At 52.9% G+C, this 115343-nt stretch carries 108 protein-coding genes and 2 riboswitches (2 of these 110 running past the window's edge); of the genes, 86 read left to right on the top strand and 22 right to left on the bottom strand.

Going from position 1 to position 115343, the window contains the following annotated elements; translation table 11 throughout:
- The 4 genes from map to WFK81_RS16535 all read left to right on the top strand — a co-directional run.
- Nucleotides 1–4, top strand: the final stretch of a protein-coding gene (gene map, locus WFK81_RS16550; RefSeq protein WP_336787504.1) for a type I methionyl aminopeptidase. It extends 743 nt beyond the left edge of the window; only the last 4 of its 747 coding nucleotides appear in the window; the start codon falls outside the window, past its left edge; the stop codon is at nucleotides 2–4.
- A gap of 337 nt (nucleotides 5–341) precedes the next feature.
- Nucleotides 342–2513, top strand: a complete 2172-nt coding sequence (locus WFK81_RS16545) for a bifunctional 2',3'-cyclic-nucleotide 2'-phosphodiesterase/3'-nucleotidase (RefSeq protein WP_336787805.1) — start codon at nucleotides 342–344, stop codon at nucleotides 2511–2513.
- 75 nt (nucleotides 2514–2588) lie between these two features.
- On the top strand, nucleotides 2589–3749 hold the full coding sequence (locus WFK81_RS16540) for a glycoside hydrolase family 172 protein (RefSeq protein WP_336787503.1): 1161 nt from the start codon (nucleotides 2589–2591) through the stop codon (nucleotides 3747–3749).
- 135 nt (nucleotides 3750–3884) lie between these two features.
- Nucleotides 3885–5855 (top strand): translation factor GTPase family protein, encoded by a 1971-nt coding sequence (locus WFK81_RS16535; protein ID WP_336787502.1) that lies wholly within the window; start codon nucleotides 3885–3887, stop codon nucleotides 5853–5855.
- Nucleotides 5856–5899: 44 nt separating this feature from the next.
- Here WFK81_RS16535 and WFK81_RS16530 read toward each other — a convergent pair whose 3' ends face one another.
- Entirely contained in the window at nucleotides 5900–6949 is a 1050-nt protein-coding gene (locus WFK81_RS16530; RefSeq protein WP_336787501.1) for a YeiH family protein, read from the bottom strand.
- 126 nt (nucleotides 6950–7075) lie between these two features.
- Here WFK81_RS16530 and WFK81_RS16525 point away from each other — a divergent pair, with 126 nt between their 5' ends.
- The gene (locus WFK81_RS16525; RefSeq protein ID WP_336787500.1) at nucleotides 7076–7972 is read left to right on the top strand and encodes a LysR family transcriptional regulator; all 897 of its coding nucleotides are present in this window, start codon (nucleotides 7076–7078) and stop codon (nucleotides 7970–7972) included.
- 174 nt (nucleotides 7973–8146) lie between these two features.
- On the opposite strand, the gene WFK81_RS16520 is transcribed toward WFK81_RS16525, so the two are convergent.
- Nucleotides 8147–9121, bottom strand: a complete 975-nt coding sequence (locus WFK81_RS16520; protein WP_336787499.1) for an aldo/keto reductase — start codon at nucleotides 9119–9121, stop codon at nucleotides 8147–8149.
- Between the two features lie 211 nt (nucleotides 9122–9332).
- Between WFK81_RS16520 and WFK81_RS16515 the strand changes: the two genes are divergently transcribed.
- Nucleotides 9333–9746: a glycosyltransferase gene (locus WFK81_RS16515; protein ID WP_336787498.1), complete on the top strand. Its 414-nt coding sequence runs from the start codon at nucleotides 9333–9335 to the stop codon at nucleotides 9744–9746.
- A gap of 3 nt (nucleotides 9747–9749) precedes the next feature.
- Here the strand turns inward: WFK81_RS16515 and dapA are convergent, their stop codons facing one another.
- Nucleotides 9750–10622, bottom strand: coding sequence for a 4-hydroxy-tetrahydrodipicolinate synthase (gene dapA, locus WFK81_RS16510; protein ID WP_336787497.1), 873 nt, complete (start codon nucleotides 10620–10622; stop codon nucleotides 9750–9752).
- Between the two features lie 130 nt (nucleotides 10623–10752).
- On the opposite strand from dapA, the gene WFK81_RS16505 reads away from it, so the two are divergent.
- Complete coding sequence (locus WFK81_RS16505) at nucleotides 10753–11637, top strand: LysR family transcriptional regulator (RefSeq protein WP_336787496.1); 885 nt, start codon at nucleotides 10753–10755, stop codon at nucleotides 11635–11637.
- A 56-nt stretch (nucleotides 11638–11693) separates the two neighbouring features.
- Here the strand turns inward: WFK81_RS16505 and WFK81_RS16500 are convergent, their stop codons facing one another.
- On the bottom strand, nucleotides 11694–13787 hold the full coding sequence (locus tag WFK81_RS16500) for a multicopper oxidase family protein (protein ID WP_336787495.1): 2094 nt from the start codon (nucleotides 13785–13787) through the stop codon (nucleotides 11694–11696).
- 317 nt (nucleotides 13788–14104) lie between these two features.
- On the opposite strand from WFK81_RS16500, the gene WFK81_RS16495 reads away from it, so the two are divergent.
- Both WFK81_RS16495 and yidC read left to right on the top strand, forming a co-directional pair.
- Complete coding sequence (locus WFK81_RS16495) at nucleotides 14105–14434, top strand: hypothetical protein (protein ID WP_336787494.1); 330 nt, start codon at nucleotides 14105–14107, stop codon at nucleotides 14432–14434.
- Nucleotides 14400–15218 carry a membrane protein insertase YidC gene (yidC, locus tag WFK81_RS16490; protein ID WP_336787493.1) on the top strand — a complete coding sequence of 273 codons (819 nt, stop codon included), beginning with the start codon at nucleotides 14400–14402 and terminating at the stop codon, nucleotides 15216–15218. The genes WFK81_RS16495 and yidC overlap by 35 nt, the downstream gene beginning before the upstream one ends.
- A 140-nt stretch (nucleotides 15219–15358) precedes the next feature.
- Here the strand turns inward: yidC and WFK81_RS16485 are convergent, their stop codons facing one another.
- Entirely contained in the window at nucleotides 15359–15535 is a 177-nt protein-coding gene (locus WFK81_RS16485) for a hypothetical protein (RefSeq protein WP_336787492.1), read from the bottom strand.
- Nucleotides 15536–15723: 188 nt separating this feature from the next.
- Here WFK81_RS16485 and WFK81_RS16480 point away from each other — a divergent pair, with 188 nt between their 5' ends.
- From WFK81_RS16480 to WFK81_RS16460, 5 genes are all read left to right on the top strand, one after another.
- Entirely contained in the window at nucleotides 15724–16422 is a 699-nt protein-coding gene (locus tag WFK81_RS16480; protein WP_336787491.1) for a pirin family protein, read from the top strand.
- A gap of 72 nt (nucleotides 16423–16494) precedes the next feature.
- A complete protein-coding gene (locus tag WFK81_RS16475; protein WP_336787490.1) occupies nucleotides 16495–16830 on the top strand; it encodes a hypothetical protein in 336 nt (111 codons plus the stop codon).
- A gap of 109 nt (nucleotides 16831–16939) precedes the next feature.
- Nucleotides 16940–17398: a DUF2269 family protein gene (locus tag WFK81_RS16470; protein WP_336787489.1), complete on the top strand. Its 459-nt coding sequence runs from the start codon at nucleotides 16940–16942 to the stop codon at nucleotides 17396–17398.
- Between the two features lie 168 nt (nucleotides 17399–17566).
- Nucleotides 17567–17797: a cold-shock protein gene (locus WFK81_RS16465; protein ID WP_336787488.1), complete on the top strand. Its 231-nt coding sequence runs from the start codon at nucleotides 17567–17569 to the stop codon at nucleotides 17795–17797.
- Between the two features lie 112 nt (nucleotides 17798–17909).
- A complete protein-coding gene (locus WFK81_RS16460; protein ID WP_336787487.1) occupies nucleotides 17910–19127 on the top strand; it encodes a multidrug effflux MFS transporter in 1218 nt (405 codons plus the stop codon).
- A 446-nt stretch (nucleotides 19128–19573) separates the two neighbouring features.
- On the opposite strand, the gene WFK81_RS16455 is transcribed toward WFK81_RS16460, so the two are convergent.
- Together WFK81_RS16455 and WFK81_RS16450 are read right to left on the bottom strand one after the other, a co-directional pair.
- Entirely contained in the window at nucleotides 19574–20632 is a 1059-nt protein-coding gene (locus WFK81_RS16455) for an anthranilate phosphoribosyltransferase (protein ID WP_336787486.1), read from the bottom strand.
- 13 nt (nucleotides 20633–20645) lie between these two features.
- On the bottom strand, nucleotides 20646–21227 hold the full coding sequence (locus WFK81_RS16450) for an ANTAR domain-containing response regulator (protein WP_336787485.1): 582 nt from the start codon (nucleotides 21225–21227) through the stop codon (nucleotides 20646–20648).
- 337 nt (nucleotides 21228–21564) lie between these two features.
- Between WFK81_RS16450 and nirB the strand changes: the two genes are divergently transcribed.
- From nirB to WFK81_RS16420, 6 genes are all read left to right on the top strand, one after another.
- A complete protein-coding gene (gene nirB / locus WFK81_RS16445) occupies nucleotides 21565–24006 on the top strand; it encodes a nitrite reductase large subunit NirB (RefSeq protein WP_336787484.1) in 2442 nt (813 codons plus the stop codon).
- A gap of 12 nt (nucleotides 24007–24018) precedes the next feature.
- Entirely contained in the window at nucleotides 24019–24333 is a 315-nt protein-coding gene (gene nirD, locus WFK81_RS16440; protein WP_336787483.1) for a nitrite reductase small subunit NirD, read from the top strand.
- 90 nt (nucleotides 24334–24423) lie between these two features.
- Nucleotides 24424–25299: a formate/nitrite transporter family protein gene (locus WFK81_RS16435; protein WP_336787482.1), complete on the top strand. Its 876-nt coding sequence runs from the start codon at nucleotides 24424–24426 to the stop codon at nucleotides 25297–25299.
- Nucleotides 25299–26072: a uroporphyrinogen-III C-methyltransferase gene (cobA, locus tag WFK81_RS16430; RefSeq protein WP_336787481.1), complete on the top strand. Its 774-nt coding sequence runs from the start codon at nucleotides 25299–25301 to the stop codon at nucleotides 26070–26072. Before WFK81_RS16435 ends, cobA begins: the two co-directional genes overlap by 1 nt.
- 394 nt (nucleotides 26073–26466) lie before the next feature.
- The gene (locus WFK81_RS16425; RefSeq protein ID WP_336787480.1) at nucleotides 26467–28215 is read left to right on the top strand and encodes an ABC transporter ATP-binding protein; all 1749 of its coding nucleotides are present in this window, start codon (nucleotides 26467–26469) and stop codon (nucleotides 28213–28215) included.
- A 22-nt stretch (nucleotides 28216–28237) separates the two neighbouring features.
- Nucleotides 28238–30262: an ABC transporter ATP-binding protein gene (locus WFK81_RS16420; protein ID WP_336787479.1), complete on the top strand. Its 2025-nt coding sequence runs from the start codon at nucleotides 28238–28240 to the stop codon at nucleotides 30260–30262.
- 101 nt (nucleotides 30263–30363) lie between these two features.
- On the opposite strand, the gene WFK81_RS16415 is transcribed toward WFK81_RS16420, so the two are convergent.
- Nucleotides 30364–32112: a methyl-accepting chemotaxis protein gene (locus tag WFK81_RS16415; RefSeq protein ID WP_336787478.1), complete on the bottom strand. Its 1749-nt coding sequence runs from the start codon at nucleotides 32110–32112 to the stop codon at nucleotides 30364–30366.
- Nucleotides 32113–32402: 290 nt separating this feature from the next.
- Between WFK81_RS16415 and WFK81_RS16410 the strand changes: the two genes are divergently transcribed.
- Nucleotides 32403–33305, top strand: coding sequence for a hypothetical protein (locus WFK81_RS16410; RefSeq protein WP_336787477.1), 903 nt, complete (start codon nucleotides 32403–32405; stop codon nucleotides 33303–33305).
- Nucleotides 33306–33950: 645 nt separating this feature from the next.
- Here the strand turns inward: WFK81_RS16410 and WFK81_RS16405 are convergent.
- Nucleotides 33951–34514 (bottom strand): FAD-dependent oxidoreductase, encoded by a 564-nt coding sequence (locus tag WFK81_RS16405; RefSeq protein ID WP_336787476.1) that lies wholly within the window; start codon nucleotides 34512–34514, stop codon nucleotides 33951–33953.
- A 208-nt stretch (nucleotides 34515–34722) separates the two neighbouring features.
- On the opposite strand from WFK81_RS16405, the gene WFK81_RS16400 reads away from it, so the two are divergent.
- Together WFK81_RS16400 and WFK81_RS16395 are read left to right on the top strand one after the other, a co-directional pair.
- Nucleotides 34723–35199, top strand: coding sequence for a MarR family winged helix-turn-helix transcriptional regulator (locus tag WFK81_RS16400; RefSeq protein WP_336787475.1), 477 nt, complete (start codon nucleotides 34723–34725; stop codon nucleotides 35197–35199).
- Nucleotides 35196–38384 (top strand): MMPL family transporter, encoded by a 3189-nt coding sequence (locus WFK81_RS16395; protein ID WP_336787474.1) that lies wholly within the window; start codon nucleotides 35196–35198, stop codon nucleotides 38382–38384. Before WFK81_RS16400 ends, WFK81_RS16395 begins: the two co-directional genes overlap by 4 nt.
- A 432-nt stretch (nucleotides 38385–38816) precedes the next feature.
- Here WFK81_RS16395 and WFK81_RS16390 read toward each other — a convergent pair whose 3' ends face one another.
- From WFK81_RS16390 to WFK81_RS16380, 3 genes are all read right to left on the bottom strand, one after another.
- A complete protein-coding gene (locus WFK81_RS16390; RefSeq protein WP_336774841.1) occupies nucleotides 38817–39353 on the bottom strand; it encodes a chromate transporter in 537 nt (178 codons plus the stop codon).
- Entirely contained in the window at nucleotides 39353–39919 is a 567-nt protein-coding gene (locus WFK81_RS16385) for a chromate transporter (RefSeq protein ID WP_336787804.1), read from the bottom strand. The genes WFK81_RS16390 and WFK81_RS16385 overlap by 1 nt, the downstream gene beginning before the upstream one ends.
- A 94-nt stretch (nucleotides 39920–40013) precedes the next feature.
- A complete protein-coding gene (locus tag WFK81_RS16380) occupies nucleotides 40014–40496 on the bottom strand; it encodes an Lrp/AsnC family transcriptional regulator (RefSeq protein ID WP_336787473.1) in 483 nt (160 codons plus the stop codon).
- 212 nt (nucleotides 40497–40708) lie between these two features.
- Between WFK81_RS16380 and ggt the strand changes: the two genes are divergently transcribed.
- From ggt to WFK81_RS16355, 5 genes are all read left to right on the top strand, one after another.
- Nucleotides 40709–42289 (top strand): gamma-glutamyltransferase, encoded by a 1581-nt coding sequence (gene ggt, locus WFK81_RS16375; RefSeq protein ID WP_336787472.1) that lies wholly within the window; start codon nucleotides 40709–40711, stop codon nucleotides 42287–42289.
- 30 nt (nucleotides 42290–42319) lie between these two features.
- Nucleotides 42320–43507, top strand: coding sequence for an amidase (locus WFK81_RS16370; protein WP_336787471.1), 1188 nt, complete (start codon nucleotides 42320–42322; stop codon nucleotides 43505–43507).
- 3 nt (nucleotides 43508–43510) lie between these two features.
- On the top strand, nucleotides 43511–44365 hold the full coding sequence (locus WFK81_RS16365) for a fumarylacetoacetate hydrolase family protein (protein ID WP_336787470.1): 855 nt from the start codon (nucleotides 43511–43513) through the stop codon (nucleotides 44363–44365).
- 109 nt (nucleotides 44366–44474) lie between these two features.
- A complete protein-coding gene (locus WFK81_RS16360) occupies nucleotides 44475–45548 on the top strand; it encodes an asparaginase (RefSeq protein ID WP_336787469.1) in 1074 nt (357 codons plus the stop codon).
- Between the two features lie 26 nt (nucleotides 45549–45574).
- Nucleotides 45575–46036 (top strand): peroxiredoxin, encoded by a 462-nt coding sequence (locus tag WFK81_RS16355; RefSeq protein ID WP_336787468.1) that lies wholly within the window; start codon nucleotides 45575–45577, stop codon nucleotides 46034–46036.
- A gap of 61 nt (nucleotides 46037–46097) precedes the next feature.
- Here the strand turns inward: WFK81_RS16355 and WFK81_RS16350 are convergent, their stop codons facing one another.
- A complete protein-coding gene (locus WFK81_RS16350; RefSeq protein ID WP_336787467.1) occupies nucleotides 46098–46481 on the bottom strand; it encodes a VOC family protein in 384 nt (127 codons plus the stop codon).
- Nucleotides 46482–46634: 153 nt separating this feature from the next.
- Between WFK81_RS16350 and WFK81_RS16345 the strand changes: the two genes are divergently transcribed.
- Nucleotides 46635–47594 (top strand): aldo/keto reductase, encoded by a 960-nt coding sequence (locus WFK81_RS16345; RefSeq protein WP_336787466.1) that lies wholly within the window; start codon nucleotides 46635–46637, stop codon nucleotides 47592–47594.
- 42 nt (nucleotides 47595–47636) lie between these two features.
- Here WFK81_RS16345 and WFK81_RS16340 read toward each other — a convergent pair whose 3' ends face one another.
- From WFK81_RS16340 to WFK81_RS16330, 3 genes are all read right to left on the bottom strand, one after another.
- The gene (locus WFK81_RS16340) at nucleotides 47637–48725 is read right to left on the bottom strand and encodes an S-layer homology domain-containing protein (RefSeq protein ID WP_336787465.1); all 1089 of its coding nucleotides are present in this window, start codon (nucleotides 48723–48725) and stop codon (nucleotides 47637–47639) included.
- A gap of 137 nt (nucleotides 48726–48862) precedes the next feature.
- Nucleotides 48863–49945, bottom strand: a complete 1083-nt coding sequence (locus WFK81_RS16335; protein WP_336787464.1) for an S-layer homology domain-containing protein — start codon at nucleotides 49943–49945, stop codon at nucleotides 48863–48865.
- 481 nt (nucleotides 49946–50426) lie between these two features.
- The gene (locus tag WFK81_RS16330; protein WP_442956066.1) at nucleotides 50427–52280 is read right to left on the bottom strand and encodes an LTA synthase family protein; all 1854 of its coding nucleotides are present in this window, start codon (nucleotides 52278–52280) and stop codon (nucleotides 50427–50429) included.
- 256 nt (nucleotides 52281–52536) lie between these two features.
- Between WFK81_RS16330 and WFK81_RS16325 the strand changes: the two genes are divergently transcribed.
- The gene (locus tag WFK81_RS16325) at nucleotides 52537–53469 is read left to right on the top strand and encodes a M15 family metallopeptidase (protein WP_336787462.1); all 933 of its coding nucleotides are present in this window, start codon (nucleotides 52537–52539) and stop codon (nucleotides 53467–53469) included.
- 81 nt (nucleotides 53470–53550) lie between these two features.
- Here the strand turns inward: WFK81_RS16325 and WFK81_RS16320 are convergent, their stop codons facing one another.
- Nucleotides 53551–53706 carry a DUF1540 domain-containing protein gene (locus WFK81_RS16320; protein WP_132308684.1) on the bottom strand — a complete coding sequence of 52 codons (156 nt, stop codon included), beginning with the start codon at nucleotides 53704–53706 and terminating at the stop codon, nucleotides 53551–53553.
- A gap of 198 nt (nucleotides 53707–53904) precedes the next feature.
- Here WFK81_RS16320 and WFK81_RS16315 point away from each other — a divergent pair, with 198 nt between their 5' ends.
- The gene (locus WFK81_RS16315; protein ID WP_336787461.1) at nucleotides 53905–54870 is read left to right on the top strand and encodes a nucleoside hydrolase; all 966 of its coding nucleotides are present in this window, start codon (nucleotides 53905–53907) and stop codon (nucleotides 54868–54870) included.
- Here WFK81_RS16315 and WFK81_RS16310 read toward each other — a convergent pair whose 3' ends face one another.
- Nucleotides 54871–56187 carry a deoxyguanosinetriphosphate triphosphohydrolase family protein gene (locus WFK81_RS16310; protein ID WP_336787460.1) on the bottom strand — a complete coding sequence of 439 codons (1317 nt, stop codon included), beginning with the start codon at nucleotides 56185–56187 and terminating at the stop codon, nucleotides 54871–54873. It lies immediately after the preceding gene.
- A 154-nt stretch (nucleotides 56188–56341) separates the two neighbouring features.
- Here WFK81_RS16310 and cls point away from each other — a divergent pair, with 154 nt between their 5' ends.
- The 14 genes from cls (at nucleotide 56342) to WFK81_RS16240 (ending at nucleotide 72016) form a co-directional block, all read left to right on the top strand.
- On the top strand, nucleotides 56342–57790 hold the full coding sequence (gene cls / locus WFK81_RS16305) for a cardiolipin synthase (RefSeq protein ID WP_336787459.1): 1449 nt from the start codon (nucleotides 56342–56344) through the stop codon (nucleotides 57788–57790).
- Nucleotides 57791–58240: 450 nt separating this feature from the next.
- Nucleotides 58241–58627 (top strand): Fur family transcriptional regulator, encoded by a 387-nt coding sequence (locus WFK81_RS16300; protein WP_336787458.1) that lies wholly within the window; start codon nucleotides 58241–58243, stop codon nucleotides 58625–58627.
- The gene (locus WFK81_RS16295) at nucleotides 58612–59379 is read left to right on the top strand and encodes a winged helix-turn-helix domain-containing protein (protein ID WP_336787457.1); all 768 of its coding nucleotides are present in this window, start codon (nucleotides 58612–58614) and stop codon (nucleotides 59377–59379) included. Before WFK81_RS16300 ends, WFK81_RS16295 begins: the two co-directional genes overlap by 16 nt.
- Before the next feature lie 138 nt (nucleotides 59380–59517).
- Complete coding sequence (locus WFK81_RS16290) at nucleotides 59518–60975, top strand: catalase (RefSeq protein WP_336787456.1); 1458 nt, start codon at nucleotides 59518–59520, stop codon at nucleotides 60973–60975.
- A gap of 103 nt (nucleotides 60976–61078) precedes the next feature.
- On the top strand, nucleotides 61079–62059 hold the full coding sequence (locus tag WFK81_RS16285; protein ID WP_336787455.1) for an aldo/keto reductase: 981 nt from the start codon (nucleotides 61079–61081) through the stop codon (nucleotides 62057–62059).
- 111 nt (nucleotides 62060–62170) lie between these two features.
- On the top strand, nucleotides 62171–62656 hold the full coding sequence (locus WFK81_RS16280; RefSeq protein WP_336787454.1) for a CcdC family protein: 486 nt from the start codon (nucleotides 62171–62173) through the stop codon (nucleotides 62654–62656).
- A 370-nt stretch (nucleotides 62657–63026) separates the two neighbouring features.
- A complete protein-coding gene (locus WFK81_RS16275; RefSeq protein ID WP_336787453.1) occupies nucleotides 63027–63572 on the top strand; it encodes a glutathione peroxidase in 546 nt (181 codons plus the stop codon).
- A gap of 408 nt (nucleotides 63573–63980) precedes the next feature.
- Nucleotides 63981–65348 carry a sodium-dependent transporter gene (locus WFK81_RS16270; RefSeq protein ID WP_336787452.1) on the top strand — a complete coding sequence of 456 codons (1368 nt, stop codon included), beginning with the start codon at nucleotides 63981–63983 and terminating at the stop codon, nucleotides 65346–65348.
- 98 nt (nucleotides 65349–65446) lie between these two features.
- Complete coding sequence (locus WFK81_RS16265; protein ID WP_336787803.1) at nucleotides 65447–67105, top strand: glutamine--tRNA ligase/YqeY domain fusion protein; 1659 nt, start codon at nucleotides 65447–65449, stop codon at nucleotides 67103–67105.
- Between the two features lie 261 nt (nucleotides 67106–67366).
- Nucleotides 67367–67774 carry an RDD family protein gene (locus WFK81_RS16260; RefSeq protein WP_336787451.1) on the top strand — a complete coding sequence of 136 codons (408 nt, stop codon included), beginning with the start codon at nucleotides 67367–67369 and terminating at the stop codon, nucleotides 67772–67774.
- A gap of 368 nt (nucleotides 67775–68142) precedes the next feature.
- Nucleotides 68143–68643: a GNAT family N-acetyltransferase gene (locus WFK81_RS16255; RefSeq protein ID WP_336787450.1), complete on the top strand. Its 501-nt coding sequence runs from the start codon at nucleotides 68143–68145 to the stop codon at nucleotides 68641–68643.
- 79 nt (nucleotides 68644–68722) lie between these two features.
- A complete protein-coding gene (gene hisC, locus WFK81_RS16250) occupies nucleotides 68723–69787 on the top strand; it encodes a histidinol-phosphate transaminase (protein WP_336787449.1) in 1065 nt (354 codons plus the stop codon).
- Nucleotides 69787–70218 carry a hypothetical protein gene (locus WFK81_RS16245; RefSeq protein ID WP_336787448.1) on the top strand — a complete coding sequence of 144 codons (432 nt, stop codon included), beginning with the start codon at nucleotides 69787–69789 and terminating at the stop codon, nucleotides 70216–70218. Before hisC ends, WFK81_RS16245 begins: the two co-directional genes overlap by 1 nt.
- A 118-nt stretch (nucleotides 70219–70336) precedes the next feature.
- A complete protein-coding gene (locus WFK81_RS16240; protein WP_127497957.1) occupies nucleotides 70337–72016 on the top strand; it encodes a ribonuclease J in 1680 nt (559 codons plus the stop codon).
- Between the two features lie 116 nt (nucleotides 72017–72132).
- Here WFK81_RS16240 and WFK81_RS16235 read toward each other — a convergent pair whose 3' ends face one another.
- The 3 genes from WFK81_RS16235 to WFK81_RS16225 all read right to left on the bottom strand — a co-directional run bounded on the left by WFK81_RS16235 (nucleotide 72133) and on the right by WFK81_RS16225 (nucleotide 73389).
- Nucleotides 72133–72447: a DMT family transporter gene (locus tag WFK81_RS16235; RefSeq protein ID WP_336787447.1), complete on the bottom strand. Its 315-nt coding sequence runs from the start codon at nucleotides 72445–72447 to the stop codon at nucleotides 72133–72135.
- Nucleotides 72444–72800, bottom strand: coding sequence for a DMT family transporter (locus WFK81_RS16230; protein WP_336787446.1), 357 nt, complete (start codon nucleotides 72798–72800; stop codon nucleotides 72444–72446). The genes WFK81_RS16235 and WFK81_RS16230 overlap by 4 nt, the downstream gene beginning before the upstream one ends.
- A 79-nt stretch (nucleotides 72801–72879) precedes the next feature.
- Nucleotides 72880–72982, bottom strand: a riboswitch (guanidine-I (ykkC/yxkD leader).
- 161 nt (nucleotides 72983–73143) lie between these two features.
- Nucleotides 73144–73389 (bottom strand): hypothetical protein, encoded by a 246-nt coding sequence (locus WFK81_RS16225; protein ID WP_336787445.1) that lies wholly within the window; start codon nucleotides 73387–73389, stop codon nucleotides 73144–73146.
- 212 nt (nucleotides 73390–73601) lie between these two features.
- On the opposite strand from WFK81_RS16225, the gene WFK81_RS16220 reads away from it, so the two are divergent.
- The 4 genes from WFK81_RS16220 to WFK81_RS16205 all read left to right on the top strand — a co-directional run bounded on the left by WFK81_RS16220 (nucleotide 73602) and on the right by WFK81_RS16205 (nucleotide 77837).
- Complete coding sequence (locus WFK81_RS16220; protein WP_336787802.1) at nucleotides 73602–74381, top strand: aldo/keto reductase; 780 nt, start codon at nucleotides 73602–73604, stop codon at nucleotides 74379–74381.
- Nucleotides 74382–74513: 132 nt separating this feature from the next.
- Entirely contained in the window at nucleotides 74514–74939 is a 426-nt protein-coding gene (locus WFK81_RS16215; protein WP_336787444.1) for an RrF2 family transcriptional regulator, read from the top strand.
- A 64-nt stretch (nucleotides 74940–75003) separates the two neighbouring features.
- Nucleotides 75004–75315 carry a thioredoxin gene (trxA, locus tag WFK81_RS16210; protein WP_015847398.1) on the top strand — a complete coding sequence of 104 codons (312 nt, stop codon included), beginning with the start codon at nucleotides 75004–75006 and terminating at the stop codon, nucleotides 75313–75315.
- A 161-nt stretch (nucleotides 75316–75476) separates the two neighbouring features.
- Nucleotides 75477–77837: an S-layer homology domain-containing protein gene (locus WFK81_RS16205; RefSeq protein ID WP_336787443.1), complete on the top strand. Its 2361-nt coding sequence runs from the start codon at nucleotides 75477–75479 to the stop codon at nucleotides 77835–77837.
- Nucleotides 77838–77910: 73 nt separating this feature from the next.
- Here WFK81_RS16205 and WFK81_RS16200 read toward each other — a convergent pair whose 3' ends face one another.
- Nucleotides 77911–78054: a hypothetical protein gene (locus tag WFK81_RS16200; RefSeq protein WP_201002494.1), complete on the bottom strand. Its 144-nt coding sequence runs from the start codon at nucleotides 78052–78054 to the stop codon at nucleotides 77911–77913.
- Nucleotides 78055–78144: 90 nt separating this feature from the next.
- Between WFK81_RS16200 and WFK81_RS16195 the strand changes: the two genes are divergently transcribed.
- The 37 genes from WFK81_RS16195 to WFK81_RS16015 all read left to right on the top strand — a co-directional run.
- Nucleotides 78145–78555, top strand: a complete 411-nt coding sequence (locus WFK81_RS16195) for a hypothetical protein (protein ID WP_336787442.1) — start codon at nucleotides 78145–78147, stop codon at nucleotides 78553–78555.
- 126 nt (nucleotides 78556–78681) lie between these two features.
- On the top strand, nucleotides 78682–79782 hold the full coding sequence (ychF, locus tag WFK81_RS16190; protein ID WP_127497942.1) for a redox-regulated ATPase YchF: 1101 nt from the start codon (nucleotides 78682–78684) through the stop codon (nucleotides 79780–79782).
- A 169-nt stretch (nucleotides 79783–79951) separates the two neighbouring features.
- Entirely contained in the window at nucleotides 79952–81568 is a 1617-nt protein-coding gene (locus WFK81_RS16185; protein ID WP_336787441.1) for a copper resistance CopC/CopD family protein, read from the top strand.
- 128 nt (nucleotides 81569–81696) lie between these two features.
- A complete protein-coding gene (locus tag WFK81_RS16180) occupies nucleotides 81697–82332 on the top strand; it encodes a YcnI family copper-binding membrane protein (RefSeq protein WP_336787440.1) in 636 nt (211 codons plus the stop codon).
- A 142-nt stretch (nucleotides 82333–82474) separates the two neighbouring features.
- Nucleotides 82475–83545, top strand: a complete 1071-nt coding sequence (gene prfA, locus WFK81_RS16175; RefSeq protein WP_336787439.1) for a peptide chain release factor 1 — start codon at nucleotides 82475–82477, stop codon at nucleotides 83543–83545.
- A gap of 49 nt (nucleotides 83546–83594) precedes the next feature.
- Nucleotides 83595–84542, top strand: coding sequence for a peptide chain release factor N(5)-glutamine methyltransferase (gene prmC, locus WFK81_RS16170; protein WP_336787438.1), 948 nt, complete (start codon nucleotides 83595–83597; stop codon nucleotides 84540–84542).
- Nucleotides 84543–85166: 624 nt separating this feature from the next.
- Nucleotides 85167–85916 carry a stage II sporulation protein R gene (gene spoIIR, locus WFK81_RS16165; RefSeq protein WP_336787437.1) on the top strand — a complete coding sequence of 250 codons (750 nt, stop codon included), beginning with the start codon at nucleotides 85167–85169 and terminating at the stop codon, nucleotides 85914–85916.
- Between the two features lie 143 nt (nucleotides 85917–86059).
- The gene (locus WFK81_RS16160) at nucleotides 86060–87130 is read left to right on the top strand and encodes an L-threonylcarbamoyladenylate synthase (protein WP_336787436.1); all 1071 of its coding nucleotides are present in this window, start codon (nucleotides 86060–86062) and stop codon (nucleotides 87128–87130) included.
- Nucleotides 87131–87249: 119 nt separating this feature from the next.
- Nucleotides 87250–87762, top strand: coding sequence for a manganese efflux pump MntP (locus WFK81_RS16155; protein WP_442956070.1), 513 nt, complete (start codon nucleotides 87250–87252; stop codon nucleotides 87760–87762).
- Between the two features lie 41 nt (nucleotides 87763–87803).
- Nucleotides 87804–88382, top strand: coding sequence for a low molecular weight protein arginine phosphatase (locus WFK81_RS16150; RefSeq protein WP_336787434.1), 579 nt, complete (start codon nucleotides 87804–87806; stop codon nucleotides 88380–88382).
- Nucleotides 88383–88468: 86 nt separating this feature from the next.
- A riboswitch (ZMP/ZTP riboswitch) is annotated at nucleotides 88469–88549 on the top strand.
- 100 nt (nucleotides 88550–88649) lie between these two features.
- On the top strand, nucleotides 88650–89108 hold the full coding sequence (gene rpiB / locus WFK81_RS16145) for a ribose 5-phosphate isomerase B (protein ID WP_336787433.1): 459 nt from the start codon (nucleotides 88650–88652) through the stop codon (nucleotides 89106–89108).
- 114 nt (nucleotides 89109–89222) lie between these two features.
- Entirely contained in the window at nucleotides 89223–89825 is a 603-nt protein-coding gene (locus WFK81_RS16140; RefSeq protein ID WP_336787432.1) for a TIGR01440 family protein, read from the top strand.
- Between the two features lie 23 nt (nucleotides 89826–89848).
- A complete protein-coding gene (glyA, locus tag WFK81_RS16135; protein WP_127497921.1) occupies nucleotides 89849–91096 on the top strand; it encodes a serine hydroxymethyltransferase in 1248 nt (415 codons plus the stop codon).
- 543 nt (nucleotides 91097–91639) lie between these two features.
- The gene (locus WFK81_RS16130) at nucleotides 91640–93292 is read left to right on the top strand and encodes a peptide ABC transporter substrate-binding protein (RefSeq protein WP_336787431.1); all 1653 of its coding nucleotides are present in this window, start codon (nucleotides 91640–91642) and stop codon (nucleotides 93290–93292) included.
- A 264-nt stretch (nucleotides 93293–93556) separates the two neighbouring features.
- Nucleotides 93557–94489 (top strand): ABC transporter permease, encoded by a 933-nt coding sequence (locus WFK81_RS16125; protein WP_336774791.1) that lies wholly within the window; start codon nucleotides 93557–93559, stop codon nucleotides 94487–94489.
- A gap of 3 nt (nucleotides 94490–94492) precedes the next feature.
- Nucleotides 94493–95431 (top strand): ABC transporter permease, encoded by a 939-nt coding sequence (locus WFK81_RS16120; RefSeq protein ID WP_336787430.1) that lies wholly within the window; start codon nucleotides 94493–94495, stop codon nucleotides 95429–95431.
- Between the two features lie 11 nt (nucleotides 95432–95442).
- Nucleotides 95443–96450, top strand: a complete 1008-nt coding sequence (locus WFK81_RS16115) for an ABC transporter ATP-binding protein (protein ID WP_336787429.1) — start codon at nucleotides 95443–95445, stop codon at nucleotides 96448–96450.
- Nucleotides 96447–97409: an ABC transporter ATP-binding protein gene (locus WFK81_RS16110; protein ID WP_336787428.1), complete on the top strand. Its 963-nt coding sequence runs from the start codon at nucleotides 96447–96449 to the stop codon at nucleotides 97407–97409. Before WFK81_RS16115 ends, WFK81_RS16110 begins: the two co-directional genes overlap by 4 nt.
- Nucleotides 97410–97579: 170 nt before the next feature.
- Nucleotides 97580–98209 (top strand): uracil phosphoribosyltransferase, encoded by a 630-nt coding sequence (gene upp / locus WFK81_RS16105; protein WP_336787427.1) that lies wholly within the window; start codon nucleotides 97580–97582, stop codon nucleotides 98207–98209.
- 174 nt (nucleotides 98210–98383) lie between these two features.
- The gene (wecB, locus tag WFK81_RS16100; RefSeq protein WP_336787426.1) at nucleotides 98384–99532 is read left to right on the top strand and encodes a non-hydrolyzing UDP-N-acetylglucosamine 2-epimerase; all 1149 of its coding nucleotides are present in this window, start codon (nucleotides 98384–98386) and stop codon (nucleotides 99530–99532) included.
- A gap of 188 nt (nucleotides 99533–99720) precedes the next feature.
- Nucleotides 99721–99996, top strand: coding sequence for an AtpZ/AtpI family protein (locus WFK81_RS16095; protein WP_336787425.1), 276 nt, complete (start codon nucleotides 99721–99723; stop codon nucleotides 99994–99996).
- Nucleotides 99996–100406 carry an ATP synthase subunit I gene (locus WFK81_RS16090; RefSeq protein WP_127497902.1) on the top strand — a complete coding sequence of 137 codons (411 nt, stop codon included), beginning with the start codon at nucleotides 99996–99998 and terminating at the stop codon, nucleotides 100404–100406. Before WFK81_RS16095 ends, WFK81_RS16090 begins: the two co-directional genes overlap by 1 nt.
- The gene (gene atpB, locus WFK81_RS16085; RefSeq protein ID WP_336787424.1) at nucleotides 100406–101170 is read left to right on the top strand and encodes a F0F1 ATP synthase subunit A; all 765 of its coding nucleotides are present in this window, start codon (nucleotides 100406–100408) and stop codon (nucleotides 101168–101170) included. Before WFK81_RS16090 ends, atpB begins: the two co-directional genes overlap by 1 nt.
- A gap of 75 nt (nucleotides 101171–101245) precedes the next feature.
- The gene (atpE, locus tag WFK81_RS16080) at nucleotides 101246–101470 is read left to right on the top strand and encodes a F0F1 ATP synthase subunit C (protein ID WP_015847364.1); all 225 of its coding nucleotides are present in this window, start codon (nucleotides 101246–101248) and stop codon (nucleotides 101468–101470) included.
- A 128-nt stretch (nucleotides 101471–101598) separates the two neighbouring features.
- Nucleotides 101599–102081 (top strand): F0F1 ATP synthase subunit B, encoded by a 483-nt coding sequence (gene atpF, locus WFK81_RS16075; protein ID WP_336787423.1) that lies wholly within the window; start codon nucleotides 101599–101601, stop codon nucleotides 102079–102081.
- Entirely contained in the window at nucleotides 102078–102617 is a 540-nt protein-coding gene (locus tag WFK81_RS16070) for a F0F1 ATP synthase subunit delta (RefSeq protein ID WP_336787422.1), read from the top strand. Before atpF ends, WFK81_RS16070 begins: the two co-directional genes overlap by 4 nt.
- A gap of 24 nt (nucleotides 102618–102641) precedes the next feature.
- Nucleotides 102642–104156 carry a F0F1 ATP synthase subunit alpha gene (gene atpA / locus WFK81_RS16065; protein WP_336787421.1) on the top strand — a complete coding sequence of 505 codons (1515 nt, stop codon included), beginning with the start codon at nucleotides 102642–102644 and terminating at the stop codon, nucleotides 104154–104156.
- A 301-nt stretch (nucleotides 104157–104457) separates the two neighbouring features.
- A complete protein-coding gene (gene atpG, locus WFK81_RS16060) occupies nucleotides 104458–105318 on the top strand; it encodes an ATP synthase F1 subunit gamma (protein WP_132308975.1) in 861 nt (286 codons plus the stop codon).
- A gap of 42 nt (nucleotides 105319–105360) precedes the next feature.
- Nucleotides 105361–106764, top strand: coding sequence for a F0F1 ATP synthase subunit beta (gene atpD / locus WFK81_RS16055; RefSeq protein WP_132308772.1), 1404 nt, complete (start codon nucleotides 105361–105363; stop codon nucleotides 106762–106764).
- A gap of 24 nt (nucleotides 106765–106788) precedes the next feature.
- Nucleotides 106789–107187, top strand: a complete 399-nt coding sequence (locus WFK81_RS16050) for a F0F1 ATP synthase subunit epsilon (protein WP_132308774.1) — start codon at nucleotides 106789–106791, stop codon at nucleotides 107185–107187.
- Between the two features lie 170 nt (nucleotides 107188–107357).
- A complete protein-coding gene (locus WFK81_RS16045) occupies nucleotides 107358–108146 on the top strand; it encodes a tyrosine-protein phosphatase (RefSeq protein WP_336787420.1) in 789 nt (262 codons plus the stop codon).
- Nucleotides 108147–108317: 171 nt separating this feature from the next.
- Nucleotides 108318–109349 carry an ABC transporter substrate-binding protein gene (locus tag WFK81_RS16040; RefSeq protein ID WP_336787419.1) on the top strand — a complete coding sequence of 344 codons (1032 nt, stop codon included), beginning with the start codon at nucleotides 108318–108320 and terminating at the stop codon, nucleotides 109347–109349.
- Entirely contained in the window at nucleotides 109349–111400 is a 2052-nt protein-coding gene (gene fhuB, locus WFK81_RS16035) for a Fe(3+)-hydroxamate ABC transporter permease FhuB (protein ID WP_336787418.1), read from the top strand. The genes WFK81_RS16040 and fhuB overlap by 1 nt, the downstream gene beginning before the upstream one ends.
- Nucleotides 111401–111606: 206 nt before the next feature.
- Nucleotides 111607–113829 carry a methyl-accepting chemotaxis protein gene (locus WFK81_RS16030; RefSeq protein WP_336787417.1) on the top strand — a complete coding sequence of 741 codons (2223 nt, stop codon included), beginning with the start codon at nucleotides 111607–111609 and terminating at the stop codon, nucleotides 113827–113829.
- A gap of 490 nt (nucleotides 113830–114319) precedes the next feature.
- Nucleotides 114320–114730, top strand: a complete 411-nt coding sequence (locus WFK81_RS16025; RefSeq protein WP_049790091.1) for an NADH-quinone oxidoreductase subunit A — start codon at nucleotides 114320–114322, stop codon at nucleotides 114728–114730.
- Nucleotides 114715–115233 carry a NuoB/complex I 20 kDa subunit family protein gene (locus tag WFK81_RS16020; RefSeq protein WP_127497877.1) on the top strand — a complete coding sequence of 173 codons (519 nt, stop codon included), beginning with the start codon at nucleotides 114715–114717 and terminating at the stop codon, nucleotides 115231–115233. The genes WFK81_RS16025 and WFK81_RS16020 overlap by 16 nt, the downstream gene beginning before the upstream one ends.
- Nucleotides 115230–115343 carry the 5' portion of an NADH-quinone oxidoreductase subunit C gene (locus WFK81_RS16015; RefSeq protein ID WP_336787416.1) on the top strand. It continues 888 nt past the right edge of the window, so the window shows 114 of its 1002 coding nt (coding positions 1–114); the start codon lies at nucleotides 115230–115232; the stop codon falls past the right edge of the window. The genes WFK81_RS16020 and WFK81_RS16015 overlap by 4 nt, the downstream gene beginning before the upstream one ends.

The raw sequence follows: 115343 nt of genomic DNA, 5'->3' as shown, positions 1-115343 counted from the left end.
ATAAACGGGAAGCATGCGAAAAAGGGGATATGGGTTGATGGGCTAACGCCTTCAGCCGGTATCCTCTTTTTTGCGTTTATTTTACATCTGTTCATGACCCCTCCTGAACGAAAGAAAACCTTACATAATTAGTAATAAAATTACAAAATAATTGCGTGACAATTCAGATTACTTCCCCTAAAATGAGGAAAATGATGCCGCCGTCATCCTGTTGTTACATCTCTGCGTAAGGTGAGTATCGACAAATAGGGATAGATAGGGAGGATTTTGTTTTGGTGAAGTCAAATAAACCAACATGGAAATGGACGCTCTCGGCCGTTGTGGCAGCGGGCTTAACGGTGATGCCGTTCTCCGCGGCAACGTCCGCGGCAGGCAGCGGAACGACGGTTCAGCTGCGGATTATGGAGACCACCGACCTGCACGTGAACATGGTGAACTATGATTATTTCGCGGACAAGCCTACCGACGAGTACGGTTTTGCCAAGACGGCAACCTTGATCAAGAAGGCCCGGGAGGAAGCGGCGAACAGCCTCCTGTTCGATAACGGGGACTTGATTCAAGGCAACCCGCTTGGCGATTATGTAGCCACGGTTGATCCTCTGCAGCAGGGAGAAACCCATCCGGTCTACAAGGCTCTTAACCTGCTGGACTATGATGCGGGGAACATCGGGAACCATGAATTCAATTATGGGCTTGATTTCCTGAAGACGTCGCTCGGAGGAGCGGACTTTCCTTACGTAAATGCGAATGTATATATCGATGACGGCGATAAAGACGAGACGAACGACAAGAACTATTTTACCCCTTATCTCATACTCGACAAGGAAGTGAAGGACAATACCGGCGCCGTTCATAAGCTGAAGGTTGGCGTCATTGGTTTTGTGCCGCCGCAGATTGTGCAGTGGGATAAAGCCAAGCTGGAAGGCAAGGTTATCACGAAGGATATCGTGAAGACCGCCGAGAAATTCGTTGCGGAGATGAAAGCCAAAGGCGCCGATATTATTATCGCGATTCCGCATTCCGGCTTCGAGGATATTCCGCAGACCGAGCAAATGGAAAACTCGGTGCTCTACTTAAGCAAGGTGAAGGATATTAACGCGATTCTGTTCGGTCATGCGCATAAGGTGTTTCCGGACAAATCGTTCGAAGGGAAGACCGGCGTCGACCTGACAAAAGGGACAATTAACGGGGTGCCGGCCGTAGAGCCGGGCTTCTGGGGAAATAACCTTGGCATTATTGACCTGACGCTGCAGCTTGCGGACGGCAAATGGACCGTTGCGGATTCGAAGACATCGGTGAAGCCGATCTTCGATACGGTGAACAAGAAGCCGCTCGTTGACGCGGATCAGGAGGTTCTGGATGCGGTAGCCGAGGATCATCAGCATACGCTCGATTACGTGCGCGGGCCGGTTGGCACAACCACAGCGCCGATTAACAGCTTTTTTGCGCTGGTGCAGGATGACCCGTCCATTCAGATCGTGACCAATGCGCAGAAATGGTACGTGGAGAAGCAGCTTCAGGGGACCGATTACGAAGGGATTCCCGTCTTGTCGGCGGGAGCGCCGTTTAAGGCGGGCGGTCGGCAAGGTCCCGCTTATTACACCAACATTCCCGCGGGCAGCATCGCGATTAAGAACGTAGCCGATCTGTACTTGTATTCCAACACGGTGAATGCCGTACTTGTAACCGGAGCGGAGCTGAAGGAATGGCTGGAATGGTCGGCAGGCCAGTTCAATACGATTGACCCGGCTTCGACCGAGAAGCAGGAGCTGATCAACTATGACTTCCCTACTTATAACTTTGACGTGATTGACGGGGTGACGTACCAGATCGATGTGTCGAAGCCCGCGAAATACAAAGCTGACGGTACGGTATTAAACACGAAGTCCAGCCGGATTGTGAATCTGAAATACGAGGGGAAAGCCATCGATCCGGCGAAAAAATTCGTTGTTGCCTCAAACAACTACCGCGCTTCGTCGAGCAAATTCGCGAATCCGGACGGCAAGCGGATTATATTGGCTTCGCCGGACGAGAACCGCCAAGTCATTATTGATTATATTCGCTCGTTCAAAACCATTAACCCGACAGCCGACGGCAACTGGTCGCTTGCGCCGATTAATGACAAGGTGAATGTTGCCTTTAAGACCTCGCCGGATGCGAAAGCCGCGGCGGAAACGGTCAAATCGCTTTCTTACGTAGGTCCAACGGAAGACGGCTATTCGGAGTTCAAGCTGAGCTTTGCGGCTCCGGCAACAACGGTTCCCGAGCCGCCGGCTAAGCCTGATCCGAAACCGCCGGTGAAGCCGGAACCGCCCGCAAAGCCGGAGCCAAAACCCGATCCGAAGCCCGAGGCTCCTGCCGATATCGTCTACACGGTGAAGAAGGGCGATACGTTATGGGCGATTGCCCGTAAATACGGCACAACCTGGCAGCAGCTTGCGAAATACAATAAGCTGAAAAATCCGAATCGGATTTACGTTGGCCAAAAGCTTCTTATACCAACAGGCAAATAAGAGGTGAAATCAAGATGACTCCCGAATATGTTCGGGAGTCATCTTTCTTTTATCTGCTTAAAAGGAGCGGTTATGATGCACGAATTGTATTTGCGCAAGGAAGGGACTTCCCATCGGGATTCCAGTTGGGACAGAACCGGCGGCAATCGGGATTTTCTGGAGATTAAAGCCGGAACGACGGCGGTTATCTCCGATATTGAAGGCTCCGGCATTATCAAGCATATTTGGATGACGATTGGGGCCAGGGACAAATACGCCTTCCGCAAAGTGCTGATCCGTATGTATTGGGACGGAGAAGCCGAGCCTAGCGTGGATTCCCCCGTCGGCGATTTCTTTGGGGTTGGGCATGGCGTGGCCAGCCACTATGTGTCCATGCCGCTTAACATGATTACAACCCAAGGCGTGGTGGAGAATAAAGCGGCCATGAACTGCTTCTTCGAAATGCCCTTCCGCCAAAGCGCCCGGATCCAGATCGTCAACGAATGCGAGAACGATATGGTGCTTTACTTCTATGTGGACTACGTGAAGCAGCTGGTGTCCGAGGACAGCTTCTATTTCCATGCCTCATGGAGAAGGGAGAATCAGACCAAGGGTACGGCGGATCTTGACCAGCTTAAAGCGGAGCAGGATCGGCAGCATAAGCCGAATTACGCGCAAGACGATAAGGTGAGCGAGATGAAGAATCTGACGGGCGACGAGAACTACGTCCTGCTGGATGCCGAAGGCGAAGGCCATTACGTAGGCTGCAACCTGAGCATTGATCACATCAACCCCGTTCCGGGCTTCAGCTGGCCGGGCGAAGGGGATGACATGTTCTTCATTGACGGCGAGCCGTGGCCGCCGCGCCTGCATGGCACGGGAACGGAGGATTATTTCTGCGCCGCTTGGGGTTATCCGTCCGGTCAATACTACGCGCCTTACCACGGATTGTCGCTATACGCTCCGATTCGGGAGAATGGCGATGCGTGGAAGGAGAGCAATACGATTTCGTTTAACGATTATTCCGGCAAAATGACGCAATACCGCTATCATATAACCGATCCGATTATTTTCAGAAAATCCATCCGATTCAGCATCGAACACGGGCATGCCAACTGTCAGGCCAATGACTATTCGTCCGTTGCGTATTGGTATCAGCGCGAGCCGCATAAGGCTTTTCCGGAGATGCTGCCCGTAGAGCTTCGCCTGCCGATTGCCGAGAAGGAAAGCGCGAGACGGTTCTACCGGACATTTTAATTTTTATAAAGGAACAGCTCATCCGGGGATGGGCTGTTTTTTTGGTATTGTCCATCCGTTCAGGTTGCGTTAGTCTGTAGGAAGAAGCAGGTACAGCATGCCGTGACATGCGGCAAGAATGGGAGAACCGGAGCGATGGCAGGCACAAGCAGCGCCGGACGGCGCAATGTAGGCATCTTCGCGCATGTGGACGCGGGGAAGACAACAACAACCGAGCATATGCTGTTCGTCAGCGGACGGACGCGTGCGCTTGGAAGCGTAGATGCGGGAACGGCAATAACGGATTGGCTGGATGTGGAGAAGGAGCGGGGCATCTCGGTACGGGCGGCAACGACATCCTTCGTATGGCGGGATACAACGATTAATCTCGTGGATACGCCGGGGCATGTCGATTTCCTGTCGGAGGTCGAGCGTTCGCTGCGGGTGATGGACGGCGCCGTGCTGATCCTATCCGCGGTTGAAGGCGTGCAGGCGCAGACGGAAATGATCTGGAGCGCGCTGCGCAAGCTGGGTATTCCAACGATTATTTATATCAATAAAATGGACCGGATCGGCGCTGACCGTGAAGCGGTATTGCGGGATATCCGCAGCTATCTGACGCCGGATTTCATAGAGGTGCAGCATCCGATCGGAAGCGAGCAGCAGTTCGCGGGCTCTGCGGATTTGTGGGGGGCGGATTCCGACGAGGAAGCAAGAACCGCACTAGTGGAAGCGGTTGCGGAACGTAATGAGGAGCTGCTTCAGCAATATATAAGCGGCGATGCCGAGGATTGGAAAAGCCATGCTTCCGGGATGACGAAGCGGGCGGAGCTGTTCCCGGTGTTGTACGGCGCGTCGAGCAGAGGAATTGGCATAAGCGAGCTGATGGATGCCGTCATCGATTATTTGCCCGAACCAGACGGGAATCGGGATGCGCCGCTGTCGGGCATTGTGTTCAAGATTGAACGCGACAAGACGATGGGGCGCATGGCGTTTGTCCGGCTGTACGAAGGGACGATGCGCAACCGGAACGTGATCCGGAATTATACGCAAAATATCGAGGAAAAGGTCACGCAAATCCGCAAGGTGGAGGGCAGCCGCTCGGAAGACCTCGGCATGCTTGAAGCAGGCGATATCGCGGCCGTATGCGGCATGTCGCATGTGAGGATCGGCGATATTATCGGCGTTCCCGATGCCGTGCCGGAGGAGGTCCGGCTTGCGGTGCCGCTGCTTACGGTACAGGCGCATTGGGCCGATCAGCAGCAATATCCCGCCGTTGTGGCGGCGCTTCAAGAGCTGTCGGACGAGGATCCGCTGCTGGACGTGCAGTGGCTGCAGGACGAGCGCGAGCTGCACGTGAAGGTGATGGGTCCGATCCAGCTTGAGATTCTGACAAGCGTGCTGGAGAACAGGTATGGTCTGCAGGTGGGCTTCGGCCAGCCGTCGATCATCTACAAGGAGACGCCAAGCCAGCCGGGCGAAGGCTATATCGCCTACCTGATGCCGAAGCCGTGCTGGGCAATTCTCCGGTTCCGCATCGAGCCCGGTGAGCGCGGGAGCGGTCTGCAATACGAAGCTTTTGTCCGTTCGGAGGAGTTGCTTCCGCAATACCAGAACGAGGTGGCAAGACGCGTGCCGGAGGCGCTGCAGCAGGGGCTGAAGGGCTGGGAGGTTGTTGACCTGAAGGTTACGCTAATCGAAGGCCAGCACCATGTGTGGCATACTCATCCGCTTGATTTTGTCGTGGCCACGCCAATGGCCATCATGAACGGACTCGATTCGGTGGGCACGAAGCTGCTTGAGCCGGTGCTCCAATTCCGAATGGTTGTACCGGAGGAGAACGGAGGCCGCGTCATGAATGATATTGTCCTCATGCGGGGCACGTTTGAGGCGCCGACATTGCAAGGCGACCGGCTTCTTATTGAAGGGCGCGTGCCGGCGGCAACGTCGCTCGAATACGCGATGGAGCTGAACTCGCTCACGAAGGGGCGCGGCACGATGGCGACCTTCTTCGCCGGGTACGAGGAATGCCCGCCGGATGTATGGGCGGAACGGACGCGCCGCGGCGTGAATCCGCTTGACCAATCCAAATATATATTAAGCGTCCGCAAGGCGCTGCAAGGATAAGAGAAGCTGGCCGCTCCCGTAAAAGGGGACGGCCAGCTTCTTTTTCAATAAACATAGTAGACAAGCAGGTAAGTCGCAATCGAGAGCAGCACGGTAGCGGCTGCCATCGCGGCAAGCGGGCGCAGCGCTTTGTCTTTCAGGGCGCGTAAATCCACGTTCAGGCCAAGGCCAACCATAGCCATCGCAAGCAGGAAGGACGGGGCTTTCAGCAGCTGATCGGTTACAGGGGCCGGCAGCTCAAGCGGCGTGCCGGGCGTTAGGCTTCCGAAGAGGCTCATGGCCCCAAAGCCAAGCAGGAACCACGGGAAGGCAATGGTTGTTCCGGAGGCGTTATTTCCTTTGTCCTTGCGTTTCATGATCAGCATCAGAATAAAGCTGACCGGTACGAGCAGCAGCACCCGGCTCAGCTTCGCGAGAAGACCGGCGTTAACGGCGTCCTGTCCTGCTGCGGCGGCTGCCAGAGGCACGTGGGCGATCTCATGGAGCGTAAGACCGCTCCAAATCCCGTATTGCCCGGCAGTAAGCGGCAGCAGCGGCTGTAGAATGGTATAGATGATTGCAGCGGCCGTGCCGATCAAGGCGATCAGACCGGCGCTGACCGCGGTGTCTTCATCCCGGGCTTTCACAATGGGGGATACGGCACCGATAGCCGCCGCTCCGCATATGCCGGTGCCGATGCCAAGGAGCAGGGACAGCGGAGCATCGGCCTTCAGCAGACGTGCGATGCCAAGGGTCATCCCTACGGCAAGAATGATCGTAATGGCACCTTGCAGCAGGAGAGCCGGACCTTGGTGGAGAAGCAGGCTGATATTCAGCCGCAGTCCGCATAAAACAATAGCGAGCCGCAGGAGATGCTTTGATGCGAATTGAATACCCGACCGGAGTCTCTCCGGATAACCTAGAAATTGACGGGCGATAATAGTGCCTGTCAGCGCCAGGGCCATCTGACCGATACGATCAAGTCCCGGCAGGCGGGCAAGCTCATAGGCGGCTGTTGCAACCGCGGCTGTCAGCAGCAGGCCGCACAGCCAATTCAACTGCTGGAGGAAACGTTTATTTTTAGGAGTAAAGGTAAAATGGGTTAACGTACTCATCTGTCGTCACCTCGACGTTTATTGTTGGTTGATGAGTTTAGTTTAACCAGATCTTTACGATAAGAAAAATAAATAGTTATAATTGTTATAATAATAAATTACTTATGATGGAGGTTGATTGGAAGCGTGGACCAGTCGTTGCTTGTCTTTATGACGGTTGCGGAGATGCGTAATTTTACGCGTGCCGCAGAGGCGCTGCATATGACCCAGCCGGCCGTCAGCCAGCATATTCAAGCGCTGGAGAACAACATCGGAACCAAACTGCTCGACCGCAGCAACAAGCATGTCCGGTTAAGCAAAGCAGGGGAGATTGTGTATAAGCATGGAAAAGAAATAGAGGGGTTGTATAGCCGCATGCAGCGGCTGGTGGACGATCTAATGCATAACGCCAGCGGTTTGCTGTCGATTGGCGCCAGCTATACGTTTGGGGAATACGTGCTGCCTCATGCCATCGCTTATTTGAAGCTGCACTACCCGCTCATTAAGCCGACCATTACAATCGGCAACACAAAGGAAATCAGCTCGCTAGTTTCCGAAGGGCAGCTGGATATCGGCATTGTCGAAGGCGAGCCGGAGCATGGAAAGCTGTATGCAGAGTCTTTGGCCAAGGATCGGATGTACGTGGTAACGGCATCGTCCCATCCTTTTGCTGCGGCTTACGATATTGCTGCCGGAAGGCTCCAGCAGGAAACTTGGATCGTCAGGGAAGAGGGCTCTGGGACACGGGAGGTGACCGAGCGGATGTTCCTCGAGCAGGGGTTGAATCCGGAGAACCGCATGGTATTTGGCAGCACGCAGATTATTAAGGAGTCCGTAGAAGCCGGTCTTGGCATCTCGTTATTGTCCCATTGGGCGGTGCGCAAAGAGATAACGCTTGGCACCATTAGCAAGCTGACCGTTGGCGGCAGGCCGGTTGAACGGGATTTCTCGCTATTAACCGGGTTGCATCGGCAGCATACAAAGGCGGCAGAAGTGTTTATCGGGATTTTGCGGGAGCGAAAGGGCTGGCCGGAGCAGGCTTAAAGAAAGGCTTTACGCCTCGTCGTGGGATTGCGGGGTGTACAGCCTGCGGTTTGAAACTCATTCTGACTTATTCTTTAGTAGCAGCCTTCTCCGCCGCTATCTAGCGGCGATATACCAGAGCGGCAGACCGCCCCAGCCCCAATTATCGGTATCGACTTCTTCAATGGTTTTTGCCTAAGGCAAACGGTATAGCGCAAACGGTTCGCCATTACGGAAGGAACGGCTTAACGCATCAAGCTCATCCAGCGCTGCCGCATCAAGTGGAAGCTCTACGCTGCCTAGATTATGCTCCAGCTGCTGCGTGCTGGTAGCGCCAACGATAACGGTCGAAACGGCAGGCTGCTTCATCAGCCAAGCCAGGGACAGGACGCTTGCGGAGCAGCCAAGTTTATCAGCCAGCTCGCTGACCCGGCTTCCCAGCGCAAGGTTGTTCTCGCCGAAGAAGCGCGTGAAGCCCGGGTTGGTCGCAGCGCGCGAACCGGCAGGGGCTTCTTCGCCAGCACGGTATTTGCCCGTCAGAATTCCGCCTGCCAGCGGGAAATAAGGAATAATGCCTACGCCTTGATCGAGGCACAGGGGAATAAGCTCGCGTTCCGGCGTCCGGTCGGCCAGCGAATAGCTCGTCTGAGTGGACACGAACCGGTTCAGGCCAAGGCGGTCGCTGAGTCCAAGAGCCTTCATCAGCTCCCAAGAGGCATAGTTGGAAGCACCGATATACCGGACTTTGCCGGACCGAATCATGTCTTCGAGCGCCCGCAGCGTTTCCTCGAGGGGCGTCTCCGGGTCAAAGGTATGGATCTGATACAGGTCAACATAGTCGGTCTTGAGCCGCTTTAAGCTGTCTTCCAGCTCCAGCATCAGATGGTAGCGGGAAGAGCCTTTTGCATTGGGACCTTCTCCTCTGACGAGCCCGGCCTTGGTGGCCAGGACAACCTCATGGCGTCTGCCTGCAAGCGCTGTACCGATGATGGATTCCGAAGCCGTTGCCGAGTAAATATTAGCCGTATCGATAAAGTTGATGCCGCGGTCAATGGCCGCGTGAAGAATACGCGCCGAAGCGGCCTCGTCTGCCCGCGAGCCGAAGGAGTTTGTGCCGAGTCCCAGCGCGGATACCTTCAGTCCGCTTCCTCCCAGCCGGTTGTATAACATCGTTAAGGTCATCCCCTTTTCTTGGATCAAAAATAATGTTGCAGTTAGTATAGCAAAATGTGGGCATTACAAGCTATATGCGAATCAGGCTTGTCGTGCTATATTTGACATAAAAGTAAAGCGTTTACTTATACTAAATTAAGGGGATTTTAAGCTGTATCGATTATAGTAGCAGTATAGAGCAACATTTTGTCCGAAGGGGATGGGGAAAATGACGCGTCTGCCAGTTACCTACTCGATTATCGTGCCGGTCTGCAATGACGAGGAATCGCTGTTTGGCGCCTATAAGCGCCTGAAGCAAATCATGAAGCCTACCGCCGCCAGCTACGAATTTATTTTTGTCGATAATTACAGCACAGACCGGTCGGCCGATATGCTGCGCGTCTTTTGCGCTGCCGATATCCGGGTGAGAGTGATCTATTTGTCGGCCCGCTGCGGCCATGCTGCCGCGATTGCGGCAGGCATTGACCATGCGGCAGGCTCGGGAATCGCCATTATGGAAGTGAAGGCGGTGGACCGAAAAGCAGACATGGCCGAGCTCGCAAGCGCGCATCAGCCCTATGCGATCCGGTCGATGGAAGGCTTTACGCATTCCCCGCTATGGGAAGCCATTCCGGCAGGCTAGAGGCTAAAGCCAGGCATTAAGCTGCTCCCGCAGCTTCTCCGAGACCGGGGTAAGCGGCAGTCGGATATGATCCGAGGCGATGCTGCTTTGCCGGGCCAGAAGATATTTTAACGGGGCGGGATTTGGCTCCCGGAACAGCAGACGGATCAAGGGAAGCAAAGCGCCGAAAGACTGCCTGCTTGCTTCAAGCCGGCCTTGCATGAACTGTTCATACACCTCTACGAAGGCCGTTGTCCGGACGCTTGCGGATGCGAGCATCCCGCCGGCTGCGCCGCAGCAAAGCATAGCGTGGAAGTAGATGTCTTCTCCGCCTAATACCGGCTTGTGATCACCGCTGCTTGCAAGCTCCATCATCAGCTCGATTCCGCCGGAGCTGTCTTTGATCCCGATGACGCCGTCCAGGTCCAAAATGGCGCGGACCGTATCGGGAGCAAGGCGTATTCCAGTGCGCGAAGGAATCTCGTAAGCAACAATCGGCAGGCCCGTGCTTGCGGCCTGTCTGTAGTGCTCGATGATGCCCTCCTGGGAGGGACGGCTGTAATAGGGCACGACAACAAGGGCGGCGTCTGCGCCGAGTTCCCCGGCAAACGCGGTTTTCCGAACGGTGGAAGCCGTATCGTTCGTTCCCGTCCCAACAATGACCGGCCGTTTCATAGGCCCGCAGACCAAGCGTGCGGCTGCCGTAAGAGCCGCCATTTCCTCAAGCGTTACCGTCGGGGATTCCCCCGTTGTTCCGTTTACCACGATTCCGTTCACGCCATCCTCAACCAGCTGCTTCACATAGGATTCGAATGAACGGATATCCACTTCCCCGCCAGCCCCCATAGGCGTTACCACAGGTACGTAAATGCCTTTCAGATCTTGTTCCGTTAGCATCTCCAGCGCCTCCCTTTGCAATGATGAATTCTATCTTTACTTTAGCATGGCTGAAGTATTACAGTTATCTATAATGATTCATGATCGATATCAATAATTTTAATAATTAGGCAAAAGCCGAGGTGGGAGCATGGAGCTGGTTTATTTGCAGACCTTTTGCGAGGTAGCGAGAAGGCGGAGTATTACGCGTGCCGCGGAAGAGCTTGGTTACGCGCAGTCCAGCGTAACCATTCAGATTCAGAAGCTGGAGAAAGAATACGGAGCGCCGCTGCTGGAGCGGTTCGGCAGGCAGATGCGCCTGACGCCGCCCGGCGAGAAGCTGTTTGCTCTGGCCGTTCAGATGCTGGAGCTGTACGAGCAATCGAAGGAAACGGTAGCCGGTTATGCCGGAGGTACGCTTGTTATTGGCGCTATCGATTCGCTGGCGGCTTATTTTCTGCCTCCTTATCTGCAGAAGCTGCGCCAGCTGTTCCCCGAGCTGACCATCCAGCTTCAGCCGGACCGAGAATCGCACATCATCGGCAAGGTAAAGGACGGCGAATACGATATCGGGCTGCTGCTTGACGCCAAGCCGGCCGATGCGGCGCTGGAATGCCGCCCGCTGCGGGAAGAACCGCTGGTATTAGCCGCCCCTGCAGGTCACCCGCTTGCTAATCGCCCCCGGATCGAGCTGCAGGATTTAAGCGGCATGGAGCTCATTATGTCGGAGGAAAGCTGCGTGTACCGGGGGATGTTCGAGAAGGTGCTTAGGGAAAGCGGGATAGCCTTTACCGCCTTGTTCGAGCTTGGCAATCCGGAGGCGGTAAAGCAATGCGTCGTGAACGGCCTAGGCCTCGCGCTGCTGCCTCGCATGGTTGTCGCGGAAGATATCCGGCAGGGACGAATAGCTGCTCTTCCGTTCACCCATCCGGAAATCCGCTTTGACCTGCAGTATATGATTCATCCCCGCAAATGGATGTCCCAGCCGCTTCAGGCATTTATCTCTCTGCTCCGGGATGGGGAAGATCATAATTAAAATGGCGCGAGTCTGCTCCTGCATACAGGAGCAGACTCGCGATTTTTTTATTGTTATTATTCCGGATGATTATGAGTCGCCGTACCTACCGTATACGGTGACGTAATGCCTTCGTACATCAAATGCATCGTCATGCCTGCCGCCGCATGGGCGAGATTATGGCAGTGGTCCATCCACAGACCCGGATTATCGGCTGCAAAAGCGACTTCATAGACCTCTCCAGGAGCCGTATCAAGCGTATCGGTCCACCAGGGGCTGCCGTCTACGGCTTCGCCGTTCCGCGACAGGACCAGCATATGATGCCCGTGAAGATGCATCGGATGCTCAACGGCGCCGCGGTTAATAATCGTTGTTTTCACAAGCTCGCCTTCCCGTACCATAAACATCGGGGTGTCGGGGAACACTTTGCCGTTAATCGTATAGTTGAGCGCGAACTTGCCGTTAAAGAAGCCAAGCTGGTTATCCAGCACCATCGTAAATTCCCGGTCGAAATGGCTGTTTGCGTCAAATTGCGTTGCAGCCGGCGTCCCGTAATGGGTAGGGTCGAAGACCGGCATGTTAGCTGCATGCTTAGGCAAATCGCCTTGACCGTCCGGACTCATCACGATGCCCAGCTTGCCGCCTAACCCCACGTTTAAGGTAACCGTCGTGTTCGGCATGGTGAAGGTCGCGTCGTATCGGCCGCCCGTAATCAGATCAAGTCGGATATTATTCAGATCCTGCGGTTCATGAAGCTCCGTCCCGTCAATGGCCGCGACTTTAAAAGAGGCTCCGAGCAGCGTGTAGGACTGCCGGACCCAGTCATCCGTATTGATCAGGCGAAGACGTACCGGAGTTCCCGGCGCGATCTTCACATGCTGGATGCCTTCGTTATCTCCGATGGCAACGCCTCGGTGATCCCAGATATGAGTCATCACCGTAATATCTTTCGTATGGAGTGGCATTCCATCCTCCGGCTCTACCACCAGAGGGCCGAACAGCCCTTTTTCTACGGCTTCCTGCGAATCCTGATGGGAATGGTACCAGAAGGTTCCGACCTGATTGGCTACGAACCGGTACGTATAGGTCTCGCCGGGCATGACGGCATTTTGCGTTGCTCCGGCTACGCCGTCCTCCGCATTGGGAACATCAAGGCCATGCCAGTGCAGCGTAACGCCCTCTTCAATATCTTTGTTAATCAGCTTGACCTCGACCAGCTGCCCTTTCTTGAACCGCAGCTCCGGTCCGGGAACTTGACTGTTATAGGTCCAGGCCTCTACCGTTCGTCCGGAAGCCAGCTGAATGGTCTTTTTCTCGGCAGTCAGCGTAAAAGAGACATCGGCTTTTCCATCCGCCGGACCTGTCAGGCTGTCGACGGATATCTCCTTTACCGGTTCGGCCGCAGCGGTAACGGAACCGCTATGATGGTTATGGGCAAGCAGCGTGCCCGTTCCGTTATCCACCGGACCTTCCGTCATGGAGATGTTCTCCGGCAGTTTGCTAGCTTGAAGCGCGCTGTAGAACGGAATGCTTCCTATCGCCAGAACAATCGCCAATACGGTCATCCGGTGCAGGAATCTCATTAGGGGACGATTAACCGGCTTTGTTCCGGTCAGGCTGACTCTTGAACTTCGATTAAGATGGGTTAGCCATAGGATCATGCCGGCAATTAGGAGCAGTACGAGCGGGATAGCTCCGTTCATAACGTCGAACGGAATCGTGGTCGTAAATGTCCAATATATGCCGGTGAAGGAACCAAGCGCTACGAATTGATAAGGCGCGATAAGCGCAGGCTGCGAAGCCCGGCTCAGCAGTCTGACGTCAAGCGGCGAATCCGTCTTGCGCATCGTCGCCTGCCGGATGCGGCGAAGGCGGGGGGAAGCGCCCAGCCATATCATAAGCATCGGGACGATAAGGACTGGCGGAATAAGCAGGCGGTCCCGCCAGAAGACGGAATCCGTAACCGCCATAAGCCAGATAATTCCCGCAAGAACTCCCGCGCAGGAGATGGATAAGAAAACAGCCCAAGTTATTAATTTGCGGGCTTTTCGGTTCAAATTCGCCTCTGTTTCGCTGAATAGCAGGGCGGATGCCTTGTTGCCGGCAATCCAGGCAAGCAGCAAGGTAAGGAACAGGAAGCCCCTTGCCACGCTAATAGCTGCAAAATACATACAATCGATTCCTCCGTCCCGGACATTGCCGCGGAAAATAGTACATCAGATTCCAAGAAGCCAAGGAAGCTATCCTGTCCATGATGTGATAATATAGTCATAGTTATTGTAGCGCGGGAGGATTCCCGCCTTAACCGTCCTGAGAACGGAATCGAACTGGACTTAGGGCCGGGAGAAGAAACGTTGCCGGCGGTCAGCCGTATTAGAGAAAACCAACAAGAATGATCTTTAGCTAATGCTTACGAAGTAAGAATTGCTTACAAGCGGCTTAAGATAGCCGCTAACTAATCATCAATTCTTTTAAGGAGGTGAATGCATTGTTAGAGCTGCAGGATTTAATCCCGTATTTTTTCTCGATCAGTATTTTATGTTCGATGGCTTATCTGGCGTATTTTGCCCATCAGAGCGTTGATGCGGAGTTTAATACCTTGCAGAAGCGGGTTATATGGGAGCCGATTGTTCCGATTGTCGTGGTCATCAGCAGGCTGGAGAGGATCCAGCATTGGCTGGCCCGAAGGATCAAGCGCAAAGAAGCGCCGGATGGTGAATTAGCGGATTGTAACGCCCCGTTTGTGAAGATGACAGAGCACGCACACAAACGAGGAGGCTATTATGAGCAAAAACAATGCATTCACCGCTTTTACTAAAAAATACAGAATTCTCGCAGCCATCGCGATTCTTGTGATCGTCAGCGGCTGCGGCGCAAAAGGAACGATTGATTCCAATACGCCGGGCTTTTTTAACCACTATGTCGTTTTTCCGTTCTCGTATCTGATTCAGCACATTGCTTCCTTCTTTGGCGACAGCTACGGCATGGCCGTTATCGTTATGACGCTGCTAGTGCGGATCGTCCTCTTGCCTCTAATGCTGCGGCAATATAAAGGACAGCAGGGCATGAAGCAGAAGATGAGCGTCATTCAGCCGGAGCTGAACAAGCTGAAGGAGAAGTATAAAGAGAAGACGCCTGAGAACCAGGCCAAGCTGCAAAAAGAAACGATGGAGCTTTACAGCAAGCATCAGTTTAACCCGATGGCGATTGGCTGTCTGCCCATGTTGATTCAGATGCCGATCCTGACCGGCCTCTATTATGCGATCAAGATGACGCCGGAGCTTGCCCAGCATTCGTTCCTGTGGTTCCAGCTCGGCACGCCGGATCACATTCTGCCGTTCCTGGCAGCGGCGATTTATTACGTTCAGTTCCGCGTATCGCAGATTGGCGTAGACTCTGCCCAACAGAAGCAAATGGCGATGCTAGGCTTGCTCTCGCCGGTGATGATGGGGATTTTCTCCTTCAGCGCTCCGGCCGCGGTGCCGCTGTACTGGGTAGTCGGGGGAACGTTTATGATCATTCAGACGCTTGTATCTAAGAAGCTTTACCCAACGCTGCCTGCGGCGGGAGCCAATGATACACCGGCGGTTTCGGCCAAATAAGGCTTCGCAATAAATAAAGAAGAAGGACGCATGACCTGTGATATGCAGGCATGCGTCCTTTTGTTTTCCCGTATTTGGCGATATTTCGCCGTAAAGGGCTGTTTACCTCACTCCGTAAATGCTATACTTGATATAGCTCCTTACCGCGAGCCGTCAGCCGGCCCGCTGGGAGGCGGCGCTGCTGCGCCATTATTCGGATACCTATCGATCAGTTTGCTTGTTGCATCCGGCAAGACGATTTGCGGCACCTCCTCAGTAAATAAGCCGAAATTCGGATCGATATCTCTCTCCGTAACCAGATCATCCTTGCCCGCCATCGCCTGTTCACACTCCCTTTTTTCAGCTCCTGCCGTTAGATTGCCCTATATTTTCACTTACCATTACGATTACATAAGGTCGTACGCGAGCCTGTCCGGTATATATTTGGTATACCTGCCTGCCCGAGGTTACAATAAAAGGAGGATATGGCTCGGAATATTGATTGAAAAAGGAGGCGTTTTTTTCGATGATGAAACATTTTCCGGCAAGTGCCCGCCATTCTGTCGATTTGGGATGGCTCCGCAGCGCGATGAGCTTCTCGTTTGGGGAGTACTTCGATCCAGACAACTCGAGCTTTGGCGTCATGCGCGTATTAAACGATGACACGATCGCACCGGGGCGAGGCTTTGGCGCGCATCCGCATAGCGAGATGGAGATCGTGACGATTCCGCTGACGGGAAGACTTAAGCATGAAGACAACCTTGGCAATATTGAAGTAACATCAGCAGGCGAGGTTCAGCGTATGTCGGCGGGAACGGGAATTATTCACGCGGAATACAACGATTCAGATACAGAGGAAGGCAGCTTCCTGCAATTGTGGTTTATGCCGAAAGAACGGGGGCTCGCTCCCTCCTACGAGATGGCCAGCTACGATGAAGCGAAGCTGCAGAATGCGCTGCTGCCGGTTGTGACGCCGGATGGCGCAGGAGATACGGCCAGCATCAATCAGGATATGACGATCTATTTGGGACGGCTGCAGCCGGGCAGAAGGATCTTTTTTAACCAGAAAACAGGGCGCCGCGCTTTTGTTATGGTGCTGGAAGGAAATCTGAATGTAAATGGCATTGCGATGGGACCCAAAGATTCGATCCGCGCGGAATTCGAGCCCGATTTTGTGCTGTCCGCGGAAGAATCCGCCTTTGTTATGCTGATTGATCTGCCATAGGGCAATGCTTGCGAAGCAAGGAAGGCCAATGTGGCTGAAAGCGAGCTATATGCTTTTTAGGAGGGTTCAACGATGAAAGAGCAGTTACTGATCAAACACGCCGTAGGCGGCAGGACTTTCGTGGATTCATCCAAACAGTCGGTGTCTTACGAGGTCGTGCATGAAGCGGGGCAGTGGCGATTCGACGTGCGCACGCCAAAGCATGCCGGAATCGATGAGATCCTGAAGTGGAAGCAGGAGCTGAATGTGTTTATCTTCCGGACTTACGACGACGGGCGTCCGACGCTGAAGATCTGGTATTCGGTTGCGGCGGATACGGTGAAATACGATGCAGCGGGGGAAAAGCTGACGTTTATTGCGGTTTCCTGCATTGAATATATCCCGAACGAATTCGGCTATAAGCTTTAAATAAAGCTGCTGGAATATTTGGTATTACCATCCTGTTTTTATATTTACTCCTACTTTCGTCCCTAGTACAATAGACGTAGTTGGAATTGTCTGGGGAGGAGGTAGCGTAATGTTTACTTGGTACAGTCTTGTGCTTTTTATTCACATCATCGCAGCTGTGATGGGGCTTGGTACGGCATTTGGCTTTCCGCTTCTAGTTAGGGGGGCGAAGAATGCTGCTCAAGCAAGATTTACTCTTCAGACGGTCAAAAGCATGGAAGTTATGCCGAAGGTCGGAAGCATCACCCTTCTTGTAACGGGCCTTATTCTTGGCATCCAGGAGCCGGAATTGTTTCGGGCAGGCTGGTATATTGCTTCCATCGTTATTTATCTGCTCGCGCAAGTGATCGTCATCGGCATGTTCCCGAGATTCGCTAACGCGCAAATGGCCGTTCTGGATAATTATTCTGCGGATGATATTCCAGCAGAATACCGTGTAATCGGCAGGAAAAGCTTACGGTGGGAGCTTGTTACCCATTTTCTGGCTTTTCTTCTCATTTTGCTGATGGTGTTCAAGCCGACATTTTAATTCTGCGTAAATACTGGCTCCTTTGCTTCCGTATGGAGGTGAAGGAGTTTTTTTGCGCCGTTTCTGTTTTTTAGAAGTTTCATGCATGAAATTGGCGGTTAAAGGCACTCTAAAGTGACGGGGTTTATGAAGTCCGTACCAGATCAACCTGTTGAAGGAGGCATACCCATGTACAGCCGGAAAAAAATTCAGGAAGACATCCCGGAGGTAATCACGAAAATTTGGTCATGCGCAAGCGAGGACTGCAATGGCTGGATGAGAGCCAACTTTTCGTTTGACCAGACGCCGACCTGCGTGTTGTGCCAATCTCCTATGATCAGTGGGGAGCGGATGCTGCCTCTGCTTGTGAATTTGAATGATCCAGTAAAGCTGAGCGCTGTCGTTACTACGGCTGAGTAACGGACTGGTGCGGGAGGATGCCTGTAGAGGCATCCTCTTTTTTGTTCCCTTGACAGGGATGGGGATCGTCATTAGAATGGTTGCGATAAAACGGTTCTGGAGTGGTTGTCTAATGGGAAAAGATAAGGATTCCGCGCCGGCTCAGGCACCGAGGGCCGTCTTGTGGATGGCATTGCTGCTTGGCTCGCTGTCTGCGTTTGCTCCTCTTTCCATCGATATGTATTTGCCGGCCTTGCCGGAGCTTGCGGATGATTTCGGCGCGGGGACGTCGATGTCCCAGCTTAGCCTAACGGCCTGTTTGCTTGGCATTTCGCTTGGTCAGCTGTTTATTGGCCCGATCAGCGATGTAAGAGGCCGGCGGAAGCCTTTGTTAATTGGACTTATTGTTTATATTGCGGCTTCTATTCTATGCGTGGCGGCGCCTTCCATCGAAACCTTTGTTATGCTGCGTTTCGTGCAGGGCTTTGGAGGGGCGGCTGGGATTGTTATCTCGCGCGCGGTCGTCCGGGATTTGTTCGAGGGGGCGGGAATGACCCGGTTTTTCTCGATGCTTATGCTGGTGAACGGGGTAGCCCCTATCGCCGCTCCGATTGCCGGAGGACAGATTCTGAAATGGACCGAATGGCGCGGCGTGTTTATTGTTCTGACCGTGGTTGGCGCGGTAATGTTTGCGGCGGTATGGTTCGGGATGAAGGAATCTCTTCAGGAGAAGAACCGATCGCAGGGCGGAGTGGGCAATATGCTGATAAAATTCCGCGACCTGCTGACGGACCGCGTCTTTATGGGCTATGCGCTGACGCAAGGCTTTGTGGTAGCCGCGATGTTCGCATATATCTCGGGATCGCCGTTTGTTATCCAGAACCTGTTTGGCGTCTCGCCGCAAGGCTACAGCTTGTGCTTCGCCATTAACGGGCTTGGCATTATTGCGGCCAGTCAAATCGCCGGGAGGCTTGCCGGCAAGGTAAGCGCTCCGGCGCTGCTTGTTGCCGGCCTTAGCTTGGCGTTTGCGGGCGGGTTGGTGCTGCTGATTTCGATCATAGCCGGCTGGGGGTTGTTTGCCGTGCTGGTGCCGTTATTCTTCGTGGTTGCCAGCGTCGGGATTGTGCAGACGGCAAGCTTCTCGCTTGCGATGCAGAATCAGCAGCAGGCCGCAGGCAGCGCATCGGCGCTGCTTGGCTTGTTATCCTTTGTTTTTGGCGCTTGCATGGCGCCGCTTGTGGGCCTTGGCGGCAGCGAAGCCGCGCTGCCTATGGGGATTGTTATAGCCGCGGCGGAGACGGCGGCTGTGCTCAGCTATTTGCTGCTTGTTCGCCGGTCGCGCTTGAGTTAGAGCGGCCGGTACAAGCGAGTTTGTGGGTGGCCAATAAGACCTTGTGGGTGGGGGTCTTATTTGGCCACCCATTTGCCCAGCTTCGGGTGTTTAACGCCCTTGCAGGGTCTTATCTCTCGCCCTGCTGCGGTTTATGCCGCTTCGACCGGGCTAAATCGTTGCGTTAAGGCCCTTTAGGGGCCTTAACCATCAAGACTAGCTACTTCTTCTGGCCTTTAGGGTCCCCTAGGGACCTTAAGCTGTCTCATTAGCGGCTGCGCTGGATGTAGCTCTGGTTAAAGCGCTCTTAAAATTTAAGATAGGGGAGTACTTGCTCAAGAAAGGAATCGGAAAGAAAAAGAGCTTCTGACGGGCCGTTCAGGCCTTCAGAAGCTCTTGATTATGTTCATTTTAGTTTAAGAGGGAGGCGGGGGCTGCCCAACTGTAGTGCCAGCGGGTATGTTATCTTACTTCACACTGCCGATCGGGGAGGGCGTTCCTTCGCCAAGCAGGTTGCTGCGCCAAGCCGTGTAACGTTCCCATGCAGCCCCGCTGTCGAGCAGCGCTTTGCATTGGTACAACGCTTCTTCGATGGAGTCGGCACGGTCAGTCAGACGGAGACGAACCGCTGCATTCAGCAGAACCTGGTTCACGTAGCCGATATGCGCCGTTCCCCGCAGGACCGCCTCCACGGTTTCGACCTGCTCGGCGGCGCTCCATTCGGATTTTTCCGGCAGCGTTGCTTCCATGCCGAATTGTTCCGGATCAATGACATGCAGCCGCGCTTCTCCGTTCTCCACGATATACGTGCGGGTAGGACGCTCGACGAACAGATCCTCGGAGCCCTCCGTCCCTTGCACGATAAGGGCTCTGCGGTATTTCAAATCGGTGAGCAGCTTGCTCATCCGGTCGAAAACGGTGTTATGGAAAACGCCAAAGACGAGGTACGGCGAATGGGAGAAATCGATCAGCTTCTCCGCGGTGTTCAGCACCGTGCGCATGCCAAGCTCTTCGCGGATGTCCCGAAGCTCGCCCAGCGGAGGGCACCATTCCTCGGTGTCCACAAACAATACGCCGGTCGCTTTAGCCGCCTGTATGACGCGGTCCCGCGTCAGCTGCGTTTTGCCGATGCCAAGCTCGGCGAGCATATCCAGCAGCGTTACGCCCCATTTCGGGGGCAGCGATTTGGCGCCGTGCAGCGTCACGGGAAGGCCGGCAGAGGCAAGCAGGAAGGCTGTGGCAAAAGAAGCGAAAAAGGTTTTTATCCGCCCGTCGTAAGGTCCCGCGCAGTCCAGCCCTTCCTGAATGGGAGCACGGTAGGCGCTGTTCCGGCATACGCTTACGAACGCTTCCAGCTCCTCGACGCTTTCCATCTTAATCCGTTCGGCAATAAAAAAGGCGCCCATCTGGGCAGGGGTCGCTTTCCGGCTCATGATCCAGTCGGCCGCTTCCAGCGCCTCTTCATAGGTTAAGTCCCTGGCGCCTCTTTTTCCGCGGCCGACTTCTTTTAATAGTTTAGTAAACATCGTCAGCACCCCTTTATTTCTGCTCTTGCAGCAGCTGATAGACTTTCACGATGGATGTCGCCACATCCACGATCCGCTTCCGCTCATTCATCGCCTGCTTGCGCAGCAGGTCGTAAGCTTCCGCTTCGGATACCTGCTTTATTTTACATAGGATACCCTTCGCCATGTCAATCCACTTTCGCTCTTCCAGCCGCGCCTCCAGCTGTTTCCGCTCGTTCAGCCATTGCTGCCGTTCGAAGCAGGCCTTCGAGCCGAAGTGAAGCGCCCAGTGCAGCTCCTGCTCGCTCATTGATGGCGTGAGAATGCCGTCGATCGGCAGATCATCCTCGCAAAAGGCGGCGGACATCGTGGCCGTATCCGCGCTGCACCACCAGAGCATAGGCAGCCTCTTGCGCTGCAAGAGCCGGTTGCCCCATGGCTTCACTTCGCCTAAGGGCAGGTGAAAAATGACGGCATCGGCTTTTGGCAGATGATTTTTGGCTGTTTCATCCGAGCTCGCATACAATACGGAATAACCGTATGTCTCCAGCATTTGCTCGACCGGCAGCGCTTCAGCTTTTCCCCCGGGATTGTCGATCACTAACAGAGAACGCATGTCATCCTCCTTTTCCCCTACGAACGAAATATCAATTGTTATTATATATAACATGGATTGTGTGAAACTGTCGATACGCACAAATGTTCATTTTATATGTTAAGTATGTTGACATCATTAATGCGGCAATGTATAGTAGCGTTAACACACCGATAAAGCTTCCGGCTTTGCGGTACTACAATTCAATCTTTCATGAATACAATGGCGTATTCATTTGAAGCGGCAATGAAGCCTGTCTTCGTCTTTTGCGGGAATGCACAAGTGCGTCCTCGCGGAATCCGAAGCAGGCTTTTTTTATTTTCATAAGGCAATAGAGAGAGTGGAGAGGAGAATGACAATGGCGGATCGGAAGAAATTGGTGCTGGTTGGCAACGGAATGGCGGGGGTACGGGCAATCGAGCATCTGATCAAGCTCGCTCCGGATGCATATAGCATTACGATTTTTGGCGCGGAGCCGTACCCGAATTACAACCGGATTATGTTATCCTCGGTGCTTGCGGGCGGAACGGACATGAAGGATATCATCATTAACGACTGGGACTGGTATGCGGACAATCATATTCAGCTGCATGCCGGGCATGCGGTCACGAAGATTGATACGAAGCGTAAAAAGGTGTACTCCCAGCAAGGGATTGAAGCGGACTATGACGTGCTGGTTATGGCAACGGGTTCGAATCCGTTTATGCTGCCTCTGCCGGGCGCGAACAAGGAAGGCGTAATCGGCTTCCGGGATATTCGCGATACCGAGATTATGCAGGAGACTTCCCTAAAGTATAAAAAAGCAGCCGTAATCGGCGGCGGCCTGCTCGGGCTTGAGGCGGCGCGGGGGCTGCTGAATCTGGGAATGGACGTACACGTTGTCCATATCAACGGCATTCTGATGAACCGCGAGCTGGATGAGCCGGCTGCAAAGATGCTGCAGCGCGAGCTCGAAGCGCAGGGAATGAAGTTCCTGCTAAGCAAACAGTCGGCTTCCATTACGGGCAGACGCCGCGTGAAGGCTTTGCAATTCGCGGACGGCAGCGAGGTTGAAGCGGACCTTATCGTGATGGCGGTGGGGATCCGTCCGAACATTGAACTAGCGAAGGCATCCGGGATTGAAGTCGGCCGCGGGATTATCGTTGACGACTGGATGCGGACGAATATTCCGGATGTGTACGCGGTTGGCGAATGCGCCGAGCATCGTGGGATCGCTTATGGCCTTGTTGCTCCGCTGTATGAGCAAGGCGCCGTTCTGGCGAAGCTGCTGGCCGGCGTAGAGACGGAAGGCTACCAAGGTTCCGTTACTTCAACCAAGCTGAAAGTATCCGGTGTCGACGTATTCTCGGCAGGCCAATTCAACGAAGGGCCGGGCACTAGAGCCTTGCGTATTCAGGATGATGTGGCGGGCACGTACAAGAAGATTGTGATCAAAAACGGCAAGCTTGTGGGAGCCGTGCTGTTTGGCGATACAACCGACGGTGCCGAGCTGTTCTCGATTATGAAGAAGGGCGAATCGATTGAGGGCAAGGAGAAGGAGCTGCTGCTTGGCTTCTCGCCTGCGGCGGGAGGGGGAGCATCCTCCGCGGCGGATCGGCTGGCTTCGATGCCGGACGATGAAATCGTCTGCGGCTGTAACGGCGTATCGAAGGGCGCCATTGCCTACGCGATTCAGAATAAAGGCTGCAATACCCTCTCGAGCTTGAAAGGCTGCACGAAAGCTTCCGCTTCCTGCGGCGGCTGCAAGACCCAGGTTGAAGGTCTCCTTAAGCTGTATGCTGGCGATGCGGCAGGCGTGCCGGCGAAGGAAGGCATTTGCGGCTGCACGGAGCATTCCCGTGACGAGATCGTTGCTGCAATTAAAGAAATGCGCCTTATGACGGTCAAGGAAGTCATGAACGTGCTCGGATGGAAGAACGAAGGAGGCTGCACCAAATGCCGTCCGTCGTTGAACTACTACCTCGGCATGCTGTGGCCGGGAGAATACGAGGATCAGAAGGAATCGCGCTTCACGAACGAGCGTTACCACGCGAACATTCAGAAGGACGGCACCTATTCGGTTGTGCCTCGCGTCTACGGCGGCGTAACGACGCCGGCGGATCTGATCAAAATCGCTACCGTCGCCGAGAAGTACGAGGTTCCGATGGTGAAGTTCACCGGCGGGCAGCGGCTTGACCTGCTGGGCGTGAAGAAAGAGGATCTGCCAAAGATTTGGGAGGAGCTTGACATGCCTTCCGGCCATGCTTACGGCAAGACGCTCCGCACGGTTAAAACCTGCGTCGGCAACACCTTCTGCCGATTCGGCACGCAGGACTCGATCGCCATGGGGATCCGGATGGAGAAAGCCTACGAGCGAATGACGGCTCCGGCGAAAGTAAAGCTAGCCGTATCCGGCTGTCCGCGAAACTGCGCGGAAGCAACGATCAAGGATCTTGGCATTGTCGCGATCGACGGCGCCTGGGAGCTTCACGTAGGCGGCAACGGCGGTATCCATGTCCGCGCGACCGAGCTGCTCTGTACCGTAAAGACGGAGGATGAAGTGATGGAATGGTCCTCGGCTTACCTGCAATATTACCGCGAGAATGCGACATGGAACGAACGTACCGCTCAATGGATTGAACGCGTTGGCCTGGACCATGTCAAGAAAGCTCTCGAGAAGCGGGAAGACCGTCTGGCTTTGGTGGAGCGTTTGGAGAAGACGCTCAGCTATACAACGGACCCTTGGAAAGAAATCATAGAGAACAAAGAGCTGCGCAAAAACTTCGAGCAATTATCGACTCCGCAGCCGGTGCAAGGATAGGGGGGCTACTATATGGTGACAAAGGTGCTTGTAGCGAAACTAACGGATATCGACGTATTAGGCTCTCGTACGGTACAGGTCGACAACACGGACGTGGCGATTTTCCGTCTGGCAGACGGCAGCGTCAAAGCAGTCGAGAACAAATGCCCGCATAAGGGCGGCAGGCTTTCGGAAGGGATGGTGTGCGGCACGGCCGTGCACTGCCCGCTGCATGATTGGAGAATTGACTTGAAGAGCGGACGCGTGCATGAGCCGGACGACGGCTGCGTCAAGACGTTTGAGACGGAGATTGATCCGGGCAGCGGCGAGATCTATATCACCCTGTAGAGCAGAATAGAGACAACAAGCCTGGCGTTTTCGAAGTATGAATCATCATCACGATAGCCCGTAAGCGGGCTATTTCAGGAGGAATGAAACATGGACTACGTGAAACCGGCTGAAGTACTGGAATCGATGGTAGAGGCGGGGACGGCAAAGGCGGAAATGAGCGCCTCGCAAATGCTCATAAGGGGTTTTCTGGGCGGCGGCATTCTGGCCTTTGCGACAACGCTCGCCTATACGGCAACAACGCAAACTTCGCTGGCTCTAACCGGAGCTATTATATTCCCGATCGGCTTTGTTATCATCGTCCTTCTGGGGCTTGAGCTTGTGACCGGCAGCTTTGCGCTTATTCCTCTATCGGTTTTCAAACGGAAAACCTCCGTAACCCGCATGCTGGCCAACTATGGGCTTGTCATTATCGGCCACCTGATCGGCTGCGCGGTGTATGCGGCTTTATACGGCATGGCGGTTACGAAGATGGGGACGGATATGTCGAATCCCCTTGCCCAAATGCTTATCCAAGTCAGCGAGACAAAGACATTGGGTTATCAAAAAATGGGCTTCGACGGCATTATTCTTGTGTTCATCAAGGCAATTCTGTGCAACTGGATGGTAACGCTTGGCGTAGTCATGGCGATGACCTCCAAATCGACTTTGGGCAAAATCGTTGCGATGTGGCTGCCGATTCTGATGTTTTTCGAGCAAGGCTTCGAGCATGCGGTCGTTAATATGTTCGTCATCCCTGCAGGCATGATGCTTGGCGCGGACGTATCGGTAGCGGACTGGTGGCTGTGGAACCAAATTCCGGTGCTGCTTGGCAACTTTGTAGGCGGCGCTTTGTTTACCGGCTTTATGTTCTACTGGTCGCATAACAAGAAGGAGAAAGACTCCGAAAGCTCTCCCTCCTCCTCTTCCGCAAAGTCGGGTCTTCCTGCCAAGACGGCGCTTGCTGCCGAGAAAAGCGGTCTGTAATGCGGGCATCAGCGGGCAAGGTATACATTGTTGGAGCGGGCCCCGGCGATCCGGAACTGATCACGGTGAAGGCGATGCGGCGAATCGGGCTAGCGGACGTGATCCTGTACGATCGGCTCGTCAATGAAGAGCTGCTCACTTACGCCCGCGCCGATGCGGAGCTCGTATACTGCGGCAAAGCGCCTAATGCTCACGCGATGCCGCAGGAGGAGATTAACGCGGCGCTTGTCGCTTACGCCAAGCAGGGGAAGACGGTCGTCCGCCTGAAAGGGGGCGACCCCTTCGTCTTCGGGCGCGGCGGCGAGGAAGCGCTGGAGCTGGCGGAGCACGGCATCGAATGGGAGATTGTGCCGGGCGTCACGTCGGCCATAGGCGCGGCTGCCTCGGCGGCGATTCCGCTGACGCATCGCGGAAAGGCGGCGTCCTTCGCCTGTGTGACCGGCAATCGCTGTCACGGCGATCAGGAGCCGGTACGCTGGGATTTGCTTGCGCATAGCGTGGATACGCTGGCGATCTACATGGGCGTCAGCCAGCTCGCCGTTATTCGCGGGGAGCTGCTGAAGCACGGCAAGGCGGCAACCACGCCTGTTGCGATTATTGAGCGCGGCACAACCAGCAAGCAGCGCGTAATCACGGGCACGCTGGCTGACATTCATAAGCTGGCGGCATCTTTTAAAGTGGTCAATCCGGCTCTTATCATTGTGGGTGAAGTGGTCAGGGTTCGCGAGCAGCTTTTGCTGGCGGAGCAGCAGGCTGATGCTTGGGTTATGTGATACTCCTCTAAAAAATAGGCGAGCTTTTACAAAAAACGGATTGACAGTTATTTCTTCGGATGGTAAAGTGACAAATATCTTAAACAAATCGAAAGGAGGATTACGGCATGAATCCAATTGTAGGCGTTCATCAACAATTTAACCAAATGCATACTAATTTTATGAGCGTAATCCATCCGCGCGTCGAATCTCTTTGATCTTTAGGGGTATCCCATTAGAATCAAAGGCGCATGGTTACGTAACCGTAACCGTGCGCCTTTTTTGATGCAGCGGGCCAACTTGTGCCCGATTGCAGCCAAAGGAAGCGTACCGTTATCTTACGGTGCGCTTCCTTTTTTTGTGGGTTTATGGGGGAAGATGCTTGGATGGAAACGGGAGGTGTCTAACAGAAACTATGTTTATCGTACTTAAGAAGCTTCGATGGTTTTTCGCAATGAATTGGAAAAGATACACGCTAGCCTGCGTGCTGCTGATTGTCACCGGCTTTCTCGACGTGATTCCGCCTTGGCTGATTGGCCATACGATTGACGGGATTCATCAGGGCAGGCTGGACGCTACCGGCTTTATGCAGGTCGTGGCGGGCTGGATCGCCGTAACGGTGGTCGGCTACGCGATCACTTACGTGTGGCATTATAAGCTGTTTGGCGGTGCCTTCGTTCTGGAACGGCTGCTCCGTTCGAGGTTGATGCGCCACTTCCTTAAGATGTCGCCAACCTTCTACGAGCGCAACCGGACGGGCGACTTGATGGCCCGTTCCACGAATGACTTGAATGCGGTCGCGACAACGGCCGGCTTCGGCATTCTGACGCTGATTGACTCCACCTTCTTCATGCTGACGATTCTCGGCATCATGGCGGTGATGATCAGCGTTAAGCTGACGCTGGCGGCGCTTCTGCCATTGCCGTTCATCGCGCTTGCGATGAAGCATTTCGGGGGTAAAATCCACGAGCGCTTTATGCAGTCGCAGGACGCTTTCGGCGAATTGAACGACCAGGTGCTGGAATCGGTATCGGGGGTGCGGGTTATCCGCGCTTTCGTGCAGGAGGAAGCAAATCAGGATCAATTCCGCAAGAAGACCGATGAGGTCTTTCAGAAAAATATTGCGGTGGCCAAGATCGACGCGCTCTTCGAGCCAACGATCAAGATACTGGTCGGCCTCAGTTACCTGATCGGCTTGTGCTACGGCGGTTATCTCGTATTCCACAGCGAGATTACGCTTGGCGAGCTGGTCTCCTTCAACGTCTACCTCGGGATGCTGATCTGGCCGATGTTCGCGATCGGCGAGCTGATCAACATTATGCAGCGGGGCAACGCTTCGCTTGACCGGGTAGAGGAAACGCTTGGCTACAAGCCGGATGTGCAGGATGCGGAGAATACGATTGACGTGACTGAACCGGCAACGATTGCTTTTGGCGATGTGACGTTCCGTTATCCATCGTCCGTTGTAGACAACTTGAGCGGTGTGAGCATCAGTCTGCGCCAAGGCCAGACGCTGGGTATCGTCGGCCGCACGGGCAGCGGCAAAACAACGCTGCTCAAGCAGCTGCTGCGCGAATATCCGGTTGGCGCCGGCGAGATCAAGATTACCGGCCAGCCGCTCGAGAAGCTGCCGATGGAGCGGCTGCTTGGCTGGATCGGCTACGTGCCGCAGCAGCCGATTCTGTTCTCGAAGACGATTCGCGAGAATATTATGTTCGGCAAGAAAGGCGAAACGACGGAAGAGGATATGCAGCGTGCGCTTGCAAGGGCCTCCTTCGCCAAGGACATTCAATTCCTGCCCGACGGGCTGGAAACGATGGTCGGCGAGAAGGGCGTTGCGCTCTCCGGCGGTCAGAAACAAAGGGTCAGCATTGCGCGCGCGCTTATCGCCGATCCGGAAATATTGATGCTGGACGATGCGTTGTCCGCGGTAGACGGACGGACGGAAGCCGAGATTATTGAAGGCATCCGGACGGAACGCGCCGGCAAAACAACACTGATTACGACTCACCGGTTGTCCGCGGTGCAGCATGCCGACCACATCATCGTGCTGGACGAAGGACGTATTGTTCAGCAGGGTACCCATGATCATCTTGTGAAGCAGGATGGCTGGTACAGAGAGCAGTACGAGCGGCAGCAGCTGGAGTCGCTGATTGAATCATAGGAAAGAGAGGCGTTTACGAACAATGGGTCAAACAGGTAAACGATTGTTTCAATACGCCATGCTTTATAAAAAACCGATCATTGGAGCGTTAGTTCTACTCCTGCTGGCCGTATGCGCGGAGCTGGCGGGGCCGTTTATCGCGAAGCGGATGATCGATCAGAATATTCTCGGCATCGAGAAGAGCTGGTACGAGGTTGCGGCGGAAGAGCCTTACGCAGTCTCTTATAAAGATAAATGGTATAAGCGCGAAGACCACTTTGCAGCCGGCGAGGCCAAAGGTACCGAGGTGCATCTGCTACAGGCCGGCAGAAAATTTTACTGGTATGAAGGTACTCTTCCCGCCGTGGAAGGCGTACGCAAGGTGAGCGGCGGCCAGATGACCGTCACCGACAAAACAACCGGAGAGAATGCCGCATTCCCAGTTGCCCTGATTTCGGCTAAAGAGCTGTATCAGTTCTACAAGCCGGAAATTCCAAGCCTGATGAAGCTTGCCGGCCTCTATGTCGGACTGCTTGTGCTTGGCGCGGTATTCACCTACGGACAGCGGCTCTTGCTGCAGACGTCCGCGAACCGGATTGTCCGGCGCATGCGCAATGACGTATTCGCCCATACGCAGCGGCTTCCGGTGAACTACTTCGATACGCTCGCGGCCGGGCAGGTCGTCTCCCGGATTACGAATGATACGGAGGCCATCCGCGAGCTGTATGTCGCGGTGCTCGCGAACTTCTTCTCCGCGATCGTATACATGACGGCGATCTACGGAGCGTTGTTCCTGCTGGATCCAAGACTTGCGCTGTTTGCGCTGCCGCTGGTGCCGATTCTGCTCGTCTGGATTAATCTGTACCGGCGCTTTGCGGCCCGTTACAACCGGATTATCCGGACGAAGCTGAGCGAGATTAACGCGATGATTAACGAATCCATCCAAGGAATGGCGATTATCCAAGCGTTCCGCCGTCAGAAAGAGACGTTTAAAGAATTCGACGAGCTGAACGAGCATTATTTTACGTATCAGAACAAGCTGCTGAGCCTCAACTCGATTACGTCGCATAACCTGGTCAACGTCGTTCGCAACATCATCTTCCTTATTGTGATCTGGTTCTTCTGGGGCGATTGGTTTGGCGCTGCCATCGGGGTAGGCGTGCTGTATGCGTTCGTCGATCTGATGAACCGGATGTTCCAGCCGATCGTTGGCGTCGTCAACCAGCTGTCCAATCTGGAGACGGCAAGGGTATCCGCGGAGCGGGTGTTTACTCTGATGGATCAGCCGGGAGTTGAGGTTGAGCCGGGCACGATGGAGCGTTACAAGGGAGAAGTGAAATTCGATAACGTTTCGTTTGCCTACAAGAAGGATGAATACGTGCTCAAAAATATTTCCTTCACCGCCCGCCAAGGCGATACGGTGGCGCTTGTCGGCCATACGGGCTCCGGCAAAAGCTCGATTATGAACCTGCTGTTCCGGTTCTACGATTCCAATGAAGGCAGCATCGTTATCGACGGCAAGGATGTGCTGGATATTCCGAAGCAGCATCTGCGCCAGCATATGGGCATCGTTCTGCAGGATCCGTTCCTGTTCACCGGTACCATTGCCTCCAACATCAGCTTGAACAATCCGGCGATCAGCCGGGAGCGGGTGGAGCAGGCGCTTCGCGACGTTGGCGCCTACGACATGTTCGCGCAGCTTCCGGGCGGCATCGATGCGGAAGTGATCGAGAAGGGCAGCACGCTGTCCGCCGGCCAACGCCAGCTGATCTCGTTCGCCCGGGCGCTCGCTTACGATCCTGCCATTCTGATTCTGGATGAAGCAACGGCAAGCATCGATACAGAGACAGAGGCCATTATTCAAGAAGCGCTAGATGTGCTGAAGAAGGGCCGTACGACGTTTGTTATTGCGCATCGCTTATCAACAATCCGCCAAGCGGATCAGATTCTGGTGCTGGACCGCGGCCGCATCGTCGAACGCGGCAACCACGATCAGCTGATGGATCACCGAGGCAAATATTTCGCGATGTACCAGCTGCAGCAAGGCTCGGCTGTTACGGCTTCCTAATTAAAGGCGGGATCGGGGAAGGGTTCTCCCCGATTCCGGTTATGCAAAAAGCACCTCCATGCGGCCGGTTGGCTAATGGAGGTGCTTTTTTTGCTTGGCTGTTATTCCGTTTTGAACGTATCAATCGCTTTGTTCAGTTCGGATGCAAGTTTGCGCAGCTGGGCGGACGAGCTTGCAACCTCCTGCATGGAAGCGAGTTGCTCTTCAGAAGCCGCGGCTACGCGCTGTGACTGGATGGAGGATGCTTCGGCGATATGCTCCAGCTGATCAAGCGAAGCCGCAATCTCCTCGCTGCCTGCCGACATTTGCTCGGATGCCGCGGAAACCTCCTGGATTTGCGCGGATACCTGGCGGATAGCTTCATGGATGGAACGGAACGATTCGCCTGCCTGCTGGGAAACGGAGGTCCCTTCGCGGGCGCCTTCGGCCGCTTTTTCCATCGACTGAACAGCTTCGCTTGTCCGGCTGCTGATACCGTTTAGGATTTCGCTGATCTGATCCGAGGACTCTTTCGAGCGCTCAGCCAGCTTGCGGATCTCATGGGCAACAACAGAGAAGCCTTTGCCATGCTCGCCTGCGCGGGCTGCTTCAATAGACGCGTTAAGAGCGAGCAAATTCGTCTGCTTGGATACCTCTCCGATCATCTCGAGGATAGAGCCGATCTGGCTGTTCATTTGCTGCAGCTCCTGCATAACGGTTACCGTTTCGCTGACATTTTGCTCGATGGCCTGCATTTGGCTCACCGTCCGGTTAATAACCGTATCGCCGGCATTCGCAAGGTCGGAGGCGTCGGAGGCCAATTCGGATACGGAAGAGGAAGACTCCGCAATCCGCTGGATGCCGACGGTCATCTCGTTCATTGCGCGCTGGCATTCCTGGAAGCTCTGCAGCTGCGTATCCGCTCCGGCGGCAACCTCTTGGATGGCGTGAGCGACTTCCTCGGTAGCGCGCGAGGTCTGCTCGGCGCTTTCCTGCATGATGGAGGAGGAACCTGCTACCTCATTGGAAGTAGACCGAATCTGGCTGGCCAGCTGACGAAGGCTGGCGATCATTTCGTTAAAGGCATGGGAAGCTTGTCCAATCTCGTTGCCTGTAGTGACCGGTACCGTGACGGTCAGGTCGCCTTTTGCGGCAAGGGCGGCTACTTGGCTGAGACGCTTCAAAGGCTTGATGGCATACCGGACGATCACTACGATGAGGATAATAGCGATGGCATCGCAAATGATGCCGACATTAAGGACTTCCCACATTCTCCGGTTTAGCTCCGCTTGAACGTTGTCGTAGTCGAAATCGGCGCCCAATATCGCAACGGTTTTGTTGGAGTTGTCCTTGATTGCGAAAAGATAGCTGACCCATGTTCCCATCTCGTCCTGGTAGGTAGCCACTTTGGCGAAGCCGTCTTTCATCGCCTTATCGTAGCCTTTTGCAAACGCGGGGTCGAGCTCGTAAGGGGTGCCTGGCGTAATGCCGGCTTGCGTTAGCGCCCCGGTGCCTTGCAACGTGGTGAGATAAGTTTTGCCGTCTTTTTCATGCTTGTCCGGCTGCAGGATATAGACGTTGGAGACCTGGTCGTTGGAGTTCATGGACTCCAGAAATAACGATAAATTGTAAAAGGCCGCTGAGCCTTGAGTTTTTCCATTTTTCAACTGCTCCTGCGCAGAAGTCACAAGGTCGATTCTGGCATCCATAATATTGCCGAGGGTTTTGGCCGTGCGGGACATTTCTTCGAAATAAGCATCTTTTTGATTGTTGTTCGTCATCGATACCATTACCCCGATTGTAGCTAGAAATAGAAGGGCAAGTACAACGGACATGACAAGCGCTAAACTGGTTTTTCTCTTCGTGAACATTTCTTAATCCCTCGTTCTTTATGTAGTTGATCGGCTGCGGGAGCAAAGTTGTCTTGGTCATTGACCTACTATAACAGCCAAATATTAAATAAGTTCGCGGAGCTATGTTAGAAAAGTATTTGGCGGCGGTACCTACTCCTTTTTTCGGCGTATGGGCACCCGGAGTTTAGTTCTGAGACAATTCTAATTTATGGCAAAGCGCTAAAAACTAGCAATGTTCAAAATCTGTTCATAGAAGAGGGATACAATGGAAGCGTAATTGAAAATCCTGGATGGAAAGGCGGAATATTATGCGTAGAAGCAAAGCAATCGCGGCAAGTTTGATGGCCCTTACCCTTGCGCTTGGAGGAGGATTGGCTTACGCGGCCGGCACCGACTCGTCTGCATCGGCTTCATCGTCGGCAGCATCGGACCAGGCATTGCCGTCCGGAGGGCAGCAGAATAAGCAAGGGAAGTTTGCCGGCAAGCACGGCGGCTTTGCCCAGCTGGCCGGTTTGGAGAGCAAGCTGGCGGACTATCTGAAGCTGTCTGCGGAAGAACTGAAAACCAAGCTTGAGACGTCTACCTTGGCAGAGGTTGGGGCAGCGCAAGGCATCAGCCGTGAGGACTTGAAAGCGAAGCTGGTGGAATGGATTGACGCCGCAGCAGCGGCTATGCCGAAGAAAGGGGAGTCGGCGGCAGAGGGGAATTCGTTCAAAAAGCCGGACAACTCGGCTATTGCCGATAAGCTGCTTGATTCGAAAGGCTTTGGGGCAGAAGGGAAAGGCTTTGCTGGCAAAGGTCATCGTGTCGGCGCGGTCGCATTTGGCGATAAAGAAGCGCTTGCGAAGCTGCTTGGAATGACGTCGGCAGAGCTTGAGACGGCACTGAAGGATGGCCAGACACTTGCCGCTATTGCGGACAAGCAAGGCGTAAGCGTGCAAAGCGTGATTGACCTTGAGGTAAACGCCGTGAAAGCCAAGCTTGGCGAGGCACTCGCAAGCGGCAAGCTTACGCAAGAGGAGTACGATGCGAAGCTAGAGGCGGTCACGGATATGGTAACGAAGCAGGTGAACGGCGAGTGGGAAGCGCCTAAGGGCGGGCGCGGCGGCTTGGAGGGCGGCGCCAATTTCGGCGGCCGTCACGGTGGCAAGTGGCAAGGCGAAGCTGGACAACAAGAAGCGCCATCGGCTTCAAGCACGACCACGGCTTAATAGAAAATGCGGTACGCGCAAGTAATTGCTCGTACCGCATTTTTTTGTGTCTGCTTGTGGCTGGCGAGGCCGTGCAGCCGCAATCGCGAAATAAAACGGTTTTTCCGTGTTATAGAAGTTGGAGTGGTAGTGTACAGGCCTCGCAGAGTCAAATAAGAGGAAAAAACCGTGTTGCAGGGGGTGGGGCGTGGTTGGGTGTGATCAAAATGGCGAAATAAGACGGTTTTTCCGTGTTATAGAGGTCGGAGTGGTAGTGTACAGGCCTCGCAGAGTCAAATAAGAGGAAAAAACCGTGTTGCAGGGGGTGGGGCGTGGTTGGGTGTGATCAAAATGGCGAAATAAGACGGTTTTTCCGTGTTACAGAGGTCGGAGTGGTAGTGTGTAGGCTGCGCAGAGTCAAATAAGAGGAAAAAACCGTGTTACAGGGGGTGGGGCGTGGTTGGGTGTGATCAAAATGGCGAAATAAGACGGTTTTTCCGTGTTATAGAGGTCGGAGTGGTAGTGTGTAGGCTGCGCAGAGTCAAATAAGAGGAAAAAACCGTGTTACAGGAGGGGGCGTGGTTGAGTGTGATCAAAATGGCGAAATAATTGCGAAGCGCACAAGAAAGGACGGAGCAGAAGCTGCTCCGTCCTTTCTTCGTTTATTTAGGCTTTCAGCACGTCGTGGTCGACATAACGCTCGCCGTTCAGCTCGCTGATGATGTTGATCGCCACTTTGGCTCCGTCGCCCGCGGTGATAACCGCATGCACGCTTACGCCCGCAACCGTACCTGCTGCCCATACGCCAGGGATGCTGGTGCGGCCGGCCGGGTCTACGTCCGCCACGGTTTTGATGCGGGGCTCCGTGCCCGGTTTTGTCGCTACGCCAATGTGCTCCGCCAGATCAACCAAAGCGCCGGTTGCCAGCAGCACATGCTTCGCCTCGTAAGTGCCTTGGTCGGTTACAACGGACAAGCCGCCTTCGATTGGCGATACGCCGGTAACGGTCTCCTCTTTCAACTCTGCGCCAAGCCGGACGGCTTGCTTCTTGCCTGTATCCACAAGATCAGGGCCGCCAATCTCGGTAATGCCGTAATAATTCTCGAACCATGCCCGTTTGGTCATCCCTTTGTTGTTCTCGAGCAATAACGTTTGCTTGCCTGCTTTTGCCGTAAAGATTGCTGCGCTTGCACCGGCAGGACCGGCGCCAATAACGATGATATCGTACATCATTCCAGCCTCCTACGTAACATTGGTAAGTTCCACCAATATTATAAGTCCAGCCGGTGGGGACAAGCAATCGCTCCAGTCTTTTCATAAAATTTTCAAATTAATGGATTTATCTTGGTTGACTGACGACTAATCCTTTTGTTATAGTTCTACTGTCGAATAGTTCTATAATGAAACTAAATGATTGAAAACGAGAGGGATTACACATATGGTCATAGACAACGAAATGCTGGGGCAGATCATTCGGCGTTATGAAGGCGCGCATTTTACCGTACACCGCAGACTGACCGCGATGTTCCGCGATTTGATGCCGGACGATCTGACCTTTGATCAATCCTCGACGCTGCGTTATTTGCGCACCATGGGGGTGTGTACTTCTACGGAGTTAGCCGATGCCTTCTGCGTAGGCAAAAGCTCCATTACCGCCATCATTACGCGCTTATTCGATAAACAGCTGCTCGAGAGAATTCCCGATGAGAAGGACCGCCGCGTTACGCTGCTCCGGCTGACGGAAGAAGGCAAACGGATGGCGGATCAGGTGGAAGTCAAAATTCAGGAAGTCATTGCGAAGTACCTGCAGCATTTCAACGAGAAGGAAGCATTGGCGTTTATTGAGACTTATGAAAAGCTGGCCATGGTTATGTCACAGCCGCCGGGAGATGGAGAGGAGTTAGAGAAAAAATGAAGACGGTAATCAAAGCAAGATGGATTCTCCTTGTTGTCTGGATTGCGGTTATGGTTGGGCTCATGCTAAGCGCCCCCAATATGCAGGACCTCGTCCGCGAGAAAGGGCAGGTGAATGTGCCTGACGGCTACTCGTCGACAATCGCTGCGGACATGGTGAAGGCGATCGGCACGAAGGACTCCGGGGGAGGAGGTGCCTCTACGGTACTCGTCTTTCATAAGGACGGCGGCTTGTCTGCCGATGACCTGTCCAGCATACAGAGCGGCATTAACAAGCTGAAGGAGGAAAAAGACAAGCTGCGCATCACTTCGCTGACGACGCATTTCGATACGCCGGAGCTGGCGAAGCAAATGGTGGCGAAAGACGACTCTACCGTGCTGGTACTCGTTAACGTGAACCTGGACGGAGCGGAGCTCGCGCAAGTCCGCGATCATCTGTACGACGCGCTTAAAGACGTTAAGATTGAGCATTATTACACCGGCAACTGGCTTATTTCGGAGGACGTTGTCACAAGCTCTCAGGAAGGGCTAAAGAAAACCGAATTTATTACGGTCGGCTTTATTCTTATCATTCTGTTCGTGGTGTTCCGTTCGGCGGTGGCGCCGATTGTGCCGCTTCTGACGGTTGGTTTTACTTACATGGTGACGCAGTCGATCGTTGCTTTCCTAGTCAAATACATGGATTTCCCGCTCTCCAACTTTACGCAGATTTTTCTCGTTGCCGTGTTGTTCGGGATCGGGACGGATTACTGCATTTTGTTGATCAGCCGGTTTAAGGAAGAGCTGTCGCATCGCGGCGGCGATATTCCGGAATCGATTGTAGCTACTTACAAAACGGCGGGCAGAACGGTTCTCTTCTCCGGCTTGGCCGTATTGGTCGGCTTCGCTTCCATTGGCTTCTCGACCTTTATTCTGTACCGCTCCGCGGTGGCGGTAGCCGTTGGGATCGCCGTGCTGCTGCTGGCCCTGTTTACGATTGTACCGTTCTTTATGGCAACGCTTGGGCCTAAGCTCTTTTGGCCTTCGAAAGGCTCGCTGGAGCATAAGCCTAGCGGCCTCTGGGGCGCTGTCGGCAGCTTCTCGCTGAAACGTCCCATCTGGGCGCTCGTTATTTTGGCGGTGCTGGTTGTGCCGTTCCTTACGGCATACAAAGGCTCCCTGTCGTTTAACTCGCTCGACGAGATTGGCGATAAATACGATTCGGTCAAAGCGTTTAATATTATCGCTGACAGCTTTGGGCCCGGCGAATCGCTGCCAACGACGGTTGTCTTGAAATCCGATAAGCCGCTCGATACCTCTGACGGACTTGCGGCGGTTGAGCAGATCAGCCGCGAGCTGGGCAAGGTTGACGGCGTAAAGGTCGTCCGCAGCGCAACGCGTCCGACCGGCGAAGCGATGAATGATTTCCTTGTGTCGGGCCAGGCCGGAACGCTGGAAGACGGACTAGGGCAAAGCAATGACGGGCTTGGCAAAATCGGCTCCGGCTTATCGGACGCCAGCTCCGAGCTTAGCAAAAACGGACCAAAGCTGAACGATGCGGCGGCCGGTGCCGGCAAGTTGGTGGAGGGCACCAATGCGCTGAAGGGCGGTATCGACCAGCTGGGTACCGGGCTAAAGCAGATTGAACGCGGTCTGAAGGACGGCTCAGCCGGAGCCAAAGAATTAACGGCCGGGCTGAAGCAAGCCAAAGCAAGCGCCGATCAGCTTGCGGCGGCAAGCCGGGATCTGATGAAGGGTTATCAGCAGGCGGGCAGCGGATTAACGCAGCTTACGCAGGCTTATCAATCGGTTGCAACCGAGCAGGCGAAGCTTGCGGACGGATTATCGAGTCTTGAGCAAGGCATCTCGGGACTTAGCGCAACCCATCCGGAGCTCGCGGAGGATGCGGCTTATCAGCAAGCGTTAAGCTCGGTGAAGCAGCTTGGACAGGAAGCTTCCGGTCTGAGCGGGCAGATGTCCAAGCTGAATGCGCAGCTTACCGGCGTTAGCGGCGGGCTGGACAAAGCAAATGCCGGCTACAAGCAAGCGGCTGACGGGCAAGCGGCGCTTGCGGCGGGACTCGCCAAGCTGGCAAACGGTATTTCCGATCTGCAAAAAGGCATTGAGCAGGCGGCGAACGGCCAAGGCCAGATCGTCTCGAAGCTGCCTGGCGTTACGCAAGGTCTGGATCAGCTGTCGAACGGACAGAAAGAGCTGCAGTCCGGCTTTGCGGAGCTGAACGGCCAGCTTGGCCAACTGACGGATGGACTGAATCAAAGCGTTGACGGCCTGACGCAGGTAACGGACGGATTATCTTCGGCGAAAGGGTATCTCAATGAGCTGTCTTCCTCGCCGAACAAGCAGATGACCGGCTGGTTTATCCCGGATGAAGCGATTAAGAATGACGACTTCCAGCAAGCTTTGAACATTTATTTGTCCGAAGACCGCAAATCGGCGAAGTTTGACGTTGTCTTCAGCGGCAACCCATACGAAGAGGAAACGATGTCCCGGATTGATGATCTGGAAGCGGCAGTGGGACGCGGCGTGCAGGGCACACCTTTTGCTGGTCATGTTACTTACGCGGTTGGCGGCGTCTCCAGCATGAACAACGATTTGAGCAATATCTCGAACGCGGATTACTCCCGCACGGTTATGCTCATGATTATTGGCATTGCCATTATTCTGATTATCTTGTTCCGTTCCATCATCATGCCGCTGTATATGATCGCTTCGCTGCTCGTAACGTTCTATACGTCGATGGCAATCACCGAAGTCATCTTCGTCCGGATGCTGGGGCATACCGGCATCAGCTGGGCGGTTCCGTTCTTCGGCTTCGTTATGCTGGTGGCGCTGGGCATCGACTACAGCATCTTCCTGATGGACCGCTTCAAGGAATACCGCGATCAGCTGTCTCCTACCGAAGCGATTCTGGCCGCGATGAAAAACATGGGCACCGTCATTATGTCGGCAGCCGTTATTCTGGGCGGCACCTTTGCGGCGATGCTTCCTTCGGGGGTTATGTCGCTCTTGCAGATTGCCACGATCGTGCTCTGCGGCTTGTTCCTGTACGCGCTGGTGATGCTGCCGCTGTTCATTCCGGTTATGGTGCGGATGTTCGGCAAAGCGAACTACTGGCCGTTCATGAAGTCCGATGAGGAATACGTACCGGCAGGACGCGAGGTCCATACGCATTCTAAAGATATGTAAAAAAAGCGGCTGTGCGGGGGATAACCCTAGTACAGCCGCTTTTGCTTATGGCAGGCTTGGACCGGCCCGCGGGTCCTGAAGTCTGACGCTCTACGTTGGAGATTGTCCAATGTAGAGCGTCTTTTTTTTTCTATTGAGGCAGCCTACGTTGGATTTCATCCAATGGCTTGCGCTTATTTGAGCTTCTTTCGCCAAAATGAACGCATTTCGTTGGAAGGAATCCAGTGTAGCGTTCATAACTTAGCTCTAACGCGCCGTTATGCTGGATGAACTCCAATGTAGGCGAGGGAGAGGTCATTTATGTAACGAAGGATTCGCTGCAAAGCAGCAAAGGCACAAAGCTATAAAGCTGCAGATACGCAAAGCTGTGTCGCAAAGCTGTGTCGTAAAGCCGCGTCGCAAAGCTCCAAAGCGGATCCTTGCTCCGTTGTGTTAGATATGCGCCAGCACCGTGCCGCCGTAGACAAAGGCGATGCAGATGACGATCGCGGGATGGACTTTTTTGCGCTCCATCAGCCAGTAAGCTACGGCCGCAATGCCAAGCGTCTGCCACAGGTTGGTGGAATGGATCGACGTATCGACCATCTGCCAGGTGAGCAGCACCATCATAATGGCGACAACCGGCTGGACAAGCAGCGTCATCCCTTTAACAATCGGGGATTGGCGGTGCTTCTGCAGCAGCTTGAGCAGGAAAATAAGCGCTACGGCGGAAGGGACGATCGTAGCCGCAAGCGCCAGGACCAGACCGGGCCAGCCGGCTACATCATAGCCGATAAACGCGGCGATCTTGGTCGCGATTGGTCCGGGCAAGGCGTTGCCCAGCGCAAGGATATTCGAGAATTCGGCATCGTTCGTCCAACCGTAATGCGTAACGATCTGGTTGTACATAAGCGGGATGGAAGCGGGGCCGCCGCCATAGCCAAGCACGTTGGCAACGAAGAACCCGATTATAAGGTCAAGCCAATCCATTAGTCGCCGCCTCCTTCAGAACGAACGCGCCGTTTGTTTTTCCACTTGGCAACCCAGCCCGCCGCTTTGAAATGTACCGCTCCGTACGCAAGAAAGGCGACGATAACGATCGCATCTTCAATATTAATAATTTGAAGAAGGAGAAATGCCACCGCAAACATGGCAAAACCCATCCATTTGCCAAGCCCTTTGACGGCCCGGTTCGCAAATTCGTATGCCATAACGCCAAGCATAACGGCAATGACCGGAATAACGGCGGAGATCATCCCTTGGATGACAGCCGAACCGCTTAAATATTGCACCACCGACAGCAGCGCGATCATGGCGATTGCCGAAGGCAGAATATGCGCAAGAACGGCAACGACAGCGCCAAGCCAGCCTTTGCGGCGGTAGCCGAGGTAGGCGGCCATTTTGGTGGCGATAGGTCCCGGGAGGGCGTTAGCCAGCGCCAAAATCTCGGCGAATTCATCATCGTCGATCCAATGATAGCGGGTAACGGCTTCATAGCGGATAAGCGGAATAACGGACGGTCCGCCGCCATAGCCTAATACACCGGTTTTGACCATGGCCCACACGATGTGGCCGTAATCGGTTAAACCGGAAGGTCTTCCGGTCTGAGGCGGGCTCTTGCCCGGCTCCAAAGACGTTGTCGTTTCCATGCTACAGCCTCATTCCCATCCGACTTTTGTATCGGTTAATCAGCACCTGGCAGTCGACGCCCATAATGCCGGGCAGCGGGTATAGCTTCTCCCGCATAAAGGTCTCCATCTCCTGATTGCTCGTAAACAGTCCGTGCATATGCAGCTTGCTTGGGCCCGTCATATGATACAGGCTGGTGACAACTGGCTCGTCGGCTAAGCGGTCCGCAACTTCATGAAGATATTTGGGCTCTACCTCCACGTTAAAAAAAGCGCTGACCGTAATGCCGATCTTTTCCGGATTAATAACGGCCGTGAACCGCTCGATGACGCCCTCTTCCATCAGCGTATTGATGCGGGCCTGCACGGCGACGCGGGATAGACCGATATCCTTGGCCAGGTCAGTGTAAGAGATTCTGCCGTTCTGATGCAGGGCGGAAATGATTTTACGATCGATTTCGTCGATCTGAACGTTCTCGATTGGACTTGAAGTGCGGTGCTGCATGCTTAGTCTATCTCCTCTCCATTGCTTTTGTATATGCAAAAGGTATGTAAAATCGAAAGATTCATTACCATATGCATAAATATATAGCGTTTTTTGTTCATCATCAACAAAAATCACGGAAATGGCTTTCTTTTTCGTTGCTGAGTGCCGGGTGGCGTGTTACTTTAAATCTATAATGTTAGTAAACCTGACTTTTACGAGGTGGCATGGGGATGAAGAAGCCGGTTACGGGTACAAAAGCGATGGTTGTAAGTCCGCATCACTTGGCAACGGCGGCAGGCGCACGCGTATTGGAGCGGGGAGGCAACGCGTTTGACGCGGCGGTTGCGGTCAGCGCATGCCTGGCGGTTGTTTATCCGCATATGACGGGCGTTGGGGGGGATGCTTTTTTCCTTTCCTATCACGCTTCGGACGGGGAAGTGCGGGCCTATAATGGAAGCGGTCGGTCGGGAGGCGAAGCAGCTATTGAAGCTTTTGCCGACGTAGAGGCGATTCCGACAAGAGGACCCCGCAGCGCCATTACGGTGCCCGGCATGGTCGACGGCTGGTATGCGGTGCAGAACCGGTACGGCCGCTTAACGTTTGCGGAAGTGCTGGAGCCGGCGGTTTCGTATGCGTCGGAAGGTTTCCCGATGTCACCCGATCAATATGAACATACCAAGCAGCATGCCGACATGTTGAGAGAACAGCATACTACGGCTGAGATCTATTTGCCGGGCGGGCGCATCCTTTCGGCTGGAGAAAGGTTTGTCCAGTCGAAGCTTGCGGCAACCTTAAGCACCATTGCGGAAAATGGAAGGGACGGCTTCTACCGCGGAGAGGTGGCTGAAGAGATTGCCCGTTTCCTGCAGGCCGAAGGCGGGCTGCTGACGGAGGACGATTTCGCCGCGCATAGCGGCGAATGGGTGGAGCCGATCCGCGGTTCCTATCGCGGTTACGATATTTATCAGGTGCCGCCGAATTCGCAGGGCTTCACCGGCATTATGGCTTTGCAAATCCTGGAGCAATTTGATCTGGCAGCGATGGGGCATGGCTCCTATGAGTATTATCATGTGCTGACGGAGGCGCTGAAGCTGAGCTTCCGCGACCGCAACCGGTATTTGACGGATCCGTCCTTCTCGGCCGTCCCGCTTGACCGGCTGCTCAGCAAGGAGTATGCGGCAGAGCTTGCGGCATCCATTAAAAAGGATGCTGCCGTAGACATCAACAGCCAGCCGGTCGGCAGCGATACCGCTTATGCGGCCGTTGTGGACGAGGACGGCAATGCGGTTTCTTTTATCCAAAGCTTGTATTTCGAGTTTGGCTCCGGCGTAGTGGCGGGGGATACCGGCGTTCTTCTTCAAAACCGCGGTTCGTTCTTCTCGCTTGACCCGAACCATATTAATCGGCTGGAACCGCGCAAGCGGACCTTCCATACGCTGATGCCGGCAATGGCTTGCCTAAGCGGCAGACCGGGCTTTTTGTACGGTACGCAGGGCGGGGAAGGGCAGCCGCAGACGCAGACGCTGATGCTGACGCGGATGATCGACTTTGGCATGAATCCGCAGCAGGCGGTCAGCGAGCCGCGTTTCGTATGGGGACGCACTTGGGGAGCGCCAACGCAGGAGCTGAAGCTGGAAGGGCGGATCTCGAAAGAGACGGCCGATAAGCTGGGGGAGGCGGGACATCTTGTCCGCAGATTGCCTGATTTCGATGGGGTAATGGGGCATGCTCATGCCATTGCGATAAGCAAGGACGGTCTGCTGAGCGGAGGCGCCGACCCGCGCTGCGACGGTTCGGCAATTGGTTGGTAGACGGATGGATAGAGAGGGAGGGATTATTCCATGATCGATACGTACAACGCGTTTGTACGGCCGGAGCTTGAGCTGCCGCCGGCCGGAGAGGGACCGCTTGGCGGTCTGGCATTTGCCGTAAAGGATGTATTTGCGATAAAAGGGTACACAAGCGGGGCCGGCAATCCGGATTGGCAACGTACGCATTCGCCTTGGGAGAAGACGGCCTCCTCGATCGGCAAGCTGCTGGCCTCGGGCGCGCGCCTCACCGGCACAACCCATACGGATGAATTGATGTACAGCATTAACGGTCAAAACGAACATTACGGCACGCCGGTTAATCCGAAGGCGCCGGACCGGATTCCGGGCGGCTCGTCCAGCGGCTCGGCGGTTGCGGTGGCGGCGGGCGCTGTCGACTTTGCGCTTGGCACGGATACGGGCGGCTCGGTCCGCGTGCCCGCCGCTTATTGCGGGATTTACGGATTCCGGCCGACGCATGACGTTGTTTCCATTGACGGGGTTATTCCGCTCGCTCCAAGCTACGATACCGTCGGCTGGATGGCAAGAGACATCTCTCTGCTGCGCCAGGTGGGCGCGGTCTTGTTAACCGGGACTATCGTTGAGGAAACGCCTGAGCAGGATTTTCGCAGGCTGATCTTTGCCGAGGAAGCGTGGGAGAAGGCGGAGCCTTCCTGCCGCAAGGAGCTGGAGAGCGTCTGCATACAGCTCGTACAGACAGAAGGCATTAAACAGGAGTGGCGCCGGGTCGCGCCGGAAGGTCTGGAAGCTTGGAGCCATGCGTTCCGCACGACGCAAGGACGGGAAATCTGGCGGACGCATGGCGAATGGATTATCCGGGAGAAGCCGGTGTTTGGCGAAAGCATTGGCGCGAGATTTGCTTCCGCAAGCAAGATAACGGGCGCGGAAGCCGACAGGGACGGAGCGCTAAGGGCAGTTATCCGGGAACGGCTGAGGGAGCTGCTTGGCGATGACGGTCTGCTCGTCATTCCGACCATCCCGGGTACTGCGCCAAGCCGGACCATTCATGGGCCTGCCGTTGAAGAGCGCAGGTTCCGTACGATGCAGCTGTCCTGTATTGCGGGGCTGTCGGGACTTCCGCAGCTAACGATTCCCGCAGGCGAGGTCGACGGGGCTCCTATCGCGCTGTCGGTTATAGCGGGCGCGAAGCAGGACCTTAACCTGCTGCGCTGGGCGGAACAATTCGAGAAGGGGCGGTAGGCGATGAAGCTGGCGACGATTGTGCATGACGGTGTAGAGCAGGGCAGCATAGCGGTGCCCGAAGGATATGTAACGCTGGCGGAGCTGAACCGCGGCACGGGAGCAGACAGGCCGACGAATGTAATTGGCCTGATTACAAGCGGCCGGTTGGCAGAGCTGACGGCCTGGTATAACGAAGGCGGCCAAGAGAGATTGGCCGCCTTACCGGTCATCCCGGCTCGGGAAGCAAGCCCCGCGCCGCTGTACCGCCATCCCCGCAAAATATGGGGAATCGGCATGAATTACGCGGCGGACGCGAGTCAGCTTGCTGTCCTTCGCGAAGAAGAGCCGGTCAGCTTTATGAAGCCGGATACGTCCATGATCGGCGACGGCGAGGATATTGTATTGCCTGCCCAATCCGAGCGGGTGACGGCCGAAGCGGAGCTGGCCATTATTATCGGCCGGACATGCCGGAATGTTTCGGAGGACGATGCGCTGCTTGCCATCGCCGGTTTTGCGGCGGCAATCGATACGACGGCGGCGGATATTCATGCCCGGCATATGCGGTATTTGACCCGGGCGAAAAGCTTTGATACGTTCTTTACCTTTGGCTCCGAGCTGATCACGCCGGATGAAGCGGGAGAGCTGACGGAGCTTCAGGTGGAGACGTGGCATAACGGCGGGCTGGCGCATGCCGCCAAGCTGGCGAATATGATTTTCCCGCCTGCTTATCTGATTGCCTTCCATTCGCAGGTGATGACGCTGCTGCCGGGAGACGTTATCCTGACCGGTACGCCGGGCGCGGCCGTCATTCGGAGCGGCGATGTCATCGAATGCCGTATCCAGGGTCTGTCGCCGCTGCGAAGCGGGGTTCGTTAATCGTTTGCTTGCAAGCCTCAAGTCCGGTTTAGTATGATTTAGGGTGCATATGGGGACGACTGAGTACGGGAACCATATTCCAATTGCTGAAACGGAGAGGGAGTTACAGATGAGCCAAATACTTGTGATGTTCACCGGCGGAACAATCGGCAGCAAGAACGATAACGGCGCGATTTCGGTGAATGAAGCGGGCTCTTACCATTTGATTGATGCTTACATGGCGAGCGGGCTGAAGCGGGAGGCGGACCTTGAAACGGTTCAACCGATGAATATATTGAGCGAAAATATCGTGCCGTCGGACTGGAATACATTGATTGCGGCGATCAGGGCCGTCGATCAATCCAAGTACGACGGTATTATTGTGACGCATGGCTCGGACACGCTTGCCTTTTCGGCGGCGCTTCTCAGCTTTGTTTTATGCGACCTGACAATCCCACTGGTCCTTGTGGCCAGCAATTATCCGCTTGGCGACGAGCGGGCGAACGGTCTGAGCAACTTTGCGGCGGCGGTGGACTTTATTTCGGAGGATGCGGCGCCGGGCGTATTTGTCATTTACCGCAATGACAAAGGGGAATCGGTCGTTTATCTCGGCAGCCGCATTACGCAATGCGAATCGTTTACCGACCAGTTCGACAGCCCTTACAGCGTGCCTTACGGCACCATGACTGGCGGAAGATTGATCCGTTACGACCATCCGTTTAACCCTACTCATGAAGAGCTGCGCGCGCGTCAGCCGGTGAGCAGTCCGTGGCTGGAGGACGGCGAAGGCATTCAATCCGGCATGCTGTATATCCGTCCTTTTCCGGGGCTGAATTATTCGTATTACGATTTCTCCGTGCATAAGCCAAAAGCCGTGCTGCATGACTTGTTCCATTCCGGAACGGCGAATGCAAGCGGGGCGGATTCCCATTCTCTCCTGCAGTTTGCCGAGTATTGCGCGGAGCATGGCGTTGACTTGTACCTATGTCCGCTCAAGGACAGCAGCGAAGCGATGTATGCTTCGTCTATCCGGCTGCTGGAAGCGGGAGCGGTCTTTATCGAGAACATGTCCGTTGAAGCCGCGCTTATGAAGCTGACTTTGGCTTACTCGCTGCCGCTTGGCAAAGAAGAGATTCATTCCTTCGTTATGGAGCAGCCGATGTTCTACGAATTTGTGGCTAATCGTGGTAAACTTGACGTATAAAACGTTTCGAGGAGAGGTGTTCATTTATGACGCAAGCGCAAGTAGGGCAAGCTGTACCGGATTTCACCCTGCCGGCTTCTACGGGCGGCAATATCTCGCTGTCCGACTACAAGGGCAAAAAGCTGGTCATTTATTTCTACCCGAAGGATAATACGCCGGGCTGTACGGTGGAGTCCTGCGACTTCCGCGACTACAACGGGCAGTTCAAATCGTATAATACGGAGGTTATCGGCATCAGCCCGGACGACCTTGCTTCGCATGATACCTTCATTAACGATTTCCAGCTTCCTTTCCCGCTGCTTGCCGATACGGAGCATGTAGCATCCGAGCTGTTTGGCGTATGGAAGGAGCGCTCCTGGAACGGCGAAACGTTCATGGGAATCGAGCGCTCGACGTTCCTGATCGACGAGAACGGCGTACTGGCGCGCGAATGGCGCGGCGTGTCGGTAGACGGCCACGTTCTTGAAGTGCTCGAAGCGGTTAAATAAATAAGATTAAAAGAAGCCTCCAAATCCACAAACGGTGGAGATGGAGGCTTCTTCTTATGTATTAACGCTGGAAGAATTCGATTCGTTCGCCTTCCGGTCCGCTGATGAAGAAGTAACGGTAGCCGTTAGGCAGCGTTGTAATGTCCTCGTCGATAAACGTTACGCTTGTCTCTTTCAAACGCGCGAATTCCGCATCCACATCGTCCACATGAATCGCGAAGTGGTGAACGCGGCCTTCAACGGGCAGCTCGCCGTTATAATGCTGGATTAATTCAATCTCCGTCTCATCGGAATCCCCGAAGCCAAGGAAAGCCAGTTCAATAACGCCATTCGTATGAGTAAGACGGCCTTTCAGGGTCAGTCCCACAAACTCCTCGTAGAAGCGGATGGTTGCCTCCATATCCCTTACCATAATTCCAACGTGATCGACGCGTTTGCGTGCCATTTGCATTGCTCCTTCTCCTCTAGGTTGACCCCATCATAGGCATTCATTCTTTCGTTGTCAAGCAACGAAGGGGGGAGTATAATGAGAAATAATTCCAAGTAAATAAATAGGTATTATATGATAAAAGTTGAGCGGATAAAAGGAGGCAGAGGAATGGAGACAAGAAGGCTGGGCGCAAGTGAGCTGTACCCGTCGGTTATTGGCTTTGGAGCATGGGCTGCAGGCAGAAACGGCTGGGGAGTTGTAGAGGAGAAGGAGATCCGGCAGGCGATAGATAAAGCCATTGATCTGGGGATTACCTTCTTCGATACGGCTCCGGTATATGGATTCGGGGAATCGGAGAGAGTGCTGGGAAAAGCGCTTAAGGCCGTACGGGATAAAGTGCTTATTGCGACTAAATGCGGTCTTGTCTGGGATGACCGTTACCAGGTCGATATCGACTTGTCCGGAGCAAGCATTATCCGCGAGGTGGATGACAGTCTGATTCGGCTGGATACCGATTATATCGATCTTTATCAAGTTCATTGGCCGGATCCGAAAGGCAAGGTACCGATTGAGGAGACGTTTTCGGTTCTGAACGGGCTAGTCCAGGCGGGTAAAATCCGCAGCATCGGCGTATCGAATTTCTCCGTTCATCAGCTTGTGGCGGCGCAGTCCGTTTCGCCAGTCGTCTCGCTTCAATCTCCATACAACCTGCTGCAAAGGCAAGTCGAGTATGCCGAGCTTCCTTATTCCGAGAAGCAGCAGCTGGGATTTATCCCATACAGTCCTTTGGCGCAAGGGCTGCTCACCGGCAAATTCAGCGCGGTAACGAAGTTCCGGGATGACGATATACGCTCCTATGGCAATCCGCTCTATAAACGAGGCCAGTTCGAGGGGAATGTGCTGAAGGTGGAGCTGCTGCAAGGAATCGCGAGGTCCATCGGCAAGCCGCTGAACCAGGTTGCGATTAATTGGCTGCTCTATAACAAGGCGGTTACAACGGTAATTGCCGGCGCCAAGACGGTTGCCCAGGTACAGGAGAACGCCGCCGCTTCCCGCTGGAAGCTGACCCGCGAGGATTACGAGCAGATCAGCCGCTTGTTTGAACCGGACTCCTCATACGTCATTTAAAACAAGAGGCTTGCGGATATCCGCAAGCCTCTTGTTTTATTATTACAATCCGAAATCATCTTCGCTATATTCGGGATCATCTTCATACATATAATAGATTTTCCAGCTGTTGTCCGGCATTTTTTTCAGATAGTAAGTGGCATCCGTAGGGATGATCTGAGTATGCGTCATGTCCGGGCCTTCCAATTTCATGTTAATCTTGCCGCCTGTTGTATGAATAACGGCAAAACGGTTGGATTTGGAGACGACTTCAAAACTTGCGGGCGCAGTCAGCTCAAATGCCATTTTATAACCCTGCTCTTTTAATGCAGCAAGGTCCTCGCCGTCCCAGAAGCTGGCTGCCAGTTGATAGCCGGTATAATACTGCGCCTGGATTTCGCCAAGCTTATCATATTCCTCCGCATTGACGGCTTCGACTTCTTTAGCGTTCTCCTCGTTAATAACGGCGTTAAGCACGGTGTCTTCGGGAAGGTCGCTCTTCTGCAAATCAAGCGCGCGCTGAATCATAACAACGGCTTCCGCGCGAGTCGCGTTTGCGTAAGGCTTAAAGGTTGTAGCGGTAGCTCCGCGAACAATGCCGGCTTGGCTTGCTTTTGCAATGAAAGGTGTTGCGAAGTATTCCGGTACGTCGGAGAAGGACTTCGCTTCGCCCTCAAATTTGACGGAAGATTCGAAAGCGCGGACCACCATCGTTGCGATCTCGCCGCGTTTAACGAGTTCATTAGGCCCAAAGGTTGTGTCGGTCAGACCGTTCACAACGCCAAGGGAGCTAGCGATCCGAATCGGCTCGGAGTACCATTTGCCGTTAGGAACGTCAGCAAAGGATTTGCCTGCTTCTTCGGTTGTCAGACCAAGCGCGCGCACCAGAATGGATACGAATTCCGCGCGGCTGATGGATAAGTCGGGCTTCAGATAAGTATCGCCATAGGAGTCCGTGTAACCCTTGAGCAAGTCCGCGGAAACGAAGTTGTCCAGCGCCTCGTAAGCCCAATGCTCGTCGATATCCATCGGCATGTAAGCATACAGGGTGTCTTCCGCGGAAGCGGCGCTAACTTTGGATGCTTGGAACGGGAGTGCGAGCAGAAGTACTGCTGCCAGAAAAACAATAAGACTGCGGGTAAAAGCTTTCATTTCATATTCCTCTCTTATGTAAAGATATTGTAAAAATGACCCATACTGATACTATCAGATGAGAGGTTTTAGTACTAGAGAAAATATTGGCATACAAAAAAGAAGGCTTGCGGGGTATCCGCAAGCCTTCTTCGTTCTTATTCGCCAGACGCGTCATCGGTATCGGAAGCAAACATATAAATCTTCCAGCTGTTGTCGTCCATTTTCTTCAGCAGGTAGTAGCCGTCTCTCGGAACGTTTTGCGTTTGCGTATCGGCATCGGTTTTGCCTTTAACCGTTACTTTGTATGTGCTGCCTGTTGCATGAATGGCAGCGAAACGGTCTGTCTTCAATGTGATTTCATATTTTTGCGGAGTCAGCTTTTCCAAAGTAAGGGTGTAGCCCTCCTTGGCCAGCTCCGAATAATCCTGGTAGTCAACGGCGTTTTGAGCTTTAGCGTAACCCGTCATATATTTATCCAGAACGTCGCCAAGCTTAGTGAAGTCCTGCGAATTAACAACCTCTGTTTCTTTTGTCTCGTATTCGTCAATCAGAGTTGTAAGAGTCGCGTCTTCCGGCAGGCTGCCCGCTTGCAGATCAAGCGCACGTTGGACCATAACCACAGCTTCAGCGCGCGTTGCGTTTGCGTATGGCTTAAACGTTGTTGCAGTAGCTCCGCGAACAATACCCGCTTGGCTTGCTTTTGCAATGAATGGAGTTGCGAAGTATTCCGGTACGTCGGAGAAGGTCTTTGCTTCGCCTTCGAATTTCACGGAGGACTCGAATGCGCGAACGACCATGGTAGCGATCTCGCCGCGTTTGATCAGTTCGTTAGGACCAAACGTCGTCTCGGTCAGACCGTTAACGATACCGAGGGAGCTTGCTACCCGAATAGGATCGGTGTACCATTTGCCGGCTGGAACGTCGGCAAATGTTTTGCCTGCATCGGCTGTAGTTAAGCCAAGGGCGCGTACCAGAATGGCTACGAACTCAGCGCGGCTGATAGCCAGATCCGGTTTAACAAGGGTATTGCCTGCCGAATCAAGGGAGCCTTTAAGCAGATCGGCATTAACGAAGTTGTCAAGCTCGTCATAAGCCCAGTGATCGTCGATATCGCCCGGGAAGTATGTACTCAGCGTTTCTTCCGAGGACGCAGCGCTTACTTTGGAAGCCTGGAACGGAAGACCGAGCAGCACAATGGCTGCCAGGAAAACAATAAAACTACGGGAAAAAGTTTTCATCTCATATTCCTCTCACATGTAATTATTTTGTAAATAGACCCTTACTGATACTATCAGATGAGAGAGCATTCTACTAGAGAAAATTAGTAGATTTAGGCGGCGAATAGCTAAAATATATCTTTGGAACCAGTTCGCACGGTGTCGAAGATGGCAAAAAAGAGGCTGTCCCGAAAGTCATAACATCGGAACAGCCTTTATCCTTATTGATACAGTAACCTTTATTGCTCTGTGCCAGCAAAGTAGAAGATACATTGGATTTTGTACAGTATAAAAGAGAATGTTGGCGGGAAACACGATTTACATTGGATTGGCTACAGTATAATCAATGCATTTAGCTAAAGAAGATCTAATTCTACCCGTTTTACTGGAGTAACTCCAATGTAGCTCCCTCAAGTCACCCTTTTAACCTGATTTCACTGGAGTAAATCCAACGTACGGTAAGCAGGTTTCGAATCCGTAGTTGGCCGTTTAACCTGCCCCTCTATTTCCAGTTGGGAAGCTGGCTGACATAGCTGTCGGATAATTTCAGCAGCTCCAGCGCGCGATTGAATTCGTCCTCCGAGTCAAGGGACACGGTGCTTGCTCCGGAGAGCGGAAGATGCGTGCCGTCCTCGTAACCGCTGCCGGAGAGGAAGAGTTCATCGCTGCTGACGAATGATCCGGTTGGCAGATAATAACGCTGCGGCAGCAGGTTAACCGACGCGTTGTTCAGAATATCCTGGCCGAAATGAATTTGCTCGTCCAGCGGGAAGCCGAACAGGTTCGCTACCGTAGGCAGAATATCAACCTGGCCGCCAAGCTGATTGAATACTTCCGGCTCGGTGATGCCAGGTGCGGTAATAATAAGCGGGATGTTAATCATATCCGCTGAGCCGTATTCGTGTCCGTAAATTTCTTTCATCAATTCCTTGTCATCGCGGTCCAGCGAGTAAATCGGCAGGCCAAGATGATCGCCGTACAGCACGATAACGCTGTTATCCCAAATGCCGCGCTGCTTCAGATCGTCAATGAACAAGCCAAGCGCGTAATCCGCATAGTTCTGGGCGCGGATGTAATCGCCCACGAAGGTATTCTCGTACCTCTTCGGAAGCTCCATCTTGTATTTGCGCTCGGGAATGGTGAACGGATGATGGGAGGACATGGAGATGACCTGCGCATAGAACGGCTTGTCGCCTTGGTCCATCTTCTCCAGTTCGGCTGCGGTCTTCGCGTACAACACTTCATCGGAGGCTGCGAAGAAAACGGAATCTTCGTCGCCAAAGAACTTCTTGTCATAGTAACGGTTGAAGCCAAGCGCCTTGTACAGCTCGCTGCGGTTCCAGAATTCCACGACATTGGTATGGAAGGTAGCCGTATCGTAGCCATGCTGCTGCATCAGCCTTGGAAGGCTTGGCAGCTCTTTCTTCGGGTAGACCTGCGTAGCCGCGCCGTTTGGCGGTATATAATAAGAAGTGTTAACGACAAACTCGGCATCCGATGTATTGCCTTGTCCAACACCTTGATAGAAATTGTTGAAATAGTAGCTTTCATTGGCCAGCTTGTTCATGTTAGGCGTAATTTCATGGCCGTCGATCTTCAGATTGATTAGAAAGTTTTGGAACGACTCCATCTGGATGATGATCAGATTTTTGCCGGAGGCCGCATTCCCCAGCTTGGGGGATGCCGGCTTTTTAATTTGCTTTAATTCATCAATCTTGGCCTGCGTAATCTCGGACGGATTGACGAGCTCCTGCTTTTTATTGGATAAAATCGTATAAGCCTCATAGTTAAGAATGCCCATCTGCTCCGCTTTGACGATCTCGTTCATGCTGGCGCGGTTCGGCAAAATGTTAAACAGGCAAAGCGCAAGGGAAACGGCAAACAAAGTGGCAAGAACGCGCCGGCTGACGCGTTTTTGGCTGGCCGCCTTCCAATACTGCCCCTTCCGGCGACGGACCAAATAATAACCCATGACGATAATATCGATAAAGACAAGCAAATAGTAAGGGTCCATCAGAGAGAAGACGCTGTTGCTGACGGCCGTAACCTGATTGACCTGATTGAGGGCTGAGTAAGTAACAATAACGCCATAATATTTGTAGTACATAAGTACCGCGAACAGGATGCCGGTCATCAGCAGGTTAGCGCTTAAGTAATAGACCAGCTTGCGTTTGGTAGCGAACCATTCGATCAAACAGAACACAATTAACGCAAACGGGACTTCCTTGAGCAACGTTGTCCAGCTTGGACCACCAAAGACGACCATCCAGGTTAGAAAGCTCTTAAGCAGAACAATCAGTGAGAATGCGAGAATGGGCCGTTTGCTGAAAAGCCTTTTTGGTGCTAGATTTGACACTTTTTCGCCGCCTTTCATGGGTAAAAACAGGCTTCCCACCAAGCAGCCTGTTCCATAATGACTTATCTTTCTATTGTAATCATTATGCTTGGCTGGAAGAGGAATGTCAAAATTCAAGCCGGTCTGCCAGGTATGGCAAAATGACGCAAACAAATGTTGCAACTTTTTAAGACATTGCCAAGTCTATTCGTTTATAGTAGAGAGGGTAGAACATTCACGTTCCGACACAAAAACAAGGAATAATAAGGAGAGCAGCATGAGAAGAAACGTACAGAGACGAAGAAGACGCGGATTAGCTTTTCTGGCGGTATGCGTGGTTGCTATAGCAGTCATTCTGTTTATCCGCTACGAAAATTTAACGGCCCAGGCTCCGGAAGAGACAGCGGCTAATAGCCAGACTTCAGAACAACCTTCTCCTACGGCATCGGACGAGCCTGCCGTTTCGGACGAGCCAACCGACACACCAACGGATACGCCGTCTGACGAGCCGTCGGACACAACTTCAAATACGCCGTCCGAGAAACCATCGGACAAGCCTGCCAATACACCGGCAGACAAGCCGGCGATTGCCACTGCTGGGGAAGAGGATGGCTACGCGGTTGTCGCTCAGCCTGAAAGCGTAGCGGTGCTGGTGGACAAGCAATACAAGCTGCCGGACAATTACGAGCCTAATGATCTGGTTTATCCGGATGTTCGCTTTACATTCAGCGAGAAAATCGACAAACGCAAAATGCGCAAGGAAGCAGCGGGCGCTCTGGAGGAGCTGTTTGCCGGCGCGGAGAAAGACGGCATTTACCTGGCCGGCGTCTCGGCGTACCGTTCGCAAGCAACGCAGAAGACGCTTTTCAATAATTACGTAAAAAAAGACGGCATGGAAAAAGCATTAACGTACAGTGCCTTCCCGGGCACAAGCGAGCATCAGACGGGTCTTGCGATTGACGTATCGGGCAGCGACGGCAAGTGCGCGGCGACGGATTGCTTCGGAGGTACTCCGGAAGCGGAATGGCTGGCGGATCATGCGCCGGAGTATGGCTTCATTATCCGTTATCCGGAAGGCAAGGACGCCATTACGGGCTACAAGTACGAGCCTTGGCATCTCCGCTATATCGGCAAGGAGCTGGCTAAGGAGATTGACGATAAAGGATTGACTCTGGAGGAGTATTATAACGCGGTTCCGGTAACAAAATAATCGAGTCGAATGGGACGGCGCTCAGCATCCAATGCGTGTAAATCATACATGGCAGAGAGCTGCGCGCCGTTACCCGTTCTTTTAGATCTTTGGCTCAAACGTTTTGCAGTCGGTTTCTTCCGAGTTGCTTGCTTGTTTGGAACGGTTGTTTACTACATAAATCGAGGAAGCAGCGCAATGATTGCCTGCAGCCCAATACTTGCAGGAGTTTACTTCGCACAGTACATCTTTAGCCATGGATCGTCACCTCCTTAAATTGCCCCACAAAGTGAAGTTAATGCTTCGGAGCTTATTCCGAGTACTTTGCGGGGACCCCGGTGAAAACGAAGGATTCAAGCTTTCAAGGCGTAAGCCTTGCTGATGCATAGCTTGGGTTCCTTACTTAGGATGGACAAACGCAAACCCGTTTTATACTTATGAAGGGATGGAACAACAATGGGAAAAAAGCTGTATTTTAATCATGACGCGGGGGTTGACGATCTTGTATCGCTGTTTCTCGTTCTGCAAATGAAGGATGTCGAGCTGATCGGGGTGTCTGTCATTCCGGCAGACGGCTATTTGGAGCCGGGCATGGCGGCAAGCCGCAAAATCATTGACCGTTTCGGAGCGCCGGGAACAAGCGGAAAAGTGGAAGTGGCCCGCTCGAATTCGAGAGGACGCAATCCGTTTCCGGCGGAATGGCGGATGCATACGTTTTTTGTCGATGCGCTGCCGATTCTGAACGAACCTGGCGTTATCCATACGCGCGAGGCGGGATTGCCTGCCCATAAGCATATGATTCAGCAGCTTCTGGCGTCCGATGAGCCAGTGACTCTGCTGTTCACCGGTCCGCTGACGGACTTGGCGAGAGCGCTTGACGAAGCGCCGGAGATTGAGGAGAAGATCGACAAGCTGGTCTGGATGGGCGGCACCTTTAACGAAAAAGGAAACGTTCAAGAGCCGGAGCATGACGGTACGGCGGAATGGAACGCCTTCTGGGACCCGGAAGCGGTAGACCGCGTGTGGAACAGCGGAATCAAGATTGAACTCGTCGCGCTGGAGAGCACCAATAAAGTGCCGCTAACCGTGCCGGTGCGCAACCGCTGGGCATCGCTCCGGAGGCATGCCGGACTGGACTTCGTTGGGCAATGCTATGCCGCTTGTCCGCCGCTTGTCTTTATGGAAACGAACTCCACTTATTACTTATGGGATGTTCTGACGACAGCGGTCGTAGGCGATCCAAGCCTGGTCGAGATGAAGACCGTCCACAGCGCCGTAATCGCCGACGGCACAAGCCAAGGCCGAACAATCGAGACGGCGGATGGACGGCCGGTGAGCCTTGTCTATGACGTGGAGCCGGAACGATTCTTCGATTACATTACGTCGCTGTCGCAAAACGCTGTGCTGAATCCCGCGAAATAGTTAGTCCATTTCATAAATCGAACCGGATTTGCTCGCGTACAGCTCGGCATAGACCTTCTCCGCATACGCATCGGTCATGCCGGAAATATAGTCCGCGATAAAGCGGGCCCAGGTCCAATTGTGCTTGTGCTGCTCGAAGCTTGCCACCCAATCCGGCGGCAGAATCAAGCGGCCTTGCTCGGGCCGTTTGAAGCTGTCCCACAGGCGGCGGATCATAATTTCGCTGCGCATTTGCAGCCGCTGTACGCGGAAATCCTTAATCAGCGTTACCCACGCAAGCTTCTTCAATATTTCCATCGTGCGAAGCAGGTCGATATCCTGCTGGCCATCCAGCACAAACGTTACCTTCTTCCAGCCTTTTACCGGGTCTTCGATAATTCCGACGCGCCCGGCAAAAACGCTGACCCACCGCGCTTTCATCTCCCTGCGCGTTCTGGACGATTCATGATCGTACAGAGCATAAAGCTCTTCCCATTGCTGCAGATAGGCAGCAAGCACCCGCTTGACCATTGCCGGAATATCAACCTGATCCCAGCCTACATCCATATTGCCTTGATCTTCTACGATTTCCTGCACCAGGTTGTCGATCAGCCGCTGATCTTCGAAGAACGTGCGGTTCATTTGAATTTTGCCGGCACGGATGCCGTCTTCAATATCATGGGTCGAATAAGCGATGTCATCGCTTAGATCCATTAGTTGAGCTTCCAGCGTGGAGCAGCCTGCGGGCATCGCCCATTGCTGGCGGATATGGTGAATGGCATGCCATTCGGAGCTGTACAGCCCCTTCAGCCTGCCCGGTTCGTCCAGGGAATATGGGTATTTATTGACCGCAAGCAGCACGGCTGCCGTCAGATCCAGACCGCTTCCGCTGCCGGCGCGTTTCTCCAGAAACATGAGGATGCGGAAGTTTTGCGCGTTGCCCTCGTAGGAGAGGCCATGCTCCTCCAATAAAAGGCGGTTCAGCACCTCTTCGCCTTTATGGCCAAACGGCGGATGCCCGAGATCATGCGCAAGCGCCGCGATTTCCACGACGGAAGGATCCAGAATGAGGCCGGGATGTTCTTTTTTGCTTAGAAAAGGGTACTGCTTGCCCAGCCGCCTTGCCACTTCTCGCGCAATCTGCGATACCTCGAGGGAATGGGTTAATCTTGTCCGGTAATAATCGCCCGATCCGGCGCCAAATACTTGCGATTTGCCTTGCAGCCTCCGGAAAGCGGGGGATTGAATAAGCCTAGCGTAATCCCGTTCATATTCGTCGCGTTCTTCGCTGAATGTGCCGAGCGCTGGTTCGTCTAATCGAAATTTACGTAAGTCCATGGTTTTTCCTCCTATGCCGCCCGCACTTTTTTTCTGAAAATTGTAACATATTTGATTCTTAATAAGAATGTTTGTGTAAGGTTTGAACATCTTTCCTGCTTGAGGTATGCTCTATTTAACGTTTTTATCCATATATTGAGGGGCTAGTCTAGCTATGAATGTCGTACAGGATGTTTCAACGGTCTTTATCGTCCTGAATATATTGCTGGCACTGACGGTTATTTTCCTTGAGAGAAAGGACGCAAGATCGACGTGGGCTTGGCTGATGGTGCTTTATTTCCTGCCAGGGGTCGGGTTTGTGCTCTATCTCATTCTCGGGCAGCGGCTGCGCAAGCGGAAGCTGAATAAGATGCTGCTCGAAAGCCAGCGTATCATTGAGGATTCCATTGAAGCTCAGAAGCTTCAATTAGAGGAGCGGCATATTATTTTTAACGATCCCGCTACCATTAACTATCAGAGCATGATTCACATGAATCTGGTGGGCAGCTACTCCCTGTATACGCAGAACAACGCGGTACAAATCTTTACAACAGGGAAAAGCAAGTTTGACGCGCTGCTGCGCGATATCGAGTCCGCACAACATCATATTCACCTTGTCTATTACATTGTGCGTGATGATAAGCTTGGAAACCGCCTGATCCAGGCGCTGGTGGAGAAAGCGAAGCAGGGGGTACAGGTTCGGTTCCTGTATGACCATATCGGCAGCAAAGGTCTGCCGCGGAAGTTTTTCAGGGAGCTGCGGGAAGCCGGCGGGCAGGCGGCAGCCTTTTTTCCGTCGCGGATTCCGTATCTTAATTTGAAGATCAATTTCCGGAATCATCGCAAGCTTGTGATCGTAGACGGGCGGATCGGCTATATCGGAGGCTTTAATATCGGGGACGAGTACATGGGCCGAGACAAGTATTTCGGCGAATGGCGGGATACGCATCTGCGCCTGGAGGGAAGGGCCGTTCTGCAAATGCAGGCGCAGTTCCTGATGGACTGGAACCTGGCTTCCGCGGGTATGGTGGAGCTTGATTATCATTACTTCCCGCGCCACTTCCAGGCAGTGGGGACAATTGGCATGCAGGTTGTGGCCAGCGGTCCGGACTCGGAATCCCAGCAGATTAAAGATGCTTACATCAAGATGATCTATTTCGCGAAAAAAAGCATCTACCTGCAGACGCCTTATTTTGTCCCGGACGAGAGTCTGATGACCGCGCTCAAGACGGCCGCTAGGTCCGGGATTGAAGTGAAGGTGATGCTGCCGGGCAAGCCCGATCATTTCTTCGTGTACTGGGCGACCCATTCTTATTTGGACGAACTGCTTGCCGCGGGCGGCAAATGCTACATTTACGAAAGGGGCTTTCTGCACGCGAAGACGCTTGTCATTGACGGTCAGCTTGCTTCCGTCGGTACGGCCAATATCGATAACCGCAGCTTTAAGCTGAACTTCGAGATGAACGCCTTCATCTATGACAGCGCAACGGCAGGCGAGCTGGAGAGATTGTTTGACCTTGACCTGCAGGATTGTCATGAATTGACGTTTGAGGATTATTTGAAGCGGCCGCTGATGAACAAGTTCAAGGAGTCCATCGCCCGGCTATTATCGCCTATTCTATAAAGTACGCACGAAAAAAGGGATTCCGCTTATCAATGATAACCGGAATCCCTTTACCTTTCTGAATCGCAATTATTCAATTTCGTGCTCCATTCTACAACTTGCGTTGCCTTAATCTTATTATCGGTAAGTATTGATCGGGTTTAAGCGACAAGTGACGTGACGATTTTGGGTTCCCGCATGTCCGGTTTACCTTGCGATCTCCTTTCCGGAAATAGTGAGGACATGCTTCGCTAACCTACTTCAATGGTCTATCCCCTTTCGTTTAGTGTAGGTCTATCATAAACTATTATTTCAATTTTGTAAATATTCTGATAATTATTTTTCGTAAAGTTTGGCTATGCGTTCTAAAGAGGGAGTATGGCGCATACAGGCAGAGAGTCCCGGTTGCTCTTCCGTTCATTTAGATTTATACTTAGTCTAAATTAACTCGCATTGAAGGAATGAATAATCATGACCAAAATAAATTTAACCGTACAGCGCAAAACGATTCTCGAGGCGATTCAAGAATCCCATGATCACCCCACAGCGGCGGATATTATTGAAAGATTACGCGATAAAGGCATCAGCTTTGCGTACGGCACGGTATACAATTCGCTCCGTTATTTGACCGATGCCGGTCTCATCCGGGAGCTCAAGCTAGGCGAGGCCGTCAGCCGCTATGACGCCAGAATGGACGATCACCATCATATAATGTGCAAGCAGTGCGGGCGCGTAGAGGAAGTGTTGACCGAGCTGCCCGGGGAATGGCTGAACAAAATCGCCGCGGAAACAAAGTTTAAGGTTCAGGATGCACATGTTGTATTAGAGGGGGTATGCGAGTTATGCGCCAGCAAGTAGAAGATAATCGCAGGGAGGAGCCGCGGTCCGGCGATTCAATTGAAGGAAAGGCATGTTCCCTGACTAAGCGGATTATGACGGTTAGTCCTTTTCCCGAGCGGATGAACAGCCTTCTTCATCTTCTTACGGCGGAATGCTTCGACCTGTTCACGCTCCATGATCTGAACAAGGCATTCGTCAGCAGCCTGCAGCCGGAGCTCATTATTTACGATGCCACTCCACATCCGCTTATACCGGATGCCGTGGATGCCCTTCATGCGGCGATGACGCAAACTTCGCCTATTAACGGCGCATCCCTTCTGTATCTCGTCCACGAGGATGCCCGCGTTATGGCAGCCGCCATTCCGAAAAATGCCGAGCTGCTCGCATGGCCTTCGAATCCGCAGGAAGCCCTTAACCAGATCAACCGGATGCTCGGAGAGTGGAAAGCTCCGGATCTGTCCAGCTATCGGTTCAAGGACCTGACCGTTGATTTGAAGAAAATGGCGGTGTTCCGCGGCGGTGAACGGATTGAGCTGACCAAGACGGAATATGACCTTCTCCTGATGTTCCTGACCTCGGGCGGGGCGGTGCTTACTCGCGAAGCGATGTTTGACGCGGTATGGGGCAGCCAGTATTTCGGGGGCAGCAATGTCGTCGACGTGCATATCAAGACGCTTCGCCGCAAGCTGAAGGACAGCGCGGTAGCGCCTCATTATATCGCGACCGTTCGCGGAGTCGGCTATCGGCTGGTAGAGGAACGGGGCAATTAAGAGGGAGTGCAGGGACCTTCTTCATCTGTTCTTCATTAGGTTTTCATCCAACGTTCATGACAGGGTTGATCCGTAAACGTACAATAGGATTATAATATTTAGATCAAGTCTAAATATAAATAATCCGGAGGTACCGATATGATCAACCGTTTAACGACTAATCAAGGCACGCCAGTTGGCGATAATCAAAACTCCAGAACAGCCGGACAACACGGCCCGACACTTTTGGAGGATTACCATCTGATCGAGAAGATCGCCCATTTTGACCGCGAGCGTATTCCGGAGCGCGTGGTGCATGCGCGAGGAGCAGGCGCATACGGCGTATTTCGGGCCGCAAACAGCATGAGTGCCCATACGAAGGCTGCGTTCCTGCGGGAAGCAGGAAAAGAAACGGACGTGTTTGTCCGGTTCTCCACCGTTATCCACGGAACAGGTTCGCCGGAGACGGCTCGCGACCCGCGCGGTTTTGCGGTGAAGTTCTATACGGAGGAAGGCAACCTGGATATTGTCGGCAACCATCTGCCGGTATTCTTCATCCGCGATGCCATCAAATTTCCGGATATGGTACATTCGCTTAAGCCTTCTCCGCGCACGAATATTCAAGAGCCGGGGCGTTATTGGGACTTCATGACGCTGTCGCCGGAATCGACCCATATGCTCACTTGGGTATTCTCCGATGACGGCACCCCTGCTTCCTACCGCGAAATGGACGGTTTTGGCGTTCACGCGTTCAAGTGGATAAATGATGAGGGTAAAGCAACGTATGTGAAATACCATTGGAAATCGAAGCAGGGAGTCCGCAACTTTACGGCTGCCGAAGCCGGCGAGATGCAGGGCAAAGACTTCAACCACGCAACCCGGGATTTATACGATGCCATCGAACTGGGCCAATATCCGGAATGGGATCTGCATGTGCAGCTGATGCCGGTCGAGCATCTGGACCGTTATTCCTTCGATCCGCTTGATCCAACGAAGATCTGGCCGGAGGATATGTACCCGCTGCAACTTGTCGGCACCATGCAGCTGAATCGCAATCCTGACAATTATTTTGCCGAAGTCGAGCAGTCTGCTTTTTCGCCTAGCGCGCTTGTGCCGGGCATTGAGCCTTCGGAAGACAAGCTTCTCCAGGGCCGCCTGTTCTCGTACCCGGATGCGCAGCGTTACCGTCTTGGCGCCAACTATCTGCATATTCCGGTCAACTGCCCTTACGCGCCGGTTCGCAACCATCAGCAGGGTGGCGCGATGACGATGAAGGCCGATCCTTCAACCGTTAACTATGAGCCAAACAGCTCTTCCGAAAGCCCGCAGGAAGCTCCCGAGTACAAGGACAGCAACGCGCCATTGCATGGCTATGCCGGACGTCAGAAGATCGACAAGACCGACGATTTCACGCAGGCAGGGGAGCGCTATTTGTCGCTGCCGCCGGAGCAGCGGGATAATCTGGTCAGCAATCTGGTGAACGACCTGAAGCAAACAAGCGAAAATATCCAGCTGCGTGCCGTATGCAACTTCTTCCGCGCTAACGTGGAATTCGGTATCCGCCTTTCGAAAGGGCTTGGCGTGGATATCAGCGCATATATGCAGCATCAGCGTTAATCATAGAAGAGCCAAATGGCCGAAGCCGATCGATTAACGATTGGGCTTCGGCTGTTTTTTTGATACACTATCCTCGTAACCGATTACATAACGAGGTGAGAGAATGCAATATCGCGGGTTAGGTTCATCGGAATTGAAAGTAAGCGAAATCAGCTTTGGAACATGGGCGATTGGCGGAGCCTGGGGCAACGTCAACGATAAAGAGTCGCTATTGGCGCTTGAGGCTGCCATCGATAAAGGCGTGAACTTCTTTGATACGGCCGACGTGTACGGGGACGGCCACAGCGAGCAGCTGCTCGCGCAGGCTACTAAGGGACGCGAGGATGAGATTTACATTGCGACGAAATTTTGCCGCGCGGGAGATATTCATGATCCGGCGACCTACTCGGAGGCTTCGGTCCGCGCTTATTGCGAAGCTAGCCTGAAGCGTCTGGAGCGCGAGCGGATTGATCTGTACCAGATTCATTGTCCGCCAATGTCGATCCTGAAGGATGGAAGCGTGTTTGGAGTGCTGGACAAGCTGCAGCAGGAAGGCAAGATCCGTCATTACGGCGTAAGCGTAGAGTCGGTGGAGGAAGGTCTATTGTGCCTGGAGCAGCCGAATGTGCGCGCGCTTCAGGTTATCTATAATATTTTCCGCCAGAAGCCGCTCGAGCTGCTCAATGAAGCGCATCGCCGCGGCGTTGGCATCTTGGTTCGCCTGCCGCTTGCGAGCGGTCTCTTGACGGGCAAGTTCACGGCATCGTCCACCTTCGAAGCGGATGACCACCGCCGTTTTAACGAGAACGGCGAAGCGTTTAACGTAGGCGAGACATTCGCCGGCCTTGGCTTCGCCAAAGGCGTTGAACTGGCTGACCAGCTGCGCTGGATTGCGGAGGGTCGCGGCAATATGACGCGCGCTTCGCTGCGATGGCTGCTTGATCATGAAGCCGTCACTTGCGTGATTCCGGGCTTCCGCAATGTTCGTCAGGTCGAGGACAATCTGGCTGCGCTGGACGTGCCTTCGTTTACGGAGGAAGAGCGTAATCGTCTAGCTGCTTTCTATAAGGAACAGGTTCATCCGTTTATCCGCGGGTCTTACTGATTTCGCGGTGTCCGGCAGGCAAAACTTGCGAGCTGCAGAAGGTTTGCACGGAATAAAATTTTGCAGTACGATGGATGTAGTTAACCTATTTTGAAATGGGGATAGATAACGATGCTATCTGCACATACACATCTCATTCAAGTGGCGTCCATCGTTTTTTCGGTATGCGCCGGTCTGACGCTCATTATTCTTCGCATGCGGGCTGGCAAGCAGCCGACGAACCTGCGCAAAATTATCGCTCCGCCGCTTGGCATGTCGACGGGCTTTATTATGTTTGCTTTTCCGGTTACCCATATCCACTGGCTGTGGGGTTTATCGGCTTTTGGCACGGGGCTGCTGATCTTCTCGTTCCCGCTTATCGTCACCACGCGTCTCGAGAGAGTGGAATCCGATATATTCGTCCGCCGTTCCAAGGCGTTTATCTTCATCATGCTGACCCTGCTGGCGATCCGGCTTGCGCTGCACAGCGTAGTCGAGGAATATATGTCGATCCCGCAGACCGGCGCTTTGTTCTATCTGCTGGCATTCGGAATGATTCTTCCTTGGCGGCTCGCGATGGTCGGAGACTATATGCGTCTGCAAAAAGCAGAAATGTAAGGAATCGGGGCGTGCCATGGGGCACGTCCTTTTTTGATCATAAGGAACGAGGGAAATAAGACGGAAAAACCGTCTTAATTAGCTGGTGGAGCGGCATGGTGCCCGGATACGAGGGATATAAGACGGAAAAACCGTCTTAAATGGCTGGTGGAACGGCATGAAGCCGGGAAGCGAGAGCAATAAGACGGAAAAACCGTCTTATTTGGCTGGTAGTAGGGCTTGTTGACCGGGAACGAGGTCTGTAAGACGGAAATTCCCTCTTGTTTGTGAGCATACTGGATAGTCAGCGTTTGACACGGAGTATCGGAATGTGATATAAATTGTATACAATTTAATTTAATAAAACCGTTTGGTTAGAGGAGGATTCATCATGGGCGTTTATTCATTTGAAGCAGATACAATCAGAGGGCAGCGGGTCAGCCTGGAGGACTACAAGGGCAAGGTGCTGGTCATCGTAAATACAGCTAGCAAATGCGGCTTCACGCCTCAATATTCCGACCTGCAGAAGGTATATGAGCAATTCAAGGAGCAAGGACTCGAAATTTTGGGCTTCCCGAGCAATCAGTTTGGTGAGCAAGAGCCAGGTTCAAACTCGGATGTGCAGGAATTCTGCCAGATCAACTATGGCGTATCCTTCCCGCTGTTTGCGAAGACGGATGTCCGCGAAGAATCGGCTCATCCTTTGTTCAAGTATTTGACGGAGCAAGCACCGTTCCATGGCTTTGATACTTCGGAGCCAAGCGGCAAAATGCTTCATGCTTTCCTGTCGGAGAAGCTGCCTCATTACCTGGAAGGCAATGACGTGAAATGGAATTTCACGAAGTTCCTCATCGACCGCGAAGGCAACGTCGTCAAACGGTTCGAATCGACCGACGAGCCGATGAATATGGTTGAAGATATCCAAAAACTGCTGTAATCACACAGCGTTAATGGAAAGCTCATGTTGCCCGTACAAGGCTGCATGGGCTTTTTTGCTGCTAATTCAAGCCTCCCACCAGATAACCTCCGCGCCAACCCCCAGCAGGCCAAGCACCGTTAAGGAGCCTACTACGTTTACGGATAAGGTCTGTCCGAGTGGTACGGAGACGCCTCCGCAGAATAGGTCAGGCTGCAGTGGATAAAGGATAAAAGCCGTACGCCAGCTTCAAGACGACAATCCGTTGTGTGTCCATGGCGCGCTCACCATCCGTTCCACTCTTTTGGTTCTTGTATGAACGTATGAAAAATAGTACGATAACCATTCCGGTTTTTTCTCGAACTGGGGGCAAATAATAGGCTTTGACAACATCAGGTGAAGACACAAGGAAAGAGGTAGGTTTGTAAGATGGATGAACACAAGCAAGAGGAAGGTACGAAGTCAAACGGCGGAGATCAGTTTTCTAAATCCGGCTTTATTTTTGCCGCTATCGGCAGCGCCGTCGGACTCGGAAACATGTGGAAGTTCCCTTATATTACAGGCAAGTACGGAGGAGCGGCATTTTTCCTCATGTTCATTATTTGTCTGCTAGCAGTCGGACTGCCAGTTTTAATGGCCGAGCTTGCGATCGGGAAAGGCGGCAGAGGAAGCGTGTCGACTTCTTTCAACCGGCTGACCCGGCAAAAAGGCTGGGGAGCTTTAGGCTTTCTCATGATCCTTGCTCCTTTTTTGATTTTATCCTTTTATTCTGTCGTTGCGGGCTGGACGATGTACTATGCCGTACAGTCCTTTACAGGAAGGTTATTTAACAGTGCCGATTACAGCGCGCAATTCGGAAGCTTTATCGGCAGCTGGCAGCCGGTGTGGTGGCAGCTGCTTGCGATGGTGCTTACAGCGGCGGTCATTATTAAAGGCGTATCCGGAGGAATAGAGAAGTTCAATAAAATTTTGATTCCCGGCCTCGTGATTCTGCTCCTTGCACTGGTTGTCCGGGCACTGACGCTGGACGGTGCGGGAGAAGGAGTATCGTTCTTCCTGAGGCCGGACTTTAGCAAACTGTCGGCTGAATCGGCTCTTGTTGCGTTAGGGCATGCTTTCTTCTCGTTATCGCTTGGGATGGGGACGATGATTACGTATGGCGCTTATGTAGACAAAAGACAATCGCTAGGCGCGGCAACGATGGCGATCGGGCTTGGCGACTTGCTGTACGCCTTTCTGGCCGGGCTTATCATTTTCCCCACTTCGTTCGCATACGGAATAGAGCCTTCGCAAGGGGCGGGGCTTGTGTTTGTGGCTTTGCCTGCCGCGTTTGCCGCGATGCCGTTCGGCAGCCTGTTTGGCGGGCTGTTCTTCGTGCTTCTTGCCTTCGCGGCTTTGACCTCGACGGTAGGGCTGCTCGAAGTGCCGGTAGCTTTCGTCCGCGAAAAGTTTAATTGGAGCCGAAGCTTATCGGTTGTTGTGGTTACGCTTCTTGTTTTCCTAGTCGGGATTCCTTCGGCCATTTCCGTGGGCGGGGCCGTGGGAGGCTTGCAGTTCGGCGACAAGACGTTCTTTGACTGGATGGATTTCATCTGCTCGAATATCCTGCTGCCGCTTGGCGGTTTGATCGTTACGATCTTTGTCGGCTGGGTATGGAAGAATGCTGCCGAAGCGGCCGGTCTCAAATCGGCATGGTTTAACGTTTGGCTGTTTATGGTGCGGTATATCGCCCCGATCCTCGTTGTCCTGGTTCTGCTCTACTCCGCCGGCGCACTGGACTTTTTATTTAAAGGATAGTGTCTCTCCCTAGCAGTAGACAGTGTATTTTCTCGTAATTTTGTGTATGATAGGAAGATAATTATTTACGGGAAAGGTTGGTCGCCGTGGAAAACACAGTGGAGAATAAGGTATCATCCTCTAACTTTATCAAGAACATCGTCGTCGAAGATTTGAAAGAAGGCCACGTGCAGGAAATCGTGACCCGCTTTCCGCCGGAGCCCAACGGATATTTGCACATCGGACATGCCAAGTCAATCTGCCTGAATTTCGAGCTTGCCGATGAATTCAAAGGACGGACAAACCTTCGTTTCGACGATACGAATCCGGTGAAGGAAGATACGGAATACGTAGAATCGATTAAGGAGGATGTGCGCTGGCTCGGCTTTGACTGGGACGATCTTCGCTTTGCATCCGATTATTTCGAAGAATTGTACGACCGCGCCGTTCTGCTGATTTGCAAAGGGAAAGCCTATGTATGCGACCTGAATGCCGAGCAAATTCGCGAAACGCGCGGCACGCTGACGCAGCCGGGACAAGACAGCCCTTACCGGAACCGCAGCGTGGAAGAGAATCTCGATCTGTTCGCAAGAATGCGGGCAGGCGAATTCAAGGACGGCGAGAAGGTGCTGCGCGCGAAGATCGACATGGCTTCGCCGAATATCAACTTCCGCGACCCGGTGTTGTACCGGATTGCCCATGCGCATCATCACCGCACGGGAGACGCATGGTGCATTTACCCGATGTACGACTATGCTCATCCGATCAGCGACGCGATTGAAGGCATTACGCATTCGATCTGTACGCTGGAGTTTGCGGACCACCGTCCGCTGTACGACTGGACGATCGCGGAATGCGAAATGGCCGACGTGCCGAAGCAATACGAGTTCGCCCGTTTGAACATTACGAATACCGTTATGAGCAAAAGAAAGCTGAAAGCGCTCGTGGACGAAGGCGTCGTAACCGGCTGGGACGACCCTCGCATGCCAACGATCAGCGGTCTCCGCCGCAAGGGCTATACGCCGGAAGCGATCCGCGCGTTCTGCCGCGAGATTGGCGTAGCGAAAGCGAACAGCACCGTGGACGAGCGGATGCTGGAGCATTTTATCCGGGAAGACCTGAAGCTGAAGGCGCTTCGCACGATGGCCGTTCTGCAGCCTCTGAAGGTTGTTATTACGAACTATCCGGAAGGCCAAGTGGAAATGCTTGAAGCGGAGAACAACGCCGAGAACGAGGAAATGGGCACGCGCCAAATTCCGTTCTCCCGCGAGATCTATATCGAACAAGACGATTTCATGGAGAATCCTCCAGCGAAATATTTCCGTCTGTTCCCTGGCAACGAAGTGCGTCTGAAGCATGCATACTTCATTACGTGCCAGGAAGTCATCAAGGATGCGGACGGCAACGTGATCGAGCTGCGCTGTACGTATGATCCGGCAACCAAGAGCGGTTCGGGCTTTAATGCCCGCAAAGTAAAAGGCACGATCCACTGGGTTGAAGCCTCGCAAGCCGTGCCGGCAGACTTCCGTCTGTACGAGCCGCTTATTACAAGCGAAGCAGAAGAGGAAGGCAAGCCGTTCCTCGAATGCATCAATCCGAACAATCAGCAAGTGCTGCAAGGCTTTGTGGAGCCGAACATGAAGGACGCGAAAGGTCATGACAAGTTCCAGTTCTTCCGCCACGGCTACTTCAATGTGGATCCGAAGGATTCGGGGGAGAAGCTGGTATTCAACCGGATTGTCTCGCTGAAGAGCTCGTTTGATCCGTCCAAAGCTTAAATAAACGCCTTAAGGCGCAACAGCCGGGTTGTCCGTATAGGATGGCCCGGTTTTTTTACAAATAAATGTTCATTACTGAGAAGCATCGATAGCAGATCACTCATTATTAATAAAATATGGTAAAAGAGAAGGAAATTGTAGAATTGTGGCGAATTTTCTTGTAATCTGCCCGGTTTTTAAGGGGGAGTCATAAGCGCGAATAGGTGGTAATAGGTTAAAGAAAGCACACAAGCCATTAGAGAAAAATAGGGAGGAAGCAACATGGATAATTACAATCGCGCAGGATTCTGGAGACGTTTGGGCGCCAATATTTTGGACGGCCTTATTATGGGCATACCGCTTGCCATTCTGTCGTTCATCATTTCGGGTAAGGGCGACAGCGCTTTTACAAACATCGTCTCCTTCTTGTATTCTTTGCTCATTCCCGTCTTTTGGAACGGCTATACGATCGGGAAAAAGATTTGCGGCATTCAGATCCGCCGCCTGGACGGCAGGCCGCCGGGTATCGGCACGATGCTCATGCGCAATGTCGTAGGCGGTCTTGTCTACGGGATTACGCTTGGTATCGCGGCGATCGTCAGCGCGTTTATGGTGGGCATGCGCGAAGACAAACGCGCCATTCACGATTTTATCGCGGGCACGGTTGTTGTTCACGACGGCAGCCAGTAAAAGGCCATTATCGCCATGCTATCCGGTATCTGGAAAGCCCTTAAGGCCCCCGAGGGACCTTAAGGGCTTTGTTTCTGTCCTTGAAGTGCACGATAAGGTCACTGAAGGACCTTAACTGCGCGGTAACTGGTTTTTTAGATTAGTCTTTGAGAGATCGGCAAGCACTTAAGGTCCTCCGGGGACCTTAAGTGCTTTGTTTTTATCTTCGTAGTACCCGCTAAGGCATCTAAAGGGCCTTAACTGCGCTGCTGGTGGGGGGCAGCTGGTTTTTGAGGGTGGGGAAGGTTAAATTATTTACACGTGCGCAAAAATCGTACAGGCTGTACAATCAAAATAAAGGAAACATGTGGTCAAGGAGAGAACTACTTATGAACAACGAATTTACGATCCGAGATGCCGGGGTAGAGGATCTGCCCCGCATCGTCGAAATATACAACTCTACTATCGCGTCCCGCCAGGTAACGGCTGATCTGGAGCCCGTATCGGTGGAGAGCAGAATGAGATGGTATGACGAGCATTCGCCGGATTTTCGCCCGTTATGGGTGCTGGAGGAAGACGGCAAAATGATAGCGTGGCTGAGCTTCCAGTCGTTCTATGGACGCCCGGCTTACAACGCAACGGCCGAGATCAGCATTTATATCGATCAGGAATACCGCGCGCGCGGTATCGGCTCGTTCCTGATTCGGAAGGCGCTTGAAGCAAGCCCGGGACTTGGTCTTCGCACGCTGCTCGGGTTTGTATTTGGCCATAATGAGCCTAGCCTTGCCCTGCTGCGGAAATTTGGCTTCGAAGAGTGGGCGAACCTGCCGAAGGTAGCCGAGCTTGACGGGGTTGAGCGGGACTTGATTATTGTCGGACGCAAGATTTAATGACGCTGATTTGGCGATTCGCGCCAAATCATTTATGCTGGAAGCAATAGGATGATAAGACGACAGGAGAGAATGAACATTGAGCAAGTTTTGGAGTCCGCTTACGGCTTCTTTAGTTCCTTATGTTCCCGGGGAGCAGCCGAAGGACAAAAAATACATTAAACTGAACACCAACGAAAATCCGTACCCGCCTTCGCCTAAAGTGCTGGAGGCCATCCGGTCGGCAACAAACGATGATTTAAGGCTTTATCCCGATCCAACCTCCGATGCGCTTGTCCGGAAAATCGCCGGATATTTCGAGGTTGCTCCGAATCAAGTATTCGTAGGCAACGGTTCCGACGAAGTGCTCGCTTTTGCCTTTGCGGCTTTCTTTAATCCGGCCAAACCGGTCGCGTTCGCGGACATTACATACAGCTTCTATAAGGTGTATGCGGAGTTCTATCAGCTGAAGGCGGACATTATTCCGCTGGGCGAGCAGTTTAAGCTGCCGGTTGACGAATTCAGCCGCCGGGATACCGGAGGCATCGTTATTCCGAACCCGAATGCGCCTACGGCCATGCTGATTTCGCTTGACGATATCCGTACGTTGCTTGCGCAAAACCCCGATCAGGTTGTCCTGATTGACGAGGCTTATATCGACTTCGGCGGCGAGTCTGCGGCAAAGCTGGTTAATGAATATCCGAATCTGCTTGTTGTTCAGACGCTTTCGAAGTCCCGCTCGCTTGCGGGTCTGCGGGTAGGCTGGGCGCTGGGCAGCGAAGAGCTGATCGACGGGCTGAACCGCGTTAAAAATTCGTTCAACTCTTATACGCTTGACCGTCTTGCGCTCGCGGGCGCGGTAGCGGCATTTGAGGACGAGGCTTATTTCCTGGAGACCACAGCGAAGGTAATCGCGACGCGCGAAGCGGTGACGAAGGAACTGAAAGAGCTGGGCTTTATCGTGACCGACTCGGCAGCGAACTTTGTCTTCATCTCCCATCCGGAGCATGCGGCAGAGGTTCTGTTCCAGCAGCTGCGCGAACGCGGCGTGCTTGTCCGGTATTTCAAACAGCCCCGCATTGATCAATATTTGCGCGTAACGGTTGGCACGGACGAAGAGATGGCTGCGCTTGTAGAGGCGCTCAAGGAGATCATTAAGCGATAATGAAGCCGCATGTAAGACCCGGCTATCAACGGGCTGCATTTTTCGTTGTGCTCTTAAGCGTTATTTATGCGGTAATCGGGAATACTTTTTTTCAACTGGCCTATCGCTATAGTGCCGCTATAGACGAGGCGTACATCGTTTTTGCAATAACATCGGCAGTATACGCGTTGCCTGTTCTATTTTGTTTTCGCCGAAAGTATTGGTATTTTGCTTTGTTTATCCCTGTTATTTGGGTGCCGATGCTGATGATTACCGGTTATCTGATGGGTGCGGTTTTTCCGCTTCCGGAAGATGATTATGGCGCAGGCATGCTGCTATTGTTCATACACGGATTGAATTTGGCAGCGGTAATGCTTGGCGTGGCGCTTGGATTAACCGTGAACGCGGCGATTGCGGCTTGGAGGAAGTTCAGCAGGGTACAAAACGGCTAAATAAGCCTATTTCCATTTTGTTATTTTTTCGTGCTATAATGGTGGCAAGTGACTGGTTCGGATTTTTAAGTTTGAAGTATAACAATCGTCGTCAGTCTTATAAATAGGAGGATTATTTTTGAATAACCATAAAACTGAAAAGAAACTATCCATTTTTGCCTTGGGCGGCGTAGGCGAAATTGGCAAGAACATGTACGCGGTACAATACGCGAACGACATTATTGTAATTGATTGCGGTTCCAAATTCCCGGATGAGGAGCTTCTCGGCATCGACATTATCGTGCCCGACATTACGTACCTCATCGAGAACAAGGACAAAGTTAGAGCCTTGCTCATCACGCACGGCCATGAGGATCATATCGGCGGCCTGCCATATATTCTGAAGCAGCTGAGCATGCCCGTCTATGCAAGCCGGTTGACGATGGGATTGATCGAAGGGAAACTGAAGGAAGCCGGACTTCTCGGTTCGACGGAACGGCATCTGATTCATTCCGATTCCGAGCTCAAGCTGGGTTCGATGAAGGCGTCGTTCTTCAAGACGAACCACAGTATTCCGGATTCCCTCGGCGTCGTGCTGGATACACCGGAAGGCGTCGTTGTCCATACGGGCGACTTCAAATTCGACCAAACTCCGGTAGGCGATTATCACGCAGACATCCACCGGATGGCGGAGATTGGGAAAAAAGGTGTCCTCGCTTTGCTGTCGGAGAGCACAAACGCCGAACGTCCAGGCTTTACGCCATCGGAACGGATCGTCGGCGCGAACTTCATTGATGCTTTCCGCAAGGCGGAACGCCGCGTGATCGTCTCTACCTTCGCCTCGAACGTGCACCGTCTGCAGCAGGTTGTGGATGCGGCGGCGGCATCGGGACGGAAGCTGGCGATTATCGGGCGCAGTATGGTCAACATGATTACGATTGCTTCGGAGCTGGGCTATCTCGATATTCCGGACGGCATGCTGATCGAGACGAACGAAGTGAACCGCTATGCGGATAATCAAGTCGTTATTCTCTGCACAGGCAGCCAAGGCGAGCCAATGTCCGCTCTTACGCGGATGGCCCGTTCGAATCACCGCCAGGTGGAGATTCTGGAAGGCGATACCGTTATTATTTCGGCAACGCCAATCCCGGGTAACGAACGCAGCATCGGACGTACGGTGGACGAGCTGTTCCGTCTCGGAGCGAACGTGATTTACGGCTCCGGCACGCAAACAGGCATGCACGTATCCGGCCACGGCAGCCAGGAAGAGCTGAAGCTGATGCTTCAATTGATGGCTCCCAAGTATTTCATTCCGATTCACGGAGAATACCGGATGCAGCTTCATCACAAGAAGCTGGCTGAAGCCGTTGGCGTCGAACAAGGCAATACCTTCATCGTGGATAACGGTGAAATCGTGGAAATCGTAAACGGCGATGCACGCAAATCCGGCAAAGTGCCGGCTGGCAATACGTATATCGACGGACTTGGTATCGGAGACGTTGGCAATATCGTACTTCGCGACCGCAAGCACCTGTCCCAGGACGGCATTCTTGTTGTTGTCGTAACGATCAGCAAGCAGGACAAGACGATCAAATCGGGACCGGATATTATCTCCCGAGGCTTCGTCTATGTACGGGAGTCGGAAGGACTGCTTGAGGAAGCAGGCAGAATTGTAACTAGAACGATTACGAAATCCATCAGCGATAACGTAAACCAATGGACAACACTTAAATCAAACGTAAAAGACGCGCTTGGACGATTCTTATATGAACAAACGAAAAGAAAGCCGATGATCCTTCCTATCATCATGGAAGTGTAATCGGCACCTAACCAGTCCACTTCTTTTTGTTTAGTGAGCCGATATATACACGCAAGGGGCTGTCCCGTAAGCTGATAAAGCTACGGGACAGCCCCTTGCTTTCGTTCTAACCGCAATTAAGCCACCAGCTTGAGGCCAACTACGGCTCCGATAATGAGGGTGATAAAGAAGATCCGGAGCATGTTTTTCGGCTCTCCGTACAGGATCATGCCTAGAACCGCCCCGCCGGTAGCGCCGATACCCGTCCAGATCGCGTAAGCAATACTCATCTCGAGCGTTTGCATGGCATAAGAGAGGCACGCAAAGCTCATGCCAAAGCCAATTAGCAGGAGTGCAATGTTTTTAACGCTTTTTTTCTCATTGACCTTGTTCATCATAACGACGCCAAGCATTTCGAACAGACCTGCGCAGATCAAAGCTAACCAGTTCATTTGGAGGATGCTCCTTTCTTCTCGCCCGCATGTGCGTGCTCAGGTGTAATAAGCTTGAGACCGATAATGCCAATCAAAAGAAGGGCGATAAACAACAATTTAGCCGCGTGGAGCGGATGCCCGAAAAAGACGGATTCCGAAATTACCGTACCGGTCGTGCCAAGTCCTACAAAAACGGCATATACCGTGCCGACGGGAAGCTCGCCGCTGGCTTTGATAAGCAGGGCAAAGCTGAGCACAATCGCAATAAACGTCCCCGCCCAGCTCCAGACATGGTCCGCATGCTTGAGCCCGGTGACCCACATGACTTCAAAAACGGCAGCAACATAAACTTGCAACCATTGCTTTTTCATGAAAAATCTTCCCCCTTACACGTGATGTAATATTTAAAAAGACAAAAATAAAACCTGGGAGTTCACTGCTGGCGCAGGCGACTCCCAGGTTTTTATCCTTCCGTGATCACAGCTATCGCTGTGAGTTTTCCCTCGGACCAGACCCAAGCCTCTCGCTTAGCGGAACCCTAGAAAACCACTAACCTGTATTATACACACTTCCCCCCGAAGATCAAGGTCTGAAAAAGGTTAAAAAATGGCGGTACCCGGATGGAGGTATCTCAGCCACGCTAGGACTGAGGATTGCCTCCGGTACAGGCACCGCCAATATGAAACTGCGGATTACGGCTGAATCAAAAGCTTATCAGGAATGCTCTGCGTCGAATGAAGCCGCAAGCTCCTTGGCGCGCGCTTCATCATTGCTGCGTACATGAAGCCGTTTCAAGGAGCCGTCCAGGGTAACCTTTGATTTTAACCCGTGTGATTTGAAATACGCGTAAAGCCTGTCGATTTCGTCAGCCCGGGATCCGGCCTCAGTCCGGAAGGCAGTCCATCGGTTCCACCACAGCACCATTCTCGGGCACACCTCCTTCGCCTGCTGATTCGCCATTCCGTACATATGTATTCGCCTCTGCCACCATCATGACAGGTTTGTTTGGAATATCCCGCTAATTATTCGATAGCAGCTTAATTGTTCATAGGGGAAGATCAATGGTAAAATAGGGGAGCTGAGAAGCAGCATTTTTAGAATGAGGGAGGAGAAGAGTTGTGAGCAAATTTACATCCATTACGCAAACCACGGAATTGAACAACGGAATTCGGATGCCTTGGCTTGGCTTTGGCGTATTCAAAACAAAGGAAGGCGAAGAGGTCGAGCGAGCGGTTGCGGATGCCCTGGAGGCAGGCTACCGCAGTATCGATACAGCGGCGATCTACGGCAACGAAGAAGGCGTGGGCAACGCGATCGCCGCAAGCGGTCTGAAGCGCGAGGAGCTGTTTGTTACGACAAAGGTATGGAACAGCAACCAGGGCTTCGAGAGCACGCTGAAAGCTTTCGAGGAAAGCCGCCGCAAGCTGAAGCTGGACGTTATTGATTTATATCTGGTTCATTGGCCGGTGGCCGGTAAATACAAGGATACGTATCGTGCTTTGGAGAAGCTGTACAAGGAAGGGCATGTGCGGGCAATTGGCGTCAGCAACTTCCTGATTCCTCATCTGGACGATCTGCTTGGCAGCTGCGAAGTGGTGCCTGCGGTGAATCAGGTGGAATTCCAGCCATACCTGACCCAGCCTGATCTGCAAAGTTATTGCAAGGAACGCGGCATTCAGCTTGAGGCATGGAGTCCGCTGCTTCAAGGCAATCTCGATGTGCCGCTTCTGCAGGAGATCGGACAGGCTCATGGCAAATCGGCCGCGCAGGTTATTTTGCGCTGGGATTTGCAATGCGGCGTCGTTACCATTCCGAAGTCCGTTACGAAGAGCCGGATTATCGAGAACGCGGACATTTTCGACTTTGAACTTACTGCCGAAGAGGTGGAGAAGATTAACGGCTTGAATGTCGGCCGCCGCTTTGGATCCGACCCCATGAATTTCAATTTCTAACAATAAGCTGTGCGAATAAGGGGGGTGCCGCCGTCGCACCCTATGACTGTGGCGGAAATCGGGCGGCCTTGCTATTGACATTGTTAACTGTAATTGATATTATTACAGTACTAAACAGGGAGGCCGTTCACATTGAACAGCGAATTTACGATTGCCGTACACAGTCTCGTTTATTTAGCCTATCTGCCCGAGCGGATGGCAAGCAGTGAGATGATCGCCGACAACGTAGGCACGCACTCCGCGCGCGTCCGCAAAGTAATGAGCGGATTGCGCAAAAGCGGCTTTGTCGATACAAGAGAAGGCGCGGGAGGCGGCTACAGGCTTACAATTGATCCAGATGTCGTTACGCTTGGCGATGTATACCGCGTCATGGCGCAGGGCTCTTTTATCCCGAGCTGGTGCTCGGGTAATCCGGGCATGGATTGCGTCGTTGGCTCGAATATGAACCAGGTGATGTTCGGGATCTTCTGTACAGCCGAGAAGCAGCTGGAAGGCTACTTCAGCGGCATCACGATATCCGATGTACTGAAGCAAATTCACGCTTGTGGTTGCGATTAGGTTACAATAAAACGGTACGTGGCGGAATTCCCTTATCATATTATTTTGGAGAGGATGATTGACAATGGCAGTAGCATTGACAAAAGATAACTTTGCGACTAGCGTGGAAAACGGCGTTTCTTTGGTAGACTTCTGGGCACCTTGGTGCGGACCTTGCAAAATGCAGCTCCCTATCGTAGAAGAGCTCGCAACCGAACTTGAAGGCCAAGCTACAATCGCGAAAATCAACGTTGACGAAGAGCCTGAACTGGCTTCCCAATTCGGCGTAATGAGCATTCCTACACTGATCCTGTTCAAAGACGGTCAACCCGTTGACAAAATGGTTGGCGTACAAAGCAAAGATGCTCTGAAAGCAAAAATCTCCGGCCAACTGTAAGCTTTGGCTGATGGCATGAAAAGCCAGGAACCTGCGCGAAACGCAGGTTTCTGGCTTTTTTGTGATGCATCATGAAAATATTGGGATAAACGCAACTTCCGGAGCAGCTGCCACGTCTATTTAGCTGATTAACAAGAATGGAAAAGCATAGGAGGTTCGTTATGATGATGAATCATCGCAAGAAGCTGGCCGTGCTGGCAACGGCGGTTATGCTGACGAGCGGTATTCCTGCCGCTGCCTTTGCCGAAAGCGCTGACAAACCTGCAGCTTCGGCCGTATCGGTATCAGGAGATGCCGCCGCATCGGATGGAAGCGCGGTTGCGCCCGTTAATGTGAAGGTAACGAAGGAAAAAGCGGAGTCACTCGCCCGGCAGATCGTAAGCGTCCCGAAGGAGTACACGCTGCAAGGAGCTTCGCTCTCGTCCGATACGCTGGCCGGCGGTAAACGCAGCGTATGGGGTCTTGATTTTGTGTACAAGGTAAACGGCAAAAACAAAGGCAGCATCTATGTACGGCTGAATGCGGATACCGGTCAGCTTCTTGATTACGGTACCTACCTCGACAATCCTAGCGCAAAGCCTACCTACCCGCTGAAGGTCGAGCGGGAAGCCGCGCAGAAGATTGCTTATTCCTTCTTGTCGGAGGTTGCGCCAACCTACAAGAATCAAGTGAAATTTAATCCGGAATACGGCGCTCAGCAGCTGCCTCCTCTGACCGGGGAAGTGCGCCACACGCTCAGATTTGACCGGGTTGTCCATGATATTCCTTACGTGGATAACTATATTGAGCTTGATGTGGACAGCGAAGGGCATGTCTTGCGCTACACCCTGCAGTGGGACGATACGATTCAATTTCCGAAGGTGGATGCCAAGCTGACGGCCGATGAGGCGAAGAAAAATCTCATTGAGCAGGCGAAGCCTGAACTGCGTTACGTTATTCCGTATAATCCGCAGGGGCCAAGCAAGCCGGTTCTGAGCTACGATATGGGAGCTTTTGCGATTGACGCGGTGACCGGCAAAACGGTACAGAGCGGATTCATCGATTCCAATCAGGTATCGGAGACGCCGTTAGCGGATAAACCGCTGGGAGCGGCTCCCGGAGCGGTTAATTTGACCGAAGAACAGGCGAAGCAAGCGGTAATGGCTGCTTTCCCTCTTCCTTCTAACGCGGTGTACAACGGCGCCAACTATTACGAGAACGCGGATGATGCTGCCGGTGCGACGGTTGCGAGCTGGAGACTCGAATGGGAGCTGAAGAACGGAAAGGACACCATCGGTTCCGCATCGGCATTAATTAACAGCCGGACAGGATTTATCAGCAGCTTCTATTCTTATCAAAACAATCAGAATGCCAGCGCGAGCCCTGCCCTGTCCTACGACCAGGCGGAAGCCAAAGCCATTGAAGCGGTGAAGAAGCAGCTTCCTTGGGCGGCGGATGAGCTGTATATCGTGAAGCGCGATAAGTCGCAATACGATCTGGATAAAATGCCGTATATCGATACGTATTATTTCAGCTTCGTTCACAAGATTAACGGCGCAACGGCCGATTATGACAACGTGAACGTATCCATCGACTCGAATACGGGGGCAGTGCGCAGCTACGACGCCAGCATCAATCCGTATAAATACCCGGAGACGGCGCCTAAGGTTATCACGCCGGCACAGGCCATTGAGAAGTGGATGACCTACTACCGGACGGAGCTGACTTATTATTTGACGCAAAATTATGTGTATCAAGGCCAGCCGATTCCGGCGGAAAAATATAAAGTGCTGCTGGCAGCCGGTGAGATCAAGCCGTCGGATGTGGAATCCAACACAAACGCTCAGTTGATCTACCGGTTAGTTCCTCGCCAGCTTGATGAATCCATCTTCCTGGACGCGGTATCGGGCAGCTGGAGAAACCGCGACACCGGAGACGTTACCCAGCTGGAGAAGCCGAAGGCTACCGATATTGACGGCCATTGGGCGCAGCGTCAGCTGGAGCTGATGGTCGCCTACAAAGCGCTTGACGTGAAGGACGGCAAGGTCCGTCCGAACGAAATCGTCACCCGCGGCGAGCTGATCAAGATGCTGGTGCTCGCCATGAACAGCGGTCGTCCGCCGGTATTGTATGCAGGGGCGGCGGATTCGTCGGCATCCGCATCTTTTGCCGACGTCGGCACGAAAAATCAATATTATGTATACGTCGAAAGCGCGCTGCGGCAAAATCTGATCGATATTGGCGACGGTTCGTTTAATCCGGACGGCAAGGTGGACCGCGAAGAGATGGCGGAGTTGATTGTCCGTGCGCTCGGATACAACTCCCTCGCCAATTACGATAATCTGTTCAATATCAGCTTCAAGGATGCAGACAAGATGGAGAAGAAGGGCCAGGCGGCAATTGTTGTCGGATTGAAAATTATGACGCTGTCAGGCGGCAACTTCCAGCCGGCTAAGCAGGTGTCGAGAGCAGAAGCTTCCGTAGCCTTCTTCCGCTTCCTGCAGACAAGGGCCGAGCTTCAGGAGGCGCCGCTGCGCAATTGAGGCCAATTCAATAAAGAAGCCCCCGTTTGGTTCGCTGCCGTGGCAGCTTCCGAGCGGGGGCTTTATGTTTCGATTAGTCCGTTTTTTTGTTCTTGGAGGAGAAGTTTGTAACCGACTTCGCATCCTCAATCGTATCATTGACAAATGCCATATCTTGGTTCTTTGCCTTCATGGCCGTTGTCCCTTTATAATTGCCTTTGTGGGTTTGATTTTCCATCGTGTAGGTTTCACCTCCTGGTCCCTGTTAGTATGGGCGCGGGGAGGGTTTGGCATGCAATTGCGTTACACAACATAAGGGGTGCAGAAAATGGTTAAGAAGTCAGCGGTATTCAAGTATCTGGTGTTCATCCTGTTCCTTTTGTTTACCATGCTTGTTGTTTATGCAAGCAACGAATTTCTAATCCGTAACGGCGATCCGGATGTGACGGCCAAGTTCCTGTTTGTTCTCTTCGGCATTACATTTGGCTTTGGGGCAAGTCTTCATCTGATCGGCAAAGGCGAGTTCCGGTTCCGCCTGAAAGAAACGCAGTTCACGTTAATGCTGTCGATCGTTATCGTGGTACTGAACTATGTGGCGGCCGTCAATTACGGCAAGCTGTATACCGGGGCAGAAGGTACATACGGGACGCTTAGCCGGATTGTTCTTGATGACAAGAACGAAGCTATTTTTAATGTTCTTGCCGGTTATTTATTCGGTTTATCCTTCTATAAAAAATAACGCAGCCGGGTGACGGCGCCCCATTTTTGGAAGAGCGGCCTGCCTTGTGTTAGGGCTTTTATTGTAAGCGGCCATCGGGTATAATGACGTGAGATTGTTACTTCGGAAAATGGGGTGTCTTATTTCATGGCTTTGAAAGCAGGTGTCGTTGGTCTGCCGAACGTCGGCAAGTCCACTTTATTTAATGCAATTACGCAAGCAGGAGCGGAATCCGCAAACTATCCGTTCTGTACGATTGACCCGAACGTTGGCGTGGTAGAGGTGCCGGACTATCGTCTGGACAAACTGACAGAGCTCGTGCAGCCGAACAAAACGGTTCCGACTGCCTTCGAATTCGTTGATATTGCCGGCCTTGTGGCAGGCGCAAGCAAAGGCGAAGGCCTTGGCAACAAGTTCCTCGCCCATATCCGCGAGGTAGACGCGATCGTTCACGTTGTACGCTGCTTCGAAGACGAGAACATCACGCACGTAAACGGCAAAGTGGATCCGCTTGGCGATATCCAAACCATCAACCTTGAGCTGATTCTGGCGGACATCGAGTCCGTTGAGAAAAAAATCGAGCGTTCCCGCAAAAACCTGAAAGGCGGCGACAAAAAAATCGCCCTTGAAGTGGAAGTGCTGGAACGCGTCAAAGAAGCTCTGTACAACGATCAGCCTGCGCGCAGCGTAGAGCTGTCCGATGACGAGAAACTCATTATCCGGGATCTTCACCTGCTCACGATGAAGCCGGTGCTGTATGCGGCAAACGTAGCCGAGTCGGAAGTTGCGGACACGGATAATAACAAGTTTGTGCAAGCGGTGCGTGAATTCGCAGCTGCCGAGGGAGCGCAAGTGGTGCCAATCAGCGCGAAGGTGGAAGAAGAGATCGCTGAGCTGGAAGGCGAAGACAAAGCGATGTTCCTCGAAGAGCTGGGCCTGCAGGAATCCGGTCTTAACCGTCTGATCAACGCGGCGTACAAGCTGCTTGGCTTGTATACGTACTTTACGGCCGGCGTGCAGGAGGTTCGTGCCTGGACCATCCGTAAAGGCATGAAGGCTCCGCAAGCGGCCGGCGTTATCCATACCGACTTCGAGCGCGGCTTCATTCGCGCCGAGGTTGTATCGTTCGAGGACCTGGCTGCGGCCGGTACGATGAACGCGGCAAAAGAAAGAGGCCAGCTGCGCCTCGAAGGCAAAGAATACGTGGTGCAGGACGGCGACGTTATGCACTTCCGTTTCAACGTTTAATAGCAGCGGGAAAAAAGCGGTATTGTTCTCATTGGGAGGGCAATACCGTTTTGTTCTGTTTTTTGCCGAACATGCCTTTTGTCCGTGCGTAGCTCTAACGAGTCATGCGGAAAGGGGCTTGCAGTCGTACAATGGGAAGGAAGCTAAAGAATAGGAGTATGGTGTTGTCATGACAGCAAATCTACATACGTTTCCGAAACGAATTCTGGCAGCGGTCATGCTGCTTGTTGTATTGGCATTAGCGCTTGCGCCGCAGGCTTTTGCGCATGCGACTCTGGAGAAGACCGTTCCCGCCGCGAATGCGAAGCTTGCCGAGTCGCCGCCTTTTGTGGAGCTTACGTTTAACGAGGCGGTTGAGCCCGGGGCGGGATCCTTGGAAGTCGTCGATTCCCAATCGAACAAAATAAAGACGGAAGACCTTGTTCTGGAGAATGGCGGAACAACCCTTAAGGCAGCTCTTCCTGCGCTTGGAGATGGCGTTTATTCGGTCTCCTACCATATCATTTCCGAGGATGGCCATCCGGTCAGCGGTTCTTATGCGTTTGTTGTAGGCAATCCGCCCGACTGGAAGGACGGAGAGACGTTTGCCACGCAAGTAAGCAGCTCCAAAGGAATGCAGCAAAACATGCTGTATGCCGTGCGGGTGCTTTATTATGCTGCGCTGCTGCTGGCGACAGGCATTGCTTTATGGTCGGTCTTTATCCGGAAGCCAAGCGAATCGCTGCAGTCGGCCTTCAAGCGGTTGTCCGTGATTGGCCTGCGGGCGCTTTTGCTTACGGTACTGGTTCATATTTTCCTGCAGGTTAATGAATTGATGAAAGGCCAGCCGATCTCCTCCTGGGGGTCGCTGTTTACGAATACCGCTACCGGACGGGCATGGCTTGAGCTGATTGTCCTGGTTCTGCTTGGTTTTGCGGCTCAGCGGTTCAAAGGGAAGTTTGTCCGTCTGCTGTGGGTGGTTCTGCTGCTTGGCGTGGAAAGCCTGATCGGCCATCCGGCGGCAAACGACCAGAAGGTGCTGACGATTGCTTTTGATTTTATCCATTTGATTGCCTCCGCGGTTTGGGCGGGCGGTCTGGCCGTGCTTCTGTACGTCTGGTATGCGGACCGGAAGGAAGCGGGGCGGTTTGGCGCAAGCTTCTCCCAGGGCGCCTTGATCTCCCTTGTTGTGCTCGTAATCAGCGGGGTGACCATGACGCTGCTGTTCCTGCCGAAGCTGTCTTATTTATGGCTGACCACATGGGGCGGACTGCTTACGGTTAAGGTTATACTTGTGGTCGCGGTGCTTATGACGGGTATTCTGCTGCGTCTCCGGATGAAAAAAAGCGGCTTCCCGGCCGGAAGTCTGCTGAAGGCGGATGCTATTATGATGGCCTGTATCGTGGCGATTGCAGCCGTGTTTACTTATATGAGTCCGCTGCCTCCAAACGAGCCTTATAACTTCCACCAGATGGGCGAGGATATGCATGTAACGTTTAACGTATCGCCTAACGTGCCTGGCGGTGACAATGCGATTTCTCTCCACGTCTGGCTGCCCGAAGCGTCTGGGGCGCCTAAGTCGGTTATTCTGCGGCTGCACTCTGACGCCAAGAAGGATGCCCCGATCGATATTCCGCTGGTGAAGGACGACAGCCAGCCTAACGATGCTTTCCCGGGCTACATTAGCGCGTCCTATGAAGCGAAGGGTCCATTCCTGCCGTACGCCTCCAAATGGACGGCCGAGATCCGCGTCATGGATCAGGACGATAATGAGCTTGTGCGGGAAACTGCGTTCCGGAATTATTAGAACGGGCGGACACATAATAGTCATATCCGGATAGCCCTTTCGAGTCATGTCACGCATCCTGCTCGGGTTATATACTCATGTCAGAGAAGCGCACGACAGGCTCATGATCAGAAAGGGAGATGCGTCAGATGAAGAAGCAGATGAAAAAATGGGTAATAGCGGCCGCAATGGCCGTGTGCCTGATGATGTTCGCAGGCGTGGCAAGCGCCCACGTAACGGTTCAGCCGCCATCCGTGCCGGCCAATTCGTATCAGGTATTCGCGGTACGCGTGCCTAGCGAGGAAAAAGGCGTTAACACCGTCAAGGTGCAGGTTAAGGTGGCGGACGGCGCGGTGATTTCCCGCGTTGAGCCTAAGCCGGGTTGGACCAGCGAGCTGGAAAAGGATGCAAACGGCGTTGTAACAAGCATTACCTGGACGGCTGCGGAAGGCGGCGGCCTCAGCGAAACCGAATTTACCGAATTCCGCATGAGCGGCAAAGTAAACGAGGATGCCACCAAGCTCGTATGGAAGGCTTATCAGACTTACAGCGATAACAAAGTTGTCGAGTGGGTTGGAGCGGACGGCTCGGATAAACCGGCTTCCGTGACAACGGTAACCGCGGCTGTCGCAGAAGGCGACGGGCACGGGCATGATGCCGGCGCCGCGGCGGATGCAAGCGATGCGAAGGATTCGGATAGCAAGCTGCCGCTGACCTTGTCCATTATCGCGCTGGCGCTTGGCGCATCGGCTTTTGTAATGGCAGCTAGAAAAAACAAGAAATAAACAGGATGAAGGGGCTCCGTTTTCCTTAGGGAAGACGCTGAGCCCCTTTCGGGCGACTTAGGCAAATACACCAGTCGAAAACGCGGGTCCGTTGTGCTATAATGAGTGATACCATTAAGGAAAATCATAGAGGTGAATCATTGTGTTGGACCGTTTACAAGCGCTCGCAGACCGTTACGAGAAGTTAAGTGAACTGTTGTGCGATCCGGATGTAGCCAGTGATCCGAAGCGCCTGCGGGAATATTCCAAGGAGCAATCGGATTTACAAGAGGCTTATGAAGCCTTCACAGAATATAAGCAAGTGTCGGAGCAGCTCGAAGACGCCAAGATTATGCAAGGCGAGAAGCTCGACGACGAAATGCGCGAGATGGTTAAGATGGAGATTGAAGAGCTGTCCGAGCGCAAGGCCGCATTGGATGAAAAAATCCGCATCGTTCTGCTGCCGAAGGACCCTAACGATGACAAGAACGTTATCGTCGAGATCCGCGGCGCGGCAGGCGGGGACGAAGCGGCGCTGTTCGCTTCCGATCTGTACCGCATGTATACGAAATACGCGGATACCCAGGGCTGGCGCGTAGAACTCATGGATCTTTCGGAGAACGATCTGGGCGGCTTCAAAGAGGTTATCTTCATGATCAACGGCAAAGGCGCCTACAGCAAAATGAAATACGAAAGCGGCGCTCACCGCGTCCAGCGTATTCCGGTAACGGAATCGGGCGGACGTATCCATACGTCGACTTCGACCGTATCGGTTATGCCGGAGGTTGAAGAGGTCGAGGTTGAAATTCTCGATAAAGATATCCGGATCGATACGTTCTGCTCCAGCGGCGCAGGCGGTCAGTCCGTTAATACGACGAAGTCGGCGGTTCGAGTGCTTCACGTGCCTACCGGCATTATGGCGACCTGCCAAGACGGCAAATCGCAGAACGAGAACAAAGCGAAGGCGCTGCAAGTATTGCGTGCCCGCATCTACGATATCCGCCGCCAGGAAGAAGAGGCGAAATACGCAGGCGAGCGCAAGCTGAAGGTTGGCACAGGCGACCGAAGCGAGCGTATCCGCACGTATAACTTCCCGCAAAGCCGCGTAACGGACCATCGTATCGGTCTGACGCTGCACAAGCTGGATTCGGTTATGAACGGCGATATGGAAGAGATCGTATCGTCGCTGACGATTGCCGAGCAGGCTGAATTGCTGGAGAGAGAGCTTAACTAAGACCGAGACCTTCGAGTCCAAAGACTCCCGAGGAAGGGACGCTAGAGAGATGAATGATCATAAAGACGAACGGGTGTTTTTTGCGCCGTCGTTTACCATTAGGGAAGCCTGCATGCAGGCTTCTTCGTTTTTGGCGGAGCTTGGCGTTATGGAGCCGCGCTCCAATGTAGAGCGGCTGCTGCTGCATTTGCTTGGCATCGAGCGTTCGGCGATGCTGCGCGACTTCGGCGAGCCCTTTCCGGCGGAACATGCCGCGGAATGGGTGGAGCTTATCCGCCGCAAAGCGGCGGGCGAGCCGGTGCAGTATATCATCGGCGAGGAATGGTTCTACGGCCGGCCGTTTACGGTGACGCCGGCCACGCTTATTCCGCGGCCGGAGACGGAGCTGCTCGTCGAGGCCGTGCTTGAGGCGGCCGATAAGCTGTGGCCGCAGGATGGGGCTGCAGTGCCGACGGTGGTTGACGTCGGCACCGGCACCGGCGCCATCGGCGTGACGCTTGCTTCGCAGCGTCCCGGGTGGCGCGTAATCGCGTCCGATCTGTCGCCGGACGCGCTTGCGGTCGCCCGCGCGAACGCGGCCCGCCACGGGGCGGCGGGGCGCATGGCGTTCGCGCAGGGCGACCTGCTGGCGCCGTTTGCGAAGCGCGGCGCCGCAGGGGCATCCGATGCGGAGGATGTCCGCATCGACGTGCTTGTGTCCAATCCGCCGTATATTCCGGCGGATGATCTCGCGGGCCTCCAGCCCGAGGTGCGCGATTACGAGCCGCGCCTCGCGCTGGACGGCGGGGCGGACGGGCTGGATCCGTACCGCCGCATGGTGGAGCAGCTGCCTTCTCTTGCGCAGCTGCCGCGTATTGTCGCCTTTGAGCTTGGCATGGGCCAAGCCCGGGACGTAGCCGCGCTGCTGCGGAATGTCGGGGAATGGGACGACATCCGCATCATTGCCGACTATGGCGGCATCGAGCGGCATGTCATCGCCGTCCGCACCAAAGAGTAACATCTTCAAACACGCTGCCAGCGCATCATTCGATGCCGGCAGCGTGTTTTTTTGTATATACTCGGCTGCAACACGGAAAAACCGTGTTACAGCCACCTGCCTGCGCCGTAGCCCCCGCCATTCCCCACTGCAACACGGAAAAACCGTGTTACAGCCACTTACCCGTGCCGTAGCTCCCGCCATTCCCGGCTGTAACACGGAAAAACCGCGTTACAGCCCCCTACCCGTTGCGCAGCCCCCGCCATTCCCCACTGCAACACGGAAAAACCGCGTTACAGCCCCCTACCCGTTGCGCAGCCCCCGCCATTCCCCACTGCAACACGGAAAAACCGTGTTACAGCCCCCTACCCGTTGCGCAGCCTCCGCCATTCCCCACTGCAACACGGAAAAACCGTGTTACAGCCCCCTACCCGTTGCGCAGCCTCCGCCATTCCCCACTGCAACACGGAAAAACCGTGTTACAGCCACCTCTATAAATTAAGAAGTTGTTATGAAAACAACTCTATCATTTTCATTTTCCTGCTAGGTTTATAGAGCCGGGAACGCGGACATAATGACGGATAGATACGTTCCGGAACGCAAGCTGATGCACCGACGGGTGCGATCGAGAGGAGCTTGTGTTATATGAACCGCACTAATTCCCTTTTTTATTTCCGTAAATCTTATGCTTTGTTGATTGTCGTTTTGTTTGTCCTTGTAATGAGCTGGGAGCAGCAGCGCACGGATGCGGCTGTGGTCGATACGATTATTCCGCAGGATTCCATTCGTCTGCGCATCTTGGCTAATTCGGACTCGCCTGCCGATCAGGCCGTCAAGCGCGTTGTCCGCGACGCTGTCGTGAAAGCCATGGACAGCTGGGTTACGGGTCCGCAAACGATTGAAGAAGCGCGCCAAACGGTGCGTGATCATATGAGTGAAATCGAAGGAATTGTGGCTGACGTATTGACGAGCCGCGGGTTTGATTATGGTTACCAAGCCGAGCTCGGGCAAGTTCCGTTCCCGACGAAAATGTACAGCAACGAAGTGTATCCGGCAGGCAACTATGAAGCTCTTCTGATTACGCTTGGCGAAGGCAAAGGACAGAACTGGTGGTGCGTACTTTTCCCGCCGCTGTGCTTCATTGACGCTGCAACCGGCGAAGCCGCTGCAGCCGACCCGGATGCTGATGCCGCGAAAGCGGAGACGGCGAAAACCGCTTCCGTCGGCCATAAAGATAACGCAAAGGTTGAAAAAGCTTCCGACAGCAAAGACAGCAAATCCGCTTCCGTTCAAAAGTCGCAGGACGAGAGCAAGCAAGGCGAGGCGCCGCAAGCGAAGTTTTTTCTGCTCGAAATCATTGAACAATTTATCAATTGGCTGAAAAGCCTGTTCTAATGCAAGCTGCACGCGGCGGTTCTTTCAAGGCGCATAGTCGCCCGGTAAAGGGCCGCTGCTCTGCATTTTAGAGCGTATATGCTATAATGGGGGCAGTTAGTTGATGAACGATTACTTTGAATAGCAGGGATTGAAGGATAGAGATGACAACAACGAAAGTTTGGCGGGTTCCGGACGCCGCTTCATCCGATGCGCTTGCCGGGCAACTGGGGGAAGCGGCGGAATTGCTGCGGGATGGAGAACTGGTTGCATTTCCGACCGAAACGGTATACGGACTAGGAGCCGATGCGCGTAACACAAAGGCGGTTGAAGGCATATTCAAGGCAAAAGGCCGTCCTTCGGATAACCCTCTTATCGTGCATATCGCGGATGAAAATCAGCTGGCGGAGCTTTTGCTTCCTTATCCTGAGCTTGCCCGCAGGCTGATGAAAGAGTTGTGGCCCGGCCCTCTTACGATCGTGCTTCCGGTACGCACCGATGCAGTATCTCCGCTTGTTACGGCAGGGCTCGCAACCGTCGGCGTCCGGATGCCGGACCATCCCGCCGCGCTTGCCCTCATCCGGCAATCCGGCTGTCCGGTAGCAGCCCCAAGCGCGAACCGTTCCGGCCGGCCCAGTCCTACGCTTGCAGCCCATGTGCTCGAGGATCTGGGCGGCAAAATCAGCGGAATCGTGGACGGTGGCGCAACGGGCGTCGGGCTGGAGTCAACCGTCATTGAGCTGCCGGATTCGAATACAATCCGTATTCTCCGCCCCGGAGGCATTACGGCCGAGCGGCTGCAGAGCGCAGCGCCGGAAGCGGCAATCGACGCCCCTGCCGCAGTCAAATCGGATGTAACGGAGGCGCCGCGTTCGCCGGGCATGAAATATACGCATTACGCTCCAAAGGGTGATCTTCGGATCGTGTTAGGGGAACCGGCAAATGCGGTACGATATATTCAGGAACAAATAAACGCTTCAAAAACAACGCCTTTGAAGACCGGAGTCCTGACGTTCGACGAAAGAGCAGGCGCTTATGATGCCGACCTCGTTCTCAGTTACGGCAGCGAGCTGCGTCTCGAGCAGGCGGCGCATAACCTGTATGCCGCACTTCGCCGGTTTGACTCGGAAGGCGTGCAGCGAATATGGGCGGAGGGCTGCTCCGAAGAAGGAATCGGCCTCGCACTGATGAACCGTCTGGCGAAGGCGGCTGGATATCAAATCGTCCGCCTATAGAGTAAGTAGTATGTTTGTCCCCTTGTCCGCATATCTTGGTTAAGAATGGATGTGGACATGGGGGCGATAGCGTGACTGATGCAACTTTGCAAGCCGGACAATTCGCGACACTGCTCATTATGGCGGTTGCGCTTGGCATGGATGCTTTTTCGTTAGGAATCGGAATCGGGCTGAAGGGGATTCGCCTGCGCGACGTGCTCCGGATAAGCGGCATCATCGCGTTATTCCATGTGTTGATGCCGCTTGGCGGCATCTACGCCGGACATTTCGTCAGCGGTCTGCTTGGACATGTTGCGACGATGGCTGCAGGCGTATTGCTGCTTTTGCTTGGCGGACACATGATTTACAACTCGCTCAAAGGGGAATCGGCCCAATCGATGGACTACCGTTCCTCGGTCGGAACGTTTTTGTTTGCGTTCAGCGTCAGCATCGACTCCTTCTCCGTTGGCGTAACACTCGGCATGTTCAAGGCCGATATTCTGCTGACGGTTTTATTGTTTGGCTTTTTTGGCGGATTGATGTCCGTGCTGGGGTTGCTGCTTGGGCGCCGGGTCAGCGAGAATCTGGGCGGCTACGGTGAAGCGCTGGGCGGGGCGATCTTGCTCATTTTCGGTCTGTTATTTATATTTTAATACAACGATGGAATCAGCCATACCAGAAAGGGGATTGCAGCATGACGCGCATCTTGTTTGTTTGTACCGGCAATACCTGCCGTTCGCCGATGGCGGAAGCCATGCTGAGGGCAATGGCGGAGCAGCAAGGAATTCCGCTCGAGGTCCGTTCTGCCGGGGTATCCACCATTGACGGTCTGCCGATCTCGGCTCATGCCGCTACAACGCTGCGCGGCAAATCGGTTGAGCATCGGGGCTCGTCGCGCGCGTTAAGCGGAGAAGCCGTTGCTTGGGCGGACCTTATCCTGACGATGACGGCCGGACACAAACGCGGCTTGCTCAACTATTTCCCGGAAGCCGTGGACAAAGCTTATACGCTTAAAGAATATGTGAATCAGGATACCGCTGTTCAGGCGGATATAGAAGAGCTCGAGCGTCTTTATACGGAGATGCATATGAAGCAGGTGCTGGGCCAGCAGCTGTCGGCCGCGGAGCGTTCGCGTCTTCTGGAGCTGGAACGCCGGATCCCGAGCTTTGATATCGCTGATCCGTTTGGCGGAACGCTTGGCATGTATGAAAGCTGCGCCAAAGAAATCGAAGAGAGCCTGAAGGCCCTTCTCCAAGCGCTTAAAAAGGGATGATAATCCATGCCGGAATTAGGCTGGATTCATGCGTATATTTGATTGATTTTCACGCTTGAATAAGCTATCATGAAGGTAACAAAGACGGTTTCCGATGTAACTGGCGACGGAAGTGGGTAACCACGGTGGAGCATCGGAACATACGGCCGGTCGCCTGGGCAAAGAGCAGCATGCTAGTCATAGCATGTCATGCTCTTTTTTCGTCTTTTTGAGGATTTTAGGTATAATAAGTCCGTATGATTCGACAACTAGCAGGAGGGTTTTGCGTTGAAAATTGCAATAGGTGCAGATCATGCGGGTTACCGTCTGAAAGATGAAATTGTTCCGTTTCTTTTATCGCTTGGTCATGAAATTGAAGACTTGGGCTGCGACTGCAGCCAGTCGGTGGATTATCCCGATTATGCGCTGCCTGTAGCGGACAGAGTGGCCAGCGGCCAAGCTGACCGCGGCATTCTGATTTGCGGCACGGGTATCGGCATGTCGATCGCGGCGAACAAAGTTCCGGGAATCCGCTGCGCGCTGGTGCATGATATGTTTTCGGCACAAGCAACCCGTGAGCATAACGATACAAACGTGCTTGCGATGGGCGAGCGTATTATCGGCCCTGGCCTTGCGCAGGAAATTGTCCGCATCTGGATGGAAACACCGTTCTCGAACGGCGAGCGCCATGTAGGGCGTGTCCGGAAAGTGAAGGAAATCGAGCAGCAATATACGGTTCATCCTTAGGTCCATGCTTTCGAAGCAAGAATTATCATTAACCGCTTAATTAACAGGCCATTGGTGTAATTAATCCTTAAGCGATTTGTGTGATCATTCTTATCTTTGCAGGAGGTATGTACAATGAACAATCAACAGGAAACCATTGCTATTGCAGCCGATGTGGAGACCATTGTGCGGGAGCTTGTTACGGCAGGAGGATTAAAAGCCGGCCAGCTGCTGGTTATCGGGACCAGCACAAGCGAGGTGCTTGGTCACCGGATCGGGACTTCGGGAACGGTCGAGACAGCCGCTCAGATCTATGCAGGCATTGAAGCGGTCCGGAAGGATATAGGCTTTTATCCGGTTTATCAGTGCTGCGAGCATTTGAACCGGGCGCTTGTCCTCCCCCGTGAGGCGGCGGACAAGTACGGACTGGAAGAGGTTGCGGCCATTCCCGTTCCGAAAGCAGGCGGTTCAATGGCTGCGTATGCATTCCGGCATTTGCCGAACGCCTGCCTGGTTGAGACCGTTCAGGCACATGCCGGATTCGATATCGGCGACACCTTTATCGGCATGCACCTGCGCCGGGTTGCCGTTCCGGTCAGACCGTCCATCCGGTCGATTGGCGCAGCTCATGTCACGATGGCTTTTTCGCGGCCTAAGCTGATTGGCGGCGCACGTGCGGTTTACACTTTGGAAGACAGCGGCCTGGCGTCAGAGCAGACGTCGGGAACATGCGACTAATTATATTTAGGAGGCTTTTCACAATGGAAAACTTACGTAACCAAGATCCTGAAGTATTAAAGGCAATGGGCCTTGAGCTGCAGCGCCAACGCGACAACATCGAGCTGATCGCATCCGAGAACATCGTAAGCGAAGCGGTTCTGGAAGCTATGGGTTCGGTATTGACGAATAAATATGCAGAAGGCTACCCAGGCAAACGCTTCTACGGCGGCTGCGAGCACGTGGACATTGTGGAAGACATCGCACGCGAACGCGCGAAAGAAATCTTTGGCGCCGAGCATGCGAACGTTCAGCCTCACTCCGGCGCGCAAGCAAACATGGCGGTATACCTTGCCGTCCTCAAACCAGGCGACACGGTCCTTGGCATGAACCTTGCTCACGGCGGTCACTTGACGCACGGCAGCCCGGTTAACGCATCCGGTCTTTTGTACAACTTCGTTGCTTACGGCGTAGAAGAAGATACATTTACGATCAACTATGAAGAAGTTCGCAAAGCGGCCTTCAAGCACCGTCCTCGTCTGATCGTTGCCGGCGCGAGCGCATACCCTCGTACCATTGATTTCGAGAAGCTTGGCCAAATCGCTCAAGACGTAGGCGCATTGTTCATGGTGGATATGGCTCATATCGCGGGTCTTGTTGCGGCAGGTTTGCATCCAAACCCAGTACCTCATGCGCATTTCGTCACAACAACTACTCACAAAACGCTCCGCGGTCCTCGCGGCGGCATGATTCTTTGCCGTCAGCCTTGGGCAGCGGCAATCGATAAAGCGGTATTCCCTGGTTCGCAAGGCGGTCCTCTGATGCACATTATCGCAGCAAAAGCGGTAGCATTCGGCGAAGCGCTTCAACCATCCTTCAAAGAATACGCGCAAAAAGTAGTAAACAACGCAAAAGTATTGTCCGAAACGCTGATTGCGGAAGGCATCAACATCGTTTCCGGCGGCACGGACAACCACCTGATGCTGATTGACACGCGCAGCCTGAACATTACGGGCCGCGATGCGGAGCATGTTCTTGACTCGATCGGTATTACGGCGAATAAAAACGCGATTCCATTCGATCCGACAAGCCCGTTTGTAACTAGCGGCATCCGTCTCGGTACGCCGGCTGCTACTTCCCGCGGCATGGACGAGAAAGCCATGAAAACAATCGGCGAAATTATCGCAATGACGCTGAAGAGCCCGAAAGACGAAGCGGTATTGGCTAAAGCAACCGGCATGGTTCGCGACCTGACAGCTCAATTCCCGCTTTACCCGAACATGAAATATTAAAAAATATCGTTGCAAGAGAGGCTGTTCCCAAAGGTCCAATCGACCGTTTGGGGATGGCCTCTTTTTTTATTCTAACAGGCTTAATTTGGATAAGATCTTGTGCCAAAGATATAGTAAATGCGCTATGCAGGTATAGAAGTAATGGAATTGTTCGTTGTTTGTCTGTTTTCTATGATTTGAATCAGGAATCAGTTCAGTGCGATAGCCGTTAAACCTCTGTGTTGTGAATTAAGCTTAAGCGATTGCAGCATGATATATAAGCGGGTTGCACGAAACTGCAGAACTCGTCATATTTCGACAAATTTAGAAATGTAATTTCTGGGGCGTGACAAATGATAATAAATTATGTATATTTGTTAATGGTATATTAATTAACATTACTTTTGTACTAATTTGGCCTGAACATTTGTAAAACAGGGTGATTGAACATATGTTCATTGATAATTATTCAATGTTTCGTATTATTTCTCGCATTGTTTAATTATGTAATGTCAAATTTTTACAACAGAAAGCAAGAGGAGAACATCCAGGGGAGGAAGTAAAATGTCGAAGAAGAAGTATGGCTTTACCATGATTTCCGTACTGCTTGCACTGGCTCTTGTGGCCGTCGGCTGTACACCTAAGCAAGAGTCCGGAAGCAGCGAAGGCTCTGTATTCCGCATGAACCTTGCAACTGAACCGCCGTCCCTTGACCCGGCTCAGGTCCAAGACCAAGTGTCTGCAACTGTAGTAAACGGTTTGTTTGAAGGTCTTACTCGCAAAGACGAGAAGGGCGATGTTGTTCCAGCTGTCGCTAAAGAGTGGAAAATCTCCGATGACGGCAAAACATACACGTTCACGATTCGCGATGACGCGAAATGGAGCAACGGTGATCCAGTGACTGCAGGCGACTTCGAATACGCTTGGAAGCGTGCTCTTGATCCAAACCTGAAACCGGCAGCATCCGCTTATGCTTACCAGCTGTACTACATCAAGAATGCGGAAGCTTACAACACTGGCACTGACGGCAGCGTGAAAGCTGACGATGTTGGTGTTAAAGCGATTGACGATCACACGCTGCAAGTTGAGCTGAACTCGCCAACTCCTTATTTCCTTGGTCTGATGTCCTTCACGGTCTTCTATCCGGTTCACAAATCGGTTAAAGAAAACGAGCAATGGGCTACTGACGTTTCGACTTTGGTATCCAACGGTCCGTTCAAAATCAGCGAATGGAAAAAGAACAACTCCATTACAATCGCTAAGAACGACAACTACTATGCAAAAGACGAAATCAAGCTCTCCAAGGTTGTCTTCTCTGAAGTTAATGACTCGAATACAGAGCTGAGCATGTACCAAACAGGCGAACTGGATTATGCGGGTATGCCTACTGGCTTGATCCCTAACGAACAATTCCCGACGCTGAAGCAAAACAATCCGGATGAGTTCAAAATCCAAGGCAGCGCATCGATCTACTACTACCTGTTCAATACAACGCAAAAGCCTTACGATAACGAAAAAATCCGTCAAGCGCTCTCGATGGCGATCAGCCGTCAAGATATCGTTGACAACGTAACAAAAGGCGGACAAATTCCTGCTTACGGCATCGTTCCTCCGGGCATCAAAGGCGAGAAAGACGACTACCGTACAGAGCATCCGGACTCCGCTTACTTCAAAGAAGACGTTGAACAAGCAAAAGCATTGCTTGCTGAAGGTCTGAAAGAAGAAGGCCTGACTGCAATGCCTACGGTTAAAGTAACTTACAACACCAACGAACTGCACCAAGCGATTGCGGAAGCAATTGCTGAAATGTGGAGCAAAAACCTCGGTATCAAAACCGAAGTTAGCAAGCAAGAATGGGGCGTATTCCTTGACAACCGTAACCACCTGAACTATGACGTGGCACGCGGCGGCTGGGGCGCTGACTACGATGATCCAATGACGTTCATCGACCTGTTCTCGTCGAAATCCGGCAACAACAACACTGGCTTTGCTAACAAACAGTACGACGATTTGATCAAAGAAGCTTACAGCACTGCCGATCAAGCGAAACGTATGGAAGCTATGTCCAAAGCTGAATCGATCGTAGTGGGTACTCGCGCGATTATGCCGATCTACTACTACAGCACGGTTTATATGATTAAGCCTGGTTTCAAAGGCATCTTTATCGACTACAAAGGCGACATTGATTACAACCGCGGATACTACGAAGCGAAGTAATTAAAGCTCGGCACGGATTGAGGGATATATGCGGCCAATGATAGCTGCATATATCCCCTTTCACTTTTAACTTTCGGAAGTTTAAACATTTTAATTCTTGAAAGCCTGCGCTTTCAAAGTAATGAATCATCATGATGGCGCTAAACATGGCTATTCAGGTGATAGTTCATTTTAAAGTCCATGCTTACGATGCAAGAATCATCGCAAATAGCCATGGTAATGGCAATTTGTGTGATCATTCTTTTTAGGAGGTGCCATGACGTTTTGGTCCGCTATGTGCTTCAGAAGCTGTTGTTCATGATCGTATCGATCTTTGTACTGGCCTCGGCCACTTTTTTTCTGATGAAGGCCATTCCAGGCAACCCGTTCCAAAGTGAGAAGAACATACCTCCCGCCATTCAAGAGCGTTTGAATGAAGAATATGGGCTTAATGATCCGCTGGGCGTTCAATATTTGCATTATTTGAACAACCTGGTTCACTTTAATCTCGGGATGTCCATGAAACAACAGTACGTTACTGTAGTTGATATTATTAAGACTGGTTTTATCTACTCGCTTCAAATCGGTGTCTTCGCCATTATTTTGGCGGTTGCGGCCGGCGTGTTGTTCGGTCTGATTGCTGCGCTTAACCACCGCAAGTTTCTTGACGGCTTTACGATTTTGCTGGCAGTACTTGGTGTATCGATACCGAGTTTCGTTGTCGCCCCGTTCTTGCAGTATGTATTTGGCGTCAAATTGCGCTGGTTCGACGTAGCCGGATTGAATGACCCGACGGACTTTATTATGCCGGTCATTGCGCTGTCTTTCCTGCCGGCCGCGTTTATTGCGCGACTTGTTCGCTCCAGCATGCTGGAAGTGCTTAGCGCGGATTATATGAAGACCGCACGCGCCAAAGGCTTATCCGGCCGCGTGATTCTCGTTCGCCACGCTTTGCGTAACGCCATAATGCCGGTTGTCACCTACATCGGTCCAATGACGGCAAATATTATTACCGGTTCCGTAGTTATTGAACAAATATTCGGTATCGGCGGTCTTGGCAAGTTCTTCGTCAACAGTATTACCAACCGTGACTACACGCTTATTATGGGACTCACGCTGTTCTATGCCGTTATTTTGATGCTGGCGCGTTTCCTTACCGATATCGCTTACGGATTCGTAGATCCGCGTATTAAATTGACCAGCAGGAAGGGGGGCTAATCGATGAAGGAACAAGCTGCGCTGCAGCCTAATGATTTTGAAAAACTGAGCCATGACGAGAAGCAGGCGGAGACGGTTGTCCGCGAAAGTATTTCGGCTTGGAAGGACGCCTGGTTTCGTCTGAAATCCAATCGTATGGCAATGATCAGCCTTTGGATATTAGCCCTTATCGTCCTGATGGCGATTTTTGGCCAAGCTATTGCTCATCAATTTACAGGCAATGATTTCTCAACTAATAACCTGAAGGCAACCAACCAAGCGCCATCCGGCGATCACTGGTTCGGTACGGACGGCCTTGGCCGCGATATGTTCGCAAGAACATGGATGGGTGCGGGCATCTCGCTTCAGGTTGGTATTTACGCTGCTATTGTCGATTTGATTGTCGGCGTTATTATGGGCAGCATCATGGGTTACTTCGGCGGTAAAGTCGATGAAATTCTTAACCGCATCTGTGAAATTTTATATTCCATTCCGAGCTTGCTTATTGTTATCCTGCTCATTGTCGTCATGGAACCAAGCATGTTCACCATCATCTTAGCTTTAAGTATTACGGGCTGGATCAACATGGCCTGGATCGTTCGCGGTCAAATTATGCAGCTCAAGAATCAAGAGTATGTTCTTGCTGCGCGTGCACTCGGTGCAAACCCGGTTCGAATTATGTTCAAGCATCTTATCCCGAATGCGATGGGCCCGATTATCGTTACCATCACGATGACGGTTCCGAATGCGATCTTCGCAGAAGCATTCCTCAGCTTCCTTGGTCTTGGCGTTCAATCGCCGGCCGCGTCTCTTGGTACTTTGATTAATGACGCCATCAAGGCGATGACTGTATATCCATGGCGTATGCTTTATCCGGCAATTTTGCTCAGCTTGACCATGCTTTGCTTTAATATTTTCGGTGACGGCTTGCGCGACGCACTTGATCCGAAGATGAAAAAGTAGGAGGTGCAACTATGGAACGTTTGCTCGAAGTGAATGATCTTCGTGTTAATTTCAAAGTTCGCGGCGGTACCGTACAAGCGGTGCGCGGCGTTAACTTTCATATAAATAAAGGCGAAGCCGTGGCGATCGTTGGCGAGTCCGGCTGCGGTAAGTCCGTAACGGCGCAAACGCTGATGCGTCTTATTCCAAGCCCGCCCGCGATGACGAGCGGCTCGATTATGTTCAAAGGACAAGAGATCTTGTCCAAGTCGCCGAAAGAAATGGAAAGCATCCGCGGCAAAGAGATGGGCATGATCTTCCAGGATCCGATGACCTCGCTGAACCCGACGCTGACCATCGGCCGTCAAATTACGGAAGGCCTGATTAAGCATCAGGGCATGAGCTCTTCGGCTGCCCGCGCCCGTGCGGTAGAGATGTTGAATCTCGTAGGCATTCCTAACCCGGCAGCGCGCTTTAACCAATACCCCCACGAGTTCTCCGGCGGTATGCGCCAGCGCGCGATGATCGCGATTGCCCTTGCTTGCAATCCTTCGCTTCTTATTGCGGACGAGCCGACTACGGCGCTCGACGTAACGATTCAGGCGCAGATCCTGCGCGTGATGAAGGATCTTCAAGAGCGTATGGGAACTTCCATTATCCTGATCACGCATGACCTTGGCGTCGTTGCGGATATTTGCGACCGCGTTATCGTTATGTATGCCGGAAAAGTGGTAGAGACCGGCACGAAGTGGGAAATCTTCAAAAATCCGAAGCATCCTTATACAAAAGGCCTGCTTCGCTCGGTGCCTCGTCTGGATCAGAAAAAAGACGAGCCGCTTATTCCGATCTTCGGCACTCCGCCGGATCTGATCAAGCCGCCGGTAGGCTGCAGCTTCTGCGCGCGCTGCGACGAAGCGATGCGCGTCTGCGTCGACAACGATCCGGAGCTTCTGCCGGTTGACGGCAACGAATCGCATAAATCGGCATGCTGGATGGCGCATCCTTACGCGAAGCCTGCGAAACGGGAGGTGTCCGTATGAGCGAGCCTTTAATAAAGGTTAATAATTTGCGCAAGTTCTTTAACTTGGGCGGAGGCAACATTCTGAAGGCGGTCAACGAGATCGACTTCTCGATCGCCAGAGGCGAGACCGTTGGCGTCGTTGGCGAATCCGGCTGCGGCAAATCGACGGCCGGCCGTACCATTCTGCGTCTGTACGAGCCTACAAGCGGCAACGTTACGTTTAACGGCGAGGATATCTATAAGATGAAGGGCGCAAAGCTGAAGCAAATGCGCCGCGATATGCAGATGATCTTCCAGGATCCTTATGCATCGCTGAATCCGCGGATGACCATTACCGACGTTATCGGCGAAGCGCTTGATATTCACGGCCTGGCGGGAAGCCGTGCCGAACGCAAGCGGAAGGTAGAGGATCTGCTCGATCTGGTTGGTCTGAATCCGGACCATGCAACTCGTTATCCGCACGAGTTCTCCGGCGGTCAGCGCCAGCGGATCGGTATCGCCCGCGCTCTTGCGGTGGATCCGAAGTTCATTATTGCGGACGAGCCGATCTCCGCGCTCGACGTGTCGATCCAGGCACAGGTCGTTAACCTGATGCAGGACTTGCAGCGCAAAATGGGCCTGACTTATCTGTTTATTGCCCATGACCTGTCGATGGTTAAGCATATCAGCGACCGCGTTGCGGTTATGTATCTTGGCAAAATCGTTGAGCTGGCGGAAAGCGGCGAGCTGTATAACAGTCCTGCGCATCCGTATACGCGCGCTCTTTTGTCTGCCAATCCGATTCCGGATCCGGAAATTGAAGCAACCCGCGAGCGTATTGTACTCGCCGGCGATTTGCCGAGCCCGATTAATCCGCCTGCAGGCTGCCAGTTCCACACCCGCTGCCCAATGGCAACGGATAAATGCAAAACGGTTGAACCTAAACTTGTCGAAGTGAAAAAGGGGCATTTTGCTTCCTGTCACTACGCATCGGTATAATTTTACAGGACGAAGCAGAGATTACATCTGTTTCGTCCTTTTTTGTAGACAAACCGTCGTTATATAGCCATAAAACTCTGGATGCATCGCAGGGGGCAGAGTGATATAATAAACGGGATTGTGTCCAAGACTATAGGAATAACTTATTCACACAGGAGGAATTACGCTCCATGAGCAAAGTGGTTATATGCGACCATCCATTGATTCAGCATAAGCTGACCTTTATTAGAAACAAAGATACCAATACGAAGGACTTTCGTGAACTGGTTGACGAGGTAGCCACTCTGATGGCTTACGAAATTACAAGAGACGTACCTCTTGATACCATTACGGTGGAGACGCCCGTCGCAACGACGAATGCGAAGGTGGTATCCGGACGCATGCTGGGGCTTATCCCGATTCTGCGTGCGGGACTTGGTATGGTTGAAGGGATGCTGAAGCTGATTCCGGCCGCAAAAGTTGGTCATATCGGACTTGTCCGCGACCACGAAACACTCCAGCCAACGGAATACTACATTAATCTGCCTACGGATGCGGCAAACCGTCAGCTGATTGTTATCGATCCGATGCTGGCTACCGGCGGTTCGGCGATCGCGGCGATCAACTCGCTGAAGAAGCGCGGCTGCGACCAGATCAAGCTGATGTGCCTGATCGCTGCTCCGGAAGGAGTAAAAGCCGTACAGGACGCTCATCCGGAAATCGATATTTATCTTGCCGCACTCGACGATGCTTTGAATGAGAAGGGCTACATCGTGCCGGGTCTGGGCGATGCCGGTGACCGCCTGTTCGGCACGAACTAAGGTGAAAGAATAGAAGCAAGAAGAAAATTTGCTTACGAAGCATGAATGTCACCATTCGCTCTAACGAGCTCATTATGTAACCATTCATTTAAAGCGTATGCTTGCGAAGCATGAATGTCACCATTCGCTCTAACGAGCTCATTATGTAACCATTCATTTTAGGAGTGAGTCGTTTTGTCTAAACTGAAAGTAATGACGATTTTTGGTACCCGTCCGGAAGCCGTAAAGATGGCTCCGCTTGTACTGGAATTGAACAAGCATGCCGATCAGATCGAATCGATCGTCTGCGTCACGGCGCAGCACCGCCAAATGCTCGACCAGGTGCTTGATTTCTTCGAGATTCAGCCGAACTACGACCTGAACGTCATGAAGGACCGCCAGACGCTGACCGAGACTACCGTACGCGTTCTGGAGGGCCTGGATCCCATTCTCGCGGAAGCCAAGCCGGATATCGTGCTTGTGCATGGCGATACGCAGACAACGTTTCTAGCGAGCTATGCGTCCTTCCTGAAGCAAATTCAAGTAGGCCACGTCGAAGCCGGTCTTCGTACGTGGAACAAGCTGTCCCCGTATCCGGAAGAAATGAACCGCCAGCTGGCAGGCGTGCTGTCGGATGTGCATTTTGCTCCTACGGAATGGTCGGCAGGCAACCTGCGCAAGGAGAACAAATCGGAAGCTTCGATTTACGTAACGGGCAATACCGCAACGGATGTCTTCCAATATACGGTTGACCCGTCGTTCTCCCATCCGGTCATCGAGTGGGCGAAGGGCAAGCGCATGATCCTGATGACGGCGCACCGCCGGGAAGCGCTGGGCGAGCCGCACCGCAACATTTTCCGCGCGGTTAAACGGATCGCCGACGAGCATGAAGACGTAGCAATCGTCTACGCCGTGCACCCGAATCCGGCAGTAAGAGAACCGGCTAACGAAATTCTTGGCAATCATCCGCGTATTCAATTAATCGAACCGCTTGATGTTTTCGAATTCCATAATTTTTATCCTCACGCTTATATGATTATGACCGATTCCGGCGGCCTGCAGGAAGAGGCTCCGTCGTTTGGCGTGCCTACCTTGGTGCTCCGGGACACTACGGAACGTCCGGAAGGAATCGAAGCCGGAACGCTTGAGCTGGTCGGTACGGATGAAGAGACGGTATACAGCCGTGCTCGCGCGCTCCTGAACGACGCAGCTTTGTACGAAAAAATGAGCAAATCTGCCAATCCTTACGGCGACGGACAAGCTTCGGCGCGCATTGTTCAGGCGATTTTGCATCATTTTGGAAGAACAAGCGAGCGGCCTGAACCGTTCACACAACGTTCATAGTTTTTTAAGCGGACAGCTGCTAGATAAGCAATGTACAGCATACAGTGGTACTGTACGGTTTGAAGCTCGAAAAATCCTTTATTTATAAGGATTTTCGGGCCGCTGTTCACTAAATGTTTGAATTTAAATGAATTGACAAAAGTTTAACAGCTTCGATAAAATAAATGAGAGTTTTGGAGTGATTCCGCATGGATCCATCCAAAGAACAACCGTCCAAAGAAAATCAGAATAAGTCGGATCATGGCAGTTTCGGAGACGACCCTTGGAGAGCAATGGGATTGGTCGGCACTATTGGGGCCGATCTAGCCGTATGTCTGGGGCTTGGCTACTGGCTTGGTCATAAGGCCGATCTTGCAAACGGTACCGAATACTATTCCATAATCGGACTGGTAGCGGGACTTGCAATAGGCATTATTACGGTTATATTCCTGATTCGGACGTTTGCGGGAGGCAAAGCGAAATAATGGACGATTTGTCGGCCCACTTGAAAGCCGTTACAAGAGTTACTTTCTTATTCATGTCCCTATGCTGTATTGCTTGGGCGGTTCTGCCCGAGTACGAGAGCTGGTGGGGCGGTCTGATGATCGGAGGAGCAGCTAGTCTAGTAAACGCAAGGATACTGGGCTGGAAGGTTACGAAGATCGGAGCGAATGCCGCCGCGCAAGGTACGAAAAGGATGAATATCGGCTTTTTCACCCGGGCGTGCGTCGCGTTGTTGGCAGTTGTGATTGCGACACAAACATACACGTTTCAGCTTTCAGCGACTGTTGCCGGATTATTTGTCGCACAATTGGCAACACTCATACTGGGATTTTTGTCCAGAAGAAAGTTGATGGCGTCGAATCCTACCGATGAAAGGGGTGAAAATAACTAATGGATCATATTTCTCCTATCGTTCATGTAGCTGGAATCGAATTTGATTTGGCCGTAATCGCGATGATTTTGATCACTAGCATCATTGTCTTTGTACTTGCAAGGCTCTCAGTGAGAAACATTTCGGTTACCAATCCGACGAAACTTCAGAACTTCCTGGAGTGGGTTATCGAATTCGTGCAGAACATTATCGGTACGTCTATGGACCTCAAGAAAGGCCGTCCATATCTTATCCTCGGTCTCACCCTGATTATGTATATTTTTGTCGGCGACATGCTTGGTCTGCCGCTGGGTATTGTTACTGAAGTGCATCACGGTGCAACATTCCTTGGAATGGACCTTTTCCTGGACGGAAAAGAAGAAGCGCATATCGCTTGGTGGAAATCGCCGACTGCAGACGTTGCAGTAACTGGCGCTCTGACGCTGATCGTTATCCTGCTGACGCATATCGAGGGTCTTCGTCTCAACACGAAGCATTACCTGAAGCACTATGTCGAACCGCATTGGCTCTTCCTGCCTCTGTCCCTGATCAAAGAAGTATCGAAGCCGTTGTCGCTTGCTTTGCGTCTATACGGCAACATCTTCGCGGGCGAGGTCATGATTGCCGTCATTCTCGGAATGGGTGTTTGGGGTATCCCGGCGCTTGTCGTGTGGCAAGGTTTCAGCGTATTCGTAGGTGCAATTCAAGCATTCGTATTCTGTATGCTTACAATGGTTTACATGTCGCAAGCGATTGTGCATGAAGAGCATGGCGAGCAGCATTAATGGCTTCAAACCGGCGGAATACCGGCGGTCAATATAAAAAAACTATTTTCACGAAAATTGAGGAGGATTTTTCTAATGGGAGCATTGGCATTAGTTGCAGCAGCAATTGTATTCGGTTTGGGCGCACTTGGCGCAGGTATTGGTAACGGTCTGATCGTAGGTCGCACAGTTGAGGGTATTTCCCGTCAACCAGAACTTCGCGGTACTCTTCAAACAACAATGTTTATCGGTGTCGCGCTCGTCGAAGCACTTCCAGTTATCACACTGGTACTCGCGTTCATCTTCTTGGGCAAATCCTAATATCACAAGCATAAACATGGCGGGGAGTGTGGCTTTGCCTCCACGCCTTCCTTTTTGTTCAGCCCTTTAAGGGGCGGCAGCATTGTACGAATGAAATTGTTTTAAGCTATAGAAGGGAGTGACGTTTTTTGCATATCGTATGGTCGAGTCTTGTCATCCAGCTAGTTGCGTTCCTGATCCTTCTGTACTTGCTGAAGCGCTACGCATTTGGTCCGTTGCTGAGCGTAATGGAACAACGCAGACAGTATGTTGCAGAGCAAATCGCTAATGCGGAAACTAGCAAGAAAGAAGCTGAACAGCAGCTGGAGCAACAAAAACAAGCACTTCAAGAAGCTCGTAAAGAAGCTTACGACATTATTGAGCAAGCAAAAGCTACTAGCACGAAACAAGCCGAAGAAATTATTCAAGTTGCGAAATCCGAATCCACTCGTCTGAAAGACGACGCGGTTAAAGATATCGAGAGCGAGAAAAACAAAGCGGTTGCAGCACTGCGCGAAGAGGTTGGCGGCATTTCCGTCAAAATCGCGTCGAAAATTATCGAAAAGCAAGTGGACGAGAAATCCCAGGAGCAGTTGGTTAACCAATACCTGAAAGAAGTTGGAAGCAAATGAGCCGGGATATCGTCGTAGCGAAGCGCTACGCTAAAGCACTGTTTGAGCTTGCTAGCGAGCAAGGCATCGTATCGGAAACGGAAGAACAGTTGAAGCTGATTGTTCAAAACCTGAAAAACGACGCTGATGCCCGCAAATTCCTGGAGCTTCCTAGCATCGAGCCGGAAAAGAAAATCGCTGTGCTGAAAGGCGCATTCGGTGATCACGTTTCGGCGCTTGTCCTTCATACGCTTGAGCTTATTCTTGTCCGCGGCCGCCAAGAGCTGATCTCGGATGTATACGAAGCGTATACAAAGATTGCAGGCGAAGCGCTGGGCCAGGCACATGCAATTGTGTATACAGCCCATTCCTTGTCCGGCGAAGAGCTGGCTGAGGTTGAAGCAAGCTTCGGCAAGCTGAGCGGCAAGAAAATTATCGCAGAACAAATCGTTAACCCGGCATTGCTCGGCGGCGTACAAGTACGCATCGGCGACCGTCTGTATGACGGCAGCCTGTCCGGCAAGCTGGAACGTTTACAAAAATCGTTTAAAATCTAATGCATGTAGATAGGGGTGAACGAATTGAGTATCAGACCTGATGAAATCAGCACGCTGATTAAACAACAGATCGAACAATATAAATCCGAAATTCAAGTCGTTGACGTCGGCACTGTTATTAGTGTCGGTGACGGTATCGCCCGCGTACACGGCCTGGAGAATGCGATGCAGGGAGAACTGCTCGAATTCGCTAACGGCGTTGTAGGTATGGCGCTCAACTTGGAAGAAAGCAACGTGGGTGTCGTTATCCTCGGTCCTTATACGGATATCCGTGAAGGCGACCAAGTAAAACGTACGGGCCGCATCATGGAAGTGCCGGTAGGCGAAGAGCTTCTGGGCCGCGTAGTAAACCCGCTGGGTCAGCCGCTTGACGGCAAAGGCCCAATCAACACAACTCAATTCCGTGCGATTGAATCCCCAGCTCCTGGCGTAATTGACCGTAAATCGGTACATGAGCCAATGCAAACGGGTATCAAAGCGATCGACGCGATGGTACCGGTAGGCCGCGGACAACGCGAGCTGATCATCGGCGACCGTCAAACGGGTAAAACGGCGATTGCGATCGACGCAATCATCAACCAAAAAGGCAACGGCGTAAAATGTATCTACGTTGCTGTAGGTCAAAAACAATCCACAGTAGCAGGCGTTGTAGAAACGCTTCGCAAACATGGTGCGCTTGACTACACAATCGTTGTAACTGCCGGTGCATCCGATCCGGCTCCATTGCTCTTCCTGGCTCCATATGCAGGCTGCTCGATGGGCGAGTACTTCATGTACAAAGGCGAGCACGTCCTGGTAATCTATGACGACTTGTCGAAACAAGCGGCTGCATACCGCGAATTGTCCCTGTTGCTCCGCCGTCCTCCGGGCCGGGAAGCTTACCCAGGCGACGTATTCTACTTGCATTCCCGTTTGCTCGAGCGCGCAGCTAAGCTTAGCGACGCTCTTGGCGGCGGCTCGCTGACGGCTCTTCCGTTCATCGAGACTCAAGCGTCCGACGTATCGGCTTACATTCCTACGAACGTAATCTCGATCACCGACGGGCAAATCTTCCTGGAATCCGACCTGTTCTACTCCGGCCAACGTCCGGCGGTTAACGTAGGTATCTCCGTATCCCGCGTAGGCGGTTCCGCTCAAATTAAAGCAATGAAAAAGGTTGCCGGCACGCTCCGTCTGGACCTTGCGGCTTACCGCGAGCTTCAAGCGTTCTCGCAGTTCGGCTCCGATCTCGATAAATCGACACTCGCTCGTCTGAACCGCGGTGCTCGTACAATGGAAATTCTGAAGCAAGGCGTTAACCAGCCGATGCCGGTTGAGAAGCAAGTTATCTCGATCTACTCCGCGGTTAAAGGCCACCTGGATGACATTCCAGTTGCAGATATCCTGCGCTTCGAGAAAGAATTCCTGGCATTCCTGGATTCCAACCATCCGGAAATCGGCGAGTCCATCCGTACAACAAAAGACCTCGTTGCCGACAACGAGAAAGCTCTTGTTGACGCGATCGCGAAGTTCAAAAAAGGCTTTTCCGTATCGGCTTAATAGCCTGTAAAAGCCTCTAAATAAATGTCTCGCGCCCGTCTTCGTACGGGCGCAGGCGCTTAACACCAGGCTTTGTTTGTCTTTTGGTGTTTGAATAGCGCTTGGCGTTTGTGGAAGGAACTGCGTGAGCCGCAGAGTTTACGTGCCGCTTTTGAATTCGTATCCTCACCGCGAGGTGATTGTTCAAAGGATACGGATTCAATGGCGGCCAAGGTGAAATGCAGATTCCTGTAACAATGAGCCAACCGGCGCTTCTCAACCACCACCAGACGGCAAAGCAACAAAGGCGGGTGACAATGCAATGGCAAAAGGCATGCGCGACATTAAGCGCGAGATCAAAAGTAAACAAAACATGAAGCAAATCACGAAAGCGATGGAGATGGTTGCGGCTTCCAAGCTCAGAAGAGCACAAGAGGCATCGACAAAAGCCCGTCCTTATTCGGATAAGCTGAAGGAAGTAGTAGCAAGCATCGCAGCAGGCACGAAAGGCGTGAAACACCCGATGCTCGAGACGCGTCCGGTGCAAAAAACGGGTTACCTCGTTATCACTTCCGACCGTGGTCTGGCGGGCGGCTACAATGCGAACATCCTTCGTAAGGTTACGCAAACGATTCGCGAGAAGCACAAATCGAATGATGAGTACGTGTTGTTCGTTATCGGACGTAAAGGCCGCGATTATTTCAAACGCCGCAACATGCCGATCGTTGAGGAAGTAATCGGTCTGTCCGATGCTCCTACGTTCGCGGACATCAAGTCGATCGCTTATAACGCAGTCAAAATGTTCTCTGAGGGCAAATACGATGAGCTGTACATCTACTACAACCAATTCGTAAACGCCATTACTCAGATCCCGACAGAACAACGTCTGCTTCCGCTTCAGGACGTAAGCAGCAACGGTCCGGTAACTTCGTACGAGTACGAGCCGTCCGCTGAAGGCGTTCTGGAAGTGCTGCTGCCTAAATACGCGGAGACGCTTATTTACAGCGCGCTACTTGACGGTAAAGCCAGCGAGCAGGGCGCTCGCATGACGGCCATGGGCAGCGCGACGAAAAATGCTAACAAAATGATCAACCAATTGACGCTGACCTATAACCGGGCTCGTCAGGCGGCAATCACGCAAGAGATCTCTGAGATCGTAGCCGGTGCGAACGCACAGGCTTAAGGAATATAGCAGGAAACAAAGAAAGTACCAGGAGGGAAAACCATGAAAAAAGGACGCGTTGTATCCGTCATGGGTCCGGTCGTCGACTTGGAGTTCGAACGCGGCAACCTGCCGGAAATTTTGAACGCTGTCAAAATCGACCAGAAGGGCCAAGCAGGCGGCATTGATATCAATCTGACGCTTGAAGTAGCTGTTCACCTCGGTGACAACTTGGTTCGCGCTGTTGCGATGAGCACAACTGACGGTCTGGTTCGCGGCATGGAAGCTGTCGACACAGGCGCGCCAATCACTATCCCGGTTGGAGCACCAACACTCGGCCGCGTATTTAACGTACTGGGCGAGCCAATCGACCAAGCTGGCGACGCAACTTCGGAAATTAACCTTCCGATCCACCGTCCGGCTCCGGCATTCGAAGAATTGTCCACGCAATCGGAAATTCTTGAAACAGGCATCAAAGTTATCGACTTGCTTGCTCCATACGCGAAAGGCGGTAAAATCGGTCTGTTCGGCGGTGCGGGCGTAGGTAAAACGGTAACGATCCAAGAGCTTATCAACAACATCGCTCAAGAACATGGCGGTATCTCGGTATTCGCCGGCGTAGGCGAGCGTACTCGTGAAGGTAACGACCTTTACCACGAGATGAAAGATTCGGGCGTACTTCCAAAAACAGCGATGGTATTCGGACAAATGAACGAACCGCCAGGCGCTCGTCAACGCGTAGCCCTGACAGGTCTGACAATGGCTGAATATTTCCGTGACGCTGAAGGCCGCGACGTGCTTCTGTTCGTCGACAACATCTTCCGCTTCACGCAAGCAGGTTCCGAGGTTTCGGCCCTTCTCGGCCGTATGCCTTCCGCGGTAGGTTACCAGCCAACGCTGGCAACCGAAATGGGTCAATTGCAAGAGCGTATCACATCGACGAAAAAAGGTTCGGTTACTTCGATCCAAGCGATCTACGTACCTGCCGATGACTATACGGACCCGGCTCCTGCAACGACGTTTGCTCACTTGGACGCTACAACTAACCTTGAGCGTAAAATCTCCGAGATGGGTATCTTCCCAGCGGTAGATCCACTTGCTTCGTCGTCCCGTATCCTGAACCCGGACATTCTGGGCGAAGAGCATTACAACGTAGCTCAAGGCGTTAAGAAAATTCTTCAGCGCTACAAAGAGCTTCAAGATATCATCGCAATCCTTGGTATGGACGAGTTGACAGAGGAAGACAAGCTGACTGTATCGCGCGCGCGCCGCATTCAATTGTTCCTGTCCCAACCGTTCCACGTTGCCGAGCCGTTCACAGGTATCAAAGGTAAATACGTACCTGTTAAAGAATCTGTTCGCAGCTTCAAAGAAATTCTCGAGGGCAAACATGACGACCTTCCGGAAGAAGCTTTCCGGTATGTAGGTGTGATTGAAGAGGCCGTGGAGAAAGCCAAAACGCTGTAATAGCGAAAGGCGGGAGGAATCCACATGAGTACTTTTCTGGTTGAAATCGTAACTCCGGAGCGCAAGGTATATGCGGAGACGGCTAATATGGTCAGCGTTAAAGGGATCGCGGGCGAGCTCGGCATTTTGCCGAACCACATCCCGCTGGTAACACCGCTGCGTATTGCGCCGGTCAGCATTAAGCGCGACGGTAAAGTTGATGTTCTTGCTGTAGGCGGTGGATTCATTGAAGTCCGTAAGGACAAAGTGGTCATCCTGGCCGAAAGCGCTGAGCTGGCTTCCGAAATCGATGTAAACCGTGCACAAGCTGCGAAACAGCGCGCTGAAGAGCGCCTGGCAGCTAAACGCGACGAAATCGACTTCAAACGCGCAGAGCTTGCTCTGCAGCGTGCATCGAACCGGATCAACGTTACAGAACGTTAAAAACCTAAAACCGTTCAAATCTCATCTAAAGAGATTTGAACGGTTTTTTCGTTCAGACAATTGTTTTCTCCTGATTTTGTCATAATGCCGACTTGCGTCTCATTGACTTCAATATAAGAATCTCTCACAATGGAAGAAATAAACGGAACGGTAGAGCAGGGGGCGCTGGCATGATTGATATACATACACATATTTTGCCTGGCATTGACGATGGTGCCGCGGATTGGGATTATTCGATTCAGATGGCCCGTGCCGCGGCGGCTGAAGGTATTACGGGGATTATAGCGACGCCTCATCATTACGACGGTAAATATAGCAATGACAAAGAGACCGTAATAGAGCTGGTGGCCGAATTGAACAACAGGTTGACCGAACTTGCTATTCCGCTGCAAATTCGAACGGGGCAGGAGATCCGCATTCATTCCGATTTTTTATCGAACTGGCAGAACGGAAAGCTCTTGCCAATGGGGGATTCCTCGTATGTACTTATAGAAATGCCTTCCTCGCAGATTCCCAAATCGATGGAGCAGGTTGTATACGAACTGCGTTTGTTAGGCATCCGTGCCGTCATTGCTCATCCGGAGCGTAATGCGGAGGTGGTTCAAAATCCCGACCGTCTGGCTGAGTTGGTGGAGCTGGGAGCTTACGCGCAAGTGACGACCCATTCCTTACTGGGAGGCTTCGGCAGAGGGATCGAGAAATCCGCTTGGACGCTCTGCAGGCACGGACTTATTCATTTCGTTTCTTCCGATGCCCATCATCTGGAGTGGCGAAGTTTCAAGTTGAAACAGGCCTATGAACGTATAGAATCCGAGCTTGGGCCGGTATGGAGAAGGTATTTCGAACGTAATGCTCAGGCGATCTGGAACGCGAGAGAGTTAACCGATCAGCCGTCTCTTATGCAGCAGACTGCAAAATCTGGAGGCTGGGGCAAGCTTAAATCCTTGTTCGGCAAATAATAGCTTTAGAGAAAGAGTAACCTGGCAGACATGATGAAACGGTGATCATGTCTGCCAGGTTATTTTTTTTAAGTAAAAGTTGGTTCATTTCTATTGACTTCAACAATGATAATCTTTATCATTGAGAAAGTAGTTATTGAGAATGATAATCATTTTTGTGGGGGTTAAGCAATGAAACAAATGAAATGGACGGGTCTCATTCTTGCGGCAATGATGGTATTCCTGGCTGCTTGCGGAGGCGGCAATAACGCGGGCAATAACAAGCAGGAGTCCGAGCAAGCAAATTCAAACGCGAATGCAATTGCAAGCACAAATACAGCAGCCGACGAAACGGCTGAACGCACCATCAAGCATGCGCTTGGCGAAACAAAAATTACCGGAACGCCAAAAAAAGTCGTTGTTCTGGAATGGACCTATGCAGAGGATCTGATCGCGCTTGGCGTACAGCCTGCCGGCGTAGCGGATGTGAAGGGATACGGGGAATGGTACGGAGCCATTGATCCAAAGCTGGATGCAACGGTTGTTGATGTGGGTACCCGCCAAGAGCCAAGCATCGAGACGATTACGAGCCTGGATCCCGACCTGATTATCGGTGTAAGTTTCCGACACGAAGCGATCTACGATCAGCTGTCGGCGATTGCGCCAACGCTTATTTTCAACCCGTATCCGGAAGATGGCGGACTAGATCAATACAGTGAAATGGAGCAAACCTTCTCGGCCATTGCGGATGCTCTGGACAAAAAAGCGGAAGGCGAGAAAGTATTGGCTGATCTGCATAGCTATTACGATGAGTCCAAAGCGAAGCTGGCTAGCGCAGGCAAAGAGGGGCAAGAGGTTGTATTCACGCAGGCTTGGACCAATGAGGGCGTAGCCACCTTCCGCCTGTTCACCGACAACTCCATGGCTATGGCGATTCTCGCGAAGATCGGTTTGAAAAACGCGCATCAGGACAGCACGTTCCAGCAATACGGTTATTCGGAAACGGATATCGAAGGCTTGACCAAGACGCCGGACGCCAGCGTATTGTACACAACAAGCGCAACGGATACCGTCTTCAGCGAGCTGCTTCCCAAGAATGAAGTGTATAAGAACTTGAACTTTGCAAAAGAAAACCGCGTGTATGACATGAAAGGCATTTGGCCGTTTGGCGGTCCGTTGTCCGCAAAACTTCTTGTAGAACGCACGCTTGAAGCGCTCGGCTAATGAATACGAACCTTCTAACGAATAAGGAAACAAGTAAGGGTAACTGGAGCCCGCTGCTAGTATCGGCGGCGGGTCTTCTGCTGCTCCTCGCTTTAGCTTCTTATCACCTGACACTTGGAGAAGCCGCAATGCCGGTGAAGACCGTATGGCGAGCTGTTTTTGAATCCACTCCCGTATTGGAGCATCAAATTTTGTGGACGGTCCGGCTGCCCCGCATGGTCATCGGCATTCTCACGGGCGGAGCTTTGGCCGTGGCAGGCGCGTTATTCCAAAATGTGACCCGCAACCCGCTCGCGTCCGCCGGCACGCTGGGGATTAACGCGGGGGCTTTTCTAGCCTTGACGGTAGGGACGATTATGTTCCCGGGCCTTGCGATGGGCTTCCCTTTGCTGCTTACCTTTATCGGTGCGATTGCTGCAGCCGGTGCGGCTTTTGTGATGGCGGGAGGTACGAAAGCGTCCCCGGTAAGGCTTGCATTGTCCGGGATGATCGTTACGATGACCGCGGCGGCTTTTACAGGCGTGCTTCAATTATTTCACGAACAAAAGACGCAAGGATTATTCATGTGGGGCTCCGGCTCGCTTGTGCAAAATGATTGGGGCGGCGTTCAGCACGCATGGCCTTGGATTATCGGCTGCTTTCTGCTTGCTTTTCTTCTAGCTGGCAAATGGGATCTAATGGAGCTCGATGAGGATACGGTTACCTCGCTGGGGCAAAAGGTCGGACGGATCCGCCTTACGGGTCTTGGCATTGCCGTATTGCTCGCGGCAGCTGCCGTCAGCGTCGTTGGTCCAATCGGCTTCGTGGGCCTGATCGCGCCGCATCTCATGCGGATGTTAGGAGCTAAGCGGCATGCTGTGCTACTTCCGCTGTCTTTCCTATGGGGAGCTATTATCGTTATTGGCTCGGATGCCATCGCGATGCATTTCAAATATTCGCTTGGACCTTTGCCTGCCGGTGCCGTAACGGCGCTTATCGGCGGACCATGGCTTGCTTGGCTTGTCCTGCGTACGGTAAAGGCCCGCAAGGAAGGGGCGCCGCAGACAGGGAATTCGCCTGGACGTTCGGCTACGAAAGTACCGTTTGGCTGGTGGGTGGCGATATTCTCGCTGCTGCTCGTTGCAAGTCTTATTGTCAGTCTTGCATTCGGAAGCTTGCGCATTCCGGTAGCGGATGTCGTTAACGCTTTGTTCGGCCACGGGGCGGACAGTACGCAGCGTATTGTCGAGATGAGGATTCCCCGTACGCTGGTAGCCGCGCTTGCCGGCGCCACGCTTGCCGTCAGCGGCTTGCTGCTGCAAGGAGTTGTCCGGAACCCGCTGGCGGATCCGTCCATTATCGGCGTAACAGGCGGGGCTAGCGTTGGGGCTATGCTGATGCTCGCCGTATTTACGCAGGTATCGGTGCAATGGCTGCCTGCGGGTGCTTTTATCGGCGCTGTAGGCGCTGCGGTAATCGTGTTCCTGCTCGGGCGAAAAAGCTCCTTTAATCCTTCAGTCGTCGCCCTGATTGGTCTTGCCGTCTCATCGATGGCCAGCGCAATCGTTCAGGTGCTCGTTATCCGTATGAAGCTGACGCTGGCATCTGCGCTTGTATGGTTATCCGGTACGACTTATGCGCGCAACTGGGATGATTTCTGGCAACTCGTGTTCTGGCCGATTATCCTGCTGCCAGTCGCCTGGTATTTGGCACGCAAGGTGGATGTTCTTCAATTCTCGGATGCGACCGTAACGAATCTGGGCCTTCGCGTAGACCGGACACGGCTGGTCATTGGCGGAGTTGGCGTTGCCATGGCGGCGGCAGCCGTTGCGACGGTAGGCTCGATTGGTTTTATCGGGTTAATCGCACCTCATATGACGCGCATGCTGGTTGGACCGAAGTACCGCAAGCTGGTTCCTTTAACGGCTTTGCTGGGGGCCTTGCTGCTGGTTCTCGCCGATACGGTGGGAAGGTCGCTGCTTGCGCCTAAAGAGCTGCCGTCCGGACTGGTAGCAGCGGTCATCGGGGCTCCGTATTTTATGTATCTGATGTATCGTTCTGGCAAAAAATAGAAGGTTATGGAAGAAAGGCTGTCCTAAGGCTCGCTATATGAGTCTAAGGGCGGCCTTTTTCGACGCATTTAGGGCTTATGTAACAAAAAAGTTTAAAAAATTATACAAAATGGCGAAAAATACCTTACATATCTATCAAAATTTATCAATTCATATGTTAGTATATATGACATAACTACTAGATGACCAGGATATGGGGGATGCACATGTTCGACTGGCTAGGTACAAAAAAAGGGCTGCCGCTTTGGGTCTCATGGCGTTTGAATCATGGGATGAAGAAAGACGTTGAACAGATCTTCGAAGGCATAGCAGAGACGCGCAAGGAGCTGCTTACTTCTTGGGCGCATGAATATTGGGGATACATCGAGCGGCTGGCGGAGCAGATTGCGGCGGGAGCCGCTCAAGGCAAACCGATGCATCAGGAAGAACAAATGCTGGCCGTTACCCGTCTGCTCGAACGTACATATGCGAGAGGAAACGACTGGACGGAGCTGTTTCTGCTTGATCGGAAAGGACAGGTTCTTGTTTCCACTTACGAGAAACATAGAGGAACGGTCTATGGCAGCGGGAGCTTGATTGCGCCGGGACTTGATTACGCGTGGACCGGAAGCGCGCCGAGGCCGTGCCTGTTTGGACCCTATGGCGATCCGGTAACGTTAAGCCTTGGACCAAGATCCTCCTCCTTTCACGATAAAATGACTCTGCTCTTCATCTATCCCCTTACTGTGAATGGAGAATATGCGGGGACGTTATGCGGTCGGGTTCCGAACGATGTGCTGGGGGATCTGATCCAACGGGAATCCGGCCACGTCTATCCGGACTCGGGCGACAATTATATTTTTATGGCGAAGCCGCATCTGAATCAGCATATTGCGCTTGGGACCGCGTTGTCGCGAAGCCGGTTCGAGGACCGGACGTTTACGTTTGGCGAGAATTTGAAGGACGGGGTTACGACCGACTGGGGAATGGTCTCGATCAAGGAGCATACGGAGCTGGAGATTATCTTTACGGATCCGGCTACGGGCGAGCTTCACCCCGGTGTCCGCAGCACCATTGATAACGGCAGCAACTTATTTGTGGAATTCCCCGGTTATTCGGATTACCGTCATATCCCGGTTATCGGGAAAGGCGTAACGCTGCAGATGCCGCATTGCCCGGACGTATGGGGGATGATGTGCGAGGGCGACCTGGAAGAGGTATACCGGATCCGCAGCATCCGCTGGCGCTTCAGCAAGCTTCAGCTGTGGCAGACGCTTATTCAGGCGGTGCTGGTAGCGGTACTGGCCGCGGTTCTTGCCTCGCAAGCTCCGGTATGGGTAACTGCTGCAGCGACAGGCTTATGGACCTTGGTGTTTGGGCAGTTTGTCGCCGGTGCCGTGCAGCGGAAGGAGTCCCGCCGGGTTGTCCGCAACTTGCGGCGAATCAACCGGTTCATCCGTATTAACGCGGAGGGGAAAGGGGATTTGACGCAGCGTCTTGAGCCATCCAAGTTCGACAACGACGAAACGAGAGAGCTTGCCAAATGGATTAACAACATGATCGACTCGCTTGAAGGGATTATGCTGAAGGTGAAGCTGGCCGCATCGGACGTCCTATCCAGCCAGAATATCATGAATGAATCGGCTGCCGTTACCGCGAAGTCGACAGAGCGGGTAAGCCGCAAGGTTGGCGACATGATCGGCAGCATCCGCAATCAGCTGAAGGATATTGACATGGCGAAGCATTCTGCCGACGAAATGAGAAATACGCTGCGCCTTCTGGAGCTGCAGGCCGCCGAGCAGATTGCCGTGGCGCAATCGGAAGTAGACCGGATTGGGGATAAAATGCAGCATATTTCTACGAAGGTCGGTGATACGAATGATACGATCCGCCGGTTTATGCATACGGTTGAAGAGATCCGCGGCGTCCTGCAGGTTATCGAGGAGATTTCGGCGCAAACGAATTTGCTTGCGTTGAATGCGTCGATCGAGGCGGCGCGCGTAGGCGAGCAAGGGCGCGGCTTTGCCGTTGTGGCATCGGAGATCCGCAAGCTGGCGGATATGACCCGCCGTTCCACGGAGGAAGTGCATCAGATTACGCATCAAATTTATGATGAAGCGAAGCAGGCTTATGCATCGATGGACGAAGGCACAAAGGTCGTCGAGGAAGGCACGCAGCTGGTTGCGGCCGCAGCCAGCACACTGCAGACGGCGCAAAGCGAGGACAGCCGAAAATCGCAGGTCGTAGACGAAGTGGTGAACCTGATGGAGCGGATTGCCCTCGTCAGCATGGAGAACCGCAAGGTCTCCTCCGATGTGGAGGGCAAGGTGCAGGAGTTGATCGGAGAGATGGACAGCGTACGCCAAACCTCGGAGAGCGTAGAGTCGATCACGAAGTTCCTGCAGCAGCTGGTTGGCCAGTTCAAGCTGACGGAATCGCGGTCGAGATAATGATGCAGGAAGGACGCCTGATGGTGGCGTTCTTCCTGTTTTTTGCGTTGCGGGAGGGGGAGTTATTGCAGCCAAGCAGTGCGGATTGGACCGCTTAACGATGTGGGACATCGTTAAGCATGTTCAAAGAGGCGCTAGTGGGAGGCTTAACGATACGGGAGATCGTTAAGGGAGGCGTGGAGAGGCAAAAGTGGCAGTGGAGTGCGGATTTTGGGCGGCTTAACGATGTGGGACATCGTTAAGAGAGTCGCAATGCCAAAGCAGCTCTAGGAAGAGGGGCGATTTGTTTAACGGTGGGATATCGTTAGGGGTGGCGAGCATAAGCTAATAGTGTGACAGGCCGGTAACGTGCTGACCGGGCGTCCGGCGGGTGCCTTTCGGTCCCCGGGAGGCCGCGCCGTTACGGGCTTGTCCGGCTCTTCGGGGAGGCGGAGCCGAACAACTCTTTCATAGACGGCTGTGGTAGCATTTGTTATAATTGTGAGGAAAAATGACCAAGCGGCTGGTCCGCTTTGACGGAGGCGATGGTGTGGACAATTACGTCAACCAGTATGTCGTCGTGGCTATTTTTATTTTTCTCGGGATCTTGCTCCCGGCAGCGGCGCTGACCGTCGGAAGACTGCTTAGACCGCATAAGCCGAATGATCCGAAGCAAGCAACCTACGAGAGCGGCAATGAGCCGGTTGGCGAGGGACAAGTGCGCTTCAACATCCGGTATTACATCTTTGCGTTAATGTTTGTCATCTTTGATGTGGAAACCGTTTTCTTATACCCTTGGGCCGTCGCATATAAAAAGCTCGGCCTTTTTGTGCTGGTCGAGATGTTCATTTTTGCGGCAATGCTGTTTATCGGACTTCTATATGCCTGGAAAAAGAAGGTGCTGAAATGGAATTCAGTTTAGAGTCGATATCGCTGGAAGAACGCAAGGAGCTGGAGCGCAACGTCTTTATGGGAACGCTGGAGCAGCTGAAGGCCTGGGCGCGGAGCAACTCGCTTTGGCCGCTGACCTTTGGCCTGGCCTGCTGCGCGATTGAAATGATGGGAACCGGCGCTTCCCATTACGATCTTGACCGGTTCGGGGTGATGTTCCGTACCTCTCCGCGCCAATCGGACGTGATGATTGTCGCTGGCACCGTGACCAAGAAAATGGGTCCGCTGCTGCGCCGGCTGTATGACCAGATGCCCGAGCCCAAATGGGTGATTGCAATGGGCTCCTGCGCGACTGCGGGCGGACCGTATATCAAGTCTTATGCAGTGATGAAGGGCGTGGATCAAATCGTCCCCGTCGATGTTTACATACCGGGCTGTCCGCCTAATCCGGCGGCGCTGATCTACGGCATTAACAAGCTGCAAGAAAAAATCCGTTACGAAGCGAAAACCGGGAAGCGGGTGACGGACCGATGAGCGAGGAGAAGGATGAAGGGCAAAAGCCGGAAGAGATAAAGGCAGAAGAGGAAGTGAAGTCTGCCGCGGAATTACCGGCGGCGCCGACCGAGGCACCGGCGATTGATGCG

Origin of the sequence: Paenibacillus sp. MMO-177 (assembly GCF_037147795.1) — a bacterium.
In the GTDB taxonomy this organism is placed as follows: domain Bacteria; phylum Bacillota; class Bacilli; order Paenibacillales; family Paenibacillaceae; genus Pristimantibacillus.
This window is presented reverse-complemented; position numbering and strand designations above follow the sequence as displayed.

Bases quoted from the DNA above. Each gene is read 5' to 3' on its own strand.
- WFK81_RS16545 (WP_336787805.1), top strand. From the start codon at position 342: ATGCCGTTCTCCGCGGCAACGTCCGCGGCAGGCAGCGGAACGACGGTT.
- WFK81_RS16540 (WP_336787503.1), top strand. From the start codon at position 2,589: ATGCACGAATTGTATTTGCGCAAGGAAGGGACTTCCCATCGGGATTCC.
- WFK81_RS16535 (WP_336787502.1), top strand. From the start codon at position 3,885: ATGGCAGGCACAAGCAGCGCCGGACGGCGCAATGTAGGCATCTTCGCG.
- WFK81_RS16530 (WP_336787501.1), bottom strand. From the start codon at position 6,949: ATGAGTACGTTAACCCATTTTACCTTTACTCCTAAAAATAAACGTTTC.
- WFK81_RS16520 (WP_336787499.1), bottom strand. From the start codon at position 9,121: ATGTTATACAACCGGCTGGGAGGAAGCGGACTGAAGGTATCCGCGCTG.
- WFK81_RS16515 (WP_336787498.1), top strand. From the start codon at position 9,333: ATGACGCGTCTGCCAGTTACCTACTCGATTATCGTGCCGGTCTGCAAT.
- dapA (WP_336787497.1), bottom strand. From the start codon at position 10,622: ATGCTAACGGAACAAGATCTGAAAGGCATTTACGTACCTGTGGTAACG.
- WFK81_RS16505 (WP_336787496.1), top strand. From the start codon at position 10,753: ATGGAGCTGGTTTATTTGCAGACCTTTTGCGAGGTAGCGAGAAGGCGG.
- WFK81_RS16500 (WP_336787495.1), bottom strand. From the start codon at position 13,787: ATGTATTTTGCAGCTATTAGCGTGGCAAGGGGCTTCCTGTTCCTTACC.
- yidC (WP_336787493.1), top strand. From the start codon at position 14,400: ATGAGCAAAAACAATGCATTCACCGCTTTTACTAAAAAATACAGAATT.
- WFK81_RS16485 (WP_336787492.1), bottom strand. From the start codon at position 15,535: ATGGCGGGCAAGGATGATCTGGTTACGGAGAGAGATATCGATCCGAAT.
- WFK81_RS16480 (WP_336787491.1), top strand. From the start codon at position 15,724: ATGATGAAACATTTTCCGGCAAGTGCCCGCCATTCTGTCGATTTGGGA.
- WFK81_RS16475 (WP_336787490.1), top strand. From the start codon at position 16,495: ATGAAAGAGCAGTTACTGATCAAACACGCCGTAGGCGGCAGGACTTTC.
- WFK81_RS16470 (WP_336787489.1), top strand. From the start codon at position 16,940: ATGTTTACTTGGTACAGTCTTGTGCTTTTTATTCACATCATCGCAGCT.
- WFK81_RS16465 (WP_336787488.1), top strand. From the start codon at position 17,567: ATGTACAGCCGGAAAAAAATTCAGGAAGACATCCCGGAGGTAATCACG.
- WFK81_RS16460 (WP_336787487.1), top strand. From the start codon at position 17,910: ATGGGAAAAGATAAGGATTCCGCGCCGGCTCAGGCACCGAGGGCCGTC.
- WFK81_RS16455 (WP_336787486.1), bottom strand. From the start codon at position 20,632: ATGTTTACTAAACTATTAAAAGAAGTCGGCCGCGGAAAAAGAGGCGCC.
- WFK81_RS16450 (WP_336787485.1), bottom strand. From the start codon at position 21,227: ATGCGTTCTCTGTTAGTGATCGACAATCCCGGGGGAAAAGCTGAAGCG.
- nirB (WP_336787484.1), top strand. From the start codon at position 21,565: ATGGCGGATCGGAAGAAATTGGTGCTGGTTGGCAACGGAATGGCGGGG.
- nirD (WP_336787483.1), top strand. From the start codon at position 24,019: ATGGTGACAAAGGTGCTTGTAGCGAAACTAACGGATATCGACGTATTA.
- WFK81_RS16435 (WP_336787482.1), top strand. From the start codon at position 24,424: ATGGACTACGTGAAACCGGCTGAAGTACTGGAATCGATGGTAGAGGCG.
- cobA (WP_336787481.1), top strand. From the start codon at position 25,299: ATGCGGGCATCAGCGGGCAAGGTATACATTGTTGGAGCGGGCCCCGGC.
- WFK81_RS16425 (WP_336787480.1), top strand. From the start codon at position 26,467: ATGTTTATCGTACTTAAGAAGCTTCGATGGTTTTTCGCAATGAATTGG.
- WFK81_RS16420 (WP_336787479.1), top strand. From the start codon at position 28,238: ATGGGTCAAACAGGTAAACGATTGTTTCAATACGCCATGCTTTATAAA.
- WFK81_RS16415 (WP_336787478.1), bottom strand. From the start codon at position 32,112: ATGTTCACGAAGAGAAAAACCAGTTTAGCGCTTGTCATGTCCGTTGTA.
- WFK81_RS16410 (WP_336787477.1), top strand. From the start codon at position 32,403: ATGCGTAGAAGCAAAGCAATCGCGGCAAGTTTGATGGCCCTTACCCTT.
- WFK81_RS16405 (WP_336787476.1), bottom strand. From the start codon at position 34,514: ATGTACGATATCATCGTTATTGGCGCCGGTCCTGCCGGTGCAAGCGCA.
- WFK81_RS16400 (WP_336787475.1), top strand. From the start codon at position 34,723: ATGGTCATAGACAACGAAATGCTGGGGCAGATCATTCGGCGTTATGAA.
- WFK81_RS16395 (WP_336787474.1), top strand. From the start codon at position 35,196: ATGAAGACGGTAATCAAAGCAAGATGGATTCTCCTTGTTGTCTGGATT.
- WFK81_RS16390 (WP_336774841.1), bottom strand. From the start codon at position 39,353: ATGGATTGGCTTGACCTTATAATCGGGTTCTTCGTTGCCAACGTGCTT.
- WFK81_RS16385 (WP_336787804.1), bottom strand. From the start codon at position 39,919: ATGGTCAAAACCGGTGTATTAGGCTATGGCGGCGGACCGTCCGTTATT.
- WFK81_RS16380 (WP_336787473.1), bottom strand. From the start codon at position 40,496: ATGCAGCACCGCACTTCAAGTCCAATCGAGAACGTTCAGATCGACGAA.
- ggt (WP_336787472.1), top strand. From the start codon at position 40,709: ATGAAGAAGCCGGTTACGGGTACAAAAGCGATGGTTGTAAGTCCGCAT.
- WFK81_RS16370 (WP_336787471.1), top strand. From the start codon at position 42,320: ATGATCGATACGTACAACGCGTTTGTACGGCCGGAGCTTGAGCTGCCG.
- WFK81_RS16365 (WP_336787470.1), top strand. From the start codon at position 43,511: ATGAAGCTGGCGACGATTGTGCATGACGGTGTAGAGCAGGGCAGCATA.
- WFK81_RS16360 (WP_336787469.1), top strand. From the start codon at position 44,475: ATGAGCCAAATACTTGTGATGTTCACCGGCGGAACAATCGGCAGCAAG.
- WFK81_RS16355 (WP_336787468.1), top strand. From the start codon at position 45,575: ATGACGCAAGCGCAAGTAGGGCAAGCTGTACCGGATTTCACCCTGCCG.
- WFK81_RS16350 (WP_336787467.1), bottom strand. From the start codon at position 46,481: ATGGCACGCAAACGCGTCGATCACGTTGGAATTATGGTAAGGGATATG.
- WFK81_RS16345 (WP_336787466.1), top strand. From the start codon at position 46,635: ATGGAGACAAGAAGGCTGGGCGCAAGTGAGCTGTACCCGTCGGTTATT.
- WFK81_RS16340 (WP_336787465.1), bottom strand. From the start codon at position 48,725: ATGAAAGCTTTTACCCGCAGTCTTATTGTTTTTCTGGCAGCAGTACTT.
- WFK81_RS16335 (WP_336787464.1), bottom strand. From the start codon at position 49,945: ATGAAAACTTTTTCCCGTAGTTTTATTGTTTTCCTGGCAGCCATTGTG.
- WFK81_RS16325 (WP_336787462.1), top strand. From the start codon at position 52,537: ATGAGAAGAAACGTACAGAGACGAAGAAGACGCGGATTAGCTTTTCTG.
- WFK81_RS16320 (WP_132308684.1), bottom strand. From the start codon at position 53,706: ATGGCTAAAGATGTACTGTGCGAAGTAAACTCCTGCAAGTATTGGGCT.
- WFK81_RS16315 (WP_336787461.1), top strand. From the start codon at position 53,905: ATGGGAAAAAAGCTGTATTTTAATCATGACGCGGGGGTTGACGATCTT.
- WFK81_RS16310 (WP_336787460.1), bottom strand. From the start codon at position 56,187: ATGGACTTACGTAAATTTCGATTAGACGAACCAGCGCTCGGCACATTC.
- cls (WP_336787459.1), top strand. From the start codon at position 56,342: ATGAATGTCGTACAGGATGTTTCAACGGTCTTTATCGTCCTGAATATA.
- WFK81_RS16300 (WP_336787458.1), top strand. From the start codon at position 58,241: ATGACCAAAATAAATTTAACCGTACAGCGCAAAACGATTCTCGAGGCG.
- WFK81_RS16295 (WP_336787457.1), top strand. From the start codon at position 58,612: ATGCGCCAGCAAGTAGAAGATAATCGCAGGGAGGAGCCGCGGTCCGGC.
- WFK81_RS16290 (WP_336787456.1), top strand. From the start codon at position 59,518: ATGATCAACCGTTTAACGACTAATCAAGGCACGCCAGTTGGCGATAAT.
- WFK81_RS16285 (WP_336787455.1), top strand. From the start codon at position 61,079: ATGCAATATCGCGGGTTAGGTTCATCGGAATTGAAAGTAAGCGAAATC.
- WFK81_RS16280 (WP_336787454.1), top strand. From the start codon at position 62,171: ATGCTATCTGCACATACACATCTCATTCAAGTGGCGTCCATCGTTTTT.
- WFK81_RS16275 (WP_336787453.1), top strand. From the start codon at position 63,027: ATGGGCGTTTATTCATTTGAAGCAGATACAATCAGAGGGCAGCGGGTC.
- WFK81_RS16270 (WP_336787452.1), top strand. From the start codon at position 63,981: ATGGATGAACACAAGCAAGAGGAAGGTACGAAGTCAAACGGCGGAGAT.
- WFK81_RS16260 (WP_336787451.1), top strand. From the start codon at position 67,367: ATGGATAATTACAATCGCGCAGGATTCTGGAGACGTTTGGGCGCCAAT.
- WFK81_RS16255 (WP_336787450.1), top strand. From the start codon at position 68,143: ATGAACAACGAATTTACGATCCGAGATGCCGGGGTAGAGGATCTGCCC.
- WFK81_RS16245 (WP_336787448.1), top strand. From the start codon at position 69,787: ATGAAGCCGCATGTAAGACCCGGCTATCAACGGGCTGCATTTTTCGTT.
- WFK81_RS16235 (WP_336787447.1), bottom strand. From the start codon at position 72,447: ATGAACTGGTTAGCTTTGATCTGCGCAGGTCTGTTCGAAATGCTTGGC.
- WFK81_RS16230 (WP_336787446.1), bottom strand. From the start codon at position 72,800: ATGAAAAAGCAATGGTTGCAAGTTTATGTTGCTGCCGTTTTTGAAGTC.
- WFK81_RS16225 (WP_336787445.1), bottom strand. From the start codon at position 73,389: ATGGCGAATCAGCAGGCGAAGGAGGTGTGCCCGAGAATGGTGCTGTGG.
- WFK81_RS16220 (WP_336787802.1), top strand. From the start codon at position 73,602: ATGCCTTGGCTTGGCTTTGGCGTATTCAAAACAAAGGAAGGCGAAGAG.
- trxA (WP_015847398.1), top strand. From the start codon at position 75,004: ATGGCAGTAGCATTGACAAAAGATAACTTTGCGACTAGCGTGGAAAAC.
- WFK81_RS16205 (WP_336787443.1), top strand. From the start codon at position 75,477: ATGATGATGAATCATCGCAAGAAGCTGGCCGTGCTGGCAACGGCGGTT.
- WFK81_RS16200 (WP_201002494.1), bottom strand. From the start codon at position 78,054: ATGGAAAATCAAACCCACAAAGGCAATTATAAAGGGACAACGGCCATG.
- WFK81_RS16195 (WP_336787442.1), top strand. From the start codon at position 78,145: ATGGTTAAGAAGTCAGCGGTATTCAAGTATCTGGTGTTCATCCTGTTC.
- ychF (WP_127497942.1), top strand. From the start codon at position 78,682: ATGGCTTTGAAAGCAGGTGTCGTTGGTCTGCCGAACGTCGGCAAGTCC.
- WFK81_RS16185 (WP_336787441.1), top strand. From the start codon at position 79,952: ATGACAGCAAATCTACATACGTTTCCGAAACGAATTCTGGCAGCGGTC.
- WFK81_RS16180 (WP_336787440.1), top strand. From the start codon at position 81,697: ATGAAGAAGCAGATGAAAAAATGGGTAATAGCGGCCGCAATGGCCGTG.
- prmC (WP_336787438.1), top strand. From the start codon at position 83,595: ATGAATGATCATAAAGACGAACGGGTGTTTTTTGCGCCGTCGTTTACC.
- spoIIR (WP_336787437.1), top strand. From the start codon at position 85,167: ATGAACCGCACTAATTCCCTTTTTTATTTCCGTAAATCTTATGCTTTG.
- WFK81_RS16160 (WP_336787436.1), top strand. From the start codon at position 86,060: ATGACAACAACGAAAGTTTGGCGGGTTCCGGACGCCGCTTCATCCGAT.
- WFK81_RS16155 (WP_442956070.1), top strand. From the start codon at position 87,250: ATGGCGGTTGCGCTTGGCATGGATGCTTTTTCGTTAGGAATCGGAATC.
- WFK81_RS16150 (WP_336787434.1), top strand. From the start codon at position 87,804: ATGACGCGCATCTTGTTTGTTTGTACCGGCAATACCTGCCGTTCGCCG.
- WFK81_RS16140 (WP_336787432.1), top strand. From the start codon at position 89,223: ATGAACAATCAACAGGAAACCATTGCTATTGCAGCCGATGTGGAGACC.
- glyA (WP_127497921.1), top strand. From the start codon at position 89,849: ATGGAAAACTTACGTAACCAAGATCCTGAAGTATTAAAGGCAATGGGC.
- WFK81_RS16130 (WP_336787431.1), top strand. From the start codon at position 91,640: ATGTCGAAGAAGAAGTATGGCTTTACCATGATTTCCGTACTGCTTGCA.
- WFK81_RS16120 (WP_336787430.1), top strand. From the start codon at position 94,493: ATGAAGGAACAAGCTGCGCTGCAGCCTAATGATTTTGAAAAACTGAGC.
- WFK81_RS16115 (WP_336787429.1), top strand. From the start codon at position 95,443: ATGGAACGTTTGCTCGAAGTGAATGATCTTCGTGTTAATTTCAAAGTT.
- WFK81_RS16110 (WP_336787428.1), top strand. From the start codon at position 96,447: ATGAGCGAGCCTTTAATAAAGGTTAATAATTTGCGCAAGTTCTTTAAC.
- upp (WP_336787427.1), top strand. From the start codon at position 97,580: ATGAGCAAAGTGGTTATATGCGACCATCCATTGATTCAGCATAAGCTG.
- WFK81_RS16095 (WP_336787425.1), top strand. From the start codon at position 99,721: ATGGATCCATCCAAAGAACAACCGTCCAAAGAAAATCAGAATAAGTCG.
- WFK81_RS16090 (WP_127497902.1), top strand. From the start codon at position 99,996: ATGGACGATTTGTCGGCCCACTTGAAAGCCGTTACAAGAGTTACTTTC.
- atpB (WP_336787424.1), top strand. From the start codon at position 100,406: ATGGATCATATTTCTCCTATCGTTCATGTAGCTGGAATCGAATTTGAT.
- atpE (WP_015847364.1), top strand. From the start codon at position 101,246: ATGGGAGCATTGGCATTAGTTGCAGCAGCAATTGTATTCGGTTTGGGC.
- WFK81_RS16070 (WP_336787422.1), top strand. From the start codon at position 102,078: ATGAGCCGGGATATCGTCGTAGCGAAGCGCTACGCTAAAGCACTGTTT.
- atpG (WP_132308975.1), top strand. From the start codon at position 104,458: ATGGCAAAAGGCATGCGCGACATTAAGCGCGAGATCAAAAGTAAACAA.
- atpD (WP_132308772.1), top strand. From the start codon at position 105,361: ATGAAAAAAGGACGCGTTGTATCCGTCATGGGTCCGGTCGTCGACTTG.
- WFK81_RS16050 (WP_132308774.1), top strand. From the start codon at position 106,789: ATGAGTACTTTTCTGGTTGAAATCGTAACTCCGGAGCGCAAGGTATAT.
- WFK81_RS16045 (WP_336787420.1), top strand. From the start codon at position 107,358: ATGATTGATATACATACACATATTTTGCCTGGCATTGACGATGGTGCC.
- WFK81_RS16040 (WP_336787419.1), top strand. From the start codon at position 108,318: ATGAAACAAATGAAATGGACGGGTCTCATTCTTGCGGCAATGATGGTA.
- fhuB (WP_336787418.1), top strand. From the start codon at position 109,349: ATGAATACGAACCTTCTAACGAATAAGGAAACAAGTAAGGGTAACTGG.
- WFK81_RS16030 (WP_336787417.1), top strand. From the start codon at position 111,607: ATGTTCGACTGGCTAGGTACAAAAAAAGGGCTGCCGCTTTGGGTCTCA.
- WFK81_RS16025 (WP_049790091.1), top strand. From the start codon at position 114,320: ATGACCAAGCGGCTGGTCCGCTTTGACGGAGGCGATGGTGTGGACAAT.
- WFK81_RS16020 (WP_127497877.1), top strand. From the start codon at position 114,715: ATGGAATTCAGTTTAGAGTCGATATCGCTGGAAGAACGCAAGGAGCTG.